The organism is Pontibaca methylaminivorans (assembly GCF_900156525.1).
Lineage (GTDB): Bacteria > Pseudomonadota > Alphaproteobacteria > Rhodobacterales > Rhodobacteraceae > Pontibaca > Pontibaca methylaminivorans.
The window spans coordinates 111020-221349 of record NZ_FTPS01000001.1; the positions used below are offsets into that span (position 1 = coordinate 111020).

At 65.2% G+C, this 110330-nt stretch carries 119 protein-coding genes and 1 tRNA gene (2 of these 120 running past the window's edge); 63 read left to right on the forward strand and 57 right to left on the reverse strand.

Annotated elements, in window-relative coordinates; genetic code table 11:
• From B0B01_RS00570 to B0B01_RS00580, 3 genes are all read left to right on the forward strand, one after another.
• Nucleotides 1-44: the 3' end of an RNA methyltransferase gene (locus B0B01_RS00570; protein ID WP_076646311.1), read on the forward strand. It extends 700 nt beyond the left edge of the window; 44 of the gene's 744 nt are visible here — the last part of the coding sequence; its start codon lies beyond the left edge, outside the window; the stop codon is at nucleotides 42-44.
• Nucleotides 45-124: 80 nt separating this feature from the next.
• Entirely contained in the window at nucleotides 125-1279 is a 1155-nt protein-coding gene (gene ctaA, locus B0B01_RS00575) for a heme A synthase (RefSeq protein WP_076646313.1), read from the forward strand.
• On the forward strand, nucleotides 1276-2751 hold the full coding sequence (locus B0B01_RS00580) for a carboxypeptidase M32 (RefSeq protein WP_076646315.1): 1476 nt from the start codon (nucleotides 1276-1278) through the stop codon (nucleotides 2749-2751). The genes ctaA and B0B01_RS00580 overlap by 4 nt, the downstream gene beginning before the upstream one ends.
• 69 nt (nucleotides 2752-2820) lie before the next feature.
• Here B0B01_RS00580 and gyrA read toward each other — a convergent pair whose 3' ends face one another.
• Nucleotides 2821-5541, reverse strand: a complete 2721-nt coding sequence (gyrA, locus tag B0B01_RS00585; protein WP_076646317.1) for a DNA gyrase subunit A — start codon at nucleotides 5539-5541, stop codon at nucleotides 2821-2823.
• 235 nt (nucleotides 5542-5776) lie between these two features.
• On the opposite strand from gyrA, the gene B0B01_RS00590 reads away from it, so the two are divergent.
• The 3 genes from B0B01_RS00590 to pgl all read left to right on the forward strand — a co-directional run bounded on the left by B0B01_RS00590 (nucleotide 5777) and on the right by pgl (nucleotide 8349).
• Nucleotides 5777-6046 (forward strand): usg protein, encoded by a 270-nt coding sequence (locus tag B0B01_RS00590; protein ID WP_076646319.1) that lies wholly within the window; start codon nucleotides 5777-5779, stop codon nucleotides 6044-6046.
• Nucleotides 6047-6196: 150 nt separating this feature from the next.
• Nucleotides 6197-7657, forward strand: a complete 1461-nt coding sequence (zwf, locus tag B0B01_RS00595; protein ID WP_076649971.1) for a glucose-6-phosphate dehydrogenase — start codon at nucleotides 6197-6199, stop codon at nucleotides 7655-7657.
• Complete coding sequence (pgl, locus tag B0B01_RS00600; RefSeq protein WP_076646321.1) at nucleotides 7654-8349, forward strand: 6-phosphogluconolactonase; 696 nt, start codon at nucleotides 7654-7656, stop codon at nucleotides 8347-8349. Before zwf ends, pgl begins: the two co-directional genes overlap by 4 nt.
• A 66-nt stretch (nucleotides 8350-8415) precedes the next feature.
• Here pgl and B0B01_RS00605 read toward each other — a convergent pair whose 3' ends face one another.
• Entirely contained in the window at nucleotides 8416-10635 is a 2220-nt protein-coding gene (locus tag B0B01_RS00605; protein WP_076646323.1) for a hypothetical protein, read from the reverse strand.
• A gap of 137 nt (nucleotides 10636-10772) precedes the next feature.
• On the opposite strand from B0B01_RS00605, the gene B0B01_RS00610 reads away from it, so the two are divergent.
• A complete protein-coding gene (locus B0B01_RS00610) occupies nucleotides 10773-11552 on the forward strand; it encodes an SIMPL domain-containing protein (protein ID WP_076646325.1) in 780 nt (259 codons plus the stop codon).
• A 106-nt stretch (nucleotides 11553-11658) separates the two neighbouring features.
• Here B0B01_RS00610 and B0B01_RS00615 read toward each other — a convergent pair whose 3' ends face one another.
• From B0B01_RS00615 to B0B01_RS00625, 3 genes are all read right to left on the reverse strand, one after another.
• Nucleotides 11659-12951, reverse strand: a complete 1293-nt coding sequence (locus tag B0B01_RS00615; RefSeq protein ID WP_076646328.1) for an O-acetylhomoserine aminocarboxypropyltransferase/cysteine synthase family protein — start codon at nucleotides 12949-12951, stop codon at nucleotides 11659-11661.
• 123 nt (nucleotides 12952-13074) lie between these two features.
• On the reverse strand, nucleotides 13075-14076 hold the full coding sequence (locus B0B01_RS00620) for a hypothetical protein (protein ID WP_076646330.1): 1002 nt from the start codon (nucleotides 14074-14076) through the stop codon (nucleotides 13075-13077).
• Between the two features lie 74 nt (nucleotides 14077-14150).
• Nucleotides 14151-14651, reverse strand: a complete 501-nt coding sequence (locus B0B01_RS00625; RefSeq protein WP_076646332.1) for a flavin reductase family protein — start codon at nucleotides 14649-14651, stop codon at nucleotides 14151-14153.
• Between the two features lie 342 nt (nucleotides 14652-14993).
• Here B0B01_RS00625 and B0B01_RS00630 point away from each other — a divergent pair, with 342 nt between their 5' ends.
• Together B0B01_RS00630 and B0B01_RS00635 are read left to right on the forward strand one after the other, a co-directional pair.
• A complete protein-coding gene (locus B0B01_RS00630) occupies nucleotides 14994-15269 on the forward strand; it encodes a hypothetical protein (protein ID WP_076646334.1) in 276 nt (91 codons plus the stop codon).
• Nucleotides 15266-15841, forward strand: coding sequence for an RSP_2648 family PIN domain-containing protein (locus B0B01_RS00635; RefSeq protein ID WP_076646335.1), 576 nt, complete (start codon nucleotides 15266-15268; stop codon nucleotides 15839-15841). Before B0B01_RS00630 ends, B0B01_RS00635 begins: the two co-directional genes overlap by 4 nt.
• Nucleotides 15842-15930: 89 nt before the next feature.
• On the opposite strand, the gene B0B01_RS00640 is transcribed toward B0B01_RS00635, so the two are convergent.
• The 4 genes from B0B01_RS00640 to B0B01_RS00655 form a co-directional block, all read right to left on the reverse strand.
• Nucleotides 15931-16632 (reverse strand): M48 family metalloprotease, encoded by a 702-nt coding sequence (locus B0B01_RS00640; protein WP_076646338.1) that lies wholly within the window; start codon nucleotides 16630-16632, stop codon nucleotides 15931-15933.
• A 42-nt stretch (nucleotides 16633-16674) separates the two neighbouring features.
• Nucleotides 16675-17859 carry a vWA domain-containing protein gene (locus B0B01_RS00645; protein WP_076646340.1) on the reverse strand — a complete coding sequence of 395 codons (1185 nt, stop codon included), beginning with the start codon at nucleotides 17857-17859 and terminating at the stop codon, nucleotides 16675-16677.
• Between the two features lie 9 nt (nucleotides 17860-17868).
• A complete protein-coding gene (locus B0B01_RS00650) occupies nucleotides 17869-18036 on the reverse strand; it encodes an apolipoprotein acyltransferase (protein WP_076646342.1) in 168 nt (55 codons plus the stop codon).
• A gap of 146 nt (nucleotides 18037-18182) precedes the next feature.
• A complete protein-coding gene (locus B0B01_RS00655) occupies nucleotides 18183-19028 on the reverse strand; it encodes an AAA family ATPase (RefSeq protein ID WP_076646344.1) in 846 nt (281 codons plus the stop codon).
• A gap of 197 nt (nucleotides 19029-19225) precedes the next feature.
• On the opposite strand from B0B01_RS00655, the gene dksA reads away from it, so the two are divergent.
• On the forward strand, nucleotides 19226-19648 hold the full coding sequence (gene dksA, locus B0B01_RS00660) for an RNA polymerase-binding protein DksA (protein WP_076646346.1): 423 nt from the start codon (nucleotides 19226-19228) through the stop codon (nucleotides 19646-19648).
• A gap of 107 nt (nucleotides 19649-19755) precedes the next feature.
• Nucleotides 19756-20943 (forward strand): FAD-dependent monooxygenase, encoded by a 1188-nt coding sequence (locus B0B01_RS00665; protein WP_076646349.1) that lies wholly within the window; start codon nucleotides 19756-19758, stop codon nucleotides 20941-20943.
• A gap of 80 nt (nucleotides 20944-21023) precedes the next feature.
• On the opposite strand, the gene B0B01_RS00670 is transcribed toward B0B01_RS00665, so the two are convergent.
• A complete protein-coding gene (locus tag B0B01_RS00670) occupies nucleotides 21024-22211 on the reverse strand; it encodes a phosphoglycerate kinase (RefSeq protein WP_076649972.1) in 1188 nt (395 codons plus the stop codon).
• A 138-nt stretch (nucleotides 22212-22349) separates the two neighbouring features.
• Between B0B01_RS00670 and B0B01_RS00675 the strand changes: the two genes are divergently transcribed.
• A complete protein-coding gene (locus B0B01_RS00675; protein ID WP_076646351.1) occupies nucleotides 22350-22856 on the forward strand; it encodes a peptidylprolyl isomerase in 507 nt (168 codons plus the stop codon).
• Nucleotides 22849-23403: a peptidylprolyl isomerase gene (locus B0B01_RS00680; protein WP_076646353.1), complete on the forward strand. Its 555-nt coding sequence runs from the start codon at nucleotides 22849-22851 to the stop codon at nucleotides 23401-23403. The genes B0B01_RS00675 and B0B01_RS00680 overlap by 8 nt, the downstream gene beginning before the upstream one ends.
• A gap of 91 nt (nucleotides 23404-23494) precedes the next feature.
• Here B0B01_RS00680 and B0B01_RS00685 read toward each other — a convergent pair whose 3' ends face one another.
• On the reverse strand, nucleotides 23495-24796 hold the full coding sequence (locus tag B0B01_RS00685) for a PP2C family protein-serine/threonine phosphatase (protein ID WP_234967669.1): 1302 nt from the start codon (nucleotides 24794-24796) through the stop codon (nucleotides 23495-23497).
• A 132-nt stretch (nucleotides 24797-24928) separates the two neighbouring features.
• On the opposite strand from B0B01_RS00685, the gene ybgC reads away from it, so the two are divergent.
• The 10 genes from ybgC (at nucleotide 24929) to B0B01_RS00735 (ending at nucleotide 35225) form a co-directional block, all read left to right on the forward strand.
• Complete coding sequence (gene ybgC / locus B0B01_RS00690) at nucleotides 24929-25315, forward strand: tol-pal system-associated acyl-CoA thioesterase (protein WP_076646355.1); 387 nt, start codon at nucleotides 24929-24931, stop codon at nucleotides 25313-25315.
• A 117-nt stretch (nucleotides 25316-25432) separates the two neighbouring features.
• Nucleotides 25433-26128 carry a protein TolQ gene (gene tolQ, locus B0B01_RS00695; protein ID WP_076646357.1) on the forward strand — a complete coding sequence of 232 codons (696 nt, stop codon included), beginning with the start codon at nucleotides 25433-25435 and terminating at the stop codon, nucleotides 26126-26128.
• A 3-nt stretch (nucleotides 26129-26131) separates the two neighbouring features.
• Entirely contained in the window at nucleotides 26132-26608 is a 477-nt protein-coding gene (gene tolR / locus B0B01_RS00700; protein WP_076646359.1) for a protein TolR, read from the forward strand.
• A 9-nt stretch (nucleotides 26609-26617) separates the two neighbouring features.
• Nucleotides 26618-27736, forward strand: a complete 1119-nt coding sequence (locus B0B01_RS00705; RefSeq protein ID WP_076646361.1) for a hypothetical protein — start codon at nucleotides 26618-26620, stop codon at nucleotides 27734-27736.
• Nucleotides 27733-29064 carry a Tol-Pal system beta propeller repeat protein TolB gene (tolB, locus tag B0B01_RS00710; protein ID WP_076646363.1) on the forward strand — a complete coding sequence of 444 codons (1332 nt, stop codon included), beginning with the start codon at nucleotides 27733-27735 and terminating at the stop codon, nucleotides 29062-29064. Before B0B01_RS00705 ends, tolB begins: the two co-directional genes overlap by 4 nt.
• Nucleotides 29065-29160: 96 nt before the next feature.
• Nucleotides 29161-29682, forward strand: coding sequence for a peptidoglycan-associated lipoprotein Pal (gene pal / locus B0B01_RS00715; protein ID WP_076646365.1), 522 nt, complete (start codon nucleotides 29161-29163; stop codon nucleotides 29680-29682).
• A 4-nt stretch (nucleotides 29683-29686) separates the two neighbouring features.
• Nucleotides 29687-30556, forward strand: coding sequence for a tetratricopeptide repeat protein (locus tag B0B01_RS00720; RefSeq protein ID WP_076646367.1), 870 nt, complete (start codon nucleotides 29687-29689; stop codon nucleotides 30554-30556).
• Nucleotides 30553-31788 carry a tRNA lysidine(34) synthetase TilS gene (gene tilS / locus B0B01_RS00725; protein ID WP_076646369.1) on the forward strand — a complete coding sequence of 412 codons (1236 nt, stop codon included), beginning with the start codon at nucleotides 30553-30555 and terminating at the stop codon, nucleotides 31786-31788. The genes B0B01_RS00720 and tilS overlap by 4 nt, the downstream gene beginning before the upstream one ends.
• A gap of 74 nt (nucleotides 31789-31862) precedes the next feature.
• A complete protein-coding gene (gene ftsH, locus B0B01_RS00730; RefSeq protein ID WP_076646371.1) occupies nucleotides 31863-33779 on the forward strand; it encodes an ATP-dependent zinc metalloprotease FtsH in 1917 nt (638 codons plus the stop codon).
• Between the two features lie 198 nt (nucleotides 33780-33977).
• Nucleotides 33978-35225 carry a threonine ammonia-lyase gene (locus B0B01_RS00735; RefSeq protein ID WP_076646373.1) on the forward strand — a complete coding sequence of 416 codons (1248 nt, stop codon included), beginning with the start codon at nucleotides 33978-33980 and terminating at the stop codon, nucleotides 35223-35225.
• Nucleotides 35226-35248: 23 nt separating this feature from the next.
• On the opposite strand, the gene B0B01_RS00740 is transcribed toward B0B01_RS00735, so the two are convergent.
• Nucleotides 35249-39268 carry a non-ribosomal peptide synthetase gene (locus B0B01_RS00740; protein WP_076646375.1) on the reverse strand — a complete coding sequence of 1340 codons (4020 nt, stop codon included), beginning with the start codon at nucleotides 39266-39268 and terminating at the stop codon, nucleotides 35249-35251.
• A gap of 379 nt (nucleotides 39269-39647) precedes the next feature.
• Here B0B01_RS00740 and B0B01_RS00745 point away from each other — a divergent pair, with 379 nt between their 5' ends.
• Nucleotides 39648-41336, forward strand: coding sequence for a class I SAM-dependent methyltransferase (locus B0B01_RS00745; RefSeq protein WP_076646377.1), 1689 nt, complete (start codon nucleotides 39648-39650; stop codon nucleotides 41334-41336).
• Between the two features lie 30 nt (nucleotides 41337-41366).
• On the opposite strand, the gene B0B01_RS00750 is transcribed toward B0B01_RS00745, so the two are convergent.
• The 3 genes from B0B01_RS00750 to B0B01_RS00760 are packed head-to-tail and all read right to left on the reverse strand — an operon-like array spanning nucleotide 41367 to nucleotide 46063.
• Nucleotides 41367-42011 (reverse strand): hypothetical protein, encoded by a 645-nt coding sequence (locus B0B01_RS00750; RefSeq protein ID WP_076646379.1) that lies wholly within the window; start codon nucleotides 42009-42011, stop codon nucleotides 41367-41369.
• Nucleotides 42012-42040: 29 nt separating this feature from the next.
• Nucleotides 42041-43384, reverse strand: a complete 1344-nt coding sequence (locus tag B0B01_RS00755) for an ATP-grasp fold amidoligase family protein (protein WP_076646381.1) — start codon at nucleotides 43382-43384, stop codon at nucleotides 42041-42043.
• A gap of 24 nt (nucleotides 43385-43408) precedes the next feature.
• Nucleotides 43409-46063: a glycosyltransferase gene (locus B0B01_RS00760; protein ID WP_076646383.1), complete on the reverse strand. Its 2655-nt coding sequence runs from the start codon at nucleotides 46061-46063 to the stop codon at nucleotides 43409-43411.
• 286 nt (nucleotides 46064-46349) lie between these two features.
• On the opposite strand from B0B01_RS00760, the gene B0B01_RS12970 reads away from it, so the two are divergent.
• From B0B01_RS12970 to B0B01_RS00775, 3 genes are read left to right on the forward strand one after another with little or no spacing between them, the layout of a single operon-like run.
• A complete protein-coding gene (locus B0B01_RS12970; RefSeq protein ID WP_143732986.1) occupies nucleotides 46350-46955 on the forward strand; it encodes a hypothetical protein in 606 nt (201 codons plus the stop codon).
• Nucleotides 46952-47926: a glycosyltransferase family 2 protein gene (locus B0B01_RS00770; protein ID WP_076646388.1), complete on the forward strand. Its 975-nt coding sequence runs from the start codon at nucleotides 46952-46954 to the stop codon at nucleotides 47924-47926. The genes B0B01_RS12970 and B0B01_RS00770 overlap by 4 nt, the downstream gene beginning before the upstream one ends.
• Nucleotides 47923-48936: a hypothetical protein gene (locus B0B01_RS00775; RefSeq protein WP_076646390.1), complete on the forward strand. Its 1014-nt coding sequence runs from the start codon at nucleotides 47923-47925 to the stop codon at nucleotides 48934-48936. The genes B0B01_RS00770 and B0B01_RS00775 overlap by 4 nt, the downstream gene beginning before the upstream one ends.
• A 21-nt stretch (nucleotides 48937-48957) precedes the next feature.
• Here the strand turns inward: B0B01_RS00775 and B0B01_RS00780 are convergent, their stop codons facing one another.
• Nucleotides 48958-50133 carry a nucleotide sugar dehydrogenase gene (locus B0B01_RS00780; RefSeq protein ID WP_076646392.1) on the reverse strand — a complete coding sequence of 392 codons (1176 nt, stop codon included), beginning with the start codon at nucleotides 50131-50133 and terminating at the stop codon, nucleotides 48958-48960.
• Nucleotides 50134-50738: 605 nt separating this feature from the next.
• On the opposite strand from B0B01_RS00780, the gene B0B01_RS00785 reads away from it, so the two are divergent.
• From B0B01_RS00785 to dusA, 3 genes are all read left to right on the forward strand, one after another.
• Entirely contained in the window at nucleotides 50739-60218 is a 9480-nt protein-coding gene (locus B0B01_RS00785; RefSeq protein WP_143732987.1) for a DUF7507 domain-containing protein, read from the forward strand.
• Nucleotides 60215-63793, forward strand: coding sequence for a TonB-dependent receptor (locus B0B01_RS00790; protein ID WP_076646396.1), 3579 nt, complete (start codon nucleotides 60215-60217; stop codon nucleotides 63791-63793). Before B0B01_RS00785 ends, B0B01_RS00790 begins: the two co-directional genes overlap by 4 nt.
• Before the next feature lie 369 nt (nucleotides 63794-64162).
• Nucleotides 64163-65173: a tRNA dihydrouridine(20/20a) synthase DusA gene (gene dusA, locus B0B01_RS00795; protein WP_076649974.1), complete on the forward strand. Its 1011-nt coding sequence runs from the start codon at nucleotides 64163-64165 to the stop codon at nucleotides 65171-65173.
• A 12-nt stretch (nucleotides 65174-65185) separates the two neighbouring features.
• Here the strand turns inward: dusA and B0B01_RS00800 are convergent, their stop codons facing one another.
• Genes B0B01_RS00800 through ccmI form a run of 3 tightly spaced genes read right to left on the reverse strand, consistent with a single transcriptional unit; the run spans nucleotide 65186 to nucleotide 67145 of the window.
• Nucleotides 65186-65419, reverse strand: a complete 234-nt coding sequence (locus B0B01_RS00800; protein ID WP_076646398.1) for a DUF1289 domain-containing protein — start codon at nucleotides 65417-65419, stop codon at nucleotides 65186-65188.
• The gene (gene ruvX / locus B0B01_RS00805) at nucleotides 65416-65898 is read right to left on the reverse strand and encodes a Holliday junction resolvase RuvX (RefSeq protein ID WP_076646400.1); all 483 of its coding nucleotides are present in this window, start codon (nucleotides 65896-65898) and stop codon (nucleotides 65416-65418) included. Before ruvX ends, B0B01_RS00800 begins: the two co-directional genes overlap by 4 nt.
• Entirely contained in the window at nucleotides 65895-67145 is a 1251-nt protein-coding gene (ccmI, locus tag B0B01_RS00810) for a c-type cytochrome biogenesis protein CcmI (RefSeq protein ID WP_076646402.1), read from the reverse strand. Before ccmI ends, ruvX begins: the two co-directional genes overlap by 4 nt.
• Before the next feature lie 317 nt (nucleotides 67146-67462).
• On the opposite strand from ccmI, the gene B0B01_RS00815 reads away from it, so the two are divergent.
• The 4 genes from B0B01_RS00815 (at nucleotide 67463) to B0B01_RS00830 (ending at nucleotide 71762) form a co-directional block, all read left to right on the forward strand.
• Entirely contained in the window at nucleotides 67463-67729 is a 267-nt protein-coding gene (locus B0B01_RS00815; protein WP_076646404.1) for a hypothetical protein, read from the forward strand.
• Between the two features lie 224 nt (nucleotides 67730-67953).
• Nucleotides 67954-68562, forward strand: coding sequence for a superoxide dismutase (locus B0B01_RS00820; protein ID WP_076646406.1), 609 nt, complete (start codon nucleotides 67954-67956; stop codon nucleotides 68560-68562).
• Between the two features lie 220 nt (nucleotides 68563-68782).
• Entirely contained in the window at nucleotides 68783-69874 is a 1092-nt protein-coding gene (locus B0B01_RS00825; protein ID WP_076646408.1) for a LysM peptidoglycan-binding domain-containing protein, read from the forward strand.
• A gap of 100 nt (nucleotides 69875-69974) precedes the next feature.
• Nucleotides 69975-71762 carry an ABCB family ABC transporter ATP-binding protein/permease gene (locus B0B01_RS00830; RefSeq protein WP_076646410.1) on the forward strand — a complete coding sequence of 596 codons (1788 nt, stop codon included), beginning with the start codon at nucleotides 69975-69977 and terminating at the stop codon, nucleotides 71760-71762.
• A 25-nt stretch (nucleotides 71763-71787) separates the two neighbouring features.
• On the opposite strand, the gene lipB is transcribed toward B0B01_RS00830, so the two are convergent.
• On the reverse strand, nucleotides 71788-72483 hold the full coding sequence (gene lipB / locus B0B01_RS00835) for a lipoyl(octanoyl) transferase LipB (RefSeq protein ID WP_076646412.1): 696 nt from the start codon (nucleotides 72481-72483) through the stop codon (nucleotides 71788-71790).
• Nucleotides 72484-72555: 72 nt separating this feature from the next.
• Between lipB and B0B01_RS00840 the strand changes: the two genes are divergently transcribed.
• A tRNA-Leu gene (locus tag B0B01_RS00840) sits at nucleotides 72556-72642 on the forward strand.
• Between the two features lie 142 nt (nucleotides 72643-72784).
• Nucleotides 72785-73747, forward strand: coding sequence for a tyrosine-type recombinase/integrase (locus B0B01_RS00845; RefSeq protein ID WP_076646414.1), 963 nt, complete (start codon nucleotides 72785-72787; stop codon nucleotides 73745-73747).
• Here the strand turns inward: B0B01_RS00845 and B0B01_RS12975 are convergent.
• The 23 genes from B0B01_RS12975 to B0B01_RS13495 form a co-directional block, all read right to left on the reverse strand.
• Entirely contained in the window at nucleotides 73744-73968 is a 225-nt protein-coding gene (locus B0B01_RS12975) for a hypothetical protein (protein WP_143732989.1), read from the reverse strand. The genes B0B01_RS00845 and B0B01_RS12975 overlap by 4 nt on opposite strands.
• Nucleotides 73965-74315, reverse strand: coding sequence for a hypothetical protein (locus tag B0B01_RS00850; RefSeq protein ID WP_076646416.1), 351 nt, complete (start codon nucleotides 74313-74315; stop codon nucleotides 73965-73967). Before B0B01_RS00850 ends, B0B01_RS12975 begins: the two co-directional genes overlap by 4 nt.
• Nucleotides 74316-74391: 76 nt before the next feature.
• Entirely contained in the window at nucleotides 74392-75084 is a 693-nt protein-coding gene (locus B0B01_RS00855; protein WP_076646418.1) for a hypothetical protein, read from the reverse strand.
• A gap of 4 nt (nucleotides 75085-75088) precedes the next feature.
• A complete protein-coding gene (locus tag B0B01_RS13130) occupies nucleotides 75089-75265 on the reverse strand; it encodes a hypothetical protein (RefSeq protein ID WP_159438942.1) in 177 nt (58 codons plus the stop codon).
• Nucleotides 75262-75471: a hypothetical protein gene (locus tag B0B01_RS12980; RefSeq protein ID WP_143732990.1), complete on the reverse strand. Its 210-nt coding sequence runs from the start codon at nucleotides 75469-75471 to the stop codon at nucleotides 75262-75264. Before B0B01_RS12980 ends, B0B01_RS13130 begins: the two co-directional genes overlap by 4 nt.
• Nucleotides 75468-75749 carry a hypothetical protein gene (locus B0B01_RS00860; RefSeq protein WP_076646420.1) on the reverse strand — a complete coding sequence of 94 codons (282 nt, stop codon included), beginning with the start codon at nucleotides 75747-75749 and terminating at the stop codon, nucleotides 75468-75470. Before B0B01_RS00860 ends, B0B01_RS12980 begins: the two co-directional genes overlap by 4 nt.
• On the reverse strand, nucleotides 75742-76176 hold the full coding sequence (locus B0B01_RS00865) for a hypothetical protein (protein ID WP_076646422.1): 435 nt from the start codon (nucleotides 76174-76176) through the stop codon (nucleotides 75742-75744). The genes B0B01_RS00860 and B0B01_RS00865 overlap by 8 nt, the downstream gene beginning before the upstream one ends.
• Nucleotides 76173-76442: a hypothetical protein gene (locus B0B01_RS00870; RefSeq protein WP_076646424.1), complete on the reverse strand. Its 270-nt coding sequence runs from the start codon at nucleotides 76440-76442 to the stop codon at nucleotides 76173-76175. The genes B0B01_RS00865 and B0B01_RS00870 overlap by 4 nt, the downstream gene beginning before the upstream one ends.
• Entirely contained in the window at nucleotides 76435-76659 is a 225-nt protein-coding gene (locus tag B0B01_RS00875; RefSeq protein WP_076646426.1) for a hypothetical protein, read from the reverse strand. The genes B0B01_RS00870 and B0B01_RS00875 overlap by 8 nt, the downstream gene beginning before the upstream one ends.
• Nucleotides 76656-76862, reverse strand: coding sequence for a hypothetical protein (locus B0B01_RS00880; RefSeq protein WP_076646428.1), 207 nt, complete (start codon nucleotides 76860-76862; stop codon nucleotides 76656-76658). Before B0B01_RS00880 ends, B0B01_RS00875 begins: the two co-directional genes overlap by 4 nt.
• Entirely contained in the window at nucleotides 76862-77563 is a 702-nt protein-coding gene (locus B0B01_RS00885; protein ID WP_076646430.1) for an outer membrane protein, read from the reverse strand. The genes B0B01_RS00880 and B0B01_RS00885 overlap by 1 nt, the downstream gene beginning before the upstream one ends.
• A 3-nt stretch (nucleotides 77564-77566) precedes the next feature.
• A complete protein-coding gene (locus tag B0B01_RS13335; RefSeq protein WP_234967670.1) occupies nucleotides 77567-77728 on the reverse strand; it encodes a hypothetical protein in 162 nt (53 codons plus the stop codon).
• Nucleotides 77729-78196: 468 nt separating this feature from the next.
• On the reverse strand, nucleotides 78197-78547 hold the full coding sequence (locus tag B0B01_RS00890) for a DUF968 domain-containing protein (RefSeq protein WP_076646432.1): 351 nt from the start codon (nucleotides 78545-78547) through the stop codon (nucleotides 78197-78199).
• The gene (locus B0B01_RS00895; RefSeq protein ID WP_083945962.1) at nucleotides 78544-78933 is read right to left on the reverse strand and encodes a recombination protein NinB; all 390 of its coding nucleotides are present in this window, start codon (nucleotides 78931-78933) and stop codon (nucleotides 78544-78546) included. Before B0B01_RS00895 ends, B0B01_RS00890 begins: the two co-directional genes overlap by 4 nt.
• On the reverse strand, nucleotides 78933-79352 hold the full coding sequence (locus tag B0B01_RS00900; protein WP_076646434.1) for a single-stranded DNA-binding protein: 420 nt from the start codon (nucleotides 79350-79352) through the stop codon (nucleotides 78933-78935). The genes B0B01_RS00895 and B0B01_RS00900 overlap by 1 nt, the downstream gene beginning before the upstream one ends.
• Entirely contained in the window at nucleotides 79349-79834 is a 486-nt protein-coding gene (locus tag B0B01_RS00905) for an HNH endonuclease (RefSeq protein ID WP_076646436.1), read from the reverse strand. The genes B0B01_RS00900 and B0B01_RS00905 overlap by 4 nt, the downstream gene beginning before the upstream one ends.
• On the reverse strand, nucleotides 79834-80535 hold the full coding sequence (locus B0B01_RS00910) for a hypothetical protein (protein WP_076646438.1): 702 nt from the start codon (nucleotides 80533-80535) through the stop codon (nucleotides 79834-79836). Before B0B01_RS00910 ends, B0B01_RS00905 begins: the two co-directional genes overlap by 1 nt.
• A 10-nt stretch (nucleotides 80536-80545) precedes the next feature.
• Entirely contained in the window at nucleotides 80546-81184 is a 639-nt protein-coding gene (locus B0B01_RS00915) for an ERF family protein (protein ID WP_159438943.1), read from the reverse strand.
• Entirely contained in the window at nucleotides 81181-81432 is a 252-nt protein-coding gene (locus tag B0B01_RS00920; protein WP_076646442.1) for a hypothetical protein, read from the reverse strand. Before B0B01_RS00920 ends, B0B01_RS00915 begins: the two co-directional genes overlap by 4 nt.
• Nucleotide 81433: 1 nt before the next feature.
• The gene (locus B0B01_RS00925) at nucleotides 81434-81637 is read right to left on the reverse strand and encodes a hypothetical protein (protein WP_076646444.1); all 204 of its coding nucleotides are present in this window, start codon (nucleotides 81635-81637) and stop codon (nucleotides 81434-81436) included.
• Nucleotides 81634-81882, reverse strand: coding sequence for a hypothetical protein (locus B0B01_RS00930; RefSeq protein ID WP_143732991.1), 249 nt, complete (start codon nucleotides 81880-81882; stop codon nucleotides 81634-81636). The genes B0B01_RS00925 and B0B01_RS00930 overlap by 4 nt, the downstream gene beginning before the upstream one ends.
• A gap of 53 nt (nucleotides 81883-81935) precedes the next feature.
• Complete coding sequence (locus tag B0B01_RS13135) at nucleotides 81936-82085, reverse strand: hypothetical protein (RefSeq protein ID WP_159438944.1); 150 nt, start codon at nucleotides 82083-82085, stop codon at nucleotides 81936-81938.
• Complete coding sequence (locus B0B01_RS13495; protein WP_268802035.1) at nucleotides 82082-82213, reverse strand: hypothetical protein; 132 nt, start codon at nucleotides 82211-82213, stop codon at nucleotides 82082-82084. The genes B0B01_RS13135 and B0B01_RS13495 overlap by 4 nt, the downstream gene beginning before the upstream one ends.
• Before the next feature lie 364 nt (nucleotides 82214-82577).
• On the opposite strand from B0B01_RS13495, the gene B0B01_RS00935 reads away from it, so the two are divergent.
• The gene (locus tag B0B01_RS00935) at nucleotides 82578-83630 is read left to right on the forward strand and encodes a RelA/SpoT domain-containing protein (protein WP_076646448.1); all 1053 of its coding nucleotides are present in this window, start codon (nucleotides 82578-82580) and stop codon (nucleotides 83628-83630) included.
• A gap of 56 nt (nucleotides 83631-83686) precedes the next feature.
• Here the strand turns inward: B0B01_RS00935 and B0B01_RS00940 are convergent, their stop codons facing one another.
• Nucleotides 83687-83920, reverse strand: coding sequence for a hypothetical protein (locus B0B01_RS00940; protein ID WP_076646450.1), 234 nt, complete (start codon nucleotides 83918-83920; stop codon nucleotides 83687-83689).
• Between B0B01_RS00940 and B0B01_RS00945 the strand changes: the two genes are divergently transcribed.
• On the forward strand, nucleotides 83912-84187 hold the full coding sequence (locus B0B01_RS00945; RefSeq protein ID WP_143732992.1) for a hypothetical protein: 276 nt from the start codon (nucleotides 83912-83914) through the stop codon (nucleotides 84185-84187). The genes B0B01_RS00940 and B0B01_RS00945 overlap by 9 nt on opposite strands.
• A 670-nt stretch (nucleotides 84188-84857) precedes the next feature.
• Complete coding sequence (locus B0B01_RS00950) at nucleotides 84858-85445, forward strand: hypothetical protein (RefSeq protein ID WP_076646454.1); 588 nt, start codon at nucleotides 84858-84860, stop codon at nucleotides 85443-85445.
• On the opposite strand, the gene B0B01_RS12985 is transcribed toward B0B01_RS00950, so the two are convergent.
• The 5 genes from B0B01_RS12985 to B0B01_RS13570 all read right to left on the reverse strand — a co-directional run bounded on the left by B0B01_RS12985 (nucleotide 85442) and on the right by B0B01_RS13570 (nucleotide 88106).
• A complete protein-coding gene (locus B0B01_RS12985) occupies nucleotides 85442-85750 on the reverse strand; it encodes a hypothetical protein (RefSeq protein ID WP_076646456.1) in 309 nt (102 codons plus the stop codon). The genes B0B01_RS00950 and B0B01_RS12985 overlap by 4 nt on opposite strands.
• A gap of 178 nt (nucleotides 85751-85928) precedes the next feature.
• Nucleotides 85929-86126: a hypothetical protein gene (locus B0B01_RS00960; RefSeq protein ID WP_076646457.1), complete on the reverse strand. Its 198-nt coding sequence runs from the start codon at nucleotides 86124-86126 to the stop codon at nucleotides 85929-85931.
• 138 nt (nucleotides 86127-86264) lie between these two features.
• Nucleotides 86265-86900, reverse strand: a complete 636-nt coding sequence (locus B0B01_RS00965; protein ID WP_076646459.1) for an outer membrane protein — start codon at nucleotides 86898-86900, stop codon at nucleotides 86265-86267.
• Nucleotides 86901-87095: 195 nt separating this feature from the next.
• Nucleotides 87096-87506, reverse strand: coding sequence for a YMGG-like glycine zipper-containing protein (locus B0B01_RS00970; RefSeq protein ID WP_076646461.1), 411 nt, complete (start codon nucleotides 87504-87506; stop codon nucleotides 87096-87098).
• Nucleotides 87507-87719: 213 nt separating this feature from the next.
• Nucleotides 87720-88106 (reverse strand): helix-turn-helix transcriptional regulator, encoded by a 387-nt coding sequence (locus B0B01_RS13570; protein WP_083945970.1) that lies wholly within the window; start codon nucleotides 88104-88106, stop codon nucleotides 87720-87722.
• Nucleotides 88107-88573: 467 nt separating this feature from the next.
• Between B0B01_RS13570 and B0B01_RS00985 the strand changes: the two genes are divergently transcribed.
• Entirely contained in the window at nucleotides 88574-88903 is a 330-nt protein-coding gene (locus B0B01_RS00985) for a hypothetical protein (RefSeq protein ID WP_076646467.1), read from the forward strand.
• The gene (locus B0B01_RS00990) at nucleotides 88900-89553 is read left to right on the forward strand and encodes a hypothetical protein (RefSeq protein ID WP_076646469.1); all 654 of its coding nucleotides are present in this window, start codon (nucleotides 88900-88902) and stop codon (nucleotides 89551-89553) included. The genes B0B01_RS00985 and B0B01_RS00990 overlap by 4 nt, the downstream gene beginning before the upstream one ends.
• A 167-nt stretch (nucleotides 89554-89720) precedes the next feature.
• Here B0B01_RS00990 and B0B01_RS00995 read toward each other — a convergent pair whose 3' ends face one another.
• Both B0B01_RS00995 and B0B01_RS01000 read right to left on the reverse strand, forming a co-directional pair.
• Nucleotides 89721-90050, reverse strand: coding sequence for a helix-turn-helix transcriptional regulator (locus B0B01_RS00995; RefSeq protein WP_076646471.1), 330 nt, complete (start codon nucleotides 90048-90050; stop codon nucleotides 89721-89723).
• Nucleotides 90051-90061: 11 nt separating this feature from the next.
• Nucleotides 90062-90313, reverse strand: coding sequence for a type II toxin-antitoxin system RelE family toxin (locus B0B01_RS01000; RefSeq protein WP_076646473.1), 252 nt, complete (start codon nucleotides 90311-90313; stop codon nucleotides 90062-90064).
• A 322-nt stretch (nucleotides 90314-90635) separates the two neighbouring features.
• Here B0B01_RS01000 and B0B01_RS01005 point away from each other — a divergent pair, with 322 nt between their 5' ends.
• From B0B01_RS01005 to B0B01_RS01060, 13 genes are all read left to right on the forward strand, one after another.
• Nucleotides 90636-90986, forward strand: a complete 351-nt coding sequence (locus tag B0B01_RS01005) for a DUF3168 domain-containing protein (RefSeq protein WP_234967673.1) — start codon at nucleotides 90636-90638, stop codon at nucleotides 90984-90986.
• A gap of 34 nt (nucleotides 90987-91020) precedes the next feature.
• Nucleotides 91021-91776 (forward strand): HK97-gp10 family putative phage morphogenesis protein, encoded by a 756-nt coding sequence (locus B0B01_RS13345; RefSeq protein ID WP_234967674.1) that lies wholly within the window; start codon nucleotides 91021-91023, stop codon nucleotides 91774-91776.
• A 62-nt stretch (nucleotides 91777-91838) separates the two neighbouring features.
• Complete coding sequence (locus B0B01_RS01015; protein WP_076646479.1) at nucleotides 91839-92288, forward strand: phage tail tube protein; 450 nt, start codon at nucleotides 91839-91841, stop codon at nucleotides 92286-92288.
• Nucleotides 92285-92740, forward strand: coding sequence for a gene transfer agent family protein (locus tag B0B01_RS01020; RefSeq protein ID WP_076646481.1), 456 nt, complete (start codon nucleotides 92285-92287; stop codon nucleotides 92738-92740). The genes B0B01_RS01015 and B0B01_RS01020 overlap by 4 nt, the downstream gene beginning before the upstream one ends.
• Nucleotides 92737-92886, forward strand: a complete 150-nt coding sequence (locus tag B0B01_RS13145) for a hypothetical protein (RefSeq protein ID WP_159438947.1) — start codon at nucleotides 92737-92739, stop codon at nucleotides 92884-92886. Before B0B01_RS01020 ends, B0B01_RS13145 begins: the two co-directional genes overlap by 4 nt.
• Nucleotides 92887-93261: 375 nt before the next feature.
• On the forward strand, nucleotides 93262-95931 hold the full coding sequence (locus B0B01_RS01025) for a tape measure protein (RefSeq protein WP_076646483.1): 2670 nt from the start codon (nucleotides 93262-93264) through the stop codon (nucleotides 95929-95931).
• The gene (locus B0B01_RS13150; protein ID WP_159438948.1) at nucleotides 95925-96071 is read left to right on the forward strand and encodes a hypothetical protein; all 147 of its coding nucleotides are present in this window, start codon (nucleotides 95925-95927) and stop codon (nucleotides 96069-96071) included. Before B0B01_RS01025 ends, B0B01_RS13150 begins: the two co-directional genes overlap by 7 nt.
• 412 nt (nucleotides 96072-96483) lie before the next feature.
• Nucleotides 96484-96939, forward strand: coding sequence for a hypothetical protein (locus tag B0B01_RS01035; RefSeq protein ID WP_076646487.1), 456 nt, complete (start codon nucleotides 96484-96486; stop codon nucleotides 96937-96939).
• Nucleotides 96929-97246: a hypothetical protein gene (locus tag B0B01_RS01040; RefSeq protein WP_143732993.1), complete on the forward strand. Its 318-nt coding sequence runs from the start codon at nucleotides 96929-96931 to the stop codon at nucleotides 97244-97246. The genes B0B01_RS01035 and B0B01_RS01040 overlap by 11 nt, the downstream gene beginning before the upstream one ends.
• Nucleotides 97247-97320: 74 nt before the next feature.
• Nucleotides 97321-97617 (forward strand): hypothetical protein, encoded by a 297-nt coding sequence (locus B0B01_RS01045; protein WP_076646491.1) that lies wholly within the window; start codon nucleotides 97321-97323, stop codon nucleotides 97615-97617.
• Between the two features lie 62 nt (nucleotides 97618-97679).
• Nucleotides 97680-98351, forward strand: a complete 672-nt coding sequence (locus tag B0B01_RS01050) for a lysozyme family protein (protein WP_076646493.1) — start codon at nucleotides 97680-97682, stop codon at nucleotides 98349-98351.
• A 5-nt stretch (nucleotides 98352-98356) separates the two neighbouring features.
• A complete protein-coding gene (locus B0B01_RS01055) occupies nucleotides 98357-98554 on the forward strand; it encodes a hypothetical protein (protein ID WP_076646495.1) in 198 nt (65 codons plus the stop codon).
• A gap of 162 nt (nucleotides 98555-98716) precedes the next feature.
• Nucleotides 98717-98938, forward strand: coding sequence for a hypothetical protein (locus tag B0B01_RS01060; RefSeq protein ID WP_076646497.1), 222 nt, complete (start codon nucleotides 98717-98719; stop codon nucleotides 98936-98938).
• Nucleotides 98939-99079: 141 nt separating this feature from the next.
• Here the strand turns inward: B0B01_RS01060 and B0B01_RS01065 are convergent, their stop codons facing one another.
• From B0B01_RS01065 to B0B01_RS01075, 3 genes are read right to left on the reverse strand one after another with little or no spacing between them, the layout of a single operon-like run.
• Nucleotides 99080-99436 carry a hypothetical protein gene (locus tag B0B01_RS01065; RefSeq protein ID WP_076646499.1) on the reverse strand — a complete coding sequence of 119 codons (357 nt, stop codon included), beginning with the start codon at nucleotides 99434-99436 and terminating at the stop codon, nucleotides 99080-99082.
• A complete protein-coding gene (locus B0B01_RS01070) occupies nucleotides 99433-99864 on the reverse strand; it encodes a hypothetical protein (RefSeq protein WP_076646501.1) in 432 nt (143 codons plus the stop codon). Before B0B01_RS01070 ends, B0B01_RS01065 begins: the two co-directional genes overlap by 4 nt.
• Nucleotides 99857-100144: a hypothetical protein gene (locus B0B01_RS01075; protein ID WP_076646503.1), complete on the reverse strand. Its 288-nt coding sequence runs from the start codon at nucleotides 100142-100144 to the stop codon at nucleotides 99857-99859. Before B0B01_RS01075 ends, B0B01_RS01070 begins: the two co-directional genes overlap by 8 nt.
• A gap of 186 nt (nucleotides 100145-100330) precedes the next feature.
• Here B0B01_RS01075 and B0B01_RS01080 point away from each other — a divergent pair, with 186 nt between their 5' ends.
• Nucleotides 100331-100945 (forward strand): SOS response-associated peptidase family protein, encoded by a 615-nt coding sequence (locus B0B01_RS01080; RefSeq protein ID WP_076646505.1) that lies wholly within the window; start codon nucleotides 100331-100333, stop codon nucleotides 100943-100945.
• Between the two features lie 365 nt (nucleotides 100946-101310).
• Here B0B01_RS01080 and B0B01_RS01085 read toward each other — a convergent pair whose 3' ends face one another.
• Nucleotides 101311-102135 carry a glycosyltransferase gene (locus tag B0B01_RS01085; protein WP_076646507.1) on the reverse strand — a complete coding sequence of 275 codons (825 nt, stop codon included), beginning with the start codon at nucleotides 102133-102135 and terminating at the stop codon, nucleotides 101311-101313.
• A 157-nt stretch (nucleotides 102136-102292) separates the two neighbouring features.
• Nucleotides 102293-103024 carry a L,D-transpeptidase gene (locus tag B0B01_RS01090; protein ID WP_076646509.1) on the reverse strand — a complete coding sequence of 244 codons (732 nt, stop codon included), beginning with the start codon at nucleotides 103022-103024 and terminating at the stop codon, nucleotides 102293-102295.
• Nucleotides 103025-103652: 628 nt separating this feature from the next.
• Here B0B01_RS01090 and B0B01_RS01095 point away from each other — a divergent pair.
• The 8 genes from B0B01_RS01095 to B0B01_RS01125 all read left to right on the forward strand — a co-directional run bounded on the left by B0B01_RS01095 (nucleotide 103653) and on the right by B0B01_RS01125 (nucleotide 109744).
• The gene (locus B0B01_RS01095; RefSeq protein WP_076646512.1) at nucleotides 103653-104852 is read left to right on the forward strand and encodes a tyrosine-type recombinase/integrase; all 1200 of its coding nucleotides are present in this window, start codon (nucleotides 103653-103655) and stop codon (nucleotides 104850-104852) included.
• Nucleotides 104849-105685 (forward strand): hypothetical protein, encoded by an 837-nt coding sequence (locus B0B01_RS01100; protein ID WP_076646514.1) that lies wholly within the window; start codon nucleotides 104849-104851, stop codon nucleotides 105683-105685. The genes B0B01_RS01095 and B0B01_RS01100 overlap by 4 nt, the downstream gene beginning before the upstream one ends.
• A gap of 44 nt (nucleotides 105686-105729) precedes the next feature.
• Nucleotides 105730-105945 (forward strand): helix-turn-helix transcriptional regulator, encoded by a 216-nt coding sequence (locus B0B01_RS01105; RefSeq protein WP_076646516.1) that lies wholly within the window; start codon nucleotides 105730-105732, stop codon nucleotides 105943-105945.
• 98 nt (nucleotides 105946-106043) lie between these two features.
• Entirely contained in the window at nucleotides 106044-106925 is an 882-nt protein-coding gene (locus tag B0B01_RS01110; protein WP_076646518.1) for a DUF7146 domain-containing protein, read from the forward strand.
• A gap of 170 nt (nucleotides 106926-107095) precedes the next feature.
• Complete coding sequence (locus B0B01_RS13350) at nucleotides 107096-107536, forward strand: transposase (RefSeq protein ID WP_234967675.1); 441 nt, start codon at nucleotides 107096-107098, stop codon at nucleotides 107534-107536.
• An 11-nt stretch (nucleotides 107537-107547) separates the two neighbouring features.
• A complete protein-coding gene (locus tag B0B01_RS13355; protein ID WP_234967676.1) occupies nucleotides 107548-107715 on the forward strand; it encodes a hypothetical protein in 168 nt (55 codons plus the stop codon).
• A 176-nt stretch (nucleotides 107716-107891) separates the two neighbouring features.
• Nucleotides 107892-108404, forward strand: a complete 513-nt coding sequence (locus tag B0B01_RS13500) for an integrase core domain-containing protein (RefSeq protein ID WP_268802036.1) — start codon at nucleotides 107892-107894, stop codon at nucleotides 108402-108404.
• 26 nt (nucleotides 108405-108430) lie between these two features.
• A complete protein-coding gene (locus B0B01_RS01125) occupies nucleotides 108431-109744 on the forward strand; it encodes an SAM-dependent methyltransferase (RefSeq protein WP_200805394.1) in 1314 nt (437 codons plus the stop codon).
• 191 nt (nucleotides 109745-109935) lie between these two features.
• On the opposite strand, the gene B0B01_RS01130 is transcribed toward B0B01_RS01125, so the two are convergent.
• On the reverse strand, nucleotides 109936-110330 hold the 3' portion of the coding sequence (locus B0B01_RS01130; protein WP_143732995.1) for a hypothetical protein. The gene runs 277 nt beyond the window's last position; only the last 395 of its 672 coding nucleotides appear in the window; its start codon lies beyond the right edge, outside the window; it ends in the stop codon at nucleotides 109936-109938.

The following is a 110330-nucleotide window of genomic DNA, read 5'->3' on the forward strand; positions in this document are numbered from 1 at the left end:
ACGGGATCCTGCGCCAGATGGTGCGCTGGAAGGAACGCGGCTGAGCGGCGGGGCTCCGGGGTTTCTGGACGGGAGCGGCCGGCCCGCATAGGCTCGCGCCGCAAGGAGAAAGGGCGAGGATCACATGAGCGGCAAACGCAGCATTTTCGAAGAGGTCCCGGCTGAGGGTGCGCAGCAGCCGGCAACCGCGCCCGGCGGGATCGACCGGGGCCGGCGCGGCGCACGGCGGGCGATCCGGGCCTGGCTGATCCTGTTGTTCGCGCTTGTGGTGATGATGATCGCGGTCGGCGGATTGACCCGGCTTACCGGAAGCGGGCTCAGCATCACCGAATGGCGCCCGGTCAGCGGCGCCCTGCCGCCCCTGTCCGAGGCCGACTGGCAGGCGGAGTTCGAGAAATATCAGGCAATCGACCAGTTCAGCATCCAGAACCGCTGGATGGAGCTTGCCGATTTCAAGGTGATCTACTGGTGGGAATGGAGCCACCGCCAGCTTGGCCGGCTGATCGGGCTGGTCTGGGCGCTGGGTTTCGCAGGCTTCCTTTTGGCGCGGCGCATTCCGCCGGGCTGGCATCTGCGGCTGCTGATCCCGGGGCTGCTGGGCGCGGCGCAGGGCGCGGTCGGCTGGTGGATGGTTGCCTCGGGCATCACGGCGGGGCAGGGGGCGGTCGCGGTCGCGAGCTATCGCCTTGCCACGCATCTGGGGCTTGCCTTCGCGATTCTCGGGGTGCTCGCCTGGTATGTGTTCCTGCTCGGCCGCACCGAGCGTGACCTCATGCAGGCACGCCGCTCGCGCGACGGGGCGCTGTTCGGCATCGCGACCGGGTGGCTGCATTTCGCGTTCCTGCAGATCCTGCTTGGCGCCATGGTGGCCGGGATCGACGCGGGGCGCAGCTTTGCCGACTGGCCGCTGATGGGCGGGCAGATCGTGCCGCCGAACGCCTGGATCATCGAGCCGGCCTGGCGCAACCTGTTCGAGAACGCGGGGCTTGTGCAGTTCATTCACCGTATCATTGCCTATCTGCTTCTGGCTTTTGGCGTTTTTGCGTTCCTGCGCGGGCGTCGCAGCGTTCATGAAGCGGTGCGCTTTGCCTTTTCGCTCGCCTTTGCGGCGCTGTTCCTGCAACTCGTGCTCGGCATCCTGACGGTGGTCTACGGCGTGCCCTGGCAGGTGGCGATCCTGCATCAACTGGGCGCGATCGCAGTTTTCGTGCTGATCCTGCGCGCGCGATTCCTTGCGAATTATCCGCAGGTTACTTCGCTACGGGAGGTGCGGCGATGACGCCCTTTGACGAACTGATGGCATTCCAGCGCGAGACCGAGGCGCTGGCGGCGATCGCCGGGCGGCTTGGCTGGGACCAGGAAACCGTGATGCCGCGCGGTGCCGCCGCCCAGCGGGGCGAGGAAATGGCCGCGATCGAAGGCGTTCTTCATGCGCGCCGCTCGGACCCGCGCCTTGGCGACTGGCTCGCCGCGGCCGAGGCGCCGGATGCGGCCGGCGCCGCGCAGTTGCGCGAGATCGCGCGGGCACATGCCCGGGCACGGAAGGTGCCGGCGCGGCTGGCGCAGCGGCTCGCACAGGTCACGTCGCAGGCGCAGGGCACCTGGGCCGAGGCCCGCGCGGCCGAGGATTTCGCTGCCTTTCGCCCGGTGCTGGAAGAGGTCGTCGCGCTCAAGCGCGAAGAGGCGGGCGCGCTGGCAGAGGGCACGGGGCGCGACGCTTATGATGCGCTGCTTGACGATTACGAGCCGGGGCTCACGGGGGCCGAGATCGCGCGGATGTTCGATGCCATGCGCCCGCGCCTCACCGCCCTGCGCGCGGCAATCTTCGAACGCGCGGAACCCGCGGCGCTGAGCGGCGATTTCGACACGGGCCGCCAGATGGACCTTGCCCGCGAGATGGCCACCACCTTCGGCTACGACTGGGGGCGCGGGCGGCTCGACAAGGCGGTGCATCCGTTCTGCGAAGGCAGCGGCGCGGATGTGCGCATCACCACCCGCACCGATCCGGCGGATCCCTTCAACTGCCTTTATTCGGTGATCCACGAAGCCGGCCATGCGGTCTATGAACAAATGATCGCGCCCGAATATGCGCTCACAGCGCTCGGGCAGGGCGCGTCGATGGGGGTGCACGAAAGCCAGAGCCGGCTGTTCGAGAACCAGCTTGGCCGCAGCCGCGCCTTCTGCGGCTGGCTGCGCGGGCGCATGGCCGCGACCTTCCCGGGCGCCGCGCTGCCGGATGAGGATGCCTTCCACGCGGCGGTGAACCGGGTCCATCGCGGCCATATCCGCACCGAGTCGGACGAGGTGCAGTACAACCTGCACATCATGCTGCGTTTCGACCTGGAACGGGCGCTGATGCTCGGCACCCTTGACGTGGCGGATCTGGAATCGGCCTGGAACGAACGGTTCGCGGCGGATTTCGGCTATGGCGTCGATCGCCCGTCGAACGGCTGTTTGCAGGATGTGCACTGGTCGGTCGGGCTGTTCGGCTATTTCCCGACCTATGCGCTGGGCAATGTCTATGCCGGCTGCCTGCATGCGGCGTTGCGGCGCGATCTGCCCGACCTTGATGCGGCGCTGGCGCAGGGCGATCTTTCTCCGGCGCGTGACTGGCTGCGCGAGCGGCTCCAGCGCCATGGACGCCTGTTCGAGCCGCGCGACCTGATCACGCGCGCAACCGGCGACGCCCTGTCCGAAGAGCCGCTATTGTCATATCTCGAGGCGAAATTCGGGGCGCTTTACGGGCTCTGAACGGGTAGCAACGCGCCGCCCGGCTCAAGGTTGACCGGACAGCGCGCGAAAGCGGGGAAGGGGCAGGGGTCAGTCCTGCCCCGGTCCGTCACCGTTGCCGTTGCCGTTCTCGCCTTCGTCCTCCTGGTCGGCGATCCAGGCGACGCTCACCACTTCCTCATCGGCGCCGGTGTCAAACACCTTGACCCCGCCGGCGCTGCGCGAGCGGAAGGAGATCCCCTCGACCGGCACCCGGATCGACTGCCCCCGCGATGTGGCCAGCATGACCTGATCGCCCATCTCGACCGGGAAGGCCGCGACCAGGTCGCCCCCGCGCATGGCCCGGTCCATGGCCGCGACGCCGCGACCGCCGCGACCGCGCACCGGGTAGTCATGGCTCGAACTGATCTTGCCCGAGCCCTGGGCGGTGATGGTCAGGATCAGATCCTCGGCCGCCGACATCTCGGCATAGCGTTCCTGGGTGATGCTGCCCTCGGGAACGGCTTCCTCGTCCTCGTCGGGTTCGGCCTCGTCATCGAGCGCGCCGGCCACCGCACGGCGCATCTTCAGATAGGCGGCGCGCTCGGCCGGGTCGGTTTCGAAATGGCGGATCACGGCCATCGACACGACACCATCACCATCTGCCAGGCGGATGCCGCGAACGCCGGTCGATTTGCGCCCCTTGAACACCCGCACATCCGTGGACGGAAAGCGGATCGCCCGGCCGCGCCGCGTGACCAGCATCACGTCGTCCTCTTCCGAGGCGATGCGGGCGTTCACGAGTTCGACCCCCTCGGGCAGATCCATGGCGATCTTGCCGTTGCGCATGACATTGGTGAAATCGCCAAGCGCATTGCGGCGCACATCGCCGGCGCTGGTGGCGAACACGATCTGCAGGTCGTCCCATTGGGGTTCGGGGCGGTCCACCGGCATGATCGCGGCGATCGAGACGCCGCTCGGGATCGGCAGGATGTTGACGATCGCCTTGCCCTTTGCCGTGCGCCCCCCCTGCGGCAGGCGCCATGTCTTCAGCTTGTAGACCATGCCGCGGGTGGTGAAGAACAGAAGCTGGGTATGGGTATTGGCCACGAAGAGCGTGGTCACCACGTCCTCTTCCTTGGTCTGCATCCCCGAAAGCCCCTTGCCCCCGCGCCGCTGGCTGCGGAAATCGGCAAGCGGCGTGCGCTTGATATAGCCGCCGGCGGTGACGGTGACGACCATGTCCTCGCGCTCGATCAGGTCCTCGTCTTCCATGTCGCCGGACCAGTCGGCGATCTCGGTGCGCCGGGGCACCGCGAAGAGGTCGCGCACCTCGCGGAGTTCATCGGCGATGATCGCCATGATGCGTTCGCGCGAGGCCAGAATATCCAGATAATCCCGGATTTTGCGCGCCAGTTCTTCCAGTTCGTCGGTGACTTCGCGCACGCCGAGCTGCGTCAGGCGCTGGAGGCGCAGATCGAGGATCGCCCGCGCCTGCGCCTCGGAAAGGTTATAGCTCCCGTCCTCGTTCATCTTGTGGGTCGGGTCGTCGATCAGCCGGATATAGGCGGCGATGTCGGCCGCCGGCCAGCGCCGCTCCATCAGCCGGGCGCGCGCCTCGGCGGCATCCGCGCTGGCGCGGATCGTCGCGACGACCTCGTCCACGTTCGAGACCGCAACCGCAAGCCCGCAGAGGATATGGCTGCGCTCGCGCGCCTTGCGCAGCAGATAGGCGGTGCGCCGGGCCACGACCTCTTCGCGGAAGGTGATGAAATACGACAGGAAATCGCGCAGCGTCAGTTGTTCGGGGCGCCCGCTGTTCAACGCCAGCATGTTGCAGCCAAAGCTGGTCTGCATCGGCGTGAAGCGGAACAGCTGGTTCAGCACCACCTCGGGCGTCGCGTCGCGTTTCAGTTCGACCACCACCCGCACGCCGTTGCGGTCGGATTCGTCCTGCACATGGGCGATGCCCTCGATCCGGCGGTCGCGCGCGGCCTCGGCGATACGTTCGATCATCGCCGCCTTGTTCACCTGATAGGGGATTTCATCCACCACCACGGCAAAGCGGTCCTTGCGGATTTCCTCGATCCGGGTGCGGGCGCGCAGGATCACGCTGCCGCGCCCTTCGAGATAGGCCTTGCGCGCGCCGGAGCGGCCGAGCATCACTCCCCCGGTCGGAAAATCGGGTCCGGGCACATAGGCGATCAGATCCTCGCTGGTCAGGTCCGGGTCGTCGATCAGCGCAAGCGTCGCATCCACCACCTCGCCGAGGTTGTGGGGCGGGATATTGGTCGCCATGCCGACGGCGATGCCGCCCGCACCATTGACCAGCATGTTGGGAAAGCGCGCGGGCAGGACGGTCGGTTCGCGGTCCTTGCCGTCATAGTTGTCCTGGAAATCGACCGTATCCTTGTCGATGTCGGCCAGCAGGAAATCCGCCGGGCGCGCCATGCGCACCTCGGTATAGCGCATGGCGGCGGCATTGTCCCCGTCCATGGAGCCGAAATTGCCCTGCCCGTCGAGCAAGGGCAGCGACATCGAGAAATCCTGCGCCATGCGCACCAGCGCGTCATAGATCGCGGCGTCGCCATGCGGGTGGTATTTCCCCATCACGTCGCCCACGGGACGGGCCGATTTGCGATAGGGCTTGTCGTGGGTGTTGCCGACCTCGTGCATGGCATAGAGGATGCGGCGGTGAACCGGCTTCAGCCCGTCGCGCAGATCGGGGATCGCGCGGCTGACGATGACCGACATGGCGTAATCCAGATAGGACGTGCGCATCTCGGATTCGATGGAAATGCTCGGGCCTTCGGGAAGCGGGCTCTCGGGCATGGAATCATCTTCGTTTTCAGGTGGTTCGGGCTGGTCGTTCACGTGTTCTGCGCCAATCTCTGTAACTGCTCCGGGTGTTGTGCGCCACTCTATCAGAGGCCGCGTGGCACCTGCAATGGCACTTGCCCGCGGCCTTTGGCAGCCAGCAGGCATACCTGCCAATATGCTGTTTTTGTTGAAATTTAATTTTTATGCGCAATCATGAGTCATGGGAGGCACGAAAAGGAGGTGCCGCATGGGCGCGGGCGAGACGGAGCTGATGCTCAAGGGTTACGGGCTGACCACGGCCGAATTCTTCTACCGGATGCCGGATTTCCGCCATGTGCTGAACAGCTATGTCTGGCAGGACTACGACCTTGCGCCGGATCATCCGCGGCTGTTCCGGTTCATCGAGTTCTGGCAGGACAGTATCGAGGGGCCGCTTCACTCGGTGCGCTTCACCCATCGCCGGCTGCTGTCGTCGGGCAACTGGGAAAACATCGTGGGTGAATTCACCCTCCACTGACGGGCTCCGGGCCTGGCCGCGAACCGGGTCTGCGGAGGGTTTTCGTGCTCCCTGCTTGTGACCGGGGGCGGAAATGCGCAGAATGACACCCTCGACCTGCATCAGGGGGGTGTCGTGGAGGACGAGTCCGATTCGGATGCGCGCACGGGGATGCGGACGATCCCCGTCGAGGATTTCGACCTCGTGATCTTCGGCGCGACCGGGGATCTTGCCCGCCGCAAGATCCTGCCGGCGCTGTTCCGCCGCTTCTGCGCCGGGCAGATGTCACCGGGCGCGCGGGTGATCGGTGCCGCCAAGACCCGCCACGATGCCGAAAGCTTCCGCGCAGTGGCAGCGGATGCGATTCGCGAACAATCCTCCGACCGCTGCTGCGACGAGGCGGCGCTCGGGCGGTTCCTGGCCTGCCTCGACTATGTTCCGCTCGACGCGCTGGGAGAGACCGGCTGGACCGACCTTGCCGGGCATCTCGACCCGGGCCATGTGCGGGCCTTCTATTTCTCGGTGCGCCCGATGCTTTTTGCCGAACTTGCCCGGCGCATCCGCGATTACGATCTGGTCACGCCCGGCACGCGGATCGTGGTCGAAAAGCCCTTCGGGCGCGACCTTCACAGCGCGCGCGACCTCAACGCCATGCTCGCGTCGAACTTCGCCGAGCGCCAGATCTACCGGATCGACCATTATCTGGGCAAGGAAACGGTGCAGAACCTGATGGTGGTGCGCTTTGCCAACATGCTGTTCGAACCGCTCTGGAACAGCCAGTATGTGGACCACATCCAGATCACCGTGGCCGAAAGCGAAGGCATCGGCAGCCGCGCCGATTACTACAACCGCGCCGGCGCCATGCGCGACATGATCCAGAACCACCTGATGCAGCTGCTCTGCCTGACCGCGATGGAGCCGCCGGCGCGGTTCTCGCCCGATACGCTGCGCGACGAAAAGCTGAAGGTGATCCACGCGCTCGACCCGGTGCTGCCGCATCACATCGTGCGCGGCCAGTACGAGGCCATGCCGGGGCGCGAGGCCGACCACCCCTCCTATCGCCAGGCGGTCGGCGATCCGCGCTCCACCACCGAGACCTATATCGCGCTGCGGGTTCATGTGAGCAACTGGCGCTGGGCCGGCACGCCGTTCTACCTGCGCACCGGCAAGCGGCTGGTGGCGCGCTCCTCGGTGATCAGCGTGGTGTTCAAGGATGCGCCCCATGCGATCTTCGGGCAGGAGGGCGGGCGACACATCAATGTGCTGACCATCCGTCTGCAGCCGAACGAAGGCATCACGCTGCAGGTCACCATCAAGGATCCGGGCCCCGGCGGGATGCGCCTTGTCGATGTGCCGCTCGACATGACCTTTGCCGAGGCGCTCGGACCCGAAGGTGAACATCCCCCCGATGCCTATGAGCGGCTCGTGATGGATGTGATCCGGGGCGACCAGACCCTGTTCATGCGCGGCGACGAGGTCGAGGCAGCCTGGGCCTGGACCGATCCGATCATCGCCGGCTGGGAAGCGCGCGGCGATGTCCCGAAACCCTACGAGACCGGCAGCACCGGGCCGCGCGACGCCGAGCTGCTGCTGGCGCGCGACAACCGCGAATGGCGAGGAATCCGACCATGAAACTGATCGAATATCCCGACCGCGACATGCTGGCGATCGACCTTGCGAACCAGATCGCCGGGGAACTCAACGCAACCCTGCTGAGCCAGGACCGCGCCAGCATGGCGGTGCCGGGCGGGACCACGCCGGGGGCGGTGTTCGATGCGCTCTGCGCGGCGCCGCTCGAATGGGACAAGGTGACCATCCTGCCCACCGACGAGCGTTGCGTGCCGGCCGACCATCCCCGCTCGAACGAGCGGCTGATCCGCGAGCATCTGCTGGTCGACCGCGCCGCCATGGCGCAGTTCCTGCCGCTGCGGATCCCGGACGAGGAACCGGCCGGGGAACATGCCGGCGATTACGTCGTGGAACTGGCGCAGCTTTCGGCCGCGGTCGAGCCGCTGCTGCCGCTGTCGATCCTGCTGCTCGGGATGGGAGAGGACGGCCATGTGGCCTCGCTGTTTCCCGGCACCCCGGGCCTTGCCGAGGCGCTTGCCGACGACGCGCCGCCAATTGCCGCCATGGCCCCGCCCGGCCAGCCCGAACGGCGCCTGACCCTCACGGCGCCGGTACTCGAAGGGGCGCTGAAAAAGCACCTCGTGATCTACGGGGCGCAAAAGCGCGCCATGATCGAACGCGCAGGCCGGTTGTCGGACACCGAGGCGCCGGTCCGCGCGGTGTTTGCGGACATGAAGGTGCACTGGGCGGAGTGATCCCGGCGTGATGTCGCTCGGGCAGGCCCATGGCCCGTTCGGACCGGACCGGGGCTCTGCCCGAACTCAGCTTGCGGGCATCACCAGCGTATAGCTGTTCCCGCCCTTCTGGTAATGGACGTTGTTTTCGCCGATGGCGATCACGCGCCCGCCGTCGAGCGAATCGCCGACCTTCAGCTTCTGGTAGCGTCCGTTGGACAGCCGCACCAGCGCACGCCGGTTGTTCGCGGATCCATAGACCCCGATCAGGTTCATCTGCCGCAGGTTCAGCGTCCTGCCGAGCGTGGCCTGCTGCGTGACCGAGGCCGAGGAGGGTGCGCTCGGCTGCACCGCCGGAGCCGGGGCGGGTGCCGGAGCGGGCGCCGGTGCCGGTGCGGCCTGCGCCGCGGCCTGGGTGGGGGCGGCGGCTGCACTCGCCGCCGCACTGGCCGCGGCCGTCACGAGCGTTTCGGGCCGGGCATTCGGCGTGCGCGACTGCGCGACCGCCTGGGCGCTGTCCGAAAGGCTCGCGGTCTGCACCGTCCCGGGCGCCTCGTCCGCGCCATCATCCACCAGCCCCTCGGCCAGCATGCGGCTGACCTGCGAGCCGACCGATTCGGGGCGCAGGGCCGGGCGCGGCATGTCGGCCGGCCGGGCGGCCTCGGCACGGCTTGCATCGGGGGAACCGGCGGTCGCGGTCTCCGCCGCGTCGCTGTCGGGCGCGGTGCTGTCCCCGGCCCGCAGGCGCGGCCGGATCGTCGGGGTTTCCGAGGCGGTTCCGGCCGCTGCCCCATCCGATGCCTGCTGCGTTTCGGCCGGGGTTTCTGCCGGTTGTTCCGCGACGTTTTCCCCATCTTCCCCATCGCGCGCAGGTGGGGCCGGGGGCACGACGGGCGGGCGGCCCTCGTAGATCCGCACGCCGCTCACGCTCAGGCTGCTTGCAAGCCCCGAGACGAAAAACCGGTCCTCGGACCCGGCATCAGGTGCCGAGTCCCCGTCAGCGGCATCAGCGGTCTCAGCGGTCTCGCCGGCGGTTCCGTCCGCGTCGGGTTGCGCAGTCACGGCGCCGTTTCCGTCGTCATCGGGCCCCGCCTCACCGGGCCGGGCGAGCGGCGCGGGGAGCGGGGTTCCCTCGCGCCCGGCCGCGGTCCCGTCCGGTGCGGGCGCCACGGGCAGTTCGCCGGGCGCGATCCGGGGCGCCGCAGGGTCGCTCAGCCGGGCGGTGTCGGTCGTTGCCCCGTCGCTCTCATCCGCGCTGTCCTGCGCGGCGGGGCTGGTCCCGGCGGCGGCGTCGGTTTCTGCGTCTTCGCGCGCGGCCATGTCCGTCTCTGGGGCATCATCCGGCGTGGTTTCACCCGTGCCTGCCGCGGTTTCGCGGTCCTTGCGCATCGCATCCAGCACCGCGGCGTCAGTTTCGGTCAGTTCGTCGATCTCTCCTGACCCGTCCGTGGTCGTGCCGAGGCTGTCCTCGCGCGCGATCCGGCGATCCGGGGCCGTGTTGCCCTGAAGAAAGAACAGCCAGACGCTGCCCGCCAGGAGCAGCAGGACCAGCGCCGCCGCCATGACCGGGCTGCGATGCAGGGCCGAACCCTCGCCTGCCGCGGGGGGGCGCGGCGCGGTCCGGCCGCGGGCGGGCGGCCGGTTCCGGCCCGCGGACAGCGGAGCGGGGGCGCGGGGCTCCCGTGCTTCGCCCTGGGGTGCGGCGTCGGCGCCGGTTTCGTGGTCGCCCGACGCTTCCGACCCTTTCGGCGGATTCGCGCCGGCGCCGGCTTCGGCGGGCGGTGCGGCCGCGTCCTCCGCGCGGACCGGGGGCTCGGGCTCGGCCATGCCGAAGAACGGTTCCTCGGCAAAGCCGCCCCCGCTCCAGGCGGCGACGAATCGCACCGGCTGGAACCCGTGTTCGCGGGCGAAATCCGCGGCCTCCTGCAGGGTCGCCCTGGTCACGGCCGCGACTTGCGTGCGCGGGCCCTCGGTGGCGATATCATAGCGCAATCCCTGCAGGCCGTCGGGCATCAGCCGCCGCAGTTCCTTGCGCACAGCACGGATCCGGCTGCCGAAATCGACCTCGCCCGTATCCATGCCCAGATAGTGGATGTCGTTGTCCGGTATGATGATCTTGCAGTCCGGGGGTCCTCCGGCGAGGGCTTCGGCCTGCTGCCTGAGCCCGGCCATGGCGGCCTCGAAATCCGGGGCGTCCCGGTCCACCTCGCCCAGCAGTTGCCAGCCGTCATCACCGCGATGCAGCAGCGTGACGCGCCGCTCCGTGCGCGACAGCGCGAAATCCGGTTCGGTTGCGTGATCGTTCATATGCTCTCCTGACGCCTGCGTCTGGTGGGCGGGGGTCTGGCACCCGGATCCCGGGGGCCCGGGCAGGGCGGTTTGCAGCATCTTGCCAGAGGCGGCAAGGGTGGTCCATTGTGACCGCCATTTACAGGAGGATCCACGTGAAAACCAAGACGCTGTTGGCTGCTGCACTCGGGATCGTGATGACCACTGCCGCCTGGGCAGAGGACATGACGCGACAGATAACCGTGACCGGCGAGGGCCGGGTCGAAGCCGTGCCGGACATGGCGACGATCTCGCTCGGCGTGACCAGTCAGGCGGACGAGGCCGAGGCGGCGATGACCGAGACCTCGGGCAAGGTCGGCGACATCCTTTCGCGGCTCGAGGAACTGGGGCTGGAAAAGCGCGACGTGCAGACCCAGCGGATCGCGCTTTCGCCGCTCTGGTCCGACCGGAGGCAGAATGATGCCGACCGGCCGGCCGAGATCACCGGTTACGTCGCCAGCAACACCGTCACCGTGCGGGTGCGCGATCTCGGGGCGCTCGGCGATATCCTGGGTGCGGTGGTCGAGGATGGCGCGAATGAATTCAACGGTCTGAGCTTTGGCCTGCAGGAACCCGACGCGGCGCAGGACGATGCCCGGCGCAAGGCGGTCGAGGATGCGCGCGCGCGGGCCGAGCTTCTGGCCGAGGCGGCCGGTGTGCGGCTCGGACCGGTGATCCGCATCAACGATCAGAGCGGCGCCCGCCCCATGCCGCGGATGATGGCGGCCATGGCCGATTCGCGCGAAAGCGCGGTGCCGGTGGCCGAGGGCGAAATCGAGCTGAACGCGTCGGTGGCGATGGTCTTTGCGATCGAGGACGCAGGCAACGACGATGCGTTGAGCGTTGATCCTGCAACCGGAAACGGCGCGGGCGGCGGCGACGAATCCGCCGAGTGATCCCGGCCTGCTCACCGCCCGCTGACGGGCGATGGAACGAAACAGGAGGGCCGCGGTGACCGTGGCCCTCCTGTCATTTCTGCCCACGCATCAAGCGGGTGAGCGGTCAGGCGGTGGCTTTGGTCAGCGCCTGGTCGAGATCGGCGATGATGTCTTCCGGGTCTTCGAGCCCGATCGACAGGCGCACGATATTGGGCCCGGCATCCGCCGCCTTGAGCTGTTCGGGCGAAAGCTGGCGGTGGGTGGTCGAGGCCGGGTGGATCACCAGACTGCGCGCGTCTCCGAAATTCGCCACATGGCTGAACATGTCCAGCGAGTCGACGAATTTCACGCAGGCGTCATACCCGTTCTTGAGCGCGAAGGTGAACAACCCGCCCGCGCCCCTGGGGCTGATCCGCTGCATGACCTTGTAATAGGGCGAGGATTCCAGCCCGGCATAGGTGACGTATTCCACCCGGTCGTCATTTTCGAGCCAGGTCGCGACCTTGACGGCGTTCTCCACGTGGCGCTGCATGCGAAGCGACAGGGTTTCCAGCCCGAGCAGCGTGTAATGCGCCGCCTGCGGGTTCAGCACCATGCCGAGATCGCGCAGGCCGATGGCGATGCCGAAGAACGTATAGGCGAGCGGGCCGAAGGTTTCGTGAAACTTCAGCCCGTGATAGGCGGGCTCCGGCTGGCTGAGCGAGGGGAACTTGTCCGAGGCCGACCAGTCGAACTTGCCCGAATCGATGATCGCGCCGCCCATCGCCGTGCCGTTGCCGGTCATGTATTTGGTCATCGCGTGAACCACGATGGTGGCGCCGAAGTCGATCGGACGGCAAAGGTAGGGCGTCGCGCCGGTGTTGTCGGCGATCAGCGGAATCCCGGCCTCGTCCGCGATCTTTGCGATGGCCTCGATATCGGTGATCGAGCCGCCGGGGTTGTTGATCACCTCGCAGAACAGGGCGCGGGTGTTTTCGTCGATTGCCGCGCGCACCGCGTCGAAATCGTCGAAATCGACCAGCCGGGCCTCCCAGCCGAAGCGTTTGAAGCTTTGCGAGAACTGCGTGACCGTCCCGCCGTAAAGCCGGCTCGACGACACCACGTTGAGCCCGGGCCCCATGAGCGGAAACAGCGCCATGATCTGCGCCGCATGGCCCGATGCGCAGCAGACCGCGCCGACACCGCCCTCAAGCGCTGCCATGCGGTCCTGCAGGACCGAAATCGTCGGATTGGTGAGGCGCGAATAGATATAGCCGACCTCCTCCAGATTGAAGAGCCGGGCCGCGTGATCGGCATCGCGGAACACGAAAGAGGTGGTCTGATAGATGGGCGTCTGGCGGGCGCCCGTCGTCGGATCGGGCTGGGCCCCGGCATGAATCTGCAGGGTCTCGAAGCCCTTTTCACGGCCTTCTGTCATCAGTAGCTCTCCCGTTGGCTTGTATGGTTGCCGCTGGATTAGGCGATTGCGCCCTCCGGCACAACTGTGGAGCGCGGGAGACGACGGGGCAGGGGCAGGCCGGGCGGGGCCGCCCCCGCGCCCTTAGCGCATCCAGAGCCCCGCGGCACGGATGCGGTTGCGGATCGCCTGTTCACGCGGCGGCAGGCGGTCGCGATCGAACAATCCGCGCACCTTTGCCCCATGGCCCCGATAGACCAGCCGCCGGATCGGCGGATGCGCCTTCAGCAGCTTCTTGAGCCGGTTGGGGGCGGCCACGGTTTCAAGGCACCTGACCACATGGTCGCCCTCGCGCGCGTAAAGCAGCGGGAAATGGCGGTAATGGCAGCTCACCGCGCCATCGAGCAGGCCCGGCGGCAACCGGTCGCGCCCGCCACCCAGCCGGTGGATCACGAGCGGCAGCGCCACCTGGTCCAGCCACGGATCAAGGCTTTGCCCCGCCAGTTCGACCGGCGGATCGTCTCGGATCGTCCGCGCGTGGTCCAGGAACAGCGCGCCAAAACGGCGCGGGCAGGCGTGGTAGAACCAGCCCGCATTGAAATAGAGATAGCGCCGCCAGTCATCGCGCCGCCGCCCGGGGTCGAGGCTCGTCTCGAAATCGAGCCCGAAACGCTCGAACAGCGCGCGCCAGATGTCCTCGCGGCCGGGCCCGTAGAGCGTCGGCACCGGCCATGTCCCCTCGCAGCGCTGCGAGGCGGAGGGGTGGGCGAAATCGAACGGCACCGCGGCAAGCTCTCCCGTGATCAGCGTATCGCTGTCGAAGAACACGAAGGGCTCGCCCTCGGGAAGCGCGGCAAGCGCCTCGATCTTGTTGCCATGGGGATAGTCCCGCCCGAACACCTGCGAATGAAACGGCAGGATCTCCGCCCCGAGCTGCAGGAGCATGTCGCGCAGATCCGGATCCGAAATGCCCGGATCCCCGTCCCAGAGCGGCCCCGGCTGCGGCACGGCGACGAAAAGCCGGCCGGCAAAGCCCGGGCTGCTGTGACGCAGCGAGGCCGCAAAAAGCAGCGCCTCGTATTGCAGTCGCCCCTTCTGGGCCACGATCAGGATGTTGAAGGGCCGCGCAGCCCCGGAATTCGTCATGCCGCCTTGTCCCGGCCATACCCCGGCCACTCTATCACACACTTGCGCCCCGCCCGCGGGGGCGGAGCCGACGATCACAGGTCGGAAAACCCGCCGTACTGGCCGCGCTTGAACAGCAGCCCCGACCCCGGATGCACGGTGCAGCGCAGCACATGGCCGACGATGATCGAATGATCCCCGGCTGGATGCACCGCATCGCGGACGCATTCGAAACTGGCCAGCGAATCCGACAGGACCGGCTGCCCCTCGGCATTGGTCGTCCAGTCGGCCACGCTGAAATCATGCCCCTTGCGGGCGAAATGGCGCGCAAGATGCAGCTGATCGTCGCGCATGACGTGAATCGCGTAATGGCGCGCCTGCGCGAACAGCGCGTGGCGGCGCGACCGATAGGCCGCACACCAGAGCACGAGCGGCGGATCGAGCGACACCGAGGCGAAGGAATTCGCCGTCATCGCGATCGGTCCGTTTTCGGTCATATGGGTCACGACCGTCACGCCGGTGCCGAAACAGCCGAGCGCCCGGCGATATTCGGCTTCCGTTTCCGGTCCCGGGACAAAAGTGGTTTCGCCGCTCAAGTCAGATGCCTCGGTGGTTTCCTGCCGGGGTGCCACGATGCAACCGCTTTGTCCAGAATCCCGGCCGCTCATGCCACGCCTCCCCGCAACCGCATTGCACCGGCCACGGGCGCGGACATGTCCGGCCCCGATCCCTCCCGCGGCGATGCAACCGCCGCGCGATCATATGTGCTGACCCCCTTCATGTGCCGCAACATGGTCCCATCAAGGGCCGAGCACAAGCCGCTTGCGCGGCAAGAGCGCGGCAGAACACCGGGCGGCCGCAGCGCGGGGCTTGCGCAACCCGGCCCTCGCGGCCTATGCCGGTCATGAGGGAAGCTGCGCGGGAGCCCGGAACCCACCATGAAACCCGGACAGGACACCCATGACCCGAAGGGGCTGATCCGCGAGGCCTATCGCATTCCCGGCATCACCTCCGCACAGTGCCGCACGATCTTCATGGACTGGGCGCTCGGCCTGCCCGAGGCACAGGAGCCCCGTGCCTCGCTGCGCGCGCTGCTGGCACGCCACGGCGACGGGGCCCCGGATCACCCGATGACGCAGGTGCTGCGCGACGGGCTCGGCGGCAGCATCGCACCGCGCCGCCGCGGCGGCTGGCGCGCGCGCCGCGAGCCGTGAGCCCCGCCCCGCCGGACGCCCCGCCCCGGATCGTGCTCGACGCCTGCGTGCTCTATCCGACGGTGCTGCGCGAACTGCTCATGGGTGCCGCGGCTCTGGGCTGTTTCGAACCGCTCTGGTCGGACCGGATCGTTGACGAATGGCTCCATGCCGCGGCCCGGCTCGGCCCGGCGCAGCGGCTCGTCGCCGAAGGCGAGGCCGCGCTCATGCGCGCCGACTGGCCCGGAGCCGGAATCGCCCCTGACCCCGCAACGCAGGCGCGGCTCTGGCTGCCCGACCCGGGCGACATCCACGTGCTCGCAACCGCGCTTGCCGGCGCGGCCGACGGCATCCTGACCGCGAACAGCCGCGATTTCCCCATTCGTGTGCTGGCCGGGCACGGGCTTGCCCGCCATGCGCCCGACACCTTCCTGCTCGACCTCTATCGCGGCGCGCCCGCTCATGTGGAGCCGGTGCTGAAGGCGACGCTCGCCAAGGCGAATCGCCTCTCGGAAACGGGCTGGGACATGCGGGCGCTGCTCAGGAAGGCCCGCCTGCCGCGCCTCGCCCGCGCTGCCGCCGCCCTGACCTGACCGCGGGGCACCGGCCCGGGCCTTCTTCTGGCGGAAATATCCCGGGGAGCGCGAGGGGCAGCGCCCCTCGTCCGATCACGCGGCCACTGTCAGGGGCGCCGGTTCCAGCGCTCCTCGATCTGTTCGAGCGCCGTGATGCGCGCATCGGTGCGCGGATGGCTCATGAGCCAGGCCGGCACCCGCCCGCCGGCATGGCCCGCCATGGCCTCGAGCTTGCGGAACAGGGATTTCTGCGGCGCGATGCCGATCCCGGACCGGGTCAGCAGCGCCGCCGCATAGGCATCGGCCTCGTATTCGTCCTGCCGCGACAGGCGCGCCCCGAGCAGCGTCGTGAGCAGCGCGGCAAGCAGGGCGGCGATGCCCGCGCCGCCAAAGGGCAGGAACCGCCCGAGCACCATCACCAGCGTCGTGCGCAGCGCATTCTGCCCGGAAAAGTCGATCATGCGGCGCCGCGCATGGCCAAGCGCCACATGGCCAAGCTCATGGGCAACGACGCTTGCCAGTTCCTCGGCGCTCACCTCGCCCGACAGAAAGCGGCGATAGAACCCGCGCGTGATGAAAATCCGCCCGTCCGGCGCGGCAAGCCCGTTCACCGGCTCGATTTCATAGATCAGAACCCGGATCTGCGGCAGGTCCAGACTGTCCGCCATGCGGTCGAACAGCCGCGTGAGCCGCGCGTCGAGAAGCGGATTGGAGCGCGCGTCCAGCTCGCGATGCAGCCGCCAGGTGGAAAAGCGATACATCACCAGCGCGTAGATGACGGCAAGAAGGACGGGCGAGAACCGGAGCATGTCGTCGATATGGCGGCAGGCGGGCCCCGGCGCAAGCGCGACCTAGCCGCGCAGCAGATCCATGCCGCGCCCGATTCCCTCCAGCGTCATCGGCACCATGCGCCCGTCGAAGATCTCGCGGATCATGCCGATCGAATGGGTGTGCCCCCAATAGGCCTCGGGCACCGGGTTGATCCAGAGATTGGCGGCCCATTGCTCGCGGGCGCGGCGCAGCCAGACATGGCCGGCCTCGGGATTCCAGTGCTCGTTCGCGCCGCCCGGATAGGCGATCTCGTAGGGGCTCATGCTCGCGTCGCCGACGAAGATGCAGCGATAATCGGGCCCGTAGCTGTGCAGCACGTCGAGCGTCGGCGTCTGTTCCTCCCAGCGGCGGCGGTTGTCGCGCCAGACGCCCTCGTAAAGGCAATTGTGGAAATAGTAGTGCTCGAGATGCTTGAAGGTGCCCCGCGCGGCCGAGAACAGCTCCTCCACCACCTGCACATGGTCGTCCATGCTCCCGCCCACGTCGAGGAACAGCAGCACCTTCACCGCGTTGCGCCGCTCCGGGCGCGTCTGCACGTCGAGATAGCCGTGCTCGGCCGTGGCGCGCACCGTGCCGTCAAGGTCAAGCTCCCGCGCCGCGCCGTCGCGGGCCCAGTGGCGCAGCCGCTTCAGCGCCACCTTGATGTTGCGCGTGCCGAGTTCCAGCCGGTCGTCGAGATCGCGGAACTCGCGCCGGTCCCAGACCTTGACCGCGCGGCGGTGACGGCTTTCGGCCTGGCCGATGCGCACGCCTTCGGGATTGTAGCCGTAGGCCCCGAAGGGCGAAGTGCCGGCGGTGCCGATCCACTTGCTGCCGCCCTGGTGGCGCCCCTGCTGTTCCTTCAGCCGCTCGCGCAGCGTCTCCATCAGCCGGTCGAAGCCGCCGAGCGCCTCGATCTCGGCCTTTTCCTCGTCGCTCAGGTGCTTTTCGGCAAGCTTGGCAAGCCATTCGGCCGGAATGTCCACGGCCTCGAGCACCTGCTCAGTGCTGATCTGTTCAAGCCCCTCGAAGCTTTGGGCAAAGGCGCGGTCGAAACGGTCGATGTGGCGTTCGTCCTTCACCATGGAGGCGCGCGCGAGGTAATAGAACCCCTCGACATCATAGAGCACGAGCCCCGCCTTCATCGCCTCGAGAAAGCCGAGATATTCGCGCAGGGAGACCGGCACCCCCGCCGCGCGCAGATTTTCGAAGAATGAAAGGAACATCGCTTCGGATCAGATCAGGAAACGGTCGATCACGAGCGCGACGATCATTCCCAGGATCATGAAGGCCAGCCCGTAGCCGGCCGCATATTGCGCCATGTCGAGCCGGTTTCCCCCGCGCCGGCGCGCGGTGACGCCGCCGATGAGGGCGCCGATTGCTGTGAACACGATGACGATCATGGTCTCTCCTTGCCCGGCCTGCGGAAGGGGCTGCGTCCCGGCCGTTCCGGGGTCCGATGCCTAGACCGCGCGCCCCGACCTGTCCAGCGCGCTTGTCCCGCGAAGGCGCGCGCCCTGTTTCGATCCCTGTTCCGGTCCGCGCCCGGTCAGCGGCGGCCTGCGCCGCGGGCCATGAAGGCGAGGCGTTCGAAAAGATGCACGTCCTGTTCGTTCTTCAGCAGCGCACCATGCAGGCGGGGCAGGGCGCCCCCGCTGGTCGCGCGCAGATCCTCGGGCCCCAGATCCTCGGCCAGCAGCAGTTTCAGCCAGTCGAGCACTTCCGAGGTCGAGGGTTTCTTCTTCAGCCCGGGCTGTTCGCGGATTTCATAGAATTGCGTCAGCGCCGCGGTCAGCAGGGCGTCCTTGATGTCGGGGTGGTGCACCTCGACGATGCGGCGCAGGGTCGCCTCGTCGGGGAAGCGGATATAGTGGAAGAAACAGCGCCGCAGGAAGGCGTCCGGCAGTTCCTTTTCGTTGTTCGAGGTGATGATGACGATCGGGCGGTGGCGGGCGCGGATGGTCTCGCCGGTCTCGTAGACGTGGAATTCCATCCGGTCGAGCTCCTGCAGGAGGTCGTTCGGAAACTCGATATCGGCCTTGTCGATCTCGTCGATCAGCAGCACGACCTTGGTTTCAGCCTCGAACGCCTGCCAGAGCTTGCCCTTGCGGATGTAATTCGCGACGTCATGCACCCGGGCATCGCCGAGCTGGCTGTCGCGCAGCCGCGATACCGCGTCATATTCGTAAAGCCCCTGCTGGGCGCGGGTGGTGGACTTGATGTTCCACTCGATCAGCGGCAGGCCGAGCGCGCCCGCGACCTGCACCGCGAGTTCGGTCTTGCCCGTGCCCGGCTCGCCCTTGACCAGCAGCGGACGCTCCAGCGTCACCGCCGCATTCACCCCGACAAGCAGATCGTCGGTCGCGACATATTCCGCGGTTCCCTCGAATTTCATCCTGTGCAGACCTCTTGGCTGATTGCATCATGCGGCATATGCGGGGCGGCCTGCCGCTGCGGGCGGGGCCCGGCCCCTGCGGCCGGATTGTGTAGTGACAACCGAACGTCCCTCGGATAGATGCTGCGCCAGAGTAACGCCAGTTGACTTGAATAAACCCTGTGCCGGATATTTCCCGCGAGGTCAAAGAGGCTCGAATGAAGCAGGACGTTTTCCTGTCGGATGATTATCGCCCGGCTGAGGATGAACCTTTCATGAACGAACGACAGACCGAGTATTTTCGCCGCAAGCTGCTGGCCTGGAAGCAGGAGCTCCTGGCCGGGAGCCGCGATACCATCGCCGGGCTGCAGGACGGAACGCGCAACATCCCCGACATCGCCGACCGCGCCTCGGAAGAGACCGACCGCGCGCTTGAATTGCGCACCCGGGACCGGCAGCGCAAGCTCGTGACCAAGATCGACGAAGCGCTGAAGCGGATCGAGGAAGGCGAATACGGCTATTGCGAGATGACCGGGGACCGGATTTCGCTCAAGCGCCTCGATGCGCGGCCGATCGCGACCATGACGCTCGAGGCGCAGGAACGTCACGAGCGCCGCGAAAAGGTGCATCGCGACGACTGAGCGTCCTTCCCGACGGGCGGACCGGGCGGGAGCATCGGATGCAAGGCGGGTCCGCACGGCGCGTCTGCGGAACACCGGGGCGACCGCCTGACGACGGGGCAGGACCAGTGACGCTGTCGGACTTCAAGGTGATCGTCATCGGCGCCGGGATCGGCGGGCTGGCTGCGGCGCTTGCGCTGCGGGCGCGGGGTGCGGATGTCACGGTCTGCGAACAGGCGCCCGCGATCACCGAGGTGGGCGCGGGGCTGCAGGTCACGCCGAACGGGCTTGCGGTGTTGCGGGCGCTCGGCCTCGAGGCCGCGCTTTCGCGCGATGCGGTGCAGGCCGCGGCGGTGGTGCTGCGCGACCATTCGGACGGGGCCGAGGTGCTGCGGCTCGATCTTGCGCGTCTTGCGGCCGGGCAGCGTTACTGTTTCATCCACCGCGCTGACCTGATCGGGTGTCTTGCCGATGCCGCCCGCGCCGCCGGGGTCCGCATCCTGACCGGCCGGCGGGCCGAAACGGTCGCCCCCGGCCTGCGCCCCGACGTGACCTTTGCGGACGGGGCGCGCATGGAAGCAGACCTCGTGGTCGGGGCCGACGGGCTGCATTCACGCGCGCGCCGCGCGCTCGGCGAAGCGGGGCGCCCGTTCTTTACCGGGCAGGTGGCCTGGCGGGCGACGGTCGATGTGGATGGCGACATTGCGCCCGAAGCGAGCGTTTTCATGGGGCCGGGGCGCCATCTCGTGACCTATCCGCTGCGCGGCGGACGCATGATCAACCTTGTCGCGGTGCAGGAGCGCGCGGGCTGGACCGCGGAAGGATGGCACCACGAGGGCCGGGCGGACGATCTGCGCGCGGCATTTGCGGATTTCGGCGGTGCGGCGGCGGGGCTGCTTGCGCGGGTCGGACCGGTCGGCATCTGGGGGCTGTATCGTCACGATGTCGCGGATTGCTGGCAGCGGGACGGGGTTGCGATCCTGGGCGATGCGGCGCACCCGACCCTGCCGTTCATGGCGCAGGGCGCCAATCTCGCGCTCGAGGATGCCTGGGTGCTGGCGGATTGCCTTGCGGGGGCGGGCCGGCGCGACGAGGGACTCGCGGCCTATCAGCAGCGCCGTGCGGCGCGGGCGCGCCGCGTTGTGGCCGCGGCCGGGGGGAACGCCTGGAAATACCACCTGCGCCCGCCGCTGCGCGGGGCCGCACATCTCGCGCTGCGGGTCGGCGGTCGGATCGCGCCCGGCCGCATGGTCCGGCAGTTCGACTGGATCTACGGGCACGACGTGACCGCGGGCGGGGGGCGAGGCCGGGGGTGAAGCCGGCCGTGCGGGCGAGGGGCGCTGCCCCTCGCGCTCCCCGGGATATTTCTGCCAGAAGAAGAACCGGGCGGGCGCGGTCAGTGCAGGGCGGCGACGCCCGGCAGGATCTTGCCCTCCATCCACTCGAGAAAGGCCCCGCCGGCGGATGAGACATAAGTAAAGTCCTGCGCCGCGCCCGCGCGGTTCAGCGCCGCCACGGTATCGCCCCCGCCGGCGACCGAGATCAGGCGGCCCGCGCGGGTGAGTTCCGCGGCCCTGCGCGCGGCGGCATTCGTGGCCGCGTCGAAGGGGGCGATCTCGAAGGCGCCGAGCGGGCCGTTCCAGATCAGGGTGCGGATGTTTTCGAGGAGGGCGCAGATTTTCGCGCGGCTTTCGGGGCCGGCATCGAGCACCATCGCCTCGGCCGGGCAGTCGCCCAGGTTCCGGGTCGTGGCCGGTGCCCCCTCTTCGAGCGCCGGTGCGGTCACGATGTCGACCGGGAGCAGCACCGTGCAGTTTCGCGCCGCCGCCTTGTCGAGGATCGTCTTCGCGGTCCCGGTCATGTCATGTTCGACCAGCGACCTGCCGAGGTCATGCCCCTGGGCGGCGAGGAAGGTGTTGGCCATGGCCCCGCCGATGATCAGGTGGTCGACCTTGTCCAGCAGGTTTTCGAGCAGCGCGAGCTTGGTCGAGACCTTGGCCCCGCCGACCACCGCCGCAAGCGGGCGTTCGGGCGCGCCGAGCGCGGCGTCGAGGGCGCGCAGTTCCGCCTCCATCAGCTTGCCGGCGCAGGAGGGCAGCAGACGGGCGATCGCCTCGGTCGAGGCATGGGCGCGGTGGGCGCAGGAGAAGGCATCGTTGCAGTAGATGTCGCCGAGCCGGGCAAAGGCGGCGGCAAGTTCGGGGTCGTTGCGTTCCTCGCCGGGGTGGAAGCGGGTGTTTTCCAGCAGCAGCACCTCGCCGTCCTGCAGGGCCGCGACCGCTGCCTCGGCGGCCGGGCCTCGGCTGTCCGCGCAGAAGACCACCGGCGCGCCGAGGGCCGTGCCGAGCGGGCCCGTGATCTGGTTCAGCGACATGTCAGGCCGGTAAGTCCCCTTGGGGCGGCCGAAATGCGACAGCAGCACCGGGCGCCCGCCGCGGTCGAGAATCGCGCGGATCGTGGGGATGATGCGGCGGATGCGGGTGTCGTCGGTCACCCGACCGTCCTGCAGCGGCACGTTCAGATCGACGCGCACCAGCACGGTCCGGCCCTGCAATTCCATGTCGTCCAGCGTTTTCCAGCCCATCGAAACCTCCTGCATCTGCACCACCGGCGCTGTTGTTCCCCGATCGGCAGCTTTCGTCAATCCTTGTGCGTCCCGTCTTGGCAATCACGGAGGGGCATTCTAGTTAGGGCAGAGCCGCCAACATGACAGGAGAGTCCGATGGCCGAAATCAAAGACCCCGAAAACACCATCCTGATGGAGCTGAAGGACGGCCAGGTCGTGATCGAGCTTCTGCCCGACGTGGCGCCGCAGCACGTGGAGCGGATGAAGCGGCTGGCGCGCGACGGCGCCTATGATAACGTCGCCTTTCATCGCGTGATCGACGGGTTCATGGCCCAGACCGGCGATGTGCAGCACGCCAACATGGAGCAGGATTACAACCCCGGACGCGCCGGCACGGGCGGGTCGCAATACCCCGATCTGCCGGCCGAGTTCTCGAAGCTGCCCCATGACCGGGGCACTCTGGGTGCGGCGCGGTCGCAGAATCCGAACTCGGCCAATTCGCAGTTCTTCATCAACTTTTCCGACAATCATTTCCTGAACGGGCAGTATACCGTCTATGGGCGTGTGATCGAGGGCATGGACCATGTGGATGCGATCACCCGGGGCGAGCCCCCGGCAAGCCCCGACCGCATGATCAGCGTCAAGGTCGCCGCAGATGCGTAGGCTGGCGGTTGTTTCGCTCGCCGCCTCGCTGGTTGCCGGCGGCGCGCTTGCGAGCGGGCTCGAGATCGAGGTGGCGGGCGAGGCGAACGGCACGGTGGTGATCGAACTGTTCGACGATGTGGCCCCCGCCCATGTGGAGCAGATCCGCACGCTGGCCGCAGAGGGCGCCTATGACGGCGTCGTGTTCCACCGGGTGATCGACGGGTTCATGGCCCAGACCGGCGACGTGCAGTATGGGCGTGCCGGCGAGGATCTGGGCCGTGCCGGCACCGGCAAGTCCGACCGCCCCAACATCAAGGCGGAGTTTTCGGACATCCCCTTCGAGCGCGGCGTGGTCGGCATGGCGCGGGCGCAGGATGTGAACAGCGCCAACAGCCAGTTCTTCATCATGTTCGATGACGGCCCCTTCCTGAACGGGCAATATACCGCCGTCGGGCGCGTGACCGAGGGCATGGATGTGGTCGATGCGATCAAGCGCGGCGACGGCTCGAACGGCGAGGTCAGCGAAGACCCCGACCGCATGGAACGCGTGACGGCGATCGACTGAGCCACGCCCCTTGCCGGCGGCGCGCGGCGCGGCTGTTTCGCCGTGACGGTGCGCGCCTGTCCGCAAGGGCCTGTCCGCAAGGGGTGGCGGCTTACGGGCTGCCGCCCTGCGGTCCGTCATATTCCAGCAGCACTGCCGAGATGTCATCGGCAAAGCCTTCGCCCCGGGGCAGGGACTGCCGCAGGCGGGCGAAGAGGCCGTCCAGAAACCCGCCCGCTGATATGCCGGCCTCCTGTGCGGTGCTTTGCAGGAGCCGCGCAAGGCCCTGTTCCGAAGGCGGGGCGACTCCCCGCGCGGCGGCGTCGTCCAGCCCGTCGGAATGGAGCAGCAGCCGCTCGCCCGGTTCGAGCCGGAGCGAAAACGAGGGCCAGGACGCATCCGCGAGCACCCCGACCGGCAGCCCGCCCGGGCCGAGCGCAACGCTGCTGCCGTCCCGGCGCAGCAGCAGCGGATGCGGATGGCCGGCCTGCACCAGATCGACCCGCCCCGACGCGAGATCGACGGTGCCGTAACACATGGTGAGATATTCGCCGGCCTCGGAATCCTGCAGCAGCCGGCGGTTCAGGGTCATGGCGAGGTCCGGCGGCCGGCGCAGCCGGGGCTGGCCGGTCATGCCCTCAAGCGCCGGGGCCTGCTCGCCGCCGTGCAGTCCGCTCAGAAAGGCGCCGATCCGCGCACACATGAGTGCCGATGCAATGCCGTGGCCGGCCACGTCGATGCTGTAGAAACCGGCCCGCTCCGCACCGGCCGCGAACATTCCGACCAGATCGCCGCCGATATGGCCGCAGGGTTCGAGCAGCAGGCTGAGCCGGAGGGTGCCGAAATCGCGCAGCCGTTCGGGAACCAGTGACTGCTGGAAGCGGCGTGCCTGCACGAGGTCGTCGTTGATGCGCGCATGGGCGCCCTGCAGTTCGGCGAGGGTCGCGCCCAGTTGCCGGTTCCTGTCCGAGAGCTGGCGCTGCATGTCGAGGATGCGGGCGCCGGCGGCGATGCGCGCGCGCAGTTCCTGCGGATCGACCGGCTTGGTCAGGAAATCGTCTGCCCCCGCATCGAGCCCCTCCGCCACTGCGTTGCGTTCCTCGCGCGAGGTGAGCAGGATGAAATATCCGTAATCCCGCGGCAGGTCGCGGAAGGCGCGGCAAAAGGCCGGCCCGTCCATGACCGGCATCATCCAGTCGCTGAGCACGAGGTCGGGCGGGTCGGTGGTGCAGAGCGCCAGCGCCTCGGCACCGTTGCGGGCCTCGCTCACCCGCAGGCCCCAGCGCCGCAGGATCGCGGCGAGCAGGCGCCGCTGGGCCGCGCTGTCCTCGACCACGAGCGCATGGCGAAGCCCGGCGATTTCGGCGGGGGTCGGGGGGCCCGATTGCCCTCTACATGGATCCTGTCGCGTCAATGCTCACCCCGCGATGCGCCCTTTGTGATGACAGCATGGCGCGCGGACGTTAACAGCGGGTGAAGCCCTGTCCTGCGGGCCGACAGGCAAAAGCCGGCCCGGACCGGGAGCGCCCGCATCACGGAGCCTGCCATGAAGCACCTGTTCAAGTTCCGCGTCTATTACGACGACACCGACATGGGCGCGGTGGTCTATCACGCGAATTACCTGCGCTTCATCGAACGCGCGCGCAGCGACTGGGTGCGGGCGCTCGGCAGCGACCAGAACGCCATGCGCGAGAGCGGCATCCTCTGGGTGGTGCGCCGGATCGAGGCCGATTACCTTGCCCCGGCGCGGTTTGACGACCTGCTCGAGGTCGAGACGGTGCCGGTCGCCACGAGCGGCGTGCGCTTCGTGCTGGACCAGACGGTTTCCCGCGGCGGGCGGGCGCTGTTTCGTGCCCGCGTCACCCTTGCCTGCATGAGCCCCGATGGCCGCCCGCTGCGGCTGCCGGCAGAGATTCGCGCAATTTTCGGCTGAGTGGCATTTTCACGCCGGTTTCATTGGCAAAGCTCCGGCAGGTGCTATAGTTGTCCGCGCAACAAGATCGAACCAATACGGTCGCCAACCTGAAGATCGGGCAAAGAGCAGAACAAGATGGAAGCAGAAACGCTGGCGGTCGCACAGGGGATTGATTTCTCCATGTGGGCCCTTTTCGCGCGGGCGTCCTTGGTTGTGAAGCTGGTGATGATCCTGCTCATCATCGCTTCATTCTGGTCATGGGGCATCATCATCCAGAAGCTGATCAACTATCGGCGCGCCCGGACCGAATCCGAACAGTTCGACAGTGCCTTCTGGTCGGGCGAGCCGCTCGACGGACTGTTCGAGCAGGTCGGGCCGAACCCGGACGGGGGCGCCGAGCGGGTCTTTGCCGCCGGCATGACCGAGTGGCGGCGATCGCACCGCCAGGACGGCGACCTGATCCCCGGGGCGCAGGCGCGCATCGACCGGAGCATGGACGTGGCCATCAACAAGGAGGCCGAGTCGCTGCAATGGGGCCTGTCGTTCCTTGCCACGGTCGGCTCCACCGCGCCCTTCGTCGGGCTGTTCGGCACGGTCTGGGGCATCATGCATGCCTTCATCGAGATCGCCGCGCAGCAGAACACCAACCTTGCCGTGGTCGCGCCGGGAATCGCCGAGGCGCTGCTGGCGACCGGGCTCGGGCTGCTGGCGGCAATTCCGGCGGTGGTCTTCTACAACAAGCTGAGCGCGGACAGCGAGCGCATCATTGCCGGCCACGAGGTCTTTGCCGACGAATTCGCGACGCTGCTCAGCCGCCAGCTGGATTCCTGACCGATGGCGCGGATCCAGCAGATCGGCGGCCGGCAGCGCGGTCTCGGCCGCTCGCGCCGCCGCGGCGGCGGACGGCCCATGTCCGAGATCAACGTCACGCCTTTCGTCGACGTGATGCTGGTGCTGCTGATCATCTTCATGGTGGCCGCGCCGCTGCTGACCGTCGGCGTGCCGATCGACCTGCCCAAGACGGCGGCGACCGCGCTGCCGAGCGACAGCGAGGAACCGCTCACGATCACGATCACTTCTTCGGGTGAATTGCAGATCCAGACCACGCCGACCCCGCGCGAGGAACTGATCCCCAAACTGCGCGCGATCGCCACGGAGCGCGAGGGGCGGCGGATCTTTCTGCGGGCCGACGGCGCGGTATCCTACAAGGACGTGATGGAGGTCATGGGGGCCTTGAACGCGAGCGGATTTTCCAATGTCGGTCTCGTGACCGACACCGGGGGCCCGACGCTCGACCAGTCGGAACAGTGAGGCGGCGGTTTGCAGACCGGCACCAAGATTTCGGGTATTGCCCATGCGGCGCTGATCGCCTGGCTGCTGTTCGGGGGATTGCCGTCGCGGCCGAAACCCTTTGAGGTGGCCGAGGTGTCGCTGTTCTCGGAAGAGGAATATGCGGCCCTGACCGCGCCGCGCCCGGAATCGCCGGCCGATGCACCGGACGAGGCCGAGGACGCGCCCGCCGCGCCGGAGGAGCCCGAAGCGAGCGAACCGCCCGAGGAACAGCCCCCCGCACGCCCCGAGGCCGCGCCCGAAGCGCCGGCCGAAGCCGAGGAAAGCGAGGCACCACCCGCGCCCGAACCGCCCGAGGCGAGCACCGCGCTCCCCGATCCGATCAGCCCGCGCCCCAATCCGCGCCCGGCCGACCGCGTCGCGCCGACCCCGGTCGCGCCGCCGCCGCCCGATGCCCTCACCGATCAGGAGACCCGCGACGAGGTAAGCCCCGAGGACGGCGGCGAAACCGAGGCCGAGGCGCAGGAGCAGACCGCGCCCGAAGAGGCATCGGACCGGATCGTGCCGGAAACCACCGAACCGCCGAGCCGTGCGCCGGAACAATCCCTGCGCCCGCCCTCGCGCCGGCCGGAGCCGCCGCGCGTTGCCGAACAGCCGGTGCCCGAGCGCGAGACCCCCGAAGAGCCGCGCCCCGCTACCCCCGAGCCCGAACCGGAGCCCGAGCCCGAGTCAGACCGGTCCTCCGGCGCGATCAATGATGCGCTTGCCGAGGCGATGAATGATGCCGGTTCCGGCAGTTCCCCGGGTCAGTCCGCACCATCCGGGCCGCCGCTGACCGGCGGCGAAAAGGAGGGGCTGCGCGTTGCGGTCTCGGCCTGCTGGAACGTCGGATCGCTTTCGACCGACGCGCTGGCCACGACCGTCGTGGTCGGCGTGAACCTCAATCGCGACGGCACGCCGGATGCCGGCTCGATCCGCCTGCTGTCGCATTCGGGCGGCAGTTCGTCCTCGGCGCAGGATGCCTTCGGCGCCGCGCGGCGCGCGATCATCCGCTGCGGCGCATCGGGCTTCGACCTGCCGGCGGAAAAATACGACCACTGGCGAGACATCGAAATGACCTTCAACCCCGAAAGGATGCGGATCAAATGACGAGATCTCTGTTGAGCCTCCTGCTTGGCGCGACCATGCTGGCCGCACCTCTTGCCACGCCCCTGCTTGCCCAGGACGGCCCGCTGCGTATCGAGATCACCGAGGGCGTGATCGAGCCGCTGCCCTTTGCCATTCCCGATTTCGTCCCCGATACGCCGCAGGCGGCGCAGGCGGCGCAGGATATCGCGCGGGTGGTGGCATCGGACCTGACGGGCACCGGCCTGTTCCGCGAAATCCCGGCCAGCGCCCATGTCGGCACGGTGCGCGATTTCAACGCCCCGATCCAGTATGCCGACTGGAAGGCGATCAACGCCCAGGCGCTGATCACCGGCGCGGTTTCGGTCTCGGGACAGAACATCACCGTGCGATTCCGCGCCTATGACGTGTTCTCGGGGGCGGAGCTTGGTTCCGGGCTGCAGTTCGAGGGCACGCTCGACGGCTGGCGCCGCATGGGCCACAAGGTGGCCGATCAGGTCTACAGCCGCATCACCGGCGAGGGCGGCTATTTCGACAGCCGCGTGGTGTTCGTCTCGGAATCGGGGCCGAAGGACCAGCGGCGCAAGCGGCTCGCGATCATGGATTACGACGGCGAGAACGTGAAATACCTGACCGACAGCGACAAGCTGGTGCTTGCGCCGCGGTTCTCGCCGACCGGCGAGCGGGTGCTTTACACGAGCTACGAGACCGATTTCCCGCGCATCCATGTGCTCGACGTGAATGCGGTGCAGCATCGCAGCCTCGAACAGAACGAGGGGTCGATGACCTTTGCCCCGCGCTATGCCCCGGACGGGCGCAGCGTGGTGTTCTCGCTCGAACGCGGGGGGAACACCGACATCTACCGGCTGGATCTCGACAGCGGCACCAAGACGCAACTGACCGACGCGCCCTCGATCGAGACCGCGCCGAGCTATTCGCCGGATGGATCGCAGATCGTGTTCGAAAGCGACCGCTCCGGCACGCCGCAGCTTTACGTCATGGCGGCCGGCGGTGGCGAGGCAAGGCGGATCAGCACCGGACAGGGGCGCTACGGCACGCCGGTCTGGTCGCCGCGGGGCGACCTCATCGCCTTCACCAAGCAGAACAAGGGGCGCTTTCACATCGGCGTGATGCGCACCGACGGCAGCGAGGAACGCCTGCTCACGGCCTCGTTCCTCGACGAGGGGCCGACCTGGGCGCCGAACGGGCGGGTGATCATGTTCACCCGCGAAACCCAGGGTGCGGACGGTCACGCGGCGCTTTACTCGGTGGACATATCGGGGCGCAACCTGCGCAAGGTGCGCACCCCCGAAGGGGCCTCGGATCCGGCCTGGTCGCCGCTTCAGGACTGAGCGAGGACTGAGCGCGGATGCCCCGGAACACGTTCACAAACCGGGGCTCATGTGCTAGGGAACTACAGATTGTTAACGCTTGATAGGGCATCACACATGCGTCATCTCGGCAAATGGATCATGGCGGCGGCATTGCTTGGGCTGGCCGCATGCAACAACCCCGCAAAGCTCGGCGACGGAATGGGCGGCGGCGGCGACGGAATGGGCACCGGCGCCTATGGCGCGGGCACCGGTTCCGCTTCGGACCCGAAATCGCCGGCCTTCTTCCAGCAGTCGGTGGGGGATCGCGTGCTGTTTGGCTATGACCAGTCCACGCTTTCGCCCGAGGCCCGCGCGACGCTCGACGGGCAGGTGCGCTGGCTGAACGCCAACCCCGACTATACCGCCGTGATCGAAGGCCATGCCGACGAGAAGGGCACGCGCGAATACAACCTTGCGCTCGGGGCGCGCCGCGCCAATGCCGCACGTGAATACCTTGTCACCAACGGGGTGCAGGCCGGCCGGCTCAAGACCGTCAGCTATGGCAAGGAACGCCCGATCGAGGTCTGCAGCACTGAATCCTGCTATGCCAAGAACCGCCGCGCGGTGACGGTTCTGGCTGGCGGGCTTTCGAGCTAACGCCATGGCGGGGCCAACAAGGTCGTTCCTCGTCGCCGGGGTGGTGGCGGCGTTCGGACTGGTGGCGGTGCCGGCAGCGGCACCGGCGCAGGACAAGGCCGAGACCCTGGCGGACATCCGTCAGGAACTCACCGTGCTGAATGTCGAGATCCAGCGCCTGAAGCGGGAGCTGTCCACCAGCGGCGCGCCGACCATGAATCTCGAGGGCAGCGGTGTGCTCGACCGCGTGGCCTCGATGGAATCCGAACTGCGGCGCCTCACCTCGCTGACGGAAAAGCTGCAGATGCGCATTCAGTCGGTGGTGAAGGACGGCACCAACCGCATCGGCGACCTTGAATTCCGCTTGGTCGAGCTCGAGGGCGGCGACGTGAGCAAGCTCGCCGAGACCAGTACGCTCGGCGGTGACAGCGGCGACCTGCCGGCCGCTGCGCCTGCGCCGTCGGGCGGGGGTGGCGGCTCCGGTGTCGCCACGCCCGAGGGCGACGAACTCGCGGTCAGCGAGGAGGCCGATTTCCGCACCGCCGAGGAAGCGATGGACGGGGACGACCCCGAGAAGGCCGCCGAACTTCTGGCCAGGTTCAACGAAACCTATCCGGGCAGCCCGCTGGCCGCCCGGGCCAATCTGCTTCGCGGCAAGGCGCTGGCAAAGCTTGGCGATACGCGCGAGACGGCGCGCGCCTATCTTGCGGCCTTCACCGCGGACAGCGACGGGCCGCTCGCGGCCGAGGCGCTCGTGGAGCTTGGCGGGGCGCTTGGCGAACTCGGCCAGCAGAGCCAGGCCTGCGTGACCCTGGGCGAGGTCGAATCGCGCTTTCCCGATTCATCGCAGGTCTCGCGCGCCCGCGAGGAGCGCACCCGCCTCGGCTGTTCTTGAGCGGTCCCGAACCGGACCTGATCGCAACGCTGCGGGCGGCCTTCGGGCCGCAGCCGCCCCGCTTTGCCATCGCGGTTTCCGGCGGGGGTGATTCGGTTGCGCTTCTGCATCTCTGCTGCCGGGCCTTTCCGCCCGCAACCTTCCGCGCCGTGACGGTCGATCACGGGCTGCGGAAGGGTTCGGCGCGGGAGGCCGCCATGGTCGCTGAACTGGCGCGGGCAGCGGGCGTTCGCCACGACGTGCTGCGCTGGAGCGGATGGGACGGGCAGGGCAACCTGCAGGATGCCGCGCGGCGCGCGCGTTACGGGTTGATGCGGGACTGGGCGCACGGGCAGGGCATCGCGACCCTGGCCACCGCCCACACCGCCGACGATCAGGCCGAAACGCTGCTGATGCGCCTTGCGCGCGAATCGGGGGTGGACGGGCTTTCGGCCATGGCGCCGCGTCGGAATCTGGGCGGGATCACGCTGTTGCGCCCGCTGCTCGGCGTGACGCGGGCGGCGCTGCGCGGCGTGCTGCGCGACAACGGCCTGCCCTGGGCCGAGGATCCGGGGAACGAGGACGCCACATTCGCGCGGGTGCGCGCGCGCCGGGTGCTTGCGGAACTCGCACCGCTCGGCATCACGGCGCCCGGCCTTGCGCGGGTTGCCGCCCAGATGAGAGAAGCGCGCGAGGCGCTCGAACGGCAGACCGAGGCGGCGGCGCGCGAGATCGCGACACTCGACGGCGGCGATATCCTGTTGCCGCGCGAAGCCTTTCACGCGCTTCCGGCCGAGATCGCGCGCCGCCTGATGGCCGGGGCGATCTGCTGGGTCGGCGATGCCACTAATCCGCCCCGGCGCGCGCCGCTGCTTGCGCTCCTGCGCTCGCCCGAGGGCACGCTTGGCGGCTGCCGGATCCTGCCGGACGGGGAGGCTGTCCGAATCACCCGCGAACATGGCGCCGTGCGCGATCTGCGCAGCCCGGTTTCCGACCTCTGGGACGGGCGCTGGCGCCTGCGCGGGCCGGCCGCGGGACCGGGGCTGGTTGCGGGCGCGCTCGGGCCTGCGGGGCTTGCGCAGATTGCAGACTGGCGTGCCTCGGGGCGGCCGAGGGCGGCGCTTCTGGCCGGCCCGGCGGTCTGGCGGGGCGGGCGGCTTGTCGCCGCGCCACTTGCAGAACCCGGCGGAGACTGGCAGGCAGAGCGCGCCGGCGGGCTTGCGGGTTTTTTCGCGTCGCTTTTATCGCATTGAACCACCCGCAATCATATCTATCTTAGAACCACCGGTCGGCCATCGGTCGCGCCCCTTTTCTCTGGAGAGCTTTCTTGGGTAACGCACGAAACATTGCCTTCTGGGTGGTCCTGTTCCTGCTGGTTCTGGCCCTGTTCAACCTGTTCAGCGGCTCCGGCAGCACCTTGCAGAGCCGGGAGATCGCCTATTCCGATTTCGTCCAGTCGGTGGAAAAGGGCGAAGTGAACCAGGCGACCATCGACGGCGAACAGATCCGCTATCGTGGCAGCGACGGCAGGGATTACGTCACCATCAAGCCGCAGGATGCCGACGTCACCAATTACCTGATCGACAAGAACGTCGCGGTGCGGGCCGAGAAACAGCAGCAGTCGGGGTTCCAGTCGTTCCTGATCACGCTGCTGCCCTTCCTGCTTCTGATCGGGGTCTGGATCTATTTCATGAACCGCATGCAGGGGGGCGGCAAGGGCGGTGCCATGGGTTTCGGCAAGTCCAAGGCCAAGATGCTGACCGAAAAACACGGGCGCGTCACCTTCGATGACGTGGCCGGGATCGACGAGGCCAAGGAAGAACTGGAAGAGATCGTGGAATTCCTGCGCAACCCGCAGAAATTCAGCCGTCTCGGCGGCAAGATTCCGAAAGGCGCGCTGCTGGTCGGCCCGCCGGGCACCGGCAAGACGCTGCTCGCGCGCGCCATCGCCGGCGAGGCGGGCGTGCCGTTCTTCACCATTTCGGGGTCCGACTTCGTCGAGATGTTCGTCGGCGTCGGCGCGAGCCGCGTGCGCGACATGTTCGAACAGGCCAAGAAGAACGCGCCCTGCATCGTCTTCATCGACGAGATCGACGCCGTCGGGCGCCATCGCGGCGCCGGCTATGGCGGCGGCAACGACGAGCGCGAACAGACCCTGAACCAGCTTCTGGTCGAGATGGATGGCTTCGAGGCCAATGAGGGTGTCATCATCCTTGCCGCGACCAACCGCAAGGACGTGCTCGACCCTGCGCTGCTGCGCCCCGGCCGTTTCGACCGGCAGGTGACGGTCGGCAATCCCGACATCAAGGGCCGCGAAAAGATCCTCGGTGTGCATGCGCGCAAGACGCCCCTCGGCCCCGATGTGGATCTGCGCATCATCGCCCGCGGCACGCCCGGTTTTTCCGGGGCCGATCTGGCCAACCTCGTGAACGAGGCGGCGCTGATGGCCGCGCGCGTCGGGCGGCGCTTTGTCACCATGGAGGATTTCGAGAACGCCAAGGACAAGGTGATGATGGGGGCCGAGCGCCGCTCGATGGTGCTGACCCCGGCGCAGAAGGAAAAGACCGCCTATCACGAGGCCGGACATGCGGTCGTGGGCATGGCCCTGCCCGAATGCGATCCGGTCTACAAGGCGACGATCATCCCCCGCGGCGGCGCGCTCGGCATGGTGGTGAGCCTGCCCGAGATCGACCGGCTGAACTGGCACAAGAGCGAATGCGAACAGAAGCTCGCCATGACCATGGCCGGCAAGGCGGCCGAGATCATCCGCTACGGCGAGGACAACGTCTCGAACGGGCCGGCCGGCGACATTCAGCAGGCCAGCGCCCTTGCCCGCGCCATGGTGCTTCGCTGGGGCATGTCGGACAAGGTGGGCAATATCGACTACGCCGAGGCGCATGAGGGCTATTCCGGCCAGACGCCCGGCCTGTCGGTTTCGGCCGCCACCAAGGAGCTGATCGAAAGCGAGGTGCGCCGCTTCATCCATGAGGCCTATGAGCGCGCCCACGACATCCTGACCGAGCGCCGCGAGGAATGGGAACGGCTGGCCCAGGGCCTGCTGGAATACGAGACCCTGACCGGCGACCAGATCGAGCGGGTCATGCGGGGCGAACCCCCGACATCCGGTTCCGACGATGGCGACGGCGAGGTGGAAAGCAAGCCGAGCGTCACCGTCATCCCCAAGACCCGCCCGCGCCGCACACCGCCCGAAGGGGGCGAGATGGAGCCCGAGCCCTCGGCCTGACCGCATCCCCGACACCCCGGTGCGGCCTGCGGTATATTCACGCAGCCGCTTGACAGAAGGGGGCGCCCGGCGGGACTGTTTCCCCGACCGGCCGGCGCACGAGTCCTGCGGTGGCACCTGCGCCGGCCGGTGGATGCCGGTGCGGCACGGGATGTGCGGCATGGATGATTGTCAGGATATGAGGGAGGGGGCCAGCCCATGAGCGGATCATTCGCTGTCGGTCCGGCAGACATTGATGCAGCGCGCGAGCGGATCAGGGGCCATGTGCTGCGGACGCCGCTCATCCTGTCGCCCCGGCTTTCGGAGCTTCTGGGCACCGAAGTTCTGGTCAAGCACGAGAACATGCACGCGACCGCCTCGTTCAAGGAACGCGGCGCCGCGAACAAGCTGCTGCAGCTTTCGGACGACGAGCGCGCGCGCGGCGTGATCGCCATGTCGGCCGGGAACCATGCCCAGGCCGTCGCCTATCACGCCCGCCGCTTCGGCATCCCCGCCACCATCGTCATGCCCGAGACCACGCCGCTGGTGAAGGTCGAGAACACCCGCGCCCAGGGGGCGAAGATCGTCCTTTACGGCGAGACGCTTCACGAGAGCGGCTTTCGCGCCCGCGAGATCGCCGAGGCGCAGGATCTGGTCCTGATCCACCCTTATGACGATCCGGCGATCATGGCCGGACAGGGGACCGTGGCGCTCGAGATGCTGGAGGACGCGCCGGACCTCGACGTCATCATCATCCCGCTTGGGGGCGGAGGACTGATGGCGGCGAATGCCATCGCCGCCCGGAACCTGCGCCCCGGGATCGAGATGATCGGGGCCGAGACCGAGATGTTTCCCGCCTTTCTCAATGCGCTGAACGGCGAGGATCGCCCGGTGGGCGGGCCGACGCTTGCCGAGGGGATCGCGGTCAAGACGGTCGGCGAACTGACCCTGCCGGTCATTCGTGAACTCGTCAGCGACGTGATCCCGGTCAGCGAGGATCTGATCGAACATGCGGTGAGCCTTTATGCCGGGCTGCATCACACCATGGCCGAAGGGGCGGGGGCGGTCTCATTGGCCGCCATGCTGACGGATCCGAAGCGTTTTGCCGGGCGCCGGGTAGGGCTTGTGCTGTCGGGGGGCAATATCGACACGCGCCTTCTTGCCGCGGTGATGATGCGCGATCTCGAACGCGCCGACCGCATCGTGTCGCTGCGTCTGACCAGCAATGACTACCCCGGGCTGCTTGGCCGGATCGCCAGCCTGATCGGCTCCGAGGGGGCGAATATCCTCGAGGTCCGCCACAGCCGCCAGTTCCTCGACCTGCCGGCGAAGGGGGTGTCGATCGACCTGACCATCGAGACCCGGGGCGGCGATCACGTGCGCGCGATCGAAACCGCCCTGCTGGACGCGGGATTCACCGTGCGCCGGATCCGGCCGCAGGATTTCGCAAAGGACGTTCTGGGCTGAACCAAGGGCGGGCCCTCGATACGCTAGCGGGCCACCCCGGTGTCGGCACCAGCATCAGCACCACCGGCCCGGGCCTCGAGCGTGCAGCGCAAAAGCCGCGCAAGTTCCCCGACAAAGGGTTCCTCGAGCATCGTGAGATGCCCGCCCTGCACGTCGTGGAGGTCGAAGCCGCCCTGTGCAACGGCGCTCCAGCCAAGCCCGGTCTCGATCGCCTCGGGGCTGTCCGAGACGTTTTCGGTCGCCCGGATGATGGTCAGCCGTCCCGGGTAGGGGGCCGGCCTGTAGTTGCGCGCAGCCAGTTCATTCGCGGCGACGAAATCGCCGATCGAGGCTTGCGTTGGAGCTTGGGGCGCGGCGCCGCCGTTGCCGCGCCGCCGTTCCACAGCAAGATGGTGATGAAAATCGTCCCGTTTGGCCAGAATGATCGCCCGCAGGTGGCTAAGACCGGCTTTGTGCAGATAAAGCATATGCGCAAGGCAGCGGCGCAGCAGGGGAAGCCGGGGCCGACCCATCGGGCCCTCGATATCCAGAAGCGCCACCATCCGCACATCGCGCCCCGCTTCCCGCAACTGCCGGGCCAGTTCAAAGGCGATGTAGCTCCCGAGCGATACGGCCACCAGTGAAAGCGGGCCTTCGGGCTGATGGCGGTCGATGGCGCGACGATAGAGCGCCGCCACCTCGGGCACGCTCACCGGGGTCCGTTCATCCACGACGCCGACGGTAAGGCCGAGCACCGGCTGGTCCGGCCCGAGCCGGGCCGCGAGCGGCCGGAAGAAGGAACCGTTGCTGCCCAGCACATGCACGCCATAGATCGGCGGCAGGTGGCCTTGCGGCTGAATGGGGATGACACAATCGGGATCCTTTCCGGCCTGCTTCTGCAAGCCGGCCGCGATCTGCCGCGCGGTCGGACTCTTGTAGAGCGCGGCGAGGCTGAGCCGGCGCCCGAATTCGCGCTCGATCAGGGTCATCAGGCGCACCGAGAGCAGGGAATTGCCGCCGATGTCGAAAAAGGACTGATCCGGCCCCACCGAATCGGTGCCGAGCAGCCGCGCCAGGATCGCCTGGATCCGGGCGGTGTCCGCATCCGCCGGCAGGTCTGCACCGCGGCTGGCGACCTCGGGGCGGGGCAGGCGGGCAATATCGACCTTGCCGCCCGGTGTCTGGGGGAATTCTTCGACCACGACGATCTGCGGCACCATCTGTGCGGGCAGGGCCTCGTGCAGGCGGTCCGCAAGGGCGCCCGCATCGAAATCGGGAGCCGGTTCGCGCAGCGTGATCCAGGCCAGAAGGCGGGCATCGGCGCCGTGCGGCCGGTCGACGCTGACGACGGCAGAGCGCACCTCCGCCTCGCGTTCGAGGGCCGATTCCACCGCGCCGAGTTCGATCCGGTAGCCGCGCAGCTTGACCTGCCGGTCGATGCGGCCGTGATAGGCCAGAAATCCGTCCCCGCGCCAGGTCACGCGGTCGCCGCTGCGATAGCAGAGCGCGGATCCGTCCAGCGGATCGGGTACGAAGACCGGCGCCGTGAGATCCGGGCGGTCGAGATAGCCAAGGCCGACCAGCGCACCGCCGATCCAGAGTTCACCGCCCACGCCCTCGGGCGCAAGCGATCCGTCGGGCAGCATCACATGAAGGCGCGCCGCGGCGATGGGGCGCCCGATCGGGATGTCGGTCCCGTCGAGGGGCGCATCCGTCATGTCATGCAGCGTCGCGGTGATCGTAGTCTCGGTCGGGCCGTAACCGTTCAGGCAGCGGATCGCGGGATAGGCGGCGCACCAGCGCCTGACCGCGGAGGGGGAGGGACGCTCGCCGCCGACGATCAGCAGCCGCAGGTGGGCGGCAAGGTCGGGCGGCGCGGCAAGTTCATCCACATGGGCACAGAGCATGTGCCAGAAGGCGGTCGGAAGATTGACCACGCTGATGGCATGGTCGCGCAGCCCGGCGAGGAAGGCTTCGGCGGATTGCGCCATTTCCAGGCTGCGCAGCACCAGGGTCGCGCCGGACACCAGCGTCGGCAGGATTTCCTCGATGGAGATGTCGAAGTTCAGGCTGGTGAACTGCAGCACCCGGTCGCCCGGCGCAATGGCATAGGCGTCCGAGATCGCCCGGACCTGATGCGCGATCGCCCGGTTCGGAATCACGACCCCCTTGGGCTGGCCGGTGGAGCCCGAGGTGAAAATCACATAGGCGGGCCGCTCCGGCGCGGCGGGGCCGCGTTCGGGGGCGGTGTCCTGCGTGCGGCCGGCGAGCGATTCGACCAGCGTCACGGCAATGGTCTGCGGATGCAGCGTCTCGAGCACCGGGGCGCTTGTCAGCAGGTGGACCGCGCCCGAGCGGTCGATCATGTCCTGAAGCGCCGACTGCGGATAGCTCGGGTCGAGCGGCATGAAGGTCGCCTCGGCCTTCATCACGCCGAGAAGCGCGGCGATGTAGTCCACGCTTCGCGGCAGGGCGAGCCCGACGATATCGCCCGGGCGGACTGACCGGGCACGCAGATGCGCGGCGATGGCGTTGGCGCGTGCGTCGAGCCCTGCGTAGGTCAGCGCGGCGGCCTCCCCCACCTGTTGGAGCGCGATCCGGTTCTGCTCCCGCTGCGCGACCTGCTCGAAACGGTCGATCAGCGAAAGCGCATCCGCGGCAAGTTCCAGCGGGCGCTCGGGCGTTCCCAGCGCGATCAGCCGCGCCTGTTCTTCCGGCGGCAGCATCGAAAGCGCGGCAAGCGGTGCCTGATCATCGAGCGCCGGATCGGCCATCGCCTGCAAAAGATTGATCAGATAGGTGAACAGCCGCTCGGCGCTCGCATCCGGATATTGTCCCGGATCGTATTCCAGCCGCAGCAGCAGTTCGGGGTCGTCATAGGCCGCGAGCATGAGCGCCGTTGCCATCTGGCTGCGCTCCTCGACCTCGCGATGCGCGAACTGCGGCCCGAGCGCGCGCATATGCGCCCCGACCGAGTCGCGGTCGAACATCAGGATGCTGTCGTAAAGCGCCTGCGGGCGCGGCACGTCGCAGACCGCGGTGATTTCGGCATGGGGTGTCTGCTCGAACGGGCGCGTCGCCAGAAGATAGGCGCGCAACTCGGCCAGGACCTGCCCGATGCTGCGCCCCGAAAGCCGTATGCGGCAGGGAAGCGTGTTGATCCGGCATCCGGCGCTTGTCCCGGTGCCGGACAGACTCCGGCGCCCGGAGCGGGTTATTCCGAACACGGCCTCGTCGCGCCCCGAACAGCGCGCGATCACCAGCCCCCAGGCGGCGGCAATCATCGTTGCGGTGGTCACGCCGAAGGCGGCGGCGCTTTCGCGCAGCGCATCGGCCTGCGCCCGGCAGAGCCGGCGCGTGATCGTCCGCCGGATATCGGAATCGCTGTCCGCATCTGTCCGGAAGGGCACCGCGAGCCGGTTCGGCGCATCGAATCCGCTGAGATGCTCGCGGAAGAATTCCCGCGCCGGTCCGTGATCGGCGCCGGCCATGGTGCGACAATACGCAAGAAATGAGTCAGCAAGCGGCGGCAGCGCCGGCTCGCGGCCGTTCGCAAGCTCGTCATGGATGATGAACAACTCGCGCAGCAGCAGGCGAATGTCGTTTCCGTCAAGCTGTGCGTGATGAAAGGTCCAGACCATCACGTTCTGATCCTGGCCGAACCGGATCAGACGCACCCGCCACGGTGCCCACTCCAGATCCACGCCCCTGCGGCGGTCCGCCTCCAGCCAGTCGTCGAGCGCCTGTTCCTGCCGGTCGGCGGGCGCGTCGAGCGGGATCGTGTCGAAATCGACGGTGAAACCGGGGATGATGCTTTGCGAGGGGCTCGCTTCATCGAGGCGGAACTGCAGCCGCAGGGCGTCATGCCGGGCGGCAAGCGCCTGCCAGTCCGCGCGCAGATGCGCCGCGTCAACCGGCTCGTCCCCGAAGCGGACGATGACCTGCAGGATGTTGAATGCACGCCGGCCGGCCAGTTCGCTTTCGATCAGGAGCCCGACCTGGGCTGCCGTCAGGGGCGCCGGGCCGGATGTCTCTTCGCTGCGCAGTCCGACATCCTTCCTCAATGATGCTGCCGATGGGTGCATACTTGACTCCACTTCCCGGCGCGCGCCGCAGCCATAAATTTCACAAACTCGTTACCTCAAGGCGTGAAACCAGATATAATCAGACAATCTCCAGCGAATCCACCTTATGCGGGAAAAATAAAAAAGGCTTCTCCCGGCGATTGCACGGGCCGCGCGCGGCGACCGGTGACGGTGCCTGGAACCCGGAACGCAACAGCCGGCGCCAGGCGGGTTCCCCGGCAGCCCGGCAACATGATCCGGCCGGTTCGCCAGCCGAAACCCGCGGTTCAGGGCAGGTCAGGCTTGCGCCCCCGCATCCTGGTCACGTATCAGTTCCGCCAGGCCTGCCTTGAATTTTTCTTGGAAAGACATTTGCCATATGACCAGAGAGGTTTCGCATTCCGCGCTGTCGCAGCCCCGGTCTCCCACGCTGGAGATCGTCACGCCGCTGTCCACGCGGATGCTGTTCTGGAGGGCGCGTTACCTCGACGATTCGGCGTTCCTGTGTCACGTGCCGTTCCTCTTCTGGCTGATCGAGACGTCCCGCCCCAAGCAGTTCGTCGAGCTGGGACTCGGCACGGGTGTTTCGTATTTTGCAGCCTGCCAGGCCATAGACAAGCTTGATCTTGATGCCCGCTGTCACGGGATTTCGCCGGGCAGCGCATTGCCCGAGCCGGTCGAGCGGTACAATGCCCAGAACTACGGCGATTTCTCGCGGCTGCATACGGACGACCTGACCCATGCGGCGCAGCGTTTCGATGACGGGTCGATCGACCTGCTGCTGGTGGATGTCGACCTCGGGGAGGCGGGCGCGCTCGACTGTCTGAGCCATGACTGGATGCGCAAGCTCTCGCCGCGCGGCATCCTGCTGCTGCACGGCACCAATACGCGCTTTGCCGACGGTTATGTGCGGAAATTCCTGTCCCGGCTGCTCGGGTCGTGCCCCGCCATCACCATGGAAGACGGCGAGGGGCTGACCGCGGTGCTTTATGGCGAGGATCGCAACGAGCGCCTGGTGAAGCTCGCCGATCTCGGCTTTGGCATGACCGGCTATTCCGAAGTGCACCATGTCTTTGGCCGCCTGGGCGCGGCGCATCGTTTCGAATGGGCAAGCCGGGTCGCCGACAGCAAGGCCGCCGAGGCGAAAAAGCGGATCGCGGCGGCGGAAAAGGCGCTGCAGGCGACCGAGGAGCGCCGCGAAACGGTGCAGAACAAGCTCGATACGCTGAACAAGGCGTATGATTCCCGCAATGCGCAGATCGCGACCCTGCAGGCGCGGTTCTTTGACCTGCAGGTTACCGAGGAACAGGACGAAACCGAGGCGGAGGTGCTGCGGCGCAAGCTGGCCGAGGTGCGGACCCAATATGCCGAAGCCGTGGCCGCGCGCGATGCGGTTCTGGCGGAAAAGCAGGAAAGGGTCGAGGGCCAGGCCGAGGAGCTGGAGCGCCTTGACGCGCAGAAGGCGGACCGGTTCGACGAGATCGCCACCCTGACCCGGATGCTGGAGGCCAAGGAACAGGAACGCGCGGCGGCGCTCGGTGCGGCGAAGAAGGCGCGCGAGGAAGAGATTGCGAAACGCGACCGGATGATTGCCCGCCTCACGGCCGAGCAGGCGGAACATGTCAAGACCATCGCCGCCCGCGACAAGGAACTGGCGGCGGCGAAGAAGGCGCAAGAGGCCGAGGCCGCGCAGCGCGAAAAGCTGTCCGGGTCGCTCACCGCCGAACGCGCGCAACACGCGAGGGCGCTGGCCTCGCGCGATGCGGCGCTGGCCGAGCGGCAGGAGGCGGTGGCGGGGCTCGAGGCCCGGCTGGCCGAGCGTTTCGACGAGATCGCGGCGCTCACGCGGCTGCTCGAGGACCGGGACCGGGCGCTTGCCGCCGCCAGCGAGACGCGCGAGATGGAGGCGGCGGCGCAGAACGGATCGCTGCTTGCCTATGAGGAAGACATCCGCCGGCTGCAGCAGGAGCTGGAAGAGGTGCAGGCCCATCGCGATGCGCTGCTCAACAGCACGTCCTGGAAGCTCACGCGCCCCGCGCGCAGTGTCCTGAACGCCATGCGCCGCTGAGTCCTTGCCGGAAACGGCGGGCGGGGATGCTCAGCCGCTTTCGAGGAATCGCGCGTAATCGTCGGGGGGCAGGCGGTAATCGGTCTTGCGGCTGGCCAGCGTTGCCTGCGCGAACAGACCGATCACCATGGTCATGGCGGATTTCGGGATGTCGTCGGGCTTGATCTCGAACACGGCCATGCGGCCCACGGTCTCGACCGGCTTCGCGAAGCGTTCGACCACGTGATATTTCTGCCGGTCGGTATAATCGTCGAACAGCACGGTGACCGGCCGTTCCACGCGCAGGCAGACGGTGGCGAGGCAGGCGGGGCGGAAGCGGCCGTCGATCAGGACCAGATCCGGGTGGCGAAAGAACGGCTGGTCCCAGATCGCCAGCGGATAGCGGTGATACCGCTCGTGGGCGCTGTCATCGACGGGCCGGCCCCAGGCGCCGGTGGCGCCGATGTCGATATGCCAGACCACGGCCGGCGAGGGCAGGGCGGCGGCGTCGATCTCCTGCTGGAGATTGATCGCCCAGTCGCGGTCGCTTTCCACGCTCATGACATATTTGCCGGGCATCTGCGCCCCGAGCCAGGTGGAGCCGCCCGAACCATATTCCAGAATCACCCGCGCGTCTTCGTAACGGCGGCGCAGATAGTCGGCTTCGGCATCGGGGAAGGTGAGTTTATAGGGCATGTACTGCTCCTATCTCCAATCTGGTTTGCTTATCGGCGATATTCATTAATTATAGAATCGAATTCGGGAAACTTCTTTCCTGTATAAAGGTCGTTGAACAGGCGCGCGCGAGCATTAATAAAGTGCCTTCCCAACATGCGGTCTGCGCTTAAGTCAAAATTATGAGAGCTTCCGGGGCGCGGAGTGAACTCTCCAAAAACCAAACCTTCCGAAGAGTCAAAAAGGTCAATTCTTACGAAAGGGGCTGGGATCTTGAGACTAATTTCTTCCACCAAGTTGCAGAAATTTTCTGGAATCTCTCGCCCTTCGAAGTAGCTGTATTGTGGTTGCCCTACATTGGCTATTTCCCCCTCTCTGTTTCGCCAAGAGTATAATGGCTTCTCTCCAAATCTGGACACCTCCAAAACCAATGGAGATTGACCATAAAAGACATAAAACTTGAGATCGTTTGGCGGCCCGCCCTCTTTATCTATTATCATCTCCTCCACAATCCATGAGTCTCTTCGTCCGTGATTTTCGCTAAGGACGCATTGCATGGACGCTTGAAGTTCTTTGATTGACGTTAACCTCGACCTGTCACGAACATTTATTATATTTGCACTGTCCTTTATTATATATACGCCTGTAGAGCCTCCGCCTCTTGTGGGCTTGATAACGCTGTTAGGGGAAAAATCCAAAGCGCTTATTGGAATATTTCTTTGGAGTATTTTGGGCACTCTCAACCCAACAAGTTTGGCGAAGTGGAGGCCGACTTTTTTGTCTTCTAACAAGAATTCTATACGGTGGCCGGCTATCTCCCCGTGAATATCACGCTTCTTGCTCTGAGCCCATGTTTCTGACGAAAAGGAGCATCCTTCAAAAATATTACTTCCGCATCCTTGAAAAATCTTAGATGTGTGTGGCGGTAAATGCTCCAATAAAATTGAGGTTCGGACCTCTTGTGCATCGACGTTGGATAGATCTTTAGATTTATGCAATCTTGATGTCGATTGCAGGACTGTTTCGCTCAAAGCGCGAGTAACTCTCCTATAGCTTAGAAGTGTCTTCTGCAGTGACTCTCGCGCTGCTATTGCTGGCTCCTCATCTTCTCTATAAAGGATATTGAAAGATGATCGTGCGTGTGGCGTAGCCTCAAGCACCGAAATTTCAGAAATTTCACTTTCTCCATTCCCAGTCATAATTTTCGTCAAAAGACTGTGCACGGAATCAATCGGTCCTTCAAGCATAAGGTCAACTATGGCCGTGCCGGGAAAATTTCTATTCTTTACCCATCCCGAAACACCAACCTCATTAGCTTTGTCTCTGATCCATTTCCGAAAACCTACCTTTTGAACCTTCCCAGTCAGGACAACGCGGATCGCCTTATTGTTCATGCGATCTCCTCCTTTGAGTAGCAACTAGAGCGTTGATCGTTTCAGTCGATCAATATGCATCTCGTAGCTGAACTTTTCCGCAGCGTACCGTTGCGCTTTCTCGACCTGAGCAGCATAGGCGGCCGGATCAGAATGCAGTTTGCGCGCCGTCTTTACGGCCGTCTGCGGAGTGGCATAGATCGCGGCATCCTCGAACAGCGGGCGGTAAACCTCGGGCAGGATCACCGGCACGCCGGTCGCCATCGCCTCGATGATGGTGCGGCCAAAGGATTCCACCCAGTCGGGATGCGCAAAATAGACGAACACGTCGATATCGGCCAGGAAATCCTTTGGGTGCAGTGACCCGAACGGATGCACCGTCCAGTTATCCGGCACTTGGCCAATCAGCGACGCCGGAACCTCGGCGCCGCCCAGCACATGCACCTCGATATCGTCCGAGGCGGGGTAGGCGACAAGCGTGTCCTCGCGCGTTGCCGGCCATTTGACAAACTGGTCGCGGGAATGGCGCCCGATGCGCAGCCTGTCGGACGGTCCGCGCCTGCGCGGGCCGCGATCCCAGCCGTTGATGTCGATGATATTGTGCCAGTCTTCGGGCGAGAGGTCGATATGGTGCAGCTCATCCGCGTGGTGGGTGTGCAACGCATCGCGCACCAGCGGCCCGATCGGGTGCCAGGTGGCATCCTTGCCGAAGTAATGGCGGATATTCTCGGCGCAGTCGGCCAGCCGGTAGCGGACGATTCCCTCTTCCGTGTAATCGCTCATCGGCGGCTGGTTGACGATCACCCTGATCTGCTTCGCGTCGATCTTGGGAAGGTAGCGTAGGCGGTGCTGAAGTATCGGAGGATAGCGCATGACGAGAAGATCACAAGAAACCTCTTCGCCATAGACGATAGGCGAGCAGAGTTCGCCATCCAGCACATCTCGGACTTCTGGCAACATCCGTTTACCCTTGATCGGGTAATCGTACCTGTACATTTGACAGACACCGGTTTTCAGGCCGTTGCGCTTTTGGCACTCTATCTCTTCCACATTTGAACGAGTGCTGCCACCGTGCATTCGGAATTCCGAACAAATAATGACATCGTAATGATTCTTGATCTTCGCCCGATCAGGATGCATTACGATTGGAGTTGCAAATTGCGGTCTTCTGGAGCTTGGGTAATAGAGCGTTTTGTCCTGATGTATCAGTTGTCCTTCAAAATACTCCATGCGCGCGCCAAAGAAAAATCCGTCCATTCCAAAGGCATCATTCGACACTATGGAACTCTCGGATACTCTCTGAAATGATAGCGGCCCGGTAACTAGTGACTGGACCGCTTCATGTCCGAATGCATTTCGGATGCGCCGTATTTTTTCGCTGTCGGCACCAAAGCGGACTGTATCCCAATATCCGATACGGTCGCACACCGGCTTGTGCCGATGCATGAACGAAGACACATTTTCCTTTACAAAGTAAATGGATCTGTGAGAGCCCCATTTCGGAAATGAAAGGCCATCCGCCATCCGCGCCTGCTCCGACGTGCACCCCATCACCTCGGGGTTGTCCTGCATGAACCGCACCTGGGTCTCGATCTTGAGCGGGTGCGACCAGTCGTCGGCGTCGTGGAGCGTGACGAACTCCCCGCTCGCCTCGTCCAGCCCCCGGTTGCGGGCGACATAGGCGCCGCCGTTCTGCTCCATGCGGATCAGGCGGATGCGGGGATCATCGGCGGCGAAGCGCTCCGTGACTTCGCAGGTGCCGGGATTGGGCGAACAGTCGTCGATGACGATGATCTCAAGGTTCTTCCAGGTCTGTTCCTGCAATGAGCGCAGCGCCGTCGGCAGCATCTCTTCCGCCTCGTAGGCGGCGATCAGCACCGTGACCTTCGGCCCGTTCCAAACCGCCGGAAGCGGCTCCACCGTCGTGAGGCGGTCATAGGGCGGCCGGCCGTCATCCTCGAGCAGGCGCAGGGGCGGGATGTCATACTGCCGCAGCACCTGGTTGATCCATGTGACCCGCAGGTCGGGCGTCGGCTGGAAATTCACCCAGGCCAGCATCACGTCGGGCGTCACCTCGCCGGCCAGCGCGATCCGGTCATAGGCGGCCTGCCCGTCCTCTGTTCGGCCGAGGAAATGAAGGCAGAGCAGTTCGGCCACCGACAGCTTGCTGCGGAAATCAAGGTCGGGCGCCGTCCGCCGCGCGGCCGCGATATGGGTGAGCGCGGTGCGATAGCCCTCGTCGGTCTTTTCCCGCATGTGCCAGAGCGCAAGTTCCCGCGAGGCCATGGCGCGCGCGGCCGGGTTTTCGTCGCTCCGCGCGATCTCCTGCAGTTCGGCCAGCGGCTGGTCGGTAAAGCCGAGGCTCAGCAGTTTGCTGCGGATGGTCCCGATCCGCGCCCGGGCCTCCTGATGGCTGTTGCGGCGCGTGCCCCGGCGGGCATAGCCGTTCTGTTCGCCGAACAGCGCATAGTGCAGCAGCGGGTTGATGCCGGAATCCGCGACCTCGGGGTGGGTTTCCAGGTAAAACCTCGTGTCGAAGTTCTTACCCGGATTGCGCCCCATGGCAGCGCCATACTTCAGATAATGCTCCGCCGGCTCCATCCCGAGCGCCGCGACATCGGGGTATTGTTCGCGGTACCAGTTGCTGTGAACCTGCTTGGTGCGTTTCAGAGTCGTGATCGGCTTGGCTGGAATGTCCATGTGAAATATCTTGTCTTTTCAGCGTCTTGCATTTCATCTGCGCTGCTCGAAGCGGGGTGAGCACGCATGGCCTGACCAATGTTACCGGAAACAACCCCTGTGGGGTCGCAAGGTTTTTGCCGGCTGTCAAGGCTGGCTCCGCCCCGGCTCCGGGCCGGCAGACATATGCGTTTCCATGGGCCCGGGTCGGCCGGATCCCGCCTCTCCGGGGCCCGGGGCGCCGCCGCGGCATCCCCGCCTTGCCGCCGCGCCGCGGCCGTGCCTTGAAGCAGGGTCAAAAGCGATTATGCTGCGACTCGGCCACCCGGGGAGGTGCCGCGAAAAAATGCGCAGATCGAGCGGTGTTCATCACATGAAAGACAATCTGGAAATCGGCTCCGATGCGGGCGTCAATCACACGCTGCAGATGCTCAGGGATGGCTCGTCGAAAGGTGAAATCACCCACAAGACCGAGATCGCGCCGGGCCTGTTTCTTCTTGCCGATCCGCGGTTTTCGCATGTGGGCGGGGGATATGCCTCACCAAACGGGCGCCTGCTGGAACTTGACGTAAAACCCCGGGGCGACGGCGAATGGATCGGGCTGCATCTTTCGCTTTCGATGACCAATCTGGCGGATAAGGGCGTTCTTGGATTTGCCTGCCGGACTGCGGCGCCGGAGCTCATGATCATGCGCGCCTGTGTTCGGTCGGGAACTGAATCAAGATTTACGGACGCGTTTTTCGACAAGCATATCCTGGTTCAGACCGAGGAAGCGACCCATCTGGATGCCCTGCCTCTTTACCGGCAAACCGGATTGCTTCCGGTTCGGGCCGCATGGCGCGAACTTGTGTTCTTTCTGCCAACCCGCGGTTTTCAACTTTCCCTGATAGACCTTCGCGTCTTTGCGGTATGAGCTGCACGCTTGTCATTCCAACCCGAAACGATACGACCAATCTGAAGCGGCTGCTGGAGCAGGCGTTCCACATGAAATGCTTTGCCCGGGCAATCGTGGTCGATGACGCGTCCGATTCCCCGCTGAGCCCCGAACTCTGCCTTCTGGAGCGGCCGGACTGGGTTCACCTTACCCGGCATGAAAATCGAAAAGGGGCGGGTGCGGCGCGCAATCTCGGGCTTCAATTTGTCGAAACCTCCCATCTTCTGTTTTTTGACAGCGATGACCTGCTGACGCCGGAAATCCCGCATCTTTTAGCCGATCTTGACGGGCGGGAGTTCGACTTCTGCATTTTCAAACATAATGACAGCCGCGTGAGCGCGGCCGGGTCATGGGGGCAAACCCGATGGGACGAGGCGCTGTGGCGGCACGCCGGTGTTGCGGTCGGCGCCTTGCGGCCGGTATCGCCATCCTCCGCCCCAACGCTGGCGCGAACCGCGAATTACCCCTGGAACAAGATCTATCGGACAGATTTTCTGCGCGATAATGGGCTGCGTTGTTCGGAAACGCTGGTGCATAACGACATTCTTCTGCATTGGGCCAGCTTCATTCGTGCCCGGGATATTCTCTCGTCGGATCGCATTGCTGCTATCCATCATGTCGGCCTGAAATCCGGTCGGCTGACCGATCATTCGGGGCCTGAACGACTGGCGGTTTTCAATATTTTACGCGATGTTCTAAACACGGAAATCCCCGGGGACCGAAACTTTTTCGCGGCCTTTCTGGGATTTGCCAGTTACCTGTTCGGCTGGATCCGCGGGGTTATCGCCCCGTCTCAACAACCGGCGCTCGATGCGCAAATCCGGCAGTTTCTGCTGGCCGCGCTGTCGCCGGGCGACTATCGTAACCTGACCGTTTCGGACCCGGTCCTTGCGCTGCGGATCAACCTGCAGCTTGCGGAAACGCGCAGAGCAGGGGCTGGCACATCATGACCATTTGCTTTATCCTGATCGACACCGGGCCCGGCCTGGAAGACAGCGGACATTCCCTCAACCCTTTGCTGCAGGCGGGCGATCAGGTTCTGGTTCTCGCGGAGTCCGGTTCAGCAAAACCACGTTTTCCGGCATTGAATGACGCGATCGAAACTGGCCATATTGCCATCTCCGACACGGATATGATGAACCCCGATCTTTGGGCCATGGTCGCGCGAACGCATGGGAAAGCGGATGTTTCGATGTTCCTGCGGGCCGGCGATCTGATTTGTGCGGAAGCCCTTGATTCTCTGCGGACATGGATCTCGGACCAAGCGGGCAGCGCGGATGTGATTGTCGTGAACCGCGCCTTTTCTCTGGTGGGCGAACATGTGACATTTCCCTGCCCGGATGCGCCGCGCTGGCCGGATGGGGGCGGGGAAGGCAGGACATCGGCGCTTCGGCTGATGGCCGACCCGGCGCGTCTTGTTCTATCCCGGACTTATCTGGAAAGCACCGATTTTCCACGGAATTGTCCGAATGCAACGTGGTATGACGAGGTGATCCAGGCTGCCGATACCATAGGGCTGTTTCCGGATCCCGTCGTTTTGACAAGGCCGACACAAAGCACTGCGGAAACAATGCTGCAGCATCTGGATGAGGCCATAAGCGCACGCAACGGGGAAAGGACCGATATCGCGGCCCTGCGGCTCAATGATCAGCTTTCATTGCTTGAACCGGATGAATTGGCAGGGTTTACAGACCGGGCGAATGATTTGTTCCGGCGTGTTCCGCGGCGGGTCCGCAAAAGGCTCTGCCTGTTGCCGGGGATCAGCGGTGCGCTTTTTTCGGCCATGAGAGAAGGCGGAAAGTTCGCGGCAATCGGTCTGCTGCTGCTTGCGAACTCCGACCGTCAACGCAGGCGGCTCGACGCGCTGTCGCACGAGGTGAACCGGCTGCGCTCGGATCTGAACGCAGCCCTGCCGGGCCCCGAATACCTGCAATTGATGCACGAAATGGTGCGGCAATAGCACCATCACGCAGGCGCCGGATCAGTCGCTGCCGAACAGGTCGCGGGTATAGAGTTTCTCGGAATAGCCCTCGAGGTCAGAACTGTTCCGGTTCGCGACAATGACATCAACGCCGTTGCGGAATGCATCCAGATCGCGCATGATCGGGGAGCCGAAAAAGCTTTCGTCCTCCATGGCGGGCTCATAGATCCAGATTTCCACGCCCTTCGCCCGCAGCCGCTTCATGATGCCCTGAATGGCGCTTTGGCGGAAATTGTCGGATCCGGCTTTCATGACAAGCCTGTAAATCCCGACAACGCGGGGCTTTCGCGCCAGTATGTCGTCGGAAATGACGTCCTTGCGGGTTCGATTGGCATCGACAACGGCCGCAATCAGATTTTGCGGAACGTCACGGTAATTGGCAAGCAATTGCTTGCTGTCCTTGGGCAGGCAATAGCCACCATAACCAAAGGAAGGATTGTTGTAATGGTCGCCGATACGCGGATCAAGGCAGACGCCCTTGATGATCTGGCGCGTATCCAGTCCCTGCGTCAATGCATAGCTGTCGAGTTCGTTGAAATAGGCGATGCGCAGCGCGAGATATGTATTCGCAAACAGCTTGATCGCCTCGGCCTCGGTCGATCCCGTCAAAAGGATTTCGACATGTTCATCAAGAGCGGAATCCTTGAGAAGATTGGCGAAATCCTCGCCGCGCTGGCTGTTTTCTCCGACGATGATCCGCGACGGGTGCAGGTTGTCATGCAGGGCGCGGCCTTCGCGCAGAAATTCCGGGCTGAAGATCACCTGCTGCGTGCCGAGCCGCTCTGAAACATGGCGTGTGAATCCGACCGGCACGGTCGATTTCACGATAATAACCGCCTCGGGGGCAATTTCCTTTGCTTGCGCAATGACCGTTTCAACGCTTGAAGTATCGAAGTAATTGGATACCGGATCATAATTCGTCGGCGTGGCGACAATGATGTAATCCGCGCCGTCAAAGGCTTCGGTCACGTCGGTGGTGGCGGTCAGATCAAGCTGGTTTTCGCTCAGATAATGGACGATATCCGCATCGACAATCGGGCAGCGGCGTGCATTCAGAAGCTCGACCTTATGCGGGTCAACGTCCAGCGCCCGAACCCGGTTGCGCCCGGCCAGCAATACCGCGCTCGACAGCCCGACATAGCCGATACCGGCGACTGCAATCGTCTTTCCTGCCATTCGAAACCTCTTGTCTGCGCGGGCTTTTCTTGCCCGGACTTCATGCTTGTGCGGTCATGTTTCTGGTCAGATTTACGAACATCCCCGACCGGATCAACGGCATCGGCAGGCCGCGCAGATGACATGGTGCTCTGCGGGTAGGGCGCAGCATGCCGCAAGACGCAGGAGCGGGCCCGCGCCCGGCACGTGGCCGCTGACATTGACCCCTGCCGCGACCGAATTGGGGGCTGCGCGTTGCCGATCAGTTGCAAACAACATGGGCATCTCCCTAGCGGAGACATTCCATGTCTGCAATCGGTGCGCATTTTTCGGCGAAATTCAGCCTTGTCGCCGGGGCAGGATGCTTCCACCGCAACCATGGCCGTGCCTTGCGGTCCGACCTGTCACGCCGGTTGCAGCGTGCCGGCAGGGCGCCCGAAATGTGTCCCTGCGCCAGACGATTTTCTGGCCGGACCGGCTTTCGGTAACTCTTGCTTAACGATCTTCGGGTTAATCGCAGACAACCGATGCGGGTGTCGCGCGATGCGCAGCCATCGCAGTGAAACACGGACAGCCGGCAGGCGACGGGGCGGAAACCGTGCCCCGTCTTGGGCAGGAGATGAACGGTGAAGAAATATGGTCTCGGCATGCCCGGCTGGATGGCCGTGCTGGTTTTCGTGTTGTCGGGTGCGGCGGCCCAGGCGCAGGATCTGACGCTCAACATCAGCGATACCGGCTTCGACCCGGTGCCGGCGGGCGGTACGATCGAATATTCCGTGCGCCTCCAGAACGGCGGCAACAGCCGCTCGGCCGCGGATGTGCTGACTTTCGCGATTCCCGCGGGTGCGGCCTACTGGGGCGCGGCGGGCGACCTCGAGGGCTGTTCACCGGCGCCGGTCCTGCAGGGGCCGGCCAGTGTCAGTTGCCCGGTTCCCGAACTTGCACCGCGTGCCGAACTGCGGGGCACCGTTCATCTGGCCCCGGCCGAGGCGGGGGTCACCACGTTCGGCGGCACGATCGGAACCACCACCATCACCGAGGATACGACCGTTACCACCGGTGCCGATCTCGGGCTCGATTTCGATGCGCCGGCCGATATCCGCGCCGGAGAGTTTCTGACCTTCGCGGCCGTCATCACCAATAACGGGCCTTACCCGAGCGAGGGCACGCGCCTCACGGTGCCGCTGCCGCCGGCGCTGTCCAGCGACGTCACGCTCCCGTCCGGCTGCGCGATCAGCGGCAACGAGATCACCTGCGACATCGCCGGGCCGATCGCGGTCGGGAACGATGTGCGGCTTGAATTCACGACCCAGATCCTGACCGCCGACGCCTCGAGCGTCTCGGTCGCCGGTTCACTGTCCAGTTCGCAGCCGGCCGATTCCGATCTCAGCAATGACGAGAACGCCTTCGTGATCGCCATCAGCCCGGGCACCGACGTGCGGCTTGGCAAGGCGCGCGCGCCTTCGGGGCTGCTCTATGTCGGGCAGCCGGTGACCTTCACGCTGAGCCCCGATTTCGTTGGCGATGCACCGCTTGATGCCCAGATCACCGACGATCTGCCCGCGAATTACGAATTCACAAGTGTCAGCCCGTCGGGGGCCGGCTGGATCTGCAATGACACGAACCCCGTTGGCTGCAGTTATTCCGCGACCGCGCCCGATCCGGCCGGTTTCCGCGCCCCGATCACCATAACCGCCGTGCCGATCAGTGAGAGCCCGGCCGGTGCGCCGGTCGTGAACACCGCGGTGATCGCGTCGAGCCTTGATCTGGTGGCGGACAACAACAGCGCCTCGGATGGGGGCGCCGATATCGTCCTGCCGACGACCGATCTCGTGGCCGAGAAATCCGGCCCGGCCCACGGGCTCGTGACGGTCGGCAACGAATACGACTGGCGGATCGGCACGCGCAACGACGGCAACATCGGTTTCACCGGCCGCCTTGTGCTGACCGACCGCCTGCCGGAGGGGTTGCGGGCCACTGCGATCGGGGCGCCTGCGGGCTGGGCCTGCGCGCCGGGGGTGCCGCTGAACGGCCCGGCTGAAATCCGCTGCGAGACCGACAATTACGCCGCGACGCCGCTGCCGGTCGGCGGCCAGACGCCGCGCATCACCATCACCACCGAAGTGCTGGCCGAGGGCCGGCTCGACAATGAATTGCAGGTCGGCTTCACCGACGAGACCTATCCCGACCGCGACATGAGCAACAACAGCATCACCCGCGGTGTGACCTCGGGTGACGGCACCACCGTTGGCATCGCCGATCTTGTGCTGGTCAAGACGGTTGCCGATCCGGGACCCCATGTGGCGGGAGAACCCGTTCGGTTCACGGTGGAGGTGAGCAACAGCGGCCCCGGAACCGCCGGGGACGTGCGTGTGCTCGACCGCCTGAGCGATCTCTACTTCGCCGATTCCACCACCACGGGCGTGACCCTCGACACGGTACCGGCCGATGCGGTCTGTACCGTCACCCGCGGCTCCGGCTTCTATAGCGACCTTGCCTGCACGATTGATGAACTGCCGGCGGGGGAAACGCGCAGCATCAGCTTTACCGCGCTCGCCGGCGGCAACGCCGGCACGCGCACCAACACCGCCGAGACCTATTCCACGGCGACCCCCGACCCGGATTATGCGAACAACACGGATAGCGTGACTTACGGCGTTGCGGCGCGCACCGATGTCACCGTGGCCAAGACCGCATCTCATGCCGCCGGAAGCGACGTTCAGGCCGGGCAGCGGCTGCGTTATATCCTTTCGGCCAGCGTTCCCGCGAACGGGCTGTCGTCGGCTGAAGATGTGATCGTGACCGACCGGCTTCCGGCGGGGCTCAAGTTCGTTTCCGCGACGCCGTCGCAGGGGGTCTGCGACGACCCCGGCGCCACGCTCATCGACGGCTACCTGACCAGCAGCGTGACCGAGCTCCGCTGCAACCTCGGCACCATCACCAACGGCAATACCCAGTCGGTCGAGATCGTGGTGGCGCCGACGACGCAGCTCGTTTCGCAGGAGATCGAGAACCGGGTCGGGGTCGAGACCTCGACGCCCGAGATCGACGACACCAACAATGCCGACGCGATCACCCACCGCGTCACGGCGCCCGCGCTCGACCTCATCACCAACAAGACCGACGATCCCGACCCGCTCGAGATCAATACGCCGACGATCTATACGGTCACGGTGCGCAATGCCGGCCCGTCCGAGGCGTTCAACCTCGTGATCACCGACACGCTGCCCGACGCGGGCATGCGCTATGACGGCATTGTGGACGCGGGCGGCATGGCCTGTTCCGAGCAGGATGGCGCGGCCGTCGGCAGCATCGGCGGCAGGCTGGCCTGCACCCTGCCCAATCTCGAGGTCGGCGCCACCGCGACGCTCCGCGTGCAGATGACCGGTGTGCAGCGCGGACACTGGGTGAACCATGTCGAGGCGCGCTCGGACGAATATGGTCACGAGGCAATCACCGCGAACAACGCGGTCAGCGAGGCGACATCCGTTTTCGAGCGCTCGAACCTTGCCGTGACCAAGGCGCCCTCGCGCCCGGTGGTCGACCTGGGCGAGGAGTTCGACTGGATCATCACCGTCGAGAACCGCACCGCCGCCGGGATCGGGCTGGCCGAAAACGTGGTGCTGCGCGACATGCTCCCGGCCGGGATGGTGATCAGCGATGCGGTGCAAACCAGCGGCGGCAGTTGCGACGCACCGACCGGCGGGCGCAGCCTGGTCTGCGTGCTGCCCGACATGGTCGCCGGCGAAAGCCATGTCGTGACGGTGCCGGTGCGGGTCACGTCGATCAGTGCCAACCCGCAGGACGTCGCCAACAGCGCCAGCGTCGAGACCGATTCCTTTGACGACGACGAGTCCGACGACACCGGCAGCGGCACCGTCGCCGTGCTCTCGACCGGCGTGTCCGGCACCATCTGGCGGGATTTCAACGAGGACGATCTTCGTGACGGCAATGACAGCGGCATCGGCGGCCTGACCGTCCGCCTGAGCGGCACCGACGCCTGGGGCAATCCTGTCCCCGCCCGGACCGCCACCACCGATGCGAGCGGGAACTACAGCTTTTCACTGCTGCCGCCCGGCGAATATCGCGTGAGCTATGATCTTCCGTCGGGCGACGATTTCCTCGGCGGCAGTGCCCTGCCGGGCGCGAGCGGTGCGGCGGATGGCGCAAATGCGATCCGCACCATCACCGCAGCCACGGATGCCCCCGTCGGGAACACCGATTTCACCCTGGTCCCGCAGGAGCGGATCGCGCTCGCCAAGCAGGTCGCGGCGCCCGTGGTCCAGGCGGATGGCTCCTATCTGCTGAGCTACGAGTTCCGCATCCGCAACCTGTCGCAGGAGCCGCTGCGCGATTTCGCCCTGCGCGACGATCTGCAGGCGGGATTCGGCACCCATACCTCTGCCGCACCGGCACCGGGGCAGTTCGCCGTGACAGGGGTCAGCGGCGCGACCATGGCCGGCGCCGACGACGATGCGATCCATCTGACGATGCCGGGGCCGCTCGCTCCCGGGGGCGATGAGCTGGTCACGCTGGTGTTGCGGGTCAATCCCGCCCTGCCGCGCGAGGCGGCGGCGCTCGACCACGTCAATGCGGCCGAGGTCACCGCAACCGGCGTCTGGTCCGGCAAGACGCCCGGTGATGCCTCGAACGACGGCACCACGCCCCGCCATGGCGACGCCTCGCCGACCGGGGCGCCGGTGACGTTCGCGCCGGCGGTCACGCTGGCCAAGGCCGCGACCCTTGAGAACGGCGGCGGTCCGGCGCGCCCCGGTGACATCGTCCGCTATGGATTTACCGTCACCAATACCGGCAATACGCCGCTTCTGAATGTCACCCTTTCCGATCCGCTGCCCGGTCTGGTCTGGGACAGCAACCCGGTGCTCGACCGGCTGGATGTGGGGGCTGCCGACAGCACGAGCTTTGCCGCGCATTATGTGCTGACGCAGGCCGATATCGACGCGGGCGGGGTGGACAACACCGCGCGCGTCGAGGGCCGCTGGGCCGCCGACGGGGTGCCCGATCCGGTCACGACCGCGACCGGCAGCGCCGGGATCACGGCGATCGCCGAGCCGGGCCTGGACGTGGTCAAGACCGAGGTCGCGAATACGGTTCAGGATCCGACCCGCCCGGGTGACACGATCCGTTACGAATTCACCGTCAGCAACACCGGCAACACGGTGCTCCATGATGTGGTGCTGACCGACGATCTGCCCGGAATTGCCCCCGATCCTGCCGGCAGTTTCGTCATCGGCACGCTCTCTCCGGCGGGCGAGGGGGGATCATTGGTGACCTTTCATGCCGATTACACGGTGACCCAGGACGATATCGACGCGGGCGAGGTGATCAACACCGCCCGGGCCGCCGGCACGCATGGGCCGGGCGACACACCGATTGCGGCGGATGCACCCCCGGTCAGGACGCCTCTCGTTCCCGATCCGCTGATGCGGGTGACCAAGCTCGTCGACACCGCCACCGTTCCGACACCGCCACGCGCGGGCGACAGCATCGGCTGGACCGTCACGATCGAGAACATCGGCAACACCAGCCTGAGCGTCGGCACCATTGCCGAATCGCTGCCGGACGCCAGCATTACCGCGCCGGGCAGCGCGCTGCTCGCGCCGGGCGAGAACACGACCGCCGCTGTCAGCCATACGCTGACGCAGGCGGACATCGACGCCGGCGAAATCGTCAACCAGGTGACGGTTTCGGGCCGGGTGCCGGGCTCCGACACGCCGTTCCGCGACACGCCCTCGGGCAATGACCCCGACGCGCCGAACGAGGATCCGACCGTGGTTACGCTCGACCATGCGCCCGGAATTGCCCTGCTGAAAAGCGTCATCACCGATGTTTCGGGCCCGCTGATGCCCGGCGACGCGATCACCTTCGGTTTTGCGATCCGCAACACCGGAAACGTGACGCTGCACGACCTTGTCCTGAGCGACGACCTGGCGGATGTGGTGCTCGATGACGCCGCCCTTTCCGGGCTGAGCCTTGCCCCGGATGACGAGGTCACGGTCGCGGGCAACTATTTCCTGACCGTGGCCGACATCGAGGCCGGCGGATTCGACAACAGCGCGACCATCACCGCGAGCGACCCCGGCGGCAGTTCGGTGACGGACCTCTCCGGCACCGGTTTCGACAATGACGGCCCGACGCGGGTCGATCTGCTCCGCGCGCCGGATGTCGCGCTGATCAAGACCATCAGCGCCGCGCCCGCCGCGCCGGCCGCCGCCGGGGACCGGATCGACTACGGGTTCGAGATCCGGAACACGGGCAATGTCGAGCTGCGCGACATCGCCCTGGCCGATCTGGTCGACGATGTCGTGATCACGGGCAGCCGGAGCGCGCCGCTGCCGGTCGGCGACAGCGACAGCACGAGCTTTACCGGCAGCTATACGCTGACCCAGGATGACATCGACGCCGGTGTTTTCGCGAATACCGCGCAGGTCACGGGCCTCGGCACCGGGTCGGGCGGCGAGGCGCGGCCGGTTTCGGACATGTCCGGCACGGATGCGGACAATGACGATGCGACGCTGTTCGTGATCGACCCGTCGCCCTCGCTTTCCATCACCAAGGCCGCCGATGACGGCGCGCTCGGCACCCCGCCGCGGGCCGGTGACGAGATCACCTACAGCTTTACGCTCACCAACACCGGCAACGTGACGCTGAGCAACGTGATGGTAAGCGACCCGCTGCCGGGGCTGCTGTTCGCGGAAGACACGATCACAGCCCTTGCGCCCGGAAGTTCCGGTGTGCTCACGGCGACCTATGCCCTGACCCAGACCGATATCGAGGCCGGAGAGGTCAGGAATCGCGCGAGTGTGAGCGGCGATTACGACGATCCGGCGAGCGGCGACACGGCGAGCGCGAGCGCCGATTCGAACGAGGTCGAGGTGACGCTGCAGCAGGAGCCGGGGCTCGCCGTGGTCAAGACGGCGCAGCCGCAATGGAGCGGTGCGGCATCGCCCGGCGCCCGTATCTCTTATGAATTCACGGTGACGAACACCGGCAACGTGCGGCTTCAGGATGTGACTCTGACCGATCCGCTGCCGGGGCTTGAGACGGGCACCTGGACCCTCGGCGCGATGGAGCCCGGAGCGGAACAGGTGGTCGCGACCATCTATGAACTGACCCAGGAAGACATCGACGCGGGCGAGGTGGTCAACCAGGCCGAGGCGAACGGGCGTTTCGGAACCACCCCGGTGAGCGACCGCTCCGGCCCCGATGCGGAGAGTAACGAGGAAACCGTCGTGCCGCTCGAACAGGCGCCGGGCCTGCTGCTGGAAAAGACGGCCGATGCCTCGGGCCTGACCGATCCGGCCGTGGTCGGCGAAGAAATCGCCTACAGCTTCGTCGTCACCAACACCGGCAACGTGACCCTGCGCGACGTTATCGTCACCGACACGCTGCCGGGGCTCGCGCCCCAGACCCTGCCGGTCGGAGAGCTTGCCCCCGGCGCGAATGTGACTGTCGGGCCTGCGATCTATGCGATCATGCAGGCGGACATCAACGCCGGCGCGGTGGAAAACCGCGCAAGCGTGAGCGGCACCTATGGTCCGCCCCATGATCCGCGCTCCCACGAGGCGGCATCGCGCAGCGAAAGCGGCGTCGACGGGCCGACCGTGATCCCGGTTGCCGGCCGCCCCGGGATTGCGCTGATCAAGGAGCTTGCGCCCGGGACTGATGCCGAAAACCTGCGCCTTGGCGACGAGATCCGCTGGGTTTTCACAGTGGCGAATACCGGCAACGTGCCGCTTGGAAATGTCACGATCACCGAAGAGATGGTCTCGGCCGTCGTCTCGGGCGGGCCGGTTGCGCTCGATGTGGGGCAGGCGGATAGCACGAGCTTTACCGCGTCGCATGTCATCACCCAGGCCGATCTCGATGCCGGGGAGATCGAAAACCGGGCGCGGGCGCGGGGTTCCTTCGATGCCGGGCCGGGCGATCCGGCCATGGTCGAGGATACATCGGGCAGCACGTTCGACAATGATGAACCAACGGTCACGCCGCTTGGCCAGCGCCCGGCCATCGATCTGGTCAAGACCGCTGACACGTCAAACCTTTCGACACCGCCGCAGGCCGGGGAGCTGATCCGATACGGATTCACCATCACCAACAGCGGCGAAGTGACCCTGAGCGGGGTGACGCTGGATGATGTGATGCCCGGGCTCGAACTCGCCGGTGCGCCGATCGCGAGCCTTGCCCCCGGCGCTTCCGATGCCACGAGCTACAGCGCGACCTATGCGCTCACGCAGGAGGATATCGACAGCGGCGCCACGCTCGAGAACCGGGCCGAGGTGAGCGGCAGCTATACCGACCGCGACGGAAATCCGCAGCAGGTGAACGCGCTGTCGGCAACCGATGGCGGCGTGGAGGGGCCGACCACGGTCATGGTCGACCGCGCGCCGGGGCTTGAACTCGTCAAGACCGCGGATCGCTCGGGCGTCTCCGAAACGGCGCTGCCCGGCGAAACCGTCACCTATGAATTCGCGCTGACCAACACCGGCAACGTGACGCTCCATGACCTGAGCATCGACGACCCGCTGCCGGGGCTTGTCCTGCTGGGCGCGCCCATCGCGAGCCTTGCCCCGGGCGAGACCTCGCATGCGATCACCGGCACCTATGCGCTCACGCCCGAGGATATCCGCGCGGCGGAACTCGACAACACCGCCCGGGCACATGCGTTCTGGCGGCCCGAAGGCGCGCCGCCGGTCCCGGTCGCGAGCGATGACTCCTCGGTCACCGTGCCGCTCGGCTATCCCGAGATCGCCCTTGATATCACGGTCGGTGAACTCCGCGATGTGAACGGTGACGGCATCATGGGGCCCGCAGACCTCGTGTTCTTCCGCTTTGAGGTGACCAACACGGGCACCGTTCCGCTGAACGACGTGAATATCGACGGCGCGAGCCTGTCGCTGCTGCTGCCCGGGCTCCTCTGCACCCCGATCACGCTTGCCCCGGGCGAGAGCGCTTTCCTCGACTGTTCGGGCGGGGGCTATGCGATCACGCCGGCGGATGCCGGGCGCGGGCAGATCAGCCTTGCGGGCGATGCGACCGGCAGTTCGGACGCGGGCGTCGTGGTCCGGTCGAGTTCGGCGGCGATCAGCTTTGCCGAAATCGCGCAGGGCGGCGTCACCATCGAAAAGATCGCCGGGATCGAAACGGCGATGATCGGCGATCTCGTTCCCTACACGATCACCATTCGCAATTCGGCCGGTGGAGTCGCGATCACCGCCCGGGTGGAAGACATGCTCCCCGCCGGTTTCAGCTATCGCGCGGGCTCGGCCCGGCTCGACGGGGTGCCGCTCGATGCGGTCGAAAACGGCCGCCGGCTCGGCTTCGGGCCGATCACGGTCGAACCGGGGCAGAGCCGGGCGCTCACCCTGTCGGCGCGCGTCGGCGGCTCGGTGCGGCCCGGCGCGCACGAGAACCGCGCGCGGCTGCTCAGCACGCTCACCGGGCGCGACATCGCGCCCGAGGCCCGGGCCACGGTGCGGGTGCTCGCCGATGCGGTGCTGCAATGTGCAACCGTGCTTGGCCGCGTGTTCGACGACCCGGACCAGAACGGCCACATGAGCGCCGCCGCGCAGGAACGCGGCCTGCCCGATGTGCGGCTCATCGCGCCGAACGGGCTCGCGATCCTGACCGACGAACACGGCCGTTACAGCGTGCCCTGCGCGGCGCTGCCCCGGGCGGTGGGCTCGAACTTCATGCTGAAGCTCGACGAGCGCACCCTGCCTGCGGGCTACCGGCTGACCACCGAGAACCCGCGCGTGGTGCGGCTGACGCCCGGCATGATCACGCGGCTCGATTTCGGCGCGACACTGGCCCGCCTCGTGCGCGTCGATCTGGCCGCGAATGCCTTTGACCGAGGGCAGATCGGCGCCGGCCTCGACCAGGGCCTGCATGACCTGGTGGCCGAGATCGAGGGGAGGGCGGCGATGCTGCGCGTCACCTATGTGCTCGAAGCCGGTGAACCCGAGGCCGAGGCGCAGACGCGCCTGCGGCAGGTCGAACGCCGCCTGCGCGATCTCTGGCGCGACGCGGGCCGATACAAGCTCAACATCGAGACCCTCGTGCAGCGGGCGGGAGAAGTGAAATGAAACAGGTGACCGTCTCTGCATGGACTTTGATCGGGGCGCTGGCCGGAACCACCGCGGTGACGGCGCTGCTGGCCGGCCCGGCGCGGGCCGGGGACGGCTGCGACCCGGGTGCGGCCGTCATCACCGCCGCCTGCGCCCATCCGAACGCCGGAACTATGGTGCACCGCCCGGCTCCCGCCAATGTCTCGAACGAGGCGGGGCCGCCGCTCGGCGAGGCCGGGTTCTCGATCTCGATCGACAGTGTCGAGGCCGGGCCGGGCGCCCTGCCGCGCACCATCGCCGGCGCGCCCGCGCGCCCGCAGGATTTGCGCGAGGTCGACCGGTTGCTCGACATCGCAGGGGTTGATCTGACCTATGACGGGCTCGGCGCGCGGCCGCGCCTGGCCATCGCCACCGCCGATCTGCGCGAGGGCTTCACCGCGGGCGAGCGCGTGACCTTCCGCGCCTCGAGCAACTATCCCGCCTGGATTTCCCGGGCCGAAGTGGTGATCACCGACCGGCGCGGGCGCAGCCAGGCAACCCTGCCGATCGCCGCGAATGGCGAAGCCGGCTGGATCATGCCCGCCGATGGCCCGCAGGATTATCTTTATCATCTGCGGGTCGAGGATGCAGAGGGGCGGCGCGACGTGACCCGCAGCCTGCCGCTCGCCCGGACCGCCAGCCGCGAGGAACCGGCCCTGACCGGTCCGGTTGCGGCCGCCGCCGAGGGCGACGACATGACCGCAAGGCGGGGCATCCCGGTCCGGGGCGGGGCGGTGACCGTTTCGGGGCAGGCACAAGGCGGGCAGCGCGTGCGGGTGCTCGGCGAGGCCGTGCCGGTCGATCCCGCGGGGCGCTTCGTGGTGCAGCGCATCCTGTCGCCCGGCGCCCATGCGGTGGCGATCTCGGTCGATGGGCGGGACTTCGACCGCGCCGTGACCATCGAGGAATCCGAATGGTTCGCAACCGGTATCGTCGACCTTTCCGTCGGCCGCGACCGGGCCGGAACCTGGCGGATGGGCCGGATCGCCGGGTTCGCGCAGGGCACGCGCGCCGACGGCAGCCGCATCACCGCCTCGGTCGACACGCGGGAGGCGGAACTGCGCGACCTTTTCCGCAACTTCGGCCGCAAGTTTCCCGACCAGACGCTGCGCGAGATGGATTCGCAGGACGTGTTCAACACTTTCGGCGACGATTCCCGCATGAGCGAGCTTGCGCCAAGCTCCGGGCGCGTCTTTCTTCGGTGGGAGCGCGACGGCAGCCATCTGCAATGGGGCGATTTCAAGCCGCGCGAATCGACCGCGCTCACGGTGCGCACGGAACGCGCGCTTTACGGCGCATCGGGGGAGCATCGCTCGCTCGACGTCACGAACGAGGGCGAAAGCCGCCTGCGGTTCAGCGGATTCGCAGCACAGGCCGAGAGCCTGATGCAGCGCGACGTGCTGCGCGCGACCGGCGGCAGCGCCTATTTCCTTTCGCGGCAGGACATTATCGCCGACAGCGAAAGCGTCATGGTCGAGCTGCGCTCGCGCCGCACCGGGCTCGTCGTCGAAAGCCGCCGCCTGTCCGAGGGCACCGACTACCGCCTGAACCCGGTGCAGGGCGTCATCATCCTGAACGCGCCGCTGTCGTCATCGGCCGCGGGCGAGGGGCTGATTTCGGCCAGCCCGCTGGGCGATCACGACGTCAACCTGGTCGCGCAATACGAATACGTGCCGGCGACGGGCAGCGTGGACGGCTACACCGCGGGGCTGCGGGGCGAATACTGGGTGAACGATTACCTGCGGATCGGTGCCTCGGGGCTGCGCGAAACCGCCGGGATCGCCGATCAGGATCTGCTCGGTGCCGATATCCTGCTGCGGGACGGCGAGCGCCGCGAACTGGCGCTGGAATACGCGGTGAGCGAGGGGCCGGGCTTCGGGTCGAGCTTTTCGCTGAACGGCGGGCTTGACCTGGAAAGCGGCGACGGGCTCACCCCGTCGGACCCGAGTCAGGGCCTGCCCGGCCGGCGCGCCGCCTCCTGGCGGCTGGCCGGTCGCAGCGACCTCGCCCTTGGCGGGCTCACGGGCGAGATCGCGGGATTTTACGACCGCAAGGAGGCGGGGTTTTCCTCGCCCGACCATGACATTCAGCACGACCAGCGCGCCTGGGGCCTGTCGGGCGAACTGGCGCTGACCGCGCGCACCGATCTGACCTTCGGCGCCGAGGTGCTGCGCCGCGACGACGGGCGGCGCGAGGAACTGGCGCGGATCGGGGTTGCCCATGATCTGACCGACCGGTGGCTGCTGGAAGCGGAAGTCGCCCGCGACCGGCGCGACGATGTCGCCTCGCCACAGGATTTCGGCCAGCGCACCGATGCCGGGCTGCGCCTGACTTGGACCCGCGATGAAAATCTCTCGCTCTGGGTGTTCGGGCAGGCGACGCTGTCCCATGACGCGACACGCCACGAAAACGACCGTCTCGGCATCGGCGGGCGGGTCCGGTTCGGGCCGCGCACCGATCTGACGGCCGAGGCCTCCGGCGGGAGTCTCGGCGCGGCGGGAACGCTCGAACTTGGCTATCGTCCCGATGACGACAGCCTGCGCACGATCGGGTACCGGCTGGATCCGATGCGCCGCTTCGATTCGACGGATTTCAGCGGCCGTGATCGCGGCAGCCTGGTTTTCGGCGCAAGCTCCCGGGTCAACGACCGCTGGAGCTATACCACCGAAAGCATCTACAGCGCCTTCGGCACCCGGCCCTCGCTCACCTCGGGCTATGGGGTCAGCTATACGCCCGATCAGCGCTGGCGCTACGACGCGCGGCTGCAATATGGCGAAACCACCGAATCGGACGGCACCGGCCTGAAACGGCGGGGCATTTCCCTGGGCACGCGCTTTGCCGAGGGCAAGGCCACCGCCGCCGGCCTGCGCGGCGAGTGGAGAAACGATGATTCGAACCGCCCCGACAATGAACTTGATCGGGATACATGGCTGGTTTCCGGCTATTACGAGACGAAGCTGAACCAGAACTGGCGCTTCGTTTCCTCGCTCGATGCGGTGTTTTCCGACAGTGACCAGTCGTCGTTCCGCGACGGGCGCTATGTCGAAGCGCGGCTCGGCTATGCCTGGCGGCCGGTGGCCGATGATCGCGTGAACGCGCTGCTGAGCTATACCTATCTTTACGACATGCCGGGGCCGGACCAGGTGAACTTTGACGGAGAGATCGCGGGGCCGCGCCAGAAAAGCCATATCGTCAATGCCGCGATCAACTGGCAGGCCGATCCGCTCTGGACGCTCGGGGCGAAATACGGCTTCCGGATGCGCCGCGCGGCGGAGCGCAGCAGCAGCGATTTCACCCGCAGCGAGGCCCACCTTGCGGTGCTGCGCGCCGATTATCACGTCGTCCACAACTGGGATCTGATGGGTGAGATCCGTACGCTTTACACGCCCGGCTCCGCAACGCGGGAGAATTCGGCACTGGTCGGCATCTACCGCCTGTTCGGGGACAATCTGCGGCTCGGCGCGGGCTATCTCTGGGGCAAGGTATCCGATGACCTGCGCACCATCGACAACCCGAACCGGGGGGTGTTCGTGAACCTCACATCGCAGTTCTGACCATTCCCCGGTTGCCTGGTATCCGGTCTGCGCGGTCCGTGCCGCCGAAAAAACCCCCGGGGCTATAAGGGCGCGGGCCAGGGGCGCGAGGCCGCCTGGTCGCCGGTGATGATGGGGGACGCCCAACAACCCGAAATCGTCAGGAGTTTTTGACCGGAGAAGGCCGCGGCATTCGGGACAGGAGGACGCCGACCATGGCAGACGCTTCAACAAACGTGTAACCACGCTGGACAGGACAAGGCCCGAGGCCGGCCCGGACACCGGCGGGCAGGGCCTCGCACAACGTCCCGGCGAAGCCGTGTCGAGGCGTTATCCGACTGACAGGCCGGCATGGCGGATGCAGCATTGGCGCGATATGAAACGGTCATGATGAAACAGGATGTCAGGCAGGCCGCGCGCCTTTCGGTTGCGCCGATGATGGACTGGACGGATCGCCATTGCCGCTATCTGCACCGGCTGCTGTCGTGCCATGCGCTGCTGTATACCGAGATGGTGACCGCGCCGGCGCTGGTGCGGGGCGGGGCGCGGCATCTGCTCGACCACGACCCCTTCGAGCAGCCCCTCGCACTACAGCTTGGCGGGTCGGATCCGGATGAACTTGCGCAGGCTGCGCAGATGGGCGAGCAGGCCGGCTATGGCGAGATCAACCTGAACTGCGGCTGCCCCTCGGACCGGGTGCAGTCGGGCAGTTTCGGCGCGGTGCTGATGCTGGATGCGCCGCATGTCGCGGCCTGCGTCGCGGCGATGCGTCGGGCGACCGCGGCCGAGGTCACGGTGAAATGCCGCATCGGCGTGGACGATCAGGACCCCGAACGCGTCCTGCCCGATTTCCTTGAACAGATCGCCGCCGCCGGCTGCACGCGGGTCATCATTCATGCGCGCAAGGCCTGGCTTCAGGGGCTGAGCCCGAAGGAGAACCGCGATATTCCGCCGCTCGATCACGGGCTCGTGCTGCGGATGAAACGGCGCTTTCCCGAACTTCACGTCTCCATCAACGGCGGCATCGCGTCGCTTGCGCAGGCGCGCGACCTGCTTGACCGGGGGCTTGACGGGGTGATGATCGGGCGCGCGGCCTATCACGATCCGGGCGCGGTGCTCGGCGCGGCCGATCCGCTGATCTTCGGCCGGGGCGAGGCGCGCGATCCGATGGAGGTGGCGCGCATGATGGTGCCCTATGCGGCGCGCCATGTCGCGGCGGGCGGGCGGCTGCACCAGGTCACGCGTCACATGCTCGGGCTGTTTGCCGGGCGGCCCGGCGCGCGGGCCTGGCGGCGGATCCTGTCGGAGCGCGCCAATCGTCCCGGCGCGGGTGCGGAGCTGATCGAAGAGGCGCTTGAAACGGTGGCTCCGGTCGCTGTCATGAGCGAAAGCGCGGAGTAGGCGGCGGGGCCGTCAGCCCTTGTGCCGTGCCGTCCGGCCCCCGCGACGTTTCTGCAGGCGCGGGGCGCGGCCGGGAAGTGCGGACATGATCGCGCGCCGGTCCTCGGGTGCCATCTGGGACCAGCGCGCGATCTCGTCGCCGGTCCGGTAGCAGCCGACGCAGATCTTTTCCGCCGGGTGAATGACGCAGATGCGAACACAGGGCGATTCGATCTCGTCACGGGTCCAGGGCGGGGATGTCGTCATTTGTCTGACCCAATCTGCAGGTGGCGCAGCCGATCCAGCGCACCCTGAAGTATATAGGCGGCCGCCACATGGTCGATGACCTCGGCGCGACGCTTTCGTGACGTATCCGCCTCGAGCAGGGCGCGCTCCGCCGCAACCGTGCTCAGCCGTTCGTCCCAGAAGGCGATCGGCAGATCGGTCAGCCCGGAAAGGTTGCGCGCAAAGGCGCGGGTGGACTGGCAGCGCGGTCCTTCGCTTCCGTCCATGTTGCGCGGCAGCCCGAGGATCAGGCCCGCCACCTCGCGCCCCTGTGCAAGGTCCAGCAGGCGCGCCGCATCACTGGTGAATCTGCGGCGGCGGATGGTTTCGAGCGGGGTCGCGCTGCTCAGCAGCCGGTCGGAGACGGCAACGCCGATGGTCTTGCTGCCAAGATCGAGCCCCATGAGTGCCCGGCCCCCGGGCAGCGTAGCGGCGAAATCCTCGAACCGCTCGCAGATCACGGGGCCGGTTCCGCAAGCCCCGCGGCACGGGCGGCGGCCTCGACCTCGGCCAGTCCGGCCTCGTCATCGGCAAGGGCCGCGCGCGCATCCGCAAGCGCCTGGCCGGCGCGCCCGCTCTCGCCCAGCACCGAAAGCGCACCGATCAGCCGGGCCCATTCCTGCGCCGAGCCGCCCTGATCGGCAAGCCGTTCGGCCAGCCCCTCGACCATGGAGCGCACCATCGCCTGCTGATCCTCGGGGGCGAGTTCGCCGGCCGCCTCGATATCCGCGGCAGAGGGGCCGGGCGCGGCGGTTTCCGGGGGTGGCGAGAAATTGGCGCCCGCCCGCAGCGCGACCTCTTCGATCTGGTCGCGGATGGGGCTGATCCAGGGCGCGTCACGGGGCCCCTCGCGCAGCAGGTCGTTCCAGATGCGGAAGGCGATGTCGGGCCGCCCGGTCTGGGTCAGCATGAGCCCCCAGTAATAGCGCGCCATGGGATTGGCCTCGTTCTCCTCGAGCACCTGCGCGAGCACCGCCTCGGCCTCGGGCGAGACGTAACCGCGCGCCGACTGGATCAGGATGCCGGCGTAATCCAGCCGGTCCTGCTGCGTGGCCTCGTCGCCCTTGAGCCGCAGCACCTGTTCCTGCGCCTTGCGCGCAGCCGCCATGTTGCCGAGCGCCGCCTCGTTGCGCGCAAGCAGCATCTGCCCCCGCAGGTCGTCGGGGCGGCTCGCGACCGCCTCGCGCAGCTTTTCGACCAGATCCATATAGCCCTCCGGGGCAGAGGGCGGCAGCATGTCGGGATCCGAGGGCAGCTTCGCCACCTCGGCCTCGGCCTCCTGTTGCGAGGGGCGGGTTTCGCGCGCGGTCTCGGCCATCGCGATGCGCTGCTTGCGCGACAGGTCGCCATAGCCCGGCGAGCCGAGTTCGCCATAAAGCAGCAGGCTCCCCCCGATCAGCGCGATGCCGACCAGTCCCGCGACGGCATAGGTGAGCGGGCGCGCCGCCGTCACCTCCCGGCCGGTGTCATGGGCGCGGGCATCGGCCGCGAGCAGGCGGCGCGACACCTCGACGCGGATGCGTTCGGCATCTTCGGGCGCAATCACCCCCCGGGCAAGGTCGCGCTCGACCCCTTTCAGCTGGTCGCGGTAGACGCGCATGTCATAGGCGGCGGTCGGGGTGGTGTCGCCGTGGCGGCGCACCAGGACCGCCGCCAGGGTGAGCGCGGTGACCAATGCGATTGCCGCCGTGAGAATCCAGAAAATCATGGCTGCTCCTGCTCGTTGCCTCCCTCTAGCCGCTGGCGGCGACAGAAAAAAGAGACAATGCCGTGATGCCGCCGCCCCCGCCGGGGCAATTCGCCGCGCCCCCGCCGGCGGGCTTTGGCCGGGTGCCGCGGCGGGCCGCGCAGGCATGAGGGGGCGGGTGGATGCGGCGCTTGCGGAACAACTTGGCAGAGAGGTGGTTTGTCAATGGCTTCAGAACGGTCAGCGGCGTCTTGCTCAAAGTTTGCTCGCGACAAGAACAACCCTTGCGCGCCAGCCATGCGCTGGCACGATAAGATATCCAAAATGGAGGACAGACCATGGCAAACCAGAGAAATTCCAATGTCATATGGTGGATAATCGGTGCCATCGTCGTCGTGCTGGTGGTGATATTCTTCATCTTCGGCTCGAGCGGCGAGGCCCCGGTGGACGGCGTGACGGGCGACGAGCCCGCGGTCGAGGCTCCGGCCGACGACGGTATGGGAACCGATGACGGACTGACCGAGCCCGATACCGGGATCGAGCCCGCCCCGGGTGACAACGACACGCTTCCCGACAACGATCAGGACACCGCGCCGCTGGAGTAAAACCGGCGTTTCCGGCAACCGGCGGTGTCGCGCCCCAGGGCGCGGCACCAGCCGCTCCGGGCCTGTCACGGGCGCCGCCGCGGCCCGGATTCGCAGGGCGTGAAATGCCGCCTCGACCCCGGGAAGCGGCAGCCCCGACCTGCCGGCGGCCTTGACCAACCGGCCCGAGCGGGACATCTAGCAGGTATGGTTTCAACAACTTGCTGACAAAGGGAGGCCCTGTAATGGCTTTTGAACTTCCTGATCTACCCTATCCCCATGATGCGCTGGCGTCGCGCGGGATGTCGAAGGAAACGCTCGAATATCACCACGACAAGCACCACAACGCCTATGTGACCAACGGCAACAAGGCGATTGCCGGCACCGAGTGGGACGGCAAGTCGCTCGAAGAGATCATCAAGGGCACCTATGACAAGAACGCGGTGGCCCAGAACGGAATCTTCAACAACATCAGCCAGCTCTGGAACCACAACCAGTTCTGGGAGATGATGTCTCCCGACGACAGCAAGATGCCGGGCGAGCTGGAAAGCCGCATCAAGGATGCCTTCGGCTCGGTCGATGAATTCAAGGACAAGTTCAAGGCCGCCGGCGGCGCGCAGTTCGGATCGGGCTGGGCCTGGCTTGTCGTGGATACCGACGGAACGCTCAAGGTGACCAGCACCGAAAACGGCGTGAACCCGCTCTGCTTCGGACAGACCGCGCTTCTGGGCTGCGATGTGTGGGAGCATTCCTATTATATCGACTACCGCAACGCGCGCCCCGATTACCTGAGCAACTTCCTAGACCGGCTGGTGAACTGGGAAAACGTGGCGGAGCGGCTGGCCAACGCCTGATATCCGCGCCCGCCGTCCCGGCACCGGGATGATGCCGAAAATTCACGCCCCGCCGCAAATGGCGGGGCGTTTTTCATGTGGATTCCCCGCGCGGGGACGTTTGCGCCCCCTTCAGGGCCGGGCTGCGGCTTGACCGGGGCCGGGGCGCTTGCCATCGTGGGGGCGGTGGTCCGGCTCCGGCAGCGGCCATCGCCGGAGCCCACAGAAACGGAGGGCGGCAATGGTGGAACGCGGCGCGCAGGCGGGACGCAGCGCCCTTGTGTGGGGCGCCACGGCGATCCTTGTCCTTGCCGCCCTTCTGGTTGCCGGCCTCGTGCACTGGCAGCGCGGGACCGGGTCGCCGCCGGCGCAGAGCGCGAGCCTTCCCGATGCCGTGCCCGATCTTTCCGAACCGATGCCCGACGATCACGGCGCGGGGGCGGTTTTTTCGACCCCTGCCTTCGATGTGGTGCGAGTCGATCCCGACGGCGGCGCAGTGATCGCCGGCCATGCCGCGCCCGGTGCCCGGGTGACGGTCCTCCTTGACGGCGTGGCGCAGACCGAGATCGAGGCGGACGCGGGCGGTCATTTCGTCGCCATGGTGGATCTGCCCCCCGATCAGGCCCCCCGCGTGCTGAGCCTGAGCGCCGAAAGCGACGGGCAGCAGGTGGTGTCGGACGAGGATATTATCCTCGCTCCAATTGCACCCGGTGCGAGCCCGGATCCCGCGGAGGCCGGGTCGGGAGGGGACGGGACCGAAACCCTGACCGAAGACGATGCGGCGGGCGAGGGCGCCGCTGACATCGCCCTGCTGCGTTCGGACGCGGCAGGGGTCGAGCTGCTCGGGCGCGGCGGCGCAACGGGGCAGGCGGCGGCCACCGAGGGGATCACGCTCGACACCATCACCTATGGCGCCGACGGGGCGGTGCGCCTGCAGGGCCGGGCGCGGCCCGGGGGGCATGTGCGGATCTATCTGGATGATCGCCTCATAGGCGATTCGAGCGGCGAGAACGGAGGCTGGCAGGCGCTGTTGGCCGATGTGCCGCCCGGCGACTATCGGCTGCGGCTCGACGAGCTTTCGGCCGGGGGCGACGTGGTGGGCCGGCTTGAAACCCCGTTCCGCCGCGAAAGCGCCGAGGCGCTTGAACGTGCGCTGCCCGATCCGGCAAGGGCGGGGCCGGTCACGGTGCAGCCCGGCGATACGCTCTGGGCGATCTCGCGCGAACGCTATGGCGAAGGGCTGCTTTATGTCCGCGTGTTCGAGGCCAACCGCGCCGCGATCCGCAATCCCGACCTGATCTATCCGGGGCAGGTGTTCACCCTGCCCGAATGAGCCCTGCACCGCGGTTGCACTCGGGCGCGGCTGCGGGCAAGTTCTGCCCGAACGGGCTGCCGCACCCGCGACCCGGCTCCTGCTGACGAAAGACGAACCGATGCCCCGATCAGAAGGCGAGCGCCGCTCCGGCCTGCGCACGATCCGCCGGGTCGCGCCGTGGCTCTGGCCGCGCGGACAGGGCTGGATCCGGCGCCGCGTGGTCTTGGCGCTTGTGATGCTTGTCGCGGCGAAACTCGTCGCCGTGGGGACGCCTGTGCTTTACAAGGGCGCGGTCGATGCGCTCGCGCAGGAGGGCGTGCCGATGCTGGCGCTCGGCGCGATCGGGCTCACGGTCGCCTATGGGGGCGCGCGGCTTCTGAACGTGGCGTTCCAGCAGTTGCGCGATGCGGTGTTTGCGCCGGTCGGGCAGCGCGCGCTGCGGCAGATCGCGCTCGAGACGTTTTCGCACATCCACCGCCTTTCGCTGGCCTATCACCTCGGGCGCAAGACCGGCGGGCTGTCGCGGATCATCGAACGCGGGGTGAAGGGGGTCGATTTCCTGCTGCGGTTCCTGCTGTTCAGCATCGTGCCCATGATTCTGGAGCTCGGCTTTGTGGCGGTGATCCTCGCCGTGGTGTTCGACTGGCGTTACCTGGCCATCGTCGCCGTCACCATCGCCCTTTACGTCTGGTTCACCTTCCGGGTGACCGAATGGCGCGTGCGCCTGCGCCACGAGATGAACCGGCAGGACACGGATGCGAACCAGAAGGCCATCGACAGCCTGCTGAATTACGAAACCGTCAAGTATTTCGGCGCCGAAGGCCGCGAAGTCGCGCGCTACGACAGCGCCATGGAGGGCTATGAGCGCGCGGCGGTGCGCACGGCAAGCTCGCTCGCTTTTCTGAACACCGGCCAGACCTTCCTGATCACCGCGGGGCTGATCGGGGTGATGATCCTGGCCGCAAGCGGGGTCGAGGCCGGGGTGCTCACGGTCGGCGATTTCGTCATGGTGAATGCCTATATGCTCCAGATCACCGTGCCGCTCGGCCTGCTTGGCACGGTGTATCGCGAAATCCGCCAGAGCCTTGTGGACATGGGGCAGATGTTCGACCTGCTCGAGGAAATGCCGGCGGTCTCGGAGCGCTGGGACGCGCAGCCGCTGCAGGTCAAAGGGGCGGGGATCGAATTCCGCGACGTGCATTTTTCCTATGAGGCGCCCCGCGAGATCCTGCGCGGCATCACGCTTGCGGTTCCGCCGGGCGGCAGCCTCGCCATCGTCGGGGCAAGCGGCTCGGGCAAATCCACCATCGGGCGGCTGCTGTTCCGGTTCTACGACGTGACGCAGGGCGCGGTCCTGATCGACGGGCAGGATATCCGCGACGTGACCCTGACCAGCCTGCGCGCAGCGATCGGCATCGTGCCGCAGGACACGGTGCTGTTCAACGATACCATCGGCTACAACATCGCCTATGGGCGCGAGGATGCGACCCGGGCCGAGATCGAAGCCGTGGCGCGTGCCGCCCGCATCCATGATTTCATCCAAACCCTGCCGGCGGGCTATGACACCATGGTCGGTGAACGCGGGCTGAAGCTTTCAGGCGGCGAGAAACAGCGCGTCGGCATCGCCCGCACCCTGCTCAAGGATCCGCCGATCCTGCTGTTCGACGAGGCCACGAGCGCGCTCGACAGCGGCACCGAATCCGGCATCCGCCGCGCGCTGGCCGAGGCGGGCAGGGGGCGCAGCACCATCACCATCGCGCATCGCCTGTCCACCATCGCCGACGCCGATGAAATCGTGGTGCTGGACCATGGCCGCATTGTCGAGCGGGGCACCCATGAGGCGCTGCTCGCCCGCGCCGGGCATTATGCCGAACTCTGGAACCGTCAGCAGGCCGAGGCCGCCTGACGCTTCGCCTCTGCCGCACCCTGTGTCAGTCGGGAAAGGCCCGCTCGAAGCTGCGCTTCAGCGCAAGATCAAGGTCGGTCATCGTCACCGGCAGGCCGAGATCGACGAGCGAGGTCACCCCGTGGTCGCTGATGCCGCAGGGAACGATGCCGCTGAAATGTTCGAGGTCGGGTTCGACATTGATGGCGATGCCGTGAAAGCTGATCCAGCGGCGCAGGCGGATCCCGATCGCGGCGATCTTGTCCTCGGCCGGCTGCCCGTCGGCGCGCGGCGCACGATCCGGGCGCTCGACCCAGACCCCGACCCGGCCGGCACGGATATGGCCGGTCACGTTGAATTCGGCCAGCGCCGCGATCACCCAGGATTCGAGTGCGGCCACGAAGCCCCGCACATCGCGCCCGCGCCGGTTGAGGTCGAGCATGACATAGACGACCCGCTGGCCGGGGCCGTGATAGGTATATTGCCCGCCGCGCCGCGCCTGATGCACGGGAAAGCGCGCGGGCGCGATCAGGTCGGCCGCCTTCGCGCTGGTCCCGGCGGTATAGAGCGGCGGATGTTCAAGCAGCCAGATGCATTCGGGCGCCTCGCCCGCCGCGATGGTGCCGACGCGCGCCTCCATGAAGGCCAGCGCCGCATCGTAACCGGTCAGGCCGGGGCTCGTGATCCACTCCACCATGAAGCTCTCATAGCGCCGGCGAAGCGACGCGGAAAGGGGGCGCATCAAAGTGGCGTTTTGCCCTTCACAAGCCCGGCCGGCTGGGTTATAGCCCGCGTCATCACGCCTCCGGCAAGTGCGGTCGTGGCGGAACTGGTAGACGCGCAGCGTTGAGGTCGCTGTGGGGTAACACCCGTGGAAGTTCGATTCTTCTCGACCGCACCACTTCTTTCCCTCAATTTCCAGAAAACGCCATATTTTGAAGGGGTTTTGTGCGCTACATGCATAAGCCTTTCCGCCGAAAGGTGGCCTTTATTACACATTTGGGTAACCTGATCGCACATAAATCGCACAGGGGTTACACACGATGGCGTCGGTCAAGCGGCAGGGGAAGGGATGGCGAGCGATGGTCTCGCGCAGGGGCATCCGCAGAACCAAGGTATTCCCGACTCAGCAGGAGGCCAAGGATTGGGCTGCCCGTCAGGAATACCTGATCCTGAATGCCGAGGACGTGCAAGCGGCCATGCCGTTTCGCGAGGTCATGGACAGATATGCGCGCGAGGTTTCACCGATCAAGCGTGGTGCGCGGTGGGAGATGATCCGCCTCGAAGCCCTGTCTCGCGACAAGATCGGTGGGATCGCCATTTCGGAATTGAAACCGGCCGACATTGCCGACTGGCGCGATCGGCGGCTCAAGCAGGTGAAGCCGGCCAGCGTCACGCGCGAGATGCAGCTCATGTCGTCGGTGCTGAATACCGCACGCCGGGAATGGGGCCTGATCGAGAAAAACCCGGTGTCAGATGTAAAGGCACCGCCCAAGGCGCCGCCGCGCGACCGCCTGCCGACTGAGGACGAGCTCGAGCGGCTGGCGCATGCCGCAGGCGAGGATTTGACCAACGCGATAGCTCGGGCCTTCCACGCCTTCCTTTTCGCCATGGAAACCGCCATGCGCGCTGGTGAGATATGCGGTCTGACATGGGATCGAGTTGACTTGAAGCGCCGTGTTGTCCGGCTGATCCACACGAAGAACGGGCATCCGCGCGAAGTGCCCCTGTCCTCCGAGGCCGTCCGGCTGATCGAGGCGCTGCCCGAGGCGGATCCGGTGTTCGGTCTTACGTCGCGCCAGCTGGACGTGCTCTGGCGCAAGGTGCGCGACCGCGCACAGGCGGATGGTCTGAATTTTCATGACAGCCGGGCGGCCGCTATCACTGCCCTGTCAAAGAAGCTCGACATCCTCGAACTGGCCCGAATGGTCGGGCATCGCGATTTGCGCATGTTGCAGGTTTATTACCGCACCCCAGCCGAGGATTTGGCGCGGCGCCTCGATTAGCGCCGCACCTCTCTTGCCATGCCGGAGCCGCGGGCTTCCAGCCGCCCCTGCGCGATCCAGTTGCGCACGGTGCGGGGCATAACCCCCTTTGCTTCGGCATATTCCAGGATCGAAACCCATTCCGACTCCGGCTTGAGCGCTTCAAGGCGCCGCTCGATGCGATCCATCCGCTCAATCATTGCCTCGAATGCCCCCTCGTCAATTGCGAACAGCCTAGTCATGTCCGCTTCCCCCGATCGTGCTTTCGTCGATACTCATCGATTGCAGCGTTGTGTGCGAACAAACCCTCAGGCGGTATGAGGTGCTGATTTTCCTTCGTGACGATGTATCCGGATTTTTCGAACGCATAGATCAGCTCTTCGCGGATCCCTGCCTCACGAGCCGCCTCCACTATCATAGCGGTCACTTTTTCCTCCGACATGGCAACTGGTGTGTCGCAATCCGGGTCAAAGAAGATCGGGTCTTCGCCAGTCGGTTCCCGCCCGAACTTCTGGACAAACTCACCGCGAGCGCTTTCTAGTTCCGCAGCCAGTTCCGGCGATATTGGTATTGAGATAGTCTTTCTCATGTTTTTATGTCCTCCATCTGATAATCCTCCGCCCGCTCGAGCCGCTTTCGGCCGGGCGCGCTGCTGCGGTTCTGTCTCACGCCACCCTCCTGATCTGGTCGGCCGCATGGCGCGACCATTGCTCGGCCGCGGCCGCCATCATCCCGGGGAACGACCGGCTGCGCAGGCGTGCCCGGTCGGGGCCCGGTGGCATGCGGTGGACTGCGTTCCAGCGTTTCCACTCCTCCGATCCGCGCTCGGGCTCGGGCAGGCGGTTGGTCTCGACCAGCTGCGGCAATCCGCGCAGATACCAGCCGGTGTTTTTGTATGCCGGCTCGCCGAACCAGAACGGCTGCACCATGTGCGGCGCGGGCAGGTCGGTCGGCATGCGGTCGCGGGCGAGGTCGTTCATTTCCGGGTTCTCGATCGCGACGCGCTCGATCGGCGCCTCCCAGCAGGTCGTGAACACGGACACGCCGAGCTCAAATTCGGCGCGCATGCAGTCCCAGGTGCGCCCCTTGGGCAGTTGCTTGGGCGGCGTCCATTCTCCGGGGCCGCTCATCCAGCGCCTGCCTGACCTGCAGAGGCGGGTGCACGGCGGGTGCATCACTGCCAGCAGGTCCCATCCCTCGAGCAGGATGCCGTCACGCACGTCGCAGATGATGTGGCGGTTGCTGCCGTCCTCGGCCGGGTCGAGGTCGCAGGACCAGACATCGTGTCCCAGCGCCGCGAATGCGCGCCGGGCGATGCCACTGGTCTCACAGGCGACAAGCACGCGGAGGGCGGTCACGGCCTCAATCCCTCCGCGCTGGGGCCGTGAGAATGACCGCAACTATGACGAGCGTCACGAGGACGTAAAACGCGCGGCCATCCAAACCCCAATTCAATGCGTTAAGGTCCGCCGCGACAAATCCGGCGACGAGATACCAGGCGAAGGGAGCCAGCAGTGCTGCGATGATGCGATTACTCACGCCTCGCCCTCCGTAAAAAACAGGGCTCCGCAGACGGGCTCGATGATTTCAAACCCGTCTGGCAGAAATCTGCGAAAATGTTCGATCAGTGCCGTCTCGACCTCGTGGGACGCCGCGTCGGCTGGCATGACCACGGTTCCGCCGAGGAATGGATCGAGGCCGGGATACCGGGCTTTTGCGCACCAAGGGCGGTTGGCGTTTCTCACGCCCCGCCCTCCGGGTTGAGCGCGGCGCGGGCGGGATTGGCAGCGAAGTCTCGCTTGCGGAGCCTTTCCTGAACAGGATGATCAAACGGGTATTCCTGCCGAATGTAGCCGTCTATCTCCAACTCGCATTCTTTCAGCGCCTCCCGCAGCCTCTCGATCTCCCGTCCGTCGCGCTCGATCTGGTCGGCGGCCGCCTCGGGCAGGCTGCTTTCCTCGCCGTGCCCCTCATAAAGCGGCACACCCCGCAGTCGTGCCACCAGATCACCCCGGTCAGTCATGGTTGGCCTCCGGGTTGAGTGCGGCGCGGACATCGAGCAGCTTATAGATCTCGTCCCACCCGCCCAGAGCGTCCAATCCGTCCTCAGCGCTTCCCGTGTCGAAAACGAGATTTCGTGCGAGCAGCACTCGAAGCCGCTCGATCTCCATTCGCGCGGCGTTGAGGGCGTCCAACGCAGCCGCTAGCGTGGCTTTCAGGTCAGGAGCGCCGGCGATCAGCCGTATATTTTCACGTCCCCCGTCGCCGTGAGCGCGCGTCACTTCGGTGGTGACCAGCACATCGAAGTTCTCGCTCCATATCTCCTGATAATAATTCGTGCAGCGATGCCCCACGCTGTCACAATCGCGGACCTGCCACGGCCCCGGCGTGTGCCCCTCCAGTGCAGCCAGCTTTCCCCGCTCTTTCGCGGTGTCGATGCGGTCAGTCATTGCACTCTCCCGGCATCGGTCGGCTCGTGATAGCGCCCCTCGACCCGCGCAAGGTATTCGCGCAGCATGGCAATCATGTCCTCGCGCTCACCGTTGCTGATGTAGTTGACGCGGCCGTCTTCGATCTTGCCGAACTCGGCAACGAGCAGGACAAAGCCGATCTTGCGCTCGCGCCCGGCTTTACGCTGGCCGTTCAGGGCCTCGTCCACCTGACGCGCGAGGCGGTTCATGCCGTCGCGGTATTTTTTCTGGATTGGGTCAGTCATCGGCCTGTTCCTCCTGCAGCGACATGGCCGCGTCGAGCAGGTCGCGCGCGAATGCCGCCGCCCGATCCGCCGTCATGGTGATCACCGCGCGCTCATCCGCGACCGTATCGACCGCGCGGATGCAGATGCGGCTGTCCGAGCCGTTTGCAAAAACCGCAAACTGCGCGGTGTCGCCGTCCCGGCCGGGGTATTTCGGCTGTGTTTCCCAGATGCTCATTGGTCGATCTCCTTTTCGGTTGGCAGGGCACTGATCTTCCGGCCCTCGCAGTGAGCGCAGCGCACCCCGTCAAGGATGCGCGCGAGGTCGGCCATCGCGAGCGGCAGGAATGCGGCGACCCATGCGTGGCCGCAGTCGTCGCACTCGACAAAGAGCGGCCTGCGGGCGGCGCTGCGGGCCGGGGCTTTGGGTTTGGCGGACATCAGAAACGCACCGCGATGCGCGCCGTCAGGCGGTCGCTGTCCCCGAACCGGGCGTATTCGGTGCCGACGATCCAGCGGTTGGTCAGGCCGTAGTCGATCCCGACGCCATAGAGCGCCTCGCCGCTCTCGAACTCCCAGCCGGCGGTGGCGAACGGCAGCACGCGACCGAGCGCCCAGCCGGCTTGCGCCTTGGCCTCGATCTGGTCGGTTTCGGCCCGGTGCCACGCGGCCTCCGCGCCCAGCACGACGCCGGTGCCGAACTGGTGCCGGTATCCGGCGAACAGGCCCCGTGTCGCGTGCGAGCTGCGCGCGGTCTCGCTGCCGGCCGCACCCTCTCCGACAACCGGGAACGCCCGGTAATCCTCGGAGTTGTCGATCCCGAGGATATAGCTGCACCCCATGGTGGAGATGTTGCCGCCGCCGTAATCGACCTCATAGAGCCGCCACGGGTCATCGCCGCAGCCATTCGCATGCACGTCCTCGATCAGGTCGTATTTGGTATAGGGGTGCGCCTCGCGTGTGTGCCTGGTCCGCGTGGTGCCGGCGCTGATGCCGGCATAGGGGCCGGTCCAACTGTAGGGTGCCGTCACCTGCATCGGCGGCAGCACCACCGGCTGCGGGGGCAGGGCATCCAGACTGGCGGCAACAGCAGGTGCAGCGAGCAGCGCGAGGGCGGCGGGGGTGAGCGGGAGCTTACGCATTGCTCACTCCTCCGCCACGCTTTTGGCTTCGGCCATCAGCACGCCATTCCAGTTCTCGACAATCTCGATTGCGTTTTCCTCGGCCTCCTGCTCGTCACGCGCCCACACGTTGATTTCGCGTTCCATTTCGTATCTGACAGTGACGACGTATCTGGTTCGGCTCATGCTCACTCCTTTCACGATTTGGGTGCCCCGAGGCTCTGACGGGCTATGTCTGCCTCGGGGCGGTCTGGTAGCGGGTCCGGCCCATGCCGGGCTGTCCCCACAGATCACCTTTCACGTTCGCCCCTGATCGCCGGGGTCGCGTCGAGCAGGATCGCTCGGGGATAAGGCGCAGCGCCTCATGCCGGAGCGGTCCGGGGACAGACCGGGGGCAGCGGAATGATCGGTTGCTGCCCCCAGCCATCCGGCACGTCATTGCGCCGGACGTCGGGCCGAAAGGGCGGCGGGGCTTTGTGTGGGACGGCCCCGCCGCAAGTGCCGCGCGGTTGGCGGATAGGACGCCGCGCGGATAGGCAGATGAGGCGGGCGCGGGGAGAGGGGAGGAAACACGCGCCCGCCACCGGCATCAGGGGGTGCCGGATGCGGTAATCACCCCGCGGCCAGCGGTAAGCAGGGCAGGGGTGATGTGTCTCATGGGGTGCGCTCCAGAATATGCGCCAGCGCGTCCTGCGTGGCGGCTACAAAGTCGGTGTCAGGTCCATACGCTTCGACCCACGCCGACCGGTCTCGGTGGATTGCCAGTTTTGTCGTGTCCCACTGGCCTTGATGATGCCCCTCGCAAAGCGGGATGGCGGATGTGTCCGGCGTCTTGCGCTGCCCGTAGCGGCCGCAGATCACGTGATGAGCAGCGGTCGGCGTCGCTTGCTGCATTCCCCATCCGGCGCATATGCAGCAGGGTAGGGACCGAACCGCGGCCAGATAGTCCGGTCTGGGCTCGGGGCGGGGCGGCTTGAGGCCGAGAGGGGCGCGGGCAAAGGTCATGCCGCCCTCGCCTCGTCAGACCAGCGCACGCCGTGGCGGTCGCCGTAGGCCTGGATGAAGGTAATCAGGTCCGCCATTCGCGCCTTGGACAGCCGCGACGTGCGAAAGCCTGCCGGGAACGGTGGCGAGCCCTCGATGCCGGGCTGCCAGATGATTTCGTGCCCCAGCGCCGACATGAACGCAGCTTTCCAAAGCTCGGGCGACATGTGCCGCCCTTCGGGCTTGGCGCGGGCGATGTCGGACAGCAGCGCCCACATCAGCGCATTCTGGTCCAGCGTCCGTGTGCCTTCCTTGACCGTCACCACCGCGTCGATGGGCGCGGCATCAATGATGGCCTTTGCCAGTCGGCGCTGCACATCGCCGCGTATAATCACCGTCTGCGCCATCAGACTCGCCACTCGGCGGCAAAGGGAATGTCATCCTGGAAGTCCGGCCCGCCGCCCGGCGCTTGCGCGTCGTAGCCAGCGCGGTTTGCATCGCTCATGCGGTCGCGGGCGCTGGACTGGTCGCGATTGCCGCCACCTAGCAGCGTCACCTGATCGGCGCGCACGGTCAGATAAGTGCGGCCATTATGCTCTCGGGTGGACAGGTCGCCAGAGACTGCAACCGCAGTGCCTTTGGTCAGGTATTGCGCCAGCGCCTCGCCGCGACGGCCCCACAGAGAGACCTCGAACCAGACGGTGCGCTTGTCTTGCCCCCGGCCGTCATCGACGGCGACCGAGAACCCCGCCACCTTGTCGCCCTGTTGCGTGGTGCGCAGGACGGCATCCTTACCCAGCCTGCCCGTGATGGTGATCTGTTTCATGCTGGATTTCTCCATATCTTATAGTTGACAACCTCGCCGATGGTGGACGGCGAAACTTGGAAGGCTTGCGCAATCAGGTGTTTTTTGACCCCGCGCGAATGCATTTCTCTTATTGCCTCGACCTTTCCCCAATTGAGCTTTTTATTTCCATTCCGCTCACCCGTGGTGTCCGGACGGAACATCCTGCCTTTCGCAACGGCATCTTTGAGGTTGTCGGATTGCGTCCCGATCCAAAGGTGGCGCGGGTTCACGCAAAGCCTGTTGTCGCAAGAGTGGCAAACGACATACCCGTCTGGAATGTCGCCAATGAACATTTGGAACGAAATCCTGTGTGACAGCTCGTGGCGGTCGTTGAAGGAAAATCGACCATAACCATTGGTGTTGACCATCCCTGCCCATTCCCAGCAGGAGTCTTTGCTATCCCGCACTGGGCAGAGAGACAGGAAACGCTCGATGACAAATGGGTCACCCAGGTCAGCCATCAGAATGCCTCGCGCTCTGTCCAGACGCGGACGCCCTTGATGGCGCGCGCCTTGAAATTCCGTCGCACGTAGTCCTCGATGAAGGCGGTCACCGCGTCCCGGTCGCTCGCCGCAATATCGTGCAGCGCGGCGCGGTGGTCCTCGATCTCGTAGCGCGTGACGGTCCGCATGCCCTTCACGGTGTCACGCTGGGCGGCCTGCGCTGCTTTCTCGGCGTCGATAACGGCCTGCGCTTTGGCTGCGGCCTCTCGCTGTGCCTCAAGGTCATCCGCTGCGGCTAGTCGTGCGGCTTCCTCGGCCTCGCGCCTCGCGGCCTCTGCGGCTTCCCATGCAGCCCGGCGCTCAGCCTCCTTCTTCGCGGCCAGCTTGCGCTTGTAGCCATCCACCACAGCGACAAGACCCGCTTCGATGCGTTTGGCGTCGTCAATCGTCGGCTTCCAGCGAGCGCCCTCCGCCTTGTATGCGTCATAGAGCGGTGCGGTGGCGGACTTCTGGCCGCGCTCCAGGTCGAGACGCCATTCGCGGGCATCTTTACGGATGCGATCCACTGCCTGCATGGTCGGCTCGTCATCGACTGTCGCGGCGCCATCCAGCCAGTGCTCCGCCTCTATCCTCACGGCCTCATGGGCCGCGCAGATTTCGTCGATGAGATCGGGCGGGGTGTTTCCGCCGATCACGGCGCGAGGGTTCATGTCGTCCATGGTCGGCCTCTCAATATGGAATTTCGTCGTCAGCAAGGACGGAGCCCGACAGTGCGGCCTTGCGTGCATCCTTGGCGTTGGTCACAGAGATACAGGCCCTCACGTTGCCGGGGAGCGCCTCCCAGATCGCTTGCAGACGGTCCAACGTGTCGGCCTTGGCCAGACTGTCGCGGGCGACATCGACATCGACGGGGCCCTGCTGCCGATCAGCCTGCGGGCGGGCCTGCCTCACGGGCGGTGCCTTTGCGGCCTCGTTTCCGTCATCGTCCTCGGGAGCTACGCCGGACAGGCTCTCAAGCCCGATGCGCTTGGCATAGGTGGTGGCGGATTTCATGCCCTGCATGTTTTTCCGGTCCACCAATAGCGGCACATCGCAATGCACTCGCGTTTCGCTGGCGCCGTGGACGAACTCCGTGCGCATCCGATCCACGTTGTCCCCGGCCATATAGTGCAGGACGGCAACGCCATGGCGAGCAAGCACAGGGATCACCACCGCAGCTACATCGGCGAGATCGGCGTAGCGGCTCTTGAATGCTGGGTTCACGGATCCCTTTGCGACGGTCCCGAACTCCATCTGCGCGGCCGCTAAGGCGCAGTAAATGTTCTGGTGGACGCTCATACCTTCACGCTTTCCGGTTTCGCTGCTCACGCCGCATCCTCCAGCGTCGCCCATTCCTCGACCTCATCGGCCAGCGCGAGGATTGCGCGGCGCAGGCGAGGGGGCAGGTCAGACGGGTCGTAGGCCTCACCGAGGATGGTCAGGCTTGCGATGCTCGGGCCGTCACTGTCCGGCTCGAACCAGACGGGTGAGCGCGGAACGCCGTAGTCGACCCGAGTGAGGCCGGTCTCGAACTCGACGTGGATTTCTCCGCCGGCGAATGTTGCTGTGCCGCGCATGTCAGGCCCTCCTGTCATAAATGCGGTTGGTGGCGACGATCGCGCAGACGGCTGCCGTGGCGCCGGCCAGGAACATCGTCGTTCCGGCGAGCCACATCGGGGCGTAGCAGGCCATGGCCCATTGGGCGGCGATGACGCCGGCGAGAGCAGGGATGCCGACGGCGTTGACCGCGATCAGCGAGAAGATCAGTTCGTTGCGGGTCATGCTGCGCTCCAGTGCTCGAGCGGGCCGTTTCCGGCGCCGTAGGGGTCGAGGTTTTCGGGGTCGCGGGGATGGATCCGGGGCTCGCCGGCCTCCATGGCGCGGGCAGCCCGAGCCCCGGCCTCGAGGGCTTCGCAGACAGCGGTGAGGCGCTCGCAGTCCTCGTCGGTCGCGCGGTGCAGCGGGACGCCGAACGCGAGTTCGTAGCAGTCGCTCATGTCACCGATTGCCGCGTCTGCGCGGGCCATCAGTTCGAGGTATCTGCGGGTTGACGGGGTGCCGAGGTTTGTGCCGCGCAGGGTCATGACAGCACCCCCGCGACGATCCACAGCAAACCGACCAGCGCCGCGCCGCCGAGGGCAGCGCCGAGGATCAGCACCAGCACCACCGCGCCGAGCTCGCCGTTGTAGTCCTCCATCCAGCGGGCGCGCTCGAAATCGTCGGGCATCATGACAGCACCGCCGCGGCCAGCAGGCCGCCCCAGAGCGTTGCGAACAGGGCCGCGGTGCCGATCAGATCGGCGGCGAAGGCCAGGGGTCGGGCGGCGTAGAAGCGCAGGGCGCGGGTAATCTCAAACATGTCTCTCTCCACTCTCTGCCCCAGAGCGTCACCCGGCGATCAGGCCGGGGTTGTCGTGGGGATGTGGAGTAAGGTATAGGATAATAAACCTACGTCAAGATAAAAATAGGATTAAAAACCTGCCGACCGCTTCCCCTCCCCGATTCGCCGTGCTATGGAGAGGGGGCTGTCACCTAGCGAACCGCGATGGATCGCGGGCTTACCGACACCGGGACGCGACCCCGAAGGGGGCTGCGGGATCGATCCCCGCCACTAGGTGGCAGCGCAGTAAAAGCCCGCAGAGAGGGCGGGGTAGCGGGGCGTTAGGGCTTGTCGAATCGCGGTGGGGGCAGTTGGGTGGTGGCCAATGCATAAAGGAATTCCCATGGCCTTCCCAAAGCCCCCAGAAAACAAAAGCGCCATTCGACGTGCGGGTGAGGCGGTCGCGGAGGGGCAAGCAACGGATGATGATCTTATGCTGCTCGACCGCTGGCGGGGCGCACATGGGTTCGCACTTAACACATTTCAGGCAAGTCTTAGGAGGCGGATTGGCGCATTCTCGGGGCCTGTAGACTTCGTGCAAAGGCTCAAGCGGAGGAATACCGTCTTTGATAAGTTGAGGCGAAAGCGCGAAGATGGCGTTACGCCGCTCGTTAAGGACGTTACGGCGATGAATGATTTCGCGGGGTGCAGGCTTATCTTTGCCTCCGTAGATGATCTTAACGCTTTCCGGTCTCAAATGCACGCTGGGTTTGCTGAGCATCAGCTCCGCAACGAGCCCGATAAATATGATTATATTGAGAATCCGAAAGGAACCGGATATCGTGGCATACACGACGTGTATTCACATAGGCCACGGAGCCACCGTCGGGGCGATACATCAAATCAGCCATGGCAAAATTTGCGTGTGGAAATACAGTACCGCACTCGCGCCCAAAACAGCTGGGCAACAGCGGTAGAGCTGGCGGACATCATGGACCGGGAGCGCACGAAGTTCGGGCATGGTGAGGGGGATCGCGGCCTATTTTTCAGGATAGCAAGCGAGATCATTGCAAGGCAGCATGAGGGCTTAACCCGCGCCTGGCCGGAGAAAAGCCTTGCTCAGCTTCGGGCCGAGCTTGCAGAGCTTGAGTCGGAATTGGCGATTGTTAACAGGCTCACTGCGCTTAGGGCACATGATGGCAGTGACCACTTGGGACGGCACAACGTGTTTAATATCGTCCGCGATGAATGCGACCCTAGCGGTTTCAGATTGGAGATCAGTGTATTTAAGGATCCGTTGGTTGCACTGGAGGCCGCGAACGAGGCGGAATCTTCCTTGGATAGCATTAACGCTGTGTACGTTCGAGCAGATAATCCCGCCCAGCTTCGTGCTGCGTATAAAAACTATTTTGGGGATTCTGTCAGTTTTGTGGAATTGCTTCGCCCGCCAAACTAGGGCGACAGTCCCTCCCCCCGCCTGATCGCGTCCGCCACCGCCCGGGCCAGCCCGGCTCAGTCGTTGTCGTCCGCCTGCACCGCCAAGGCGTCCAGCATCCTCGCCGCGCCATAGTCGCCTTGCCGGTCGCGCTCGGCTGCTGCCATGCGAAGCCAGTCGTCCATCTCAGCCGGAGCGATGGCGCCGGGGTTCTCGACCGCGAAGCATAGCGGCCGGAACAGGTGATCCAGAGCCGCTTCCAGCTGCTCAGGCTCGCGCGGGGTGTTCTCGAATCGTTCTCGATGCGCCATAGTGCTCGCATGTGGACACGCAGACGATCATTCCCGGGCGAGGTCGAGAACGACTGGTGCGTCTATCGCGACGGACAGCTGGTCGGACGGGTGTACATGTTGACCCGCTACCTGCCGCGCAGTGAGGTGTGGGGCTGGTTCAAACAGGTGCCCCCGGGCACGAGCGGTGACGCGGAGACGCTGGACGAGGCGCTCAACGCACTAAGAGATGCGATCCTGGCCGCAGACGAGGAAAAAGCCCGCCGGTTAGGGCAGGGCTTGCGGTGAGGTTGGGGGAGGCCGAAGCCTCCCCCGCCACCGGTCTGAGTGATGAGAACCAATTGGGGATTGGGGATGAAGGCACTCAGGCCAGCTTGGGTGCTGAAGGCAATCAGATGATCTGTCGGTTGGCACCCACAGACACCCTGCCCGGCAGAATGATTCTTGTCTAGTCGCTTGGGGGAAATAAAAAGCCCGCCGGTTAGGGCGGGCTGAGTGTAGATATGAGGTCCAGCTTCCCGCAGGTTGCCCCGATCATCGAGCCGTTGTGGAGGTGCAGATGATCAGGGCAACCCGCGCCAGGAAGCGTAGCGGGCGGCAATCAGGAAACCGCCACGCCCATGCTGCACATCTTGCTGAGTCGAGTCCACAGCTTTCGGATGAGAGTGAGGATCTGCGAGCGGCAGCGGGGAGAAGGAGAAGTCGCCACCGCTCGCGCGCAGCTTGTCGCATGCGGTAGTGGGATAGTCCACTGGCCCGGCTGCACGTGACGGCTCGGCCGGCCGGGCCGTCTAAGGCGTGGGTTTCGCGCGCAAAATCCGGCGAGTGGCGGCTCGATCTGGGCGGAAAATAATGCCGATTCTCAAGGTGCTTGTCATCTCATGCCACGACAGTAGAATCGTTTAAAAATCCCAATCAACCCGCGCAACCATCTAGCGGTAAATCTCCGAGGTATAACATGCGCAGTGATCTTCTCTTGGCGCCACAGCCCACGACAAAGCGGATTGCAGACCTAGATGGGCCTGACTTTTATCCAACGCCAGCTTGGGCAACATATGCATTGATAGACAATGAGGACTTCACAGGAGTCACATGGGAATGTGCTTGTGGTGATGGAGCGATGTCTAAAGTGCTTGCAGAGGCGTCGACGGTCGAGAGTTCTGATCTTTACGACCGCGGATATGGTGAGTCGGGAGTCGATTTCCTGAACGCTGATCGGAAGGCGAAAAATATCGTTACTAACCCCCCGTTTCATAGTGCAGAAGGTTTTGTTTCCTCTTGTATCGATAAGGCAGATCAGAAATTTGCCCTTTTGTTAAGACTTGCCTTCTTGGAGGGAGGCGCGCGGTATCGGGGCATATTCTCACGAATTGCACCTAGCAGAGTCTGGGTTTTTAGCGAAAGAATCACTTTCTATCCAAGAAATGCCGAAAGAAAGGGCTCTGGCACCACCGCATATGCATGGTTCGTCTGGGACAGGGACCATATGGGAGCGACCGAGCTTAAATGGTTCGCTCCTGGGTACAAGAAACAGTATGGCGGCTAGGGGTTACTATCGCGCACCGCTGCGCGACCCTTGGCGGTGATCGTCCAGCCCTCATCATCAGCGTTATACTCAGCTAATCCAGAGGCTTGCAGGCCGCAGCCATCATCACGATGGGAGACTAGGTTTCTTACTTTCTGCGAGAAGAATGTGTCTCCGCGGCCCTCGATTATTTCGGCGTCTCGTCCTTGGGGCTTCATGATTTTAGTAAGAGTCTCGATAAGTTGAGTGGTGGTCAGCTTTCCTCCAGGTGCTGTTGACAACGCTTTCAGCGCTTGCTCTCTTATCTGTTTTTCAGTGTATAGCATAACATACCTCTGCGACTCGACTCAAATTAAGATTAGGGCATGCTGTTCTATGTGAGTCCAGATGAATTGTGTTTTGCACGGTATAATAAAATAACGTCGGGCGTCCTGACTGGTTAGGATCTTCTAGCGTACATTGAGTGAGTCGAAGATTTGATGCAGGCGGCGAATACCCATTTTATTACAATTCAACCCTGACCTTCTCCGCCGCCGCGCGCAGCACGCTGGCGACGGCGGGGTGCGCGATCTCGGCCTGCTCCTCGTAGATCTCCGCGAGCACGGCACGGCCGCCCAGGTGGTCGAACATCTTCGGCGGTATGTCGGTCAGCAGCTCCAGGGCAAATGCCCGTAGTGCCTCGGCCTCGGTCTGTTCCGGCATGGCAATGATTTCCGATTACTAGTTACTATCCGCAGCGGCTTTGAGCGTTGTAAACGCATGCCACGGAGACGGTGGAAAAGAAGAGCCCCGCCGAAGCGGGGCAAGTTTACGTCTTTCGATTGGAGCGGGTCCGTCGGATCAGAACTTGTAGGAGATCCGCGCGGTAATCGTGGTGATATCGGTGTCGAGACCATCGACGCCAAGGAAGTCGACGCCGCTGTGGTAGAGGGCTTCAACACCACCGATCCAGTTCTCGGTGAACTTGTGCTTGTAGCCGATGCCGGCCAGCCAGCCGTTGTCAGTGTCGTCGAAGGAGTCAATGCCGTTGGATATGCTGGTCTCGGCGCGGAAGGCACCAACGGTACCATAGAGCAGGCCATCGCCAAGGTCATAACCGACCAGCGCCTTGGCGCGGGCGATATTGTCGATCTTGGCATCGATGCTGCCAAACTCGATGTCAGTAAAGCTGTCCTTCATGTCGGCCCAGTCGTAGTCGAGCTCACCGCCGACAACCCACTGGCCGAGGTCATAAAGGTAACCGACGTGGACACCGCCAAGAGCCCCATCGGGTTCCAGGTCGAAATTGTCGATGTCCGAGGTGCCGTAGCCGGCCTGGGCACCGAGGTAGAAGCCGGTCCAGTCAGAGATCGGCTGCACTTGGACGGGCTGCGCGATAACCGGCTCGACAATCGGTTCTTGAAGGTTGCCAGCAAACGCGGGGCCTGCCGCAATCAGTGCTGCTGTAGAAGCGGTAAGAAGGGAACGTTTAAGCATACAAGTTCTCCACTTTTCATGATGTTGCGTCGGATCAGTCCGACGAAAGGTAACGTAGAAGACGATTGCATCAGTGGTTGAGTCGCGCAATCTATCCGAGCATATTCACTCCACCTGTGGCGGAACTGCCCCAGTGCGCCATCTCGCCATGCGGGAGGTGCATCGACTAGTCGGTGAACCGCGATGGTGAGGGGGTCATCCCCGCCCCAAGTCGGAGAGAACACGGTGCCCGCGCTCGGTCATGCAACGGTCAATGATTCGCCGCGGCCCGCCGTGCGCGAGGTCGCCACCAGATGCCGCTCCTGAAGTTGCGCCAGCGGCAGCGCCGTACGCCGCTCCATATCCCGTGTAGCTATGATCAACGGCTCGGCCAATAAGAGCCCCGCCGACCGCCCCCACGAGCAGCCCGGCAAGCATCTGCTGCTGCTGGCGCTTTTGATAGTCGGCCTCGGCAGCTTTCCCAATTTGGTAGCAATGGGCCAAGTCGGCTTCGTACCGTGGTGCAGCCGCTGCGCTAGGATCTGTGACGGGGCGATAATCTTCTAGTTTCTGGCAGCCTGAAAGGGCGGCGGCCAACGCCGAGGCGAAGATAACCGTTTTTTTCATTGGGTGTCCCTCAAGGTGGAATATTGCGCCCGGCCTCGGCGGACTGTCCCGTCCTTGAAGACATAATTCCACTATTCCGAGCGCGAATGCAACCTGAAGTAGTCACCCAATCTTGACCGACTCACCCCCGCCTCCCTAACGTGAACAAAGTGAGAACAGAGGGGGTGGCGAAGGTGGACGCGAGGCTCATGATTTTGCAAATGCTCAGAGAAATCACTTCCCTTCCTCAGGGCGCTGATCGCGAAGGCCTCGTGCGGCGCTTAGCAGAAGACGGCGCTCTTCCGCGGTTAGCTGCTCAAGATGAAAGAGTATTTCAGACATTACGGGGTCCCGGCTCTGAGCCAGAAAGCTCTCAACCGTCTCACCGAGGGCTCGACATATCTTGATAGCCGTGTCGATCCGCGGGCTCCGCCGATGCTTGATCATCTGCCGAATGGTGCTGTTGTCCAGCCCGGCCTTCACGGCCAAACCAGCTTCCGTAAGTTCTGGATCGGCCGCAATTCTATCGGCCAAGATGTCTACGAACTCTTTGTTTGGCATGGGATAATTGTCCGACGGGCAGCGTCTGCCGGCAATCGGATTAAAAACCGTTGACCGCATAGGATTAAAAACCTATCTTCTCGTTCATGGAAGAGCTCATGAACGAAATCAAAGCCTATGCACAGGCGCGAGGTATCAAGCCAGCGACTGTTCTGCAGAACGCAGCTGCCCTCAGCGGAAATACCTGGGACAGATGGGCGCGTAACGGCGCTGCATGCACGGTCATAACCGCTGAGCGCATCCGAAAGTACATGTCGGAGCATCCGCCCCAACAGCAAGAGGGCGCGTCGCCATGAGCGCTGCGCCCTCCTGTCCCTCTGTTGCCACTGTTGATCACCCACGGATCAACAACAGCACAGGAACCAATTGCATGTCTCCCGGAAAGTTTTCCCCGAAGCGGAAGGCTCTGTCCTACCGCCAGCATTTCGCTGCCGCCTGGTCAGCGTTCATCCGCGCGAACTTCGACAGCCCCGAGCACGCCGCAGTCGTGTTCGGCGTTGAACCGAGACGTTGTCGAGACCGAGTTGATGGTCAGCGTCTATGCGAGCCGCCTGTCCGAGTATCCCGCTGATGTGGTGCGGCATGCCCTCATTCGGAAAACGTGGCAGTGGTTTCCCACATGGAGCGAACTTGAACGCGTCTGCGAAACCCTGGCTGGCCCGCGCCGCCACATGCTCGCGGCCCTGGAAGCACCGGCGCCAGACCCGGAACCCAGCCGCCGACCAGCCACTCCAGAAGAGCGCGCCCGCATTCAGACTTTGGTCGATGAGATGTTCCCTCTGCGGCCGCGCGCCGAACGGGAGCTCGCCGTCGATATCGCGCTGCAAGGGAACTGCATGAGGGCGACAGGAACATGACCAGAGCACGCACCAAGGGCCAGAAGATCGCCGACAAGCGCAGGCAGCGGGAACAGGCGACGCAACTGCCGGAGATCGCGCCGGTGCCGCGGCGGGCGGCGCAAGGAAGCAGACGGATGAACCAGATCAAGCGTGAGACGGTCGACGATATTCCGACCCTGCAGGCACGATGCCGGCAGGCTGGCCTGACGCCGACGGCTGAGGCCATTCGAGACGCGAAAGCCCCATGGCGCGGGTGCAGCGCTGGTGTCGCGATGTCGCGGGTCGTGACGGACGAAGCAGAGCGAGCCGATCTGTGGGACGCGATACAGCACATGCGGCGCACGCAGATGGCCCATGACGTAGCCATCGGCGCACCACGTCGGCACGCGCAGTGCCTACGGCTCCTGGTCCCGCTGGAAGCACTGGAGGCCGATGCGGAAACCCCTCCGCTCGATCTGCGGACCGATGAGGAAAAACAGCGACAGGCGACATCAGCACTCATGGCGATAGAGGGATGGCTTGCTTACGCCAGCCCCCATGCCGCATCCATCTGCAAGCGCACCGTCATAGACGACGAGCGCTGCCCGGATGCGCACGTGTTGGTCGAGGCACTGCGCTGTGTGGTCGACGGCATCAAAGGCCGCAAGATCGTGTATCGAGGCGCTTGACAGATGCCGGGGAATAAAACAGTATTCTGCAAAGCGCGGCGTTGTGAAAAACAGCACCGTGCTTTTCTCATTCCGGGTCCTGGCGGTGGCGGATGGGCTAGGCACTCTCAGGGCGATCAAGAGGACTGCATAGCGGTCGCCCCCGCCACCCGAGCGAGGGCCCCAGTTTAGATCAGATCGTCAACCCCGAGGCCGAGCGCCTCAGCAAGCTTCTTTAGCGTCTCGACGGAGCCGGTTCGACTACCACCCTCGATATTGGCGATCTGGACTCGGTTCACGCCAGAGAGCTCCGCCAGCCGGGCCTGAGTCAGGCCGCGCCAGTCACGAAACACCCGCAGCGGGCTTTCGCCATCGAGGATGCGACCGACATATTCGTCGGGGATGCTATCTCCGCCCTGCGCCTTTGCGCGGTCATAGGCTTCAATGTCTGCCAGGTCTTCGGCCGCCTCCAGAAGGCGGTCGTATTCTTCGCGGGTGATCGTGACCATCTCGTTCATGGTTGCCTCCTTTAGTCGTAAACGCCGCCGCGCGGCCCAATTTTGAGAACGTCGAGAACGTCCCCGGCGTCATCCATAATCACACGCCAGTCACCTACCCGCAGACGGATGCCCTCTCTGCCCTTCAAGCCTTTTACATTGTTCGCCTGTGATGCCGGGTCATCTGCATACTGGCGGACCTTTGCCCTGATCCGTTCCGCTTCGTTGCGGGGCATCCGGCGAAGAACCTTCAGGGCGGCAGGCTTGTAGATGACTTGCTTCATGGCTCATTTGTAGCGGGCAGCTACAAGGGGCGCAAGGGAAATGTCGCGGATAGTTACAAAAATGCACGTAGCGCAGGCGGAATATTCAGGGAGACGCGTCGTGGCATGGAGCCGTGAGAGCCGCCACAAGCGGGGATACGGCGCCGCATGGGATCATGTCCGCAAGCAGGCGCTTCACCGCGCAGTGGCGCGTGTCGATCGACGGCCGGGAATACGATGTGAAGGAATATCCGCGCGAAACGCAGGATCGGGCCTTTCTTGAGTTCTTGGCAGAGTCGCGAGGGCAGAAATGAGAGCCGGCCGCCATCTTCGCCGGATCATCATGGATCGGATCATCGCTCAGGTGCCGGAGTTCGACGGCCGGGTTTACGACAAGGCCACCGAAACCACGCCAATGCCCTACGTGACCCTTGGGCCGTCCTGGTGGGTCGATGACAGTGCGGACTGCATCACCGCGCGCGCCCAGACGGTGCAGGTCGATGTGTGGGGATCGAACAGCAACAAGGGCGCGGTCGAAGACCTGACGGATGACGTGGCCGCAGCCCTGAATGGCTGGTCCGACGAGGTGATCGCAATGCACCCGCTGCGGGTCACGCTGGTGCGTGTGATGGACGATCCGGACGGGGTGTCGATTCACGGCCTGGTGCAGGTCGAGGCGGAGGTCGAGGGTTAGACGACGCGCCTCAGCAGGCGCACCCCGGCGGCTGGTGGCACCGCTTATTCCTGGCGATGCAGCTGTTCCCGCAGGGCTTCCCCTTGCTGCAGGTCTTGCAGCAGGCAGCCAGAATGATCTGATCCGGGCTTTCACGGCCACCGAACAGGGTCTGGCGCACCGCCGCAATGTCTTCGGCGGTGAAATCGCCAGCGGATGGCCCAGAGGTTTCGGCGAAAGCTGGGGCAGCCATCAGCAGCACGCAGGCAAAAAGAATTCGACGCATAATATCTCCAGTCGAAAAACAGCAAGAACACACAATCTGCGGGGGAATCAGATGGCAAGGCAAGCAACCATCAAGGGGCTCGCAAACCTGCAGCGCAAGCTCGACCGCCTGCCGACCGCTGCGAAAGAGCATATCCGGGCCGAGATGGCGAAAGCCGCAGATGAGATCGTCGCGACCATGCGGAAGCTCGCACCGGTGCTGAAGGAGCCGGATGCGCGCCGCAGGGCAGGGGCCTTGCGCGACAGCATCGGCTGGACCTGGGGGAAAGCCCCGAAGGGCTCGATGGTCGTGGCTGCGCTCAAGGGCGCCGGTGTCGGCGGGGATCTGACGATCACGATTTATGCAGGCGGCGGCGAGGACGATGCCTTCTATGCCCGCTTTGTGGAGTTCGGCACCAAGAAGATGCAGGCGCAGCCGTTCTTCTATGTGTCATGGCGCGCGCATCGCCGCGGCCGCAACAATGTGCGAACGCGACTGAACCGTGCCGTCCGGGAGTCAGCCCGGCAGGTCGCACGTAGCAAGTAATCCCGGCCGCATGGCCACCACCCAGCCCGCCGTCGCGCGGGCTTTTTATATGGAGAAACACCATGGCTCGGCCTGAGACCATCAAGTTCGGCAAGTTTTTCGTCCGCCTGTCGGACGGGGAGAGCCCGCCGGCATTCACCGCGCCCTGTGGCTTTACCTCGAAATCATTCAGCCGGAACAAGACGTTGGCTGAGGTTGAGGTGCCCGACTGCGACGATCCCGATGCGGCCGCGTGGTCCGAGCGCGACGTGCAGAGCATGTCGGCCACGATCAGCGGAAGCGGCGTTCTGGCCAAAGCCGCGATGCCGACGTGGGAAGGCGCGCTCGAAAGTACGGACAGCATCGAGGCGGAGGTTGAATTCGTCTATGCAGACGGAACCAGCGACTACTACACCGGTCGATTCCACATCGAATCCCTCGAGATCACCGGCAGCCTTGGCGAGCGTGTTCAGGTCTCCATCACCATGCAGTCCGATGGCGAGATCGCCTACGAGCGGACTGACGGCTCGTGAGCCGAAATGCCGAGACAACGCTCGACTGGGCAGACGGGACATACCGGTTCCGCCTGTCCATCGAGCAGCTGGCCGAGCTGCAGGAGAAATGCGGCGCCGGCCCGTGGTATATCCAATGGGCGCTGGAAGCCGGTGCGCTGGCGCGCGTTGCCGGCGTAGCGCCGCCCAAAGACCTCGCCGCACCTTATGTCACCGAGACGATCCGCCTGGGCCTGATCGGCGGCGGCATGGATGCAATCAGCGCGCTGAAGAAGGTGCGCGCTTACTGCGGGGAAGGACAGCTCGCACAGAATGTGCCGACCGCCTACGCGATCCTCGGCGTGGCGTTGCAGGGTGCGCCTGAGGATGAGCCGACAAAAAAGCCCCGCGCGGGAAAGACGACCGCGAAGACCTCCCGCGCGGGCAAATCCGGTTCGCGGACGTTTACGGTGCAGGACAAGCCGTCGGCATGAGCCCGGCCGAGGTCGGGATGTGCAGCCTGTGGCAGTTCAACGCGGCCGTCGCAGGATGGATCACGGCGAACACGACCGAGACACCCGGTGAGATGACCCAGGCGGACGAGGATGACATCTGGGAAGGCGTTATGGAACGGATGTAATAATACTACAGCCGTCCGAATGTAACATGACCAGCCTCGCCCCCTGTTAAGCTAAACGATCCGACCGCCTGCCCCTGTATCTGGTTGTTCGTCAAAATTAGCGTTCCGCTTCGGCCATCATTACAGATGAGGGGAACGGCGCGCTTTTGCATGTTTTGCCCGGACTGTTTGAAGTCAGCCGTACACGACCAGCCCGATGGACTGTCGAGTTCGACGTGAAAAATCCGGCTCGCGTGATCAAAGGCGAGCAGGCCACTCACGGGCATCCCCTTCGCGGTCTGACCAGCCCCTCCGAACTCTGTAACGGTGGTGCAAGCCGCCAAAACCAGTGGCAGCGCAAGACAATAGCGTCTTATTTTCATAGGAGCCTCCTCAATGGCAGATGATCTCGAAAGGCTGGTCGTCCAGCTTTCCGCTGACATCAGAGGCTATGAGCGCGAAATGCGCAAGGCCACGGGTATCACGCACAGGCAGGCCCGCGCCGTCGAGAAACGCTTCACCAGCATGCAGCGGAACCTCGATGGAATTGGTCGACGTGCTGCGCGATCTCTCACCGCTCCTTTGGCGGGAGTCGCGGCCGCTCTCGGAACCCGCCAGATCCTCGCATATTCGGACGCCTGGACTGTCGCCGGCAACAAGATTCGCGCTGCAGCCGAAATGTCCGGCGTGGCGGCTCGCAGCCTCGAAGAAATCAATGAAATTGCGCGGGAGTCACGATCCGGATTTAACGAGACGGCAGAGTTGTATGCGAGGCTGGTTCGTTCGGCGGGCGGGGTTGCGGAGTCAGAGCTCGAAATCGCTCGAGCGACCGAGATCGTCACGAAAGCATTCAAGGCGGGCGGGGCCGCGGCATCGGAGCAGGCAGCCGGCATCCTGCAGCTTTCGCAGGGTCTTGGGTCGGGTCTTCTGGCAGGCGACGAACTGCGCTCTGTCCGCGAGAACGCGCCCATCCTGGCACAGGTGATTGCGGATTATTTCAACACGACCATCGGCGGCCTGAAAAAGCTAGGCGAAGAAGGGAAGCTGACGTCCGAGGAGGTCTTCCGCGCGATCTTGTCCGGTCAAGAAAAGATCGGCGCGGCATTCGCAGTAACCAACACGACGATCAGCGAGGGTTTTACCCTCCTGCAGAACGCCATGACCGAGTATATCGGCATCGGCGGTGAGACCACCGGCGTGTCCCAGCAGATCGCTGAGGCTCTCACCATCATTGCCGACAATTTCGAAACGGTGGCGGATACCGGCCTGAAACTGGCTGCGGTCCTGTCTGCGGCGCTGCTGGGCCGCTCCATCGGCAAAATGGCGTCAACAATGGGCGTCGCCGGGGCTGCGTTGATCAAGTTCGCGGCAACCGCCCGAACCGCAACTGCGGCTGGCGGCGGCCTGGCCAAGGCGCTCGGTGGCCTGTCGCTCGCGGCCGGACCCGTCGGCGCACTTCTCGGATCGGTCCTTGCCGGTGGGTTCATTCTGTATGCGCAGCATGCTGCAGATGCGCGACGGCGGACGGAGGAACTCGATGAAGCGCTCGAGGAACTCGGGCTGTCTGCACCCAAGACGGCCGAGGCGATCGACGAGGTGGCGGCTGCTGTCGATAATGTGGTCTCCGAGGAAAACTTGCGTCGCATCGAGAAATTGCAGCGCGGGTTGGAGGCGCTGCGGGGGACCGGGGGGATTGTATCCGCCATCGTTGGCGATCCTTCGGAGATCGGTGTCCTTCTTCGCGAGGTTGAGGGAGAGATTAACCGCTCGTTCTATCGCGCCTTCCCGGTCGAGGAGAATCCGCTTCTGCGTATGGCAGCCGATGCCCTGATCGAATTCCAGCGCGGGGATATAACCGCCAGCGCTCTGTTGCAGACCGTCACCGAGATCGGCGCCACGGACATGTCCGAAGGCGCACGCAAGCTGTATGACAAGATGGTCGATGTCGCCGCAAAATCTGCGCAGACAGAGGCGGGGCTGGCAGCACTGGGCGAGATGCCCGGGATCCGTGAGGCCGAGGCGGAACTCACGACGCTCATTGATCGGCTGGATATCCTATCCAGCGTGGGCGATGAGATCAGCGATCCCATCCATGCGCAGATGGCGAAGATCGCGAGCGACTTCCTTGATGCAAAGATCAGTGCGGAAGATGCAAAGGCAGCGCTTGATGATATCGGCAATGCCAACCCCGACTTTACCCCGATCCTGAAGAAGATCGGACGGGTGATCTCTGCGCTGTCCACACTTCGCGCGACGGCTGCGGAGCTCGCCAGCGGTGTGACGCTGCCGGAGGACAAGCCATCGGCGCCGGGACGCCCCCCGCCGCCGCCAGTTGACCCCGGGGGCAGTGGCGGTAAGGGCAGATCGCGCCGCCCGCGCGAGGATTACGACCGTGCGATCGAAAGCACCCGCGAGTTCATCGCTGCGCTCGAGGCCGAGGCCACTGCGCTGAACGAAGCGGATGTGAGCCTGCAGGGGCACCAAGACGTGCTGACCTATGTGCAGAAGCGCATGGAGTTACTCAATGCCGCGAAAAAGCAAGGGATCGAGATCACCCCACAGCTGGCGGCCGAGATCGACCAGCTGGCGCAGGAATACGTGAATGCCGGCAAGGCGGCGGATCAGGCCCGCGAACGCCACGAGGAATTCGAGGGCGCCCTCGAGGACTTCAAGGGCACGATGGAAAGCGCGTTCACGGGGCTGATTACCGGTGCGCACAGCTTCAAGGATGCGATCGGTCAGATCATCTCAAAACTGGCTGAAATGGCCCTGTCTAAAGCGTTCGAGGGCATTTGGGGAGGTGGGCTGGGCAACGTGATTGGGGCAACCTTCTCCGGGCTCGGTTGGGCAGATGGGGGCTACACCGGCTCCGGCGGCAAATACGAGCCGGCCGGCGTTGTGCACCGGGGTGAATACGTGATGGATGCCGAAACCGTCCGTAAGGCAGGCGGTCCGGCGGCATTCGATGCTCTGCGGCAAAAGCTGCGGGGCTATAGGGGGAGAAATCCGGTCTGGGTGGGGCGATGCAGGCAGAGGCACACCAGGGGGGTCCTCGCCGTATGGTAGCGGTGGCGGAGGCGGTCAGGTCGGCAGCGGAGGTGGAAACGCCACCGGATACGGTGCTGGTGGCGGCGGCGCTGGCGGGTTCGGTCGCGGTCTGGGGGGATTCGCTGCCGTTGATAACCCAACCGGCAAAATCGACCTGACGGGTTATGCGATCCCTCGGATAGAGATTGTCATCGGGGCCGGCGGTGAGGGTGGTAAGAGCAACCGTAACGGGGGCAGCGGCTCCCCGGGCCTCGTCCGCTACTCCTATTCAACGCAGGCAGACATTCCAGCCGATGTGGTTCCGCTCCATCCGAGCGCGACGGGAACCATTGCGAAATCAGGACTTAATGTGACCTTCCCCGACTTGGGAGCAGGGATGTGGACGATTTGGCACACGGGGACCGACAATCTTGATATTGGGTTCGTCGAAGTTTCGCCCGGGAATGAGATACACATCAGAATCGGCGGGATTTTCACATTCTTCTCCAGCCAAACCCCTGTTCGTATGTCCGGCGGCTATTCCGCAACTAGAACCATCGGTTACGCCTTCTACAAGATGGGGAATTGAGCATGTGGGTATTCTATGATTCCGCGTCCGGAGAAATCCAATACACGCTGGTCGCGTCAGACGATCTGACTCTGCCCGATGGCGACAGGGTTTGGTCAGATGACCCCATTGACGACAGCCGTGCATGGAAGGTGCAGGAGGGGGAATTGGCTCACACCGGACTTTCGTCTGAACTGCTACGCGAAGGCGTCTCGCTTTCCCGCGTCGAACTCGCAAAACGGCTCCGTCAGTTCGAAATCCTGACCGCCGAGGATGCCAAGCGCGTCGCGCGCGGCGAATGGCCAGAGGTCCTGCTGCCGATGCTCGCCCAGATGCCGCAGGAGGTGATTGATGATGCCGAGATCGAACTCGCCGGCGCAACCGAGTTCGAGCGCCTGCACCCGACAATCCTGCTGTTCCAGCAGGCGATGGGGATCAGCGACGCTGTTGCCGACGAGGTGTTCGGCATTGTTGCGTGATCTGCTCACCCCTGAGGATCATGCGGACCCCTATATCTGGGCGGCCGTGTTCGCGGCTCATGCCTGGGTCGGCGCCGCGCTGGTGATCGTGCTCGGGGATATTCACTTGGCGCTGACCGGATACCTCCTGTTCGAGGTGCTGCAGGCCGTGGTGTCGCGCCGGCTGATCGTCCTCGATAGCGTGCTCGACTGGCTGGCCGTCGTCCTCGGTGCGGCGATGATCTGGACCGAGGCCGGTCGGTGGATCGTGGCGCTGATCTGCGTGGCCATCGCCGCCGGCTGGATCTGGAAAAGGAGACACAGATGATCCCGAGCAAAATCAAGCGCGGCCCGCGCCTGGGCGGCTGGGCTGATACCAGAATGAGGGGAGAGTGAATGCCCATGGAATTCGACAACCGCATCAGCGTCGGAAACATCCTCGTCGGGGGTGCGATGCTGGTTTCGTTCATTCTGGCGTGGGGCAATATTTCCGCTCGCACCGCCCGGACGGCAGATGAGGTGGCCAACAACAAATCCGCTATCGCAGCGCAGGAGTCCCGCATCCGCGCGGTCGAGCAGAGCACGGCGCGTCAGGATGAGCGCATGGTCCTGATCCTCGAAAGCCTGCGGAAGATCGAAAAGCAGTTCGAGCAGCGCGGATATCTGACGCCTCCCTACAAGGGGGCCGATCACCAGTAACCGTCACCTGACCGCTGACCACCCGCCGCCCCCGAGGCGGCTTTTTTTATGGAGAAACGGCAATGAAGCCAGTCACGGCCGCGCATTTTGCGCCGCTGCTCGCCCTGATCCGCAAGGTCGAAGCGCGCAGCGATTACGACATCGTCTATCTCGGAATTCCGGCGAACCTGCGGCCGCCGAAGGCTTTGACCAGCATGACCATTGCCGAGGTCATGGCATGGCAGTCCACCATCCGGCCGAGAGTGAAATCGACCGCGGCCGGGGCCTACCAGTTCATCGCGGCCACGTTGCGCGATGCGGTGGCCGGCACGCGCATCGACACCGCGCGTCGCTTCGATCCGACCGCGCAGGATGAGCTCGCGCTATGGCTGCTCACCTCCAAGCGCGGCGTGGATCGCTATCTGCGGGGCGAGATCAGCGCGAACATGGCCATGACCGCGCTGGCACAGGAATGGGCCTCGCTCCCGGTCCCGCTCGCGATGCAGGGATCACGTCGGCGCGTCAATGCGGGGCAGTCCTATTACGCGGGCGATGGGCTCAACAAAGCGCTGGTCTCGATCTCGGACGTTCGCGCCGCGCTCGAGGATTGCCGGGCGCTCTACGGCGCCGCCACGGTCGCGCCGCCGGCAACCACCACCACGAGCCCCGTCACCTACACCAGCCGCCCGCTCGTCGCGCTGCTGGCCCTCGCGGCCGTCATCGCGGCGGCCGTCTGGATGTTCACGAGAGGATAACCCCCATGGCACTGTTTATTCGCATGGCCCTGTATTTCGTGCTGGCCGGCGCCGGCACGGTCAGCTGGCTGGACTGGGATCCCGGCACCGGCATCCTGTCGGTCCACGTCGAGGGGCTCGCGCTCGCGCTGCCCTCCTATGCCGGGTTCATCGTCACGTTCCTGTTCTCGCGCGTCGCCAAACGGCGGGGCGGGCAGACATGAGCGATCTATGGACACTGGTGACCGCCGCGCTGTTCGCAACAGCGGTGGCGCTCCTGATCGCGCAGAGGGTCGTGGCGTGGCTCTGCCGATGACCTGGGCGGAGTTCGTGCGCGGATTGCAGGACCTGGCCCGCGCGCTCCGCGCCCGGCAGGAGGGCGGGTCATGACCCTGCTCATCACGGGCGCGCTCAGCGGTGTGGTCCTGATCACCGGCGTGCTGATCTGGGCATGGCGGCAGGGCAGGGCGCTCGAGCGCACCCGCCGCGACGCGCAGCAGCTGGACGCCTATCGGCAGACACGGGGGAGGATGGATGATGCGCCACGCTATACCGATGCTGATCGCGCTCGCGATGCTCTGCGCATGCGCGATCCCGGCACCAAATGAGGGGCAGGCTATCTGCGATGCGACGCGCGCCGCGCGGGCCGATCACGCGGCGGCCTTGGCGGCATCACAGGATGATCGCGCGGCGGTGTCGGGGGCGAACCTGATCGCGCTCATGGATGCGGGCTGCGCGGGGTAGGGCGGCTATTCTCTACCCCGCATCATAACCTGGATATCGTCCTCGCTGATGTGCAGCCGAGCGTTATAGGCTGCTGCACCGAGGATCCCCGCGGCCGATTCCGCGGCTGTCCAGCCCGCCGCCAGCATCTGCTGGTGCAGGATCGCGATCGTCCTGCGCGGGTCCACGTCACGAATCCCGCCCGGGAATTGCTCGGCCAGCGACTGGATTTCCGCAGCAACGCCGTCCGGAACCGGGCGAGCGCCCCTGATCCACTCGCGGATGCGGGAACTATTCACCTCCAGATATTCGGCTGCGCGCGTCTGGCTGCCGTGCGCGGGCCAGATTTGCTCAATCAGAGTGCGGAACCTATCACCGGTCATTTTTTCGTCCTCAGCAAATCATGCAATTGATAAAACAGTCGGGCAGAGTCCGCACTGGCCGGCTCGATCTGACCCGCATTGCTCAGATCGCGGATCACCCGGACCAGGGCGTGGCGACCCGCGTTGGGCGCGTAATGCCGGATCCTGTTCACCTCGCGCCGGACGGTGTAGTCGTCTCGATTGCGGATCGCGCGGGCGAGCCTCGACAGGACAGCCAAACCGGGCTCCGGGTTCAGGTTGGTGGCCGGCAGCGCGGCCGCCAGTTGTCGCAGTGTTCCTGTCCCGTCTGCATCGGTGGCCGCGATCGCGCACGCCCAGATCGGCATATCCTCGGCGGGCGCGTCCACCATCTGCGCAGTCAGGATTGTCGCAGGCCCGAGGCCCTGCTGACGCAGAGCCCCGAGAACTTCCATATCAAAACTACTCATAGCGCACGGCCGCCTTTCGCTCCTGGCGGATCGCTGCCAGCAACTCGGCATCCGTAGCAGCGCTCACCGGCGTCCCTGTGTGGCGCAGGGCGCGGCAGACGCGCTTGGTTGTCGGGCGCGCTCCATTCCCCGGCCAGTTGTCCGGTGCCTCGGGGAACTCGGCAGTTTCATCGTGATCTCCGATCCACTCGTGAACCTGACTGCCGACCCGGAAAAAAATCCGGGTCTCGTAATCGGTCGAGAGGCGAACGCCGTAGTCGATTGCAGTGATTTTTGTCATTTCAGTGGCCCTCCTTGGCCTTCTGTGGGTGGCCCCATGGCCTTCCCTATACATCATATATAGGCCCAAACTAGACCCAGCGCAACTCCTAAAACGCACATCAGCGAAAATAATTTGCGCGCTCCGACCGGGACCAATCCGGCCGTCGGCGGGTTATGCTGGCGATCCCGAATCGAGTGTCAGCCAATGTGTAATCTCTACCGCACCCCCTCCAGCGCCGCCGAAATCATCCGCATCTCGCGCGCCATGGACCGCACCGGGAATAAGCCCTGGGAGGTCGAGGTCTATCCCGATCGCGTGGCGCCCATCATCCGTAATCGTGTCGACGGCCCCGAGCTGGTCAAGGCGCGGTGGGGCATGCCCTCGCCGCGGTCTGCGCTGAAAACCGCGCGCGACCCGGGCGTGACCAATGTCCGCAACCTCGGCTCGCCACATTGGCGCCGTTGGCTCGGGGCCGATCACCGCTGCATCGTGCCGCTCGAAGCATTCGCGGAGCCGGGGCCGGGCCGGAAGCCGGTGTGGTTCGAGGCCGCGGACGATCAGCCGATGTTTTTCGCCGGCATCGAGGTGCGCGGGTGGAAATCGGTGCGCAAGGTCAAAGACGGCGAGACCACCGACGACCTGTTCGCCTTCCTGACCTGCCGACCGAATGCGGAGGTCGGGGCCGTCCACCCCAAAGCCATGCCGGTGATCCTGCGCAGCGCGGACGAATGGGAGGCGTGGCTGGCCGGCATCCCCGCGGCCGAGTTTCAGCGGCCGCTGCCGGACGGCGCGCTCGTGCTGGTCGATGGGGCGGAGTAGGCTCCGACGACAGGCCGATTCGCCCGTGATCCGGCCTCCGCTACACTCCGTGAAAAGTGCCTGTAACGCACAATAACAGGCTCGCGGTCAGGGTTCGATGCCGAGCCAGAATGATACGGCGCGCTGTTGTCTTCGCACATTTAGCGCACAATTCTAGGCTAAGCTATTGTTTTACATTATGCGCCGCATCCTCTCGACCGCACCACTTCTTTCCCTCGGTTTCCAGAAAACTGCGTGTTTCAAGGGGTTTGTGTCGCCCGATGACAGGGGCCGCCACCGGCAGGCGGCTGTTTCACGCAAGGCCCGGCGTAACCGGAATCTCCCGGCCGATCAGCAACGGCCTGCGCCCTTTTCCGGCACCGCTTTCAGTCGGCCGGGCCTATGCCGGCGATTGCCCGGCTTTCCCCGGATAGGAAGGGAAAGAAATCGCGGATTGCCCGGTCGATCTCGGCCCTGCTCATCCGCTCCATGCTGCGCCGCCTGATCATCTTGCGGGTCAGGCGCGTGTCGTTCATTCCGTTGTTGGTCACCAGCGCAAGATGCCCGTCGATCACCACGTTGGGGAACCTGCGGGCCATGCCGAAATGTCCGAACTGATAAATGCTCTTGCCCGGGTGGCGCATGGCGGCGCCGGCGCTCATGAATTCGACCGGCCAGTGATAGACGCCGGCCAGCGGGCCGCCGATCGCGCTGTACATGACGTTCCTGAGGCTCGCGACGAAGACCCCGTCACCCTGCATCCGCTCGAATGTGTGGGCTTTCATGAGCGCGACGAAATCGCGGCAGAGACAATCGTCGTCATCCAGGCGGAACTGCAGGGTCCGGGAATAATCGAAGCCAAGCGCGCGAAACACGCGCCTTTGCGCCCGGTGCGCCATGGTGACGGGGAAGAACCGCAACGTGACCTGCGGCACCCCGGCGCAGAGGGCGCGCAGGCGGGTCTTGTATTCCTCGGGCATCTGCCGTGATGCCAGCACGATGAAGTGGAAATCCTGATCGCTCTGCGCGCGCAGCGAGGCAAGGGTAAGGTGTTCGAACGACCTGAGCCGCGCCTCGAGCCGCACCGGATCAAAGAGCAGCCCGGCGCGGTCGTCAAGAACGGCCTGCACCTCTTCGTCGCTTTTGTCCCGGAATGCCTTCCAGTCGCCCTTGCCGAGCAGCGAAAAGCGACAGATGCCGACGACCTGCATGACCACATACCCCGCGCAGAACTCTATGACCGAACCGGGTCGGGGTTATCGTCATCTCGGGGAGCGTGCAATGCACATGCTGGATGCAGCCGCGCCGGCGGGGCCGTGGGGCCGGGGGCCGCGCCCGGATCCGGCGCCGGACCGATCCGGGTGCTCCTCAGCCGTCCTGCGCGGTGTCCGTCGCCTCGTCCGCCGCGTTTTGCGCGCTGCGGATCGGTTCCTGCCCCGGCGGTACGGTGCCCTTGCCCTGTTCGTTCTTCTTCAGCACGACCACGCGCGCGCCGGGTTTGTAGAGCTTTTCAAGCTCGATCACGTCCTGCTGGAACAGCCGGATGCAACCCGCGGTGGTCGCCTGTCCGATCGCCGCCGGATTGGCCGTGCCGTGAATGCGATAGAGCGTGTCGCGCTTTCCCTGGTGGATATAAAGCGCCCGCGCGCCCAGCGGGTTCTGCAGCCCGCCCTCCATGCCCTTGCGGTGCGGCTCGTAGAGTTCGGGCTTGCGCTTCAGCATGTTGCTGGTCGGGGTCCAGGTCGGCCAGTCGCGGCTGTAGGCGATATGCCCCTTGCCGGAAAAGGAGCGCCCCTCTTCGCCGACGGCCACCCGGTAGCGGATCGCGCGGTCCTCGGGCAGGATATAGTAAAGATAGCGGTCCCAGGGATCGACCACGATGCTGCCGGGTTTTTCGTCGCTCCAGTAATCGACCTCGCGCCGGACGCTGGCTTCGGTCAGGTATTGCCGGGGCACGGCGGGAATCATGATCTCGCCGTCATCGACGGCCGAGTAATGCTCGGCAAGTTCGGGTGTCAGCCCCGGCCCCGACTGGGCGTCGCTGTCGGGTTTTTCGGCGCAGGCGGCAAGGACCAGGCAGGCGAGGGAGATCAGGGCCATGCCCGGTCGGGGCGGGAAATATCGGTTCGGGGTGCAAAGCGTCATGTTGTCGTTGTTCCAGCGTTCGTTCCGGTGTGTATGACGGGCCGGACGTAGGAGCCGGCCGTCGTATCTCGTGCCCGGCTGTTTCCGTGCCCCGGAAGGCGGGCCGGTTGCACGGGCGGACGATGCGTCAACGCGCCCAGGCCGCCATTCGATCCGCCCGGCGCGCGGTCCGGGCCGCACCGTCACATTTCTGCCGGGCCCGAACCGGAGAGAGGGGCGCCCGTGCCGGTTGCCTCATGTCCAAACGGCGCTCTGACGCTGCAACCTTAAGCCAGCCTTAACCAGAGTCGCGCGCATCGTGATTGCCGGCCCGCCCGTTTCCGATGGCAGGGCACTTGGGCCGGCTGCATCGCATGGGCCAGATCGCTGGTTTTACTGTGAATTCTGCAAAAGTGGTGCCCGGGGGCAGCATTGAATGCATCTATATGTAGTTATCAGGCGTTCTCCAGGTCGATCACTTTTTTAACTGTATCATGTCATTACGTCATCTTGCGCTATCGTCCACACTCAGGCAATATCTCCTCATACTACATGTTGTTTGTGGGCCAGTTCATGGGCTGGATTAGCAGCGAAATTTGTGGGCATGGGCAGGGAATTGAACAGGCTTGCCACGAAAACAGTGCAAGCCCTTGGAAAGGGTAAGTTTTGCGATGGCGGTGGGCTATGGCTGACAAAGGCCGACCAGCGGCGGGGTAAGTGGTCCTTCCGCTTTATGATGGCGGGCCGCGCACGTGAAATGGGCCTGGGCATCTGGCCGGATACGTCGCTGGCCGAAGCACGGCGCAAAGCCGAGGATGCCAGAGCCAAGACGCGCGAAGGACTTGACCCCATTCTTGAGCGCGACCGTGCTCGGCGCGACATGCGGCGCAACCTGCACCTCTTGGAGGACGTGGCGCGCGATGCGTTCGAGGCGCGAAAGGCCGAACTCAAAGGCGACGGTAAGGCCGGCCGCTGGTTCAGCCCGCTCGCGCTCCATGTCTTGCCCAAGTTGGGCAAGATGCCGGTGATCGAGGTCGATCAGATCGCGATCCGCGACTGCCTCGCGCCGATCTGGCACAAGAAAGGCGACACGGCCCGCAAGGCCGTGAACCGGCTAAGTATCGTGCTGCGTCACGCGGCAGCGCTCGGGTTGGATGTCGACCTGCAGGCGACCGAAAAGGCGAAGGCGCTGCTCGGAAAGTCGCGAGCCATATCGCGCAATATCCCGGCGCTACCATGGCCCGAGGTGCCGGGGTTTTACGAGAGCCTGTCCGATGGCACGGTGACGCATCTGGCGCTGCGGCTGCTGATCCTGACCGGGGTGCGCTCCGCGCCGTTACGTTTCATCCGCGAGGAGCAAATCGACGGAGATGTGTGGACGATCCCCGCCGAAGCGATGAAGGGCCGCAAGGGCGCAACGGAGTCGTTCCGAGTGCCGCTCTCGGCCGAAGCTCTGTCGATCATCGACGCGGCGCGGCGCCACTCTCGCGATGGTTTCCTCTTTCCCTCGGTACGCAAGGGCGTGATTTCCGATGCCACCATGTCGCGGCTGATGGAGCGGCGGGGCATGGAGGCCCGCCCGCATGGTTTCCGCTCGAGCCTGCGCGATTGGCTCGCCGAGTGCACCGATGCCCCGCACGAGGTCGCGGAGACCATGCTCGGGCATGCGACGGGGGGCGCGGTCGTGAAAGCCTATCGCCGCACCGACTTCCTCGAGCAACGCCGAGCGCTGCTGGAACGCTGGGCCGGACATGTCACCGGCGGCGCCGGACAGGTGGTGAAACTAGCAGGAGCAGGAAAATGAACCACAGCCAAACACCCGCCCCGTGGCGGAAGATCGTTGAGGAAAAAGATTGGAGCAGTCTCGATGCTTATTGGCGGTATGCGCGCCAAGGCGAGGCGGCAGATATCCTTGCGGCCCTGCGCCGCGCGGTCGGAACGACAAAGATCGTCAACGGGGTCGAGCACGACATCATTGACCGGGAACCAGCAGAGGTTCCGGCCGATCTCGTCGGGGCTGCCGAGATCCTGCGTGAGGGAGAGCTCGAGGCCTACGCCATGGGCGAGGACGTATATCTCCAGCCCTATCGCGAGCAATGGGCCGAGCTTTCCGGGCAGGTTCTCAAAGACTGCCGCGAACTCGAGGCGCTCCCCGAGGTGACCGAGGGCGACGCATCCATGTCGCGCCAGCTCCACGCGCGGGTGGCCCGGGGCGAGCTGGCCTGGATCAACCGCATTCTCGCGGCCATGCTGGTCGCGGATGACGATGATCCAAACGATGATCCCGCGCTCGACGCGGCGCTGCAGGAGCACATGGCGACGGTCGCAGTGAAAGCCTTCATCGCCGGGCAGCATTTCCGCGCGGCTCTGGGCAAGGTGCATGAGGTAGATGCCATCCGTGGCGAAATTAATCTCGAAGCAGCCGAACATGGCGGCGAAGTAACTAGTTTGCTGAACAAGGATAATCGAGAACGCATCATGGCTCGCATGATAGACCTCATCCGCAATGAAGGGCTGAATGTGACTAGCGCCGCTTGGGCATGCGCGGCCGAGGGGCTCGCCTCTCAGTCAGCCGTCCGATCCACTTGGTACCGGCACCGGAAAACTGTGGCAACCCCGCCACTGCCACAGACTTGATCTGATAACGCTCAGGCATCTTCAATCAATCGGAGGTGCCTTCAATGCAAATCCTCGACTCTCAATTGCAACCCGATCCACTGCTCACGGCCCGCGAGGTCGGTGCGATGCTGGCGATCAGTCTTCCGAGCGTCTTCCGCCATGTTGCTGAAGGCAAGCTACCGAAACCGATCAAGCTGGGCGCTTCCAGCCGTTGGCCGCAATCGGAAATCCTTGCGGTGATCGAGGCTGCCAAGGTCGCTCGCGAGAGCGCAAAGTGAAACCCCCGCCGGGTCGGGCGGGGGCGTGGTTTTGCGGCTTTGGAATATCCGCACCCTAGCGTTTTCCGCCTTCCGGCTCAAGCCGAGAGGCAAAACTGATGACAATTTACGAAACTGACGTGAGGGCCATTACCGCCGCCCTCGGCGGCAGGTGGTATGGCCGCTATGGCGCAGCACCTTGCCCGGTCTGCCAGCCCGAGAGGCGCAAGGAGCAGAACGCTCTTACCGTTGCCGAGCGCAATACCCGCCTGCTGCTGCACTGCAAAAAGGGCGGTTGCCGCTTCGAGGATATAGCGGCGGTGCTGGGGCTGCGCTCTGGCGGATATCGCGACCCCGATGCAGGCGTGGTCACCCGCCGCAAGGCCGAGCAAAAGGCTCAAACCGCAAGGCGTGAACGGCAGGCACTGCGGCTCTGGCGCGAGGCGCTGCCGATTGAGGGCACGCCCGCCGAAACCTATCTGCGGGGCCGGGGCATTACCTGCGACCTGCCCGACACGCTGCGCTTTCACCCGGAATGCTGGCATGGGCCAACCGCTCGGCGACTGCCTGCGATGGTGGCCCATGTTTCTGGTGCCGAACGCTTCGCGGTACATCGCACTTATCTGGGCTCGGATGGTCGCAACAAGGCAATGGCTGAGCCGAGCAAGATGATGCTTGGCCGCACTCTGGGCGGCGCGGTGCGCCTCGTGGAGGGGCCGGACGGGCTGGCGGTGGCCGAGGGCATAGAAACTGCCTTGTCGCTCGCCTGCGGGCTGCTGCGCGGGCGCCCAAGCATATGGGCGGCTCTGAGCGCCGGCGGTCTCGTTGCCTTGCGACTGCCGGACCGTCCCGGCAAGCTGATCATCGCCACGGATGGCGACAGGGCCGGCCATGAGGCCGGGTACCGCCTTGCAACGCGCGCCCATGCGTTGGGATGGCAGGTGTCATTGCTGCGCCACGTCGCATCATTGGGGCCGGGTCGCGCTGTCCCATGGCCATGAAGTTCGGCTGGTGCCAGCGGCCTACGTGAAGCCTTTCGTAAAGCGCCAGAAAAACGACAAAGCAGACGCCGAAGCCATCGCAGAAGCAGCCTCGCGCCCGACCATGCGTTTCGTGGCCGTGAAGAGTGCCGAGACGCCGCGCGGTGGCGTTTCGAACGCATCAGTGCCTCGTGCGGCAGCGCACGCAGCTGATCAACGCGCTTCGGGGACATCTGGCCGAGTTCGGCCTCGTGGCGCCAAAGGGGCCGGCGAGCCTGAAGGTGCTCGAGAACGCGCTGGCCGACGAGACTAGCGATCTGTCCGAGACGGTTCGGGAGATGGGCGCGATATACCTCGAGCAGATCGCGCGGCTCACCGAGGTGATCGAACGGCTGGCGGACGAACTCGAGGCAGCATCGAAGACAGATGCACAGTTGCGTCGGTTGTGCACCACCCCTGGGATCGGCCCGGTTACCGCAGGTGCGGTCGCGGCGTTTGCACCGGACCTCGACACGTTCGACAGCGGACGCAACTTCGCCCCCTGGCTGGGCCTGGTGCCCCGGCCACCGGCGGCAAGACCAAGCTGGGTTCGGTCAACAAGATGGGCTAAACCGACATTCGCCGCCTGCTGATCGTCGGCGCCATGAGCGTGATCCGCTGGGTGGTTCGCAAAGGCGGCAGTTCGAACCGTTGGCTGGCTGCGCTGGTGGCGCGCAAGCCCAGGATGGTCGCAGCGGTGGCGCTCGCGAACACGATGGCCCGCATGGTCTGGGCCATGACAACGAAACAGGCGAATTATCGGATGGCGTGACCCGAGCCCGGGACGGGCGACGGCACGGCATGGCCGCAAGGCCGGGGTGAGCGATCGACGAGGAGTAGGCGACACGGACTTCGAAGTTCAAGGCGGGAGATTCAGCCCCGGGGCTCGAGCGCTTGCAGCTCTCTGAACCGATGTGAACCCAACCTTCCGAACAGCATGACCCGCCCGTGGCGTCATGGAAGGCCACGCTCAGAGGCCTGACACACGTCCGATCGAAGGCCCCGCTGAAAATCGAAGATTATGCTTGCCAAATAGGGGGCATCCACACACGCCCCATCCATTCCGATTGCGCAGACCTGAAAACTGCCCTTCGCCAGATCAATCGCCAGCATGCTGATCGGTGTCGTCATCGATGTGCCCTCCGTTTGGTTCTGATCGAACCATCATGGCATACAAGATGCCGCTGGGTGGGGGCATCCACCGCATCAGTTCAAACCAACGCGTTCATCGAAGAGTTCACCGGCCGGTTCCGTGCCGAGTGCCAACACGCGCACTGGTTCCTGATGCTTGCAAATGCATCCGAAAAGCTGGAGGATCGGCACAGATACCAGAAGGATGATCGATGCCACAGCGCCATCGGATACAATGTTTCAAGCGCACTGCACTTCCCGCCGGCATCACCAGCCCGCCATCGTGATAAAACCCGGAACCTCCGGTGTCGGGCGGTCCAAAGCTGGTAGGCAGGACAGGCCGGGCAGGACTCTGATTGACTGCGAAGGAAAACCCCCAAACAGATCGTTTGGAACAAGCCTCCGTCCCCTTTGTTCTTGAAATGACTTATCACGCGAGGAACCAGTTTCTGATGCTCTTTTCAGCAATTCTCCGATCCTTCATTCAGCATGGAAGCTTGGAAATTATCAGGCCAAATGGTCATCGGCTGACATTTGGCGATGGCACGCCACCTCACGTAGCCGTTCGGCTGAGCACCGGGAAAATCGCGGCTACCCTCTTCCGGAATCCTGCGCTTGTACTTGGCGAAGCCTATATGGACGGTCGGCTTATCATTGCGCATGGCTCCATTTATGATTTCCTTGACCTATTGGCGCAGAACCTTTCCAGTAGCCCCGGCGGATTCTGGTATGGCTTGAGCACGCGCACGCAGCGGGTAAAGAAGCGGGCAACCAGCATCCGACGCGCGCGACGGAACGTTGCGCATCACTACGATCTGGATGCCAGACTCTACGATCTGTTCCTTGACGACGACAAACAGTATTCCTGTGCTTATTTTCGGAAAATGGATGATGGTATCGACCTGGCGCAGCTGCAAAAGAAACAGCATATCGCAGCCAAGCTATACCTTGACCAACCCGGATTGCGGGTACTTGATATCGGCTGCGGCTGGGGAGGAATGGCTTGCTACCTGGCTGAGAACTTCGAAGCCGAAGTAACCGGAATTACGCTAAGCCAGGAGCAGTATGAATACTGTCTGAAACGAGCAGAGAATTCCCCCGCGCGGGTACGGATAGACTTCAGGATGCTGGACTATCGGGAGCTGGCCGAGCCCTATGACCGGATTGTTTCTGTTGGCATGTTCGAGCATGTCGGGAAACGTAGCTATCCGGAGTTCTTTGCGCAGATCCGTAATCTTCTGACCGAAGACGGTATTGCCCTGATCCACGCGATTGGATTTTCAGATACACCGTCGCCGATGAATCCTTTTATGCGCAAATACATCTTTCCGGGTGCCGATGTGGCCTCATTATCCGAGGTCTTCTCCGTGGTCGAGCCGAGCGGGCTGCTTGTCACCGATCTTGAAATCCTGCGCCTGCATTATGCCGAGACGCTGCTGCGCTGGCGGCAGCGGTTCACTGCGCAACGCGAAAAAGCGGTGCAGCTCTACGATGAAAAGTTTTATCGTATGTGGGAATTCTATCTTGCAATGTGCGAAGTCGGCTTTCGTCGACAGGCGCTCATTGTTTTCCAGATCCAGTTGGCCAAACAAATCGACCGTCTGCCCATTACTCGCGACTACATGTTCGAGACCGAACGTGAATGGACCAGTGAGCATCGTGCTCAATGATATGCTTGGCGTCCCACCGTGACCCGTGCCGTGCCGTGCCCTGCTTGCGTCAACGTGAGCAGGGCAGGTGATCGTTCGATGCGCGGCGCTTTCGTCCCTCGGACGGCCGAGCGGTCGATGGTCAGGCTTCGCGTGTTGCTGATCAGACCGCACCGACCGATTATCCGCATACGGAAAACAACTTGTCCAAGTCACAGGGCCAACCGGACCGCCTCCCGCACTTCCGCGTAGAGTATCCAGTGTCCCTGATCGCCCTCATTTCCAGGCTCATTCCGGTAACCGAGATGGGCAGCGCCCTCGGGATCGCCGGAGATTTCGTTCGTTCCGGTGTCAAGCGACAGGTATTCACCGATCAGGTTGCCGGCAGCAATAAAAGACCTGTTGGCCGAGGTCCGGGTTTTATACCCTGCTGCATATGCCATGCGTGCGTCCGTCAGCCCGTCTTCTCCTGACAGCGACAAGGCCGTCAGCATGGCGCGCTGGGGCTCTGAAAGCACGACCTGGCGCATCGCCTCGACATATTCTTCGGTGCTCGGCACGGCAAGGCCCGTCTTCGGATTCCTGCGCCGGTTGTCGATCCTGCGGT

Coding starts and splice junctions, on each gene's coding strand:
- ctaA (WP_076646313.1), top strand. CDS start 125: ATGAGCGGCAAACGCAGCATTTTCGAAGAGGTCCCGGCTGAGGGTGCG.
- B0B01_RS00580 (WP_076646315.1), top strand. CDS start 1,276: ATGACGCCCTTTGACGAACTGATGGCATTCCAGCGCGAGACCGAGGCG.
- gyrA (WP_076646317.1), bottom strand. CDS start 5,541: ATGCCCGAGAGCCCGCTTCCCGAAGGCCCGAGCATTTCCATCGAATCC.
- B0B01_RS00590 (WP_076646319.1), top strand. CDS start 5,777: ATGGGCGCGGGCGAGACGGAGCTGATGCTCAAGGGTTACGGGCTGACC.
- zwf (WP_076649971.1), top strand. CDS start 6,197: ATGCGGACGATCCCCGTCGAGGATTTCGACCTCGTGATCTTCGGCGCG.
- pgl (WP_076646321.1), top strand. CDS start 7,654: ATGAAACTGATCGAATATCCCGACCGCGACATGCTGGCGATCGACCTT.
- B0B01_RS00605 (WP_076646323.1), bottom strand. CDS start 10,635: ATGAACGATCACGCAACCGAACCGGATTTCGCGCTGTCGCGCACGGAG.
- B0B01_RS00615 (WP_076646328.1), bottom strand. CDS start 12,951: ATGACAGAAGGCCGTGAAAAGGGCTTCGAGACCCTGCAGATTCATGCC.
- B0B01_RS00620 (WP_076646330.1), bottom strand. CDS start 14,076: ATGACGAATTCCGGGGCTGCGCGGCCCTTCAACATCCTGATCGTGGCC.
- B0B01_RS00630 (WP_076646334.1), top strand. CDS start 14,994: ATGAAACCCGGACAGGACACCCATGACCCGAAGGGGCTGATCCGCGAG.
- B0B01_RS00640 (WP_076646338.1), bottom strand. CDS start 16,632: ATGCTCCGGTTCTCGCCCGTCCTTCTTGCCGTCATCTACGCGCTGGTG.
- B0B01_RS00645 (WP_076646340.1), bottom strand. CDS start 17,859: ATGTTCCTTTCATTCTTCGAAAATCTGCGCGCGGCGGGGGTGCCGGTC.
- B0B01_RS00650 (WP_076646342.1), bottom strand. CDS start 18,036: ATGATCGTCATCGTGTTCACAGCAATCGGCGCCCTCATCGGCGGCGTC.
- B0B01_RS00655 (WP_076646344.1), bottom strand. CDS start 19,028: ATGAAATTCGAGGGAACCGCGGAATATGTCGCGACCGACGATCTGCTT.
- dksA (WP_076646346.1), top strand. CDS start 19,226: ATGAAGCAGGACGTTTTCCTGTCGGATGATTATCGCCCGGCTGAGGAT.
- B0B01_RS00670 (WP_076649972.1), bottom strand. CDS start 22,211: ATGGGCTGGAAAACGCTGGACGACATGGAATTGCAGGGCCGGACCGTG.
- B0B01_RS00675 (WP_076646351.1), top strand. CDS start 22,350: ATGGCCGAAATCAAAGACCCCGAAAACACCATCCTGATGGAGCTGAAG.
- B0B01_RS00680 (WP_076646353.1), top strand. CDS start 22,849: ATGCGTAGGCTGGCGGTTGTTTCGCTCGCCGCCTCGCTGGTTGCCGGC.
- ybgC (WP_076646355.1), top strand. CDS start 24,929: ATGAAGCACCTGTTCAAGTTCCGCGTCTATTACGACGACACCGACATG.
- tolQ (WP_076646357.1), top strand. CDS start 25,433: ATGGAAGCAGAAACGCTGGCGGTCGCACAGGGGATTGATTTCTCCATG.
- tolR (WP_076646359.1), top strand. CDS start 26,132: ATGGCGCGGATCCAGCAGATCGGCGGCCGGCAGCGCGGTCTCGGCCGC.
- tolB (WP_076646363.1), top strand. CDS start 27,733: ATGACGAGATCTCTGTTGAGCCTCCTGCTTGGCGCGACCATGCTGGCC.
- pal (WP_076646365.1), top strand. CDS start 29,161: ATGCGTCATCTCGGCAAATGGATCATGGCGGCGGCATTGCTTGGGCTG.
- B0B01_RS00720 (WP_076646367.1), top strand. CDS start 29,687: ATGGCGGGGCCAACAAGGTCGTTCCTCGTCGCCGGGGTGGTGGCGGCG.
- B0B01_RS00735 (WP_076646373.1), top strand. CDS start 33,978: ATGAGCGGATCATTCGCTGTCGGTCCGGCAGACATTGATGCAGCGCGC.
- B0B01_RS00745 (WP_076646377.1), top strand. CDS start 39,648: ATGACCAGAGAGGTTTCGCATTCCGCGCTGTCGCAGCCCCGGTCTCCC.
- B0B01_RS00750 (WP_076646379.1), bottom strand. CDS start 42,011: ATGCCCTATAAACTCACCTTCCCCGATGCCGAAGCCGACTATCTGCGC.
- B0B01_RS00755 (WP_076646381.1), bottom strand. CDS start 43,384: ATGAACAATAAGGCGATCCGCGTTGTCCTGACTGGGAAGGTTCAAAAG.
- B0B01_RS00760 (WP_076646383.1), bottom strand. CDS start 46,063: ATGGACATTCCAGCCAAGCCGATCACGACTCTGAAACGCACCAAGCAG.
- B0B01_RS12970 (WP_143732986.1), top strand. CDS start 46,350: ATGCTGCGACTCGGCCACCCGGGGAGGTGCCGCGAAAAAATGCGCAGA.
- B0B01_RS00770 (WP_076646388.1), top strand. CDS start 46,952: ATGAGCTGCACGCTTGTCATTCCAACCCGAAACGATACGACCAATCTG.
- B0B01_RS00775 (WP_076646390.1), top strand. CDS start 47,923: ATGACCATTTGCTTTATCCTGATCGACACCGGGCCCGGCCTGGAAGAC.
- B0B01_RS00780 (WP_076646392.1), bottom strand. CDS start 50,133: ATGGCAGGAAAGACGATTGCAGTCGCCGGTATCGGCTATGTCGGGCTG.
- B0B01_RS00790 (WP_076646396.1), top strand. CDS start 60,215: ATGAAACAGGTGACCGTCTCTGCATGGACTTTGATCGGGGCGCTGGCC.
- dusA (WP_076649974.1), top strand. CDS start 64,163: ATGAAACAGGATGTCAGGCAGGCCGCGCGCCTTTCGGTTGCGCCGATG.
- B0B01_RS00800 (WP_076646398.1), bottom strand. CDS start 65,419: ATGACGACATCCCCGCCCTGGACCCGTGACGAGATCGAATCGCCCTGT.
- ccmI (WP_076646402.1), bottom strand. CDS start 67,145: ATGATTTTCTGGATTCTCACGGCGGCAATCGCATTGGTCACCGCGCTC.
- B0B01_RS00815 (WP_076646404.1), top strand. CDS start 67,463: ATGGCAAACCAGAGAAATTCCAATGTCATATGGTGGATAATCGGTGCC.
- B0B01_RS00820 (WP_076646406.1), top strand. CDS start 67,954: ATGGCTTTTGAACTTCCTGATCTACCCTATCCCCATGATGCGCTGGCG.
- B0B01_RS00825 (WP_076646408.1), top strand. CDS start 68,783: ATGGTGGAACGCGGCGCGCAGGCGGGACGCAGCGCCCTTGTGTGGGGC.
- B0B01_RS00830 (WP_076646410.1), top strand. CDS start 69,975: ATGCCCCGATCAGAAGGCGAGCGCCGCTCCGGCCTGCGCACGATCCGC.
- lipB (WP_076646412.1), bottom strand. CDS start 72,483: ATGCGCCCCCTTTCCGCGTCGCTTCGCCGGCGCTATGAGAGCTTCATG.
- B0B01_RS00845 (WP_076646414.1), top strand. CDS start 72,785: ATGGCGTCGGTCAAGCGGCAGGGGAAGGGATGGCGAGCGATGGTCTCG.
- B0B01_RS12975 (WP_143732989.1), bottom strand. CDS start 73,968: ATGACTAGGCTGTTCGCAATTGACGAGGGGGCATTCGAGGCAATGATT.
- B0B01_RS00850 (WP_076646416.1), bottom strand. CDS start 74,315: ATGAGAAAGACTATCTCAATACCAATATCGCCGGAACTGGCTGCGGAA.
- B0B01_RS00860 (WP_076646420.1), bottom strand. CDS start 75,749: ATGACTGACCGGGGTGATCTGGTGGCACGACTGCGGGGTGTGCCGCTT.
- B0B01_RS00865 (WP_076646422.1), bottom strand. CDS start 76,176: ATGACTGACCGCATCGACACCGCGAAAGAGCGGGGAAAGCTGGCTGCA.
- B0B01_RS00870 (WP_076646424.1), bottom strand. CDS start 76,442: ATGACTGACCCAATCCAGAAAAAATACCGCGACGGCATGAACCGCCTC.
- B0B01_RS00875 (WP_076646426.1), bottom strand. CDS start 76,659: ATGAGCATCTGGGAAACACAGCCGAAATACCCCGGCCGGGACGGCGAC.
- B0B01_RS00880 (WP_076646428.1), bottom strand. CDS start 76,862: ATGTCCGCCAAACCCAAAGCCCCGGCCCGCAGCGCCGCCCGCAGGCCG.
- B0B01_RS00885 (WP_076646430.1), bottom strand. CDS start 77,563: ATGCGTAAGCTCCCGCTCACCCCCGCCGCCCTCGCGCTGCTCGCTGCA.
- B0B01_RS13335 (WP_234967670.1), bottom strand. CDS start 77,728: ATGAGCCGAACCAGATACGTCGTCACTGTCAGATACGAAATGGAACGC.
- B0B01_RS00890 (WP_076646432.1), bottom strand. CDS start 78,547: ATGACCTTTGCCCGCGCCCCTCTCGGCCTCAAGCCGCCCCGCCCCGAG.
- B0B01_RS00895 (WP_083945962.1), bottom strand. CDS start 78,933: ATGGCGCAGACGGTGATTATACGCGGCGATGTGCAGCGCCGACTGGCA.
- B0B01_RS00900 (WP_076646434.1), bottom strand. CDS start 79,352: ATGAAACAGATCACCATCACGGGCAGGCTGGGTAAGGATGCCGTCCTG.
- B0B01_RS00905 (WP_076646436.1), bottom strand. CDS start 79,834: ATGGCTGACCTGGGTGACCCATTTGTCATCGAGCGTTTCCTGTCTCTC.
- B0B01_RS00910 (WP_076646438.1), bottom strand. CDS start 80,535: ATGGACGACATGAACCCTCGCGCCGTGATCGGCGGAAACACCCCGCCC.
- B0B01_RS00920 (WP_076646442.1), bottom strand. CDS start 81,432: ATGCGCGGCACAGCAACATTCGCCGGCGGAGAAATCCACGTCGAGTTC.
- B0B01_RS00925 (WP_076646444.1), bottom strand. CDS start 81,637: ATGACCCGCAACGAACTGATCTTCTCGCTGATCGCGGTCAACGCCGTC.
- B0B01_RS00930 (WP_143732991.1), bottom strand. CDS start 81,882: ATGGCCCGCGCAGACGCGGCAATCGGTGACATGAGCGACTGCTACGAA.
- B0B01_RS13135 (WP_159438944.1), bottom strand. CDS start 82,085: ATGATGCCCGACGATTTCGAGCGCGCCCGCTGGATGGAGGACTACAAC.
- B0B01_RS13495 (WP_268802035.1), bottom strand. CDS start 82,213: ATGTTTGAGATTACCCGCGCCCTGCGCTTCTACGCCGCCCGACCCCTG.
- B0B01_RS00935 (WP_076646448.1), top strand. CDS start 82,578: ATGGCCTTCCCAAAGCCCCCAGAAAACAAAAGCGCCATTCGACGTGCG.
- B0B01_RS00945 (WP_143732992.1), top strand. CDS start 83,912: ATGCGCCATAGTGCTCGCATGTGGACACGCAGACGATCATTCCCGGGC.
- B0B01_RS00940 (WP_076646450.1), bottom strand. CDS start 83,920: ATGGCGCATCGAGAACGATTCGAGAACACCCCGCGCGAGCCTGAGCAG.
- B0B01_RS00950 (WP_076646454.1), top strand. CDS start 84,858: ATGCGCAGTGATCTTCTCTTGGCGCCACAGCCCACGACAAAGCGGATT.
- B0B01_RS12985 (WP_076646456.1), bottom strand. CDS start 85,750: ATGCTATACACTGAAAAACAGATAAGAGAGCAAGCGCTGAAAGCGTTG.
- B0B01_RS00960 (WP_076646457.1), bottom strand. CDS start 86,126: ATGCCGGAACAGACCGAGGCCGAGGCACTACGGGCATTTGCCCTGGAG.
- B0B01_RS00965 (WP_076646459.1), bottom strand. CDS start 86,900: ATGCTTAAACGTTCCCTTCTTACCGCTTCTACAGCAGCACTGATTGCG.
- B0B01_RS00970 (WP_076646461.1), bottom strand. CDS start 87,506: ATGAAAAAAACGGTTATCTTCGCCTCGGCGTTGGCCGCCGCCCTTTCA.
- B0B01_RS13570 (WP_083945970.1), bottom strand. CDS start 88,106: ATGCGGTCAACGGTTTTTAATCCGATTGCCGGCAGACGCTGCCCGTCG.
- B0B01_RS00985 (WP_076646467.1), top strand. CDS start 88,574: ATGGTCAGCGTCTATGCGAGCCGCCTGTCCGAGTATCCCGCTGATGTG.
- B0B01_RS00990 (WP_076646469.1), top strand. CDS start 88,900: ATGACCAGAGCACGCACCAAGGGCCAGAAGATCGCCGACAAGCGCAGG.
- B0B01_RS00995 (WP_076646471.1), bottom strand. CDS start 90,050: ATGAACGAGATGGTCACGATCACCCGCGAAGAATACGACCGCCTTCTG.
- B0B01_RS01000 (WP_076646473.1), bottom strand. CDS start 90,313: ATGAAGCAAGTCATCTACAAGCCTGCCGCCCTGAAGGTTCTTCGCCGG.
- B0B01_RS01005 (WP_234967673.1), top strand. CDS start 90,636: ATGGATCGGATCATCGCTCAGGTGCCGGAGTTCGACGGCCGGGTTTAC.
- B0B01_RS01015 (WP_076646479.1), top strand. CDS start 91,839: ATGGCTCGGCCTGAGACCATCAAGTTCGGCAAGTTTTTCGTCCGCCTG.
- B0B01_RS13145 (WP_159438947.1), top strand. CDS start 92,737: ATGAGCCCGGCCGAGGTCGGGATGTGCAGCCTGTGGCAGTTCAACGCG.
- B0B01_RS01025 (WP_076646483.1), top strand. CDS start 93,262: ATGGCAGATGATCTCGAAAGGCTGGTCGTCCAGCTTTCCGCTGACATC.
- B0B01_RS13150 (WP_159438948.1), top strand. CDS start 95,925: ATGGTAGCGGTGGCGGAGGCGGTCAGGTCGGCAGCGGAGGTGGAAACG.
- B0B01_RS01035 (WP_076646487.1), top strand. CDS start 96,484: ATGTGGGTATTCTATGATTCCGCGTCCGGAGAAATCCAATACACGCTG.
- B0B01_RS01045 (WP_076646491.1), top strand. CDS start 97,321: ATGGAATTCGACAACCGCATCAGCGTCGGAAACATCCTCGTCGGGGGT.
- B0B01_RS01050 (WP_076646493.1), top strand. CDS start 97,680: ATGAAGCCAGTCACGGCCGCGCATTTTGCGCCGCTGCTCGCCCTGATC.
- B0B01_RS01055 (WP_076646495.1), top strand. CDS start 98,357: ATGGCACTGTTTATTCGCATGGCCCTGTATTTCGTGCTGGCCGGCGCC.
- B0B01_RS01060 (WP_076646497.1), top strand. CDS start 98,717: ATGACCCTGCTCATCACGGGCGCGCTCAGCGGTGTGGTCCTGATCACC.
- B0B01_RS01065 (WP_076646499.1), bottom strand. CDS start 99,436: ATGACCGGTGATAGGTTCCGCACTCTGATTGAGCAAATCTGGCCCGCG.
- B0B01_RS01070 (WP_076646501.1), bottom strand. CDS start 99,864: ATGAGTAGTTTTGATATGGAAGTTCTCGGGGCTCTGCGTCAGCAGGGC.
- B0B01_RS01075 (WP_076646503.1), bottom strand. CDS start 100,144: ATGACAAAAATCACTGCAATCGACTACGGCGTTCGCCTCTCGACCGAT.
- B0B01_RS01080 (WP_076646505.1), top strand. CDS start 100,331: ATGTGTAATCTCTACCGCACCCCCTCCAGCGCCGCCGAAATCATCCGC.
- B0B01_RS01085 (WP_076646507.1), bottom strand. CDS start 102,135: ATGCAGGTCGTCGGCATCTGTCGCTTTTCGCTGCTCGGCAAGGGCGAC.
- B0B01_RS01090 (WP_076646509.1), bottom strand. CDS start 103,024: ATGGCCCTGATCTCCCTCGCCTGCCTGGTCCTTGCCGCCTGCGCCGAA.
- B0B01_RS01095 (WP_076646512.1), top strand. CDS start 103,653: ATGGGCAGGGAATTGAACAGGCTTGCCACGAAAACAGTGCAAGCCCTT.
- B0B01_RS01100 (WP_076646514.1), top strand. CDS start 104,849: ATGAACCACAGCCAAACACCCGCCCCGTGGCGGAAGATCGTTGAGGAA.
- B0B01_RS01105 (WP_076646516.1), top strand. CDS start 105,730: ATGCAAATCCTCGACTCTCAATTGCAACCCGATCCACTGCTCACGGCC.
- B0B01_RS01110 (WP_076646518.1), top strand. CDS start 106,044: ATGACAATTTACGAAACTGACGTGAGGGCCATTACCGCCGCCCTCGGC.
- B0B01_RS13355 (WP_234967676.1), top strand. CDS start 107,548: ATGAGCGTGATCCGCTGGGTGGTTCGCAAAGGCGGCAGTTCGAACCGT.